Source organism: Streptomyces sp. NPDC093094 (assembly GCF_044754345.1).
GTDB lineage: Bacteria > Actinomycetota > Actinomycetes > Streptomycetales > Streptomycetaceae > Streptomyces.
On record NZ_JBIVOX010000015.1, the window covers coordinates 115,344 to 198,409 of the forward strand.

65 protein-coding genes and 1 pseudogene (1 of these 66 only partly in view) are annotated in these 83,066 nt (G+C 72.7%); 48 read left to right on the forward strand and 18 right to left on the reverse strand.

What is annotated here, in order from left to right; all coding sequences use genetic code 11:
• Positions 1-148 carry the 3' end of a hypothetical protein gene (locus tag ACIQGV_RS28935; RefSeq protein WP_402499300.1) on the forward strand. Its footprint begins 419 nt before the window's first position, so only the last 148 of its 567 coding nucleotides appear in the window; the start codon falls outside the window, past its left edge; it ends in the stop codon at positions 146-148.
• A 12-nt stretch (positions 149-160) separates the two neighbouring features.
• On the opposite strand, the gene ACIQGV_RS28940 is transcribed toward ACIQGV_RS28935, so the two are convergent.
• From ACIQGV_RS28940 to ACIQGV_RS28950, 3 genes are all read right to left on the reverse strand, one after another.
• Positions 161-1,303, reverse strand: coding sequence for a serine hydrolase domain-containing protein (locus ACIQGV_RS28940; RefSeq protein WP_402499303.1), 1,143 nt, complete (start codon positions 1,301-1,303; stop codon positions 161-163).
• Positions 1,304-1,478: 175 nt separating this feature from the next.
• Positions 1,479-2,165, reverse strand: a complete 687-nt coding sequence (locus ACIQGV_RS28945) for a glycerophosphodiester phosphodiesterase (RefSeq protein ID WP_402499305.1) — start codon at positions 2,163-2,165, stop codon at positions 1,479-1,481.
• A 20-nt stretch (positions 2,166-2,185) separates the two neighbouring features.
• Positions 2,186-3,253: an adenosine deaminase gene (locus tag ACIQGV_RS28950; RefSeq protein WP_402499308.1), complete on the reverse strand. Its 1,068-nt coding sequence runs from the start codon at positions 3,251-3,253 to the stop codon at positions 2,186-2,188.
• A gap of 154 nt (positions 3,254-3,407) precedes the next feature.
• Here ACIQGV_RS28950 and ACIQGV_RS28955 point away from each other — a divergent pair, with 154 nt between their 5' ends.
• The gene (locus ACIQGV_RS28955; RefSeq protein ID WP_402499311.1) at positions 3,408-4,244 is read left to right on the forward strand and encodes a DUF4190 domain-containing protein; all 837 of its coding nucleotides are present in this window, start codon (positions 3,408-3,410) and stop codon (positions 4,242-4,244) included.
• A 392-nt stretch (positions 4,245-4,636) separates the two neighbouring features.
• On the opposite strand, the gene ACIQGV_RS28960 is transcribed toward ACIQGV_RS28955, so the two are convergent.
• On the reverse strand, positions 4,637-5,203 hold the full coding sequence (locus ACIQGV_RS28960; protein WP_402499314.1) for an NADAR family protein: 567 nt from the start codon (positions 5,201-5,203) through the stop codon (positions 4,637-4,639).
• Between the two features lie 211 nt (positions 5,204-5,414).
• Between ACIQGV_RS28960 and ACIQGV_RS28965 the strand changes: the two genes are divergently transcribed.
• The 8 genes from ACIQGV_RS28965 (at position 5,415) to ACIQGV_RS29000 (ending at position 15,167) form a co-directional block, all read left to right on the forward strand.
• Positions 5,415-6,950: a gamma-aminobutyraldehyde dehydrogenase gene (locus ACIQGV_RS28965; protein ID WP_402499317.1), complete on the forward strand. Its 1,536-nt coding sequence runs from the start codon at positions 5,415-5,417 to the stop codon at positions 6,948-6,950.
• Between the two features lie 56 nt (positions 6,951-7,006).
• Entirely contained in the window at positions 7,007-8,254 is a 1,248-nt protein-coding gene (locus ACIQGV_RS28970; protein WP_402499320.1) for a spermidine/putrescine ABC transporter substrate-binding protein, read from the forward strand.
• Positions 8,251-9,411: an ABC transporter ATP-binding protein gene (locus ACIQGV_RS28975; RefSeq protein WP_402499323.1), complete on the forward strand. Its 1,161-nt coding sequence runs from the start codon at positions 8,251-8,253 to the stop codon at positions 9,409-9,411. The genes ACIQGV_RS28970 and ACIQGV_RS28975 overlap by 4 nt, the downstream gene beginning before the upstream one ends.
• Positions 9,411-10,337, forward strand: coding sequence for an ABC transporter permease (locus ACIQGV_RS28980; protein WP_402499326.1), 927 nt, complete (start codon positions 9,411-9,413; stop codon positions 10,335-10,337). The genes ACIQGV_RS28975 and ACIQGV_RS28980 overlap by 1 nt, the downstream gene beginning before the upstream one ends.
• Positions 10,338-11,138 carry an ABC transporter permease gene (locus ACIQGV_RS28985; RefSeq protein WP_402499328.1) on the forward strand — a complete coding sequence of 267 codons (801 nt, stop codon included), beginning with the start codon at positions 10,338-10,340 and terminating at the stop codon, positions 11,136-11,138.
• Between the two features lie 23 nt (positions 11,139-11,161).
• Positions 11,162-12,589 carry an NAD(P)/FAD-dependent oxidoreductase gene (locus ACIQGV_RS28990; RefSeq protein ID WP_402499331.1) on the forward strand — a complete coding sequence of 476 codons (1,428 nt, stop codon included), beginning with the start codon at positions 11,162-11,164 and terminating at the stop codon, positions 12,587-12,589.
• Between the two features lie 209 nt (positions 12,590-12,798).
• Positions 12,799-13,251 carry a hypothetical protein gene (locus tag ACIQGV_RS28995; RefSeq protein ID WP_402499333.1) on the forward strand — a complete coding sequence of 151 codons (453 nt, stop codon included), beginning with the start codon at positions 12,799-12,801 and terminating at the stop codon, positions 13,249-13,251.
• 119 nt (positions 13,252-13,370) lie between these two features.
• The gene (locus ACIQGV_RS29000) at positions 13,371-15,167 is read left to right on the forward strand and encodes a chitinase (protein WP_402499335.1); all 1,797 of its coding nucleotides are present in this window, start codon (positions 13,371-13,373) and stop codon (positions 15,165-15,167) included.
• Here ACIQGV_RS29000 and ACIQGV_RS29005 read toward each other — a convergent pair.
• Positions 15,106-15,984 carry a phosphatase PAP2 family protein gene (locus ACIQGV_RS29005; protein ID WP_402499337.1) on the reverse strand — a complete coding sequence of 293 codons (879 nt, stop codon included), beginning with the start codon at positions 15,982-15,984 and terminating at the stop codon, positions 15,106-15,108. The two genes, ACIQGV_RS29000 and ACIQGV_RS29005, sit on opposite strands and share 62 nt — an antisense overlap.
• Positions 15,985-16,106: 122 nt before the next feature.
• Complete coding sequence (gene gabT / locus ACIQGV_RS29010) at positions 16,107-17,441, reverse strand: 4-aminobutyrate--2-oxoglutarate transaminase (RefSeq protein WP_402499340.1); 1,335 nt, start codon at positions 17,439-17,441, stop codon at positions 16,107-16,109.
• A gap of 248 nt (positions 17,442-17,689) precedes the next feature.
• On the opposite strand from gabT, the gene ACIQGV_RS29015 reads away from it, so the two are divergent.
• From ACIQGV_RS29015 to ACIQGV_RS29025, 3 genes are all read left to right on the forward strand, one after another.
• A complete protein-coding gene (locus ACIQGV_RS29015; protein WP_402499342.1) occupies positions 17,690-19,783 on the forward strand; it encodes an ATP-binding protein in 2,094 nt (697 codons plus the stop codon).
• A 114-nt stretch (positions 19,784-19,897) separates the two neighbouring features.
• Positions 19,898-21,487, forward strand: coding sequence for a PucR family transcriptional regulator (locus tag ACIQGV_RS29020; protein WP_402499344.1), 1,590 nt, complete (start codon positions 19,898-19,900; stop codon positions 21,485-21,487).
• 127 nt (positions 21,488-21,614) lie between these two features.
• Complete coding sequence (locus tag ACIQGV_RS29025; RefSeq protein WP_402499347.1) at positions 21,615-23,060, forward strand: aldehyde dehydrogenase family protein; 1,446 nt, start codon at positions 21,615-21,617, stop codon at positions 23,058-23,060.
• A gap of 81 nt (positions 23,061-23,141) precedes the next feature.
• On the opposite strand, the gene ACIQGV_RS29030 is transcribed toward ACIQGV_RS29025, so the two are convergent.
• Positions 23,142-25,988, reverse strand: coding sequence for a glycoside hydrolase family 3 C-terminal domain-containing protein (locus ACIQGV_RS29030; protein WP_402499349.1), 2,847 nt, complete (start codon positions 25,986-25,988; stop codon positions 23,142-23,144).
• Between the two features lie 226 nt (positions 25,989-26,214).
• Between ACIQGV_RS29030 and ACIQGV_RS29035 the strand changes: the two genes are divergently transcribed.
• The 6 genes from ACIQGV_RS29035 to ACIQGV_RS29060 all read left to right on the forward strand — a co-directional run bounded on the left by ACIQGV_RS29035 (position 26,215) and on the right by ACIQGV_RS29060 (position 34,621).
• Positions 26,215-27,903, forward strand: a complete 1,689-nt coding sequence (locus ACIQGV_RS29035; RefSeq protein WP_402499351.1) for an extracellular solute-binding protein — start codon at positions 26,215-26,217, stop codon at positions 27,901-27,903.
• A 25-nt stretch (positions 27,904-27,928) separates the two neighbouring features.
• The gene (locus ACIQGV_RS29040) at positions 27,929-28,963 is read left to right on the forward strand and encodes an ABC transporter permease (protein ID WP_402499356.1); all 1,035 of its coding nucleotides are present in this window, start codon (positions 27,929-27,931) and stop codon (positions 28,961-28,963) included.
• A complete protein-coding gene (locus tag ACIQGV_RS29045) occupies positions 28,960-29,928 on the forward strand; it encodes a carbohydrate ABC transporter permease (RefSeq protein WP_402499359.1) in 969 nt (322 codons plus the stop codon). Before ACIQGV_RS29040 ends, ACIQGV_RS29045 begins: the two co-directional genes overlap by 4 nt.
• A gap of 195 nt (positions 29,929-30,123) precedes the next feature.
• Complete coding sequence (locus ACIQGV_RS29050; RefSeq protein ID WP_402499362.1) at positions 30,124-30,456, forward strand: hypothetical protein; 333 nt, start codon at positions 30,124-30,126, stop codon at positions 30,454-30,456.
• Positions 30,453-32,417: a beta-galactosidase gene (locus ACIQGV_RS29055; RefSeq protein ID WP_402499365.1), complete on the forward strand. Its 1,965-nt coding sequence runs from the start codon at positions 30,453-30,455 to the stop codon at positions 32,415-32,417. The genes ACIQGV_RS29050 and ACIQGV_RS29055 overlap by 4 nt, the downstream gene beginning before the upstream one ends.
• Positions 32,414-34,621, forward strand: a complete 2,208-nt coding sequence (locus tag ACIQGV_RS29060; protein WP_402499367.1) for a glycosyl hydrolase family 95 catalytic domain-containing protein — start codon at positions 32,414-32,416, stop codon at positions 34,619-34,621. Before ACIQGV_RS29055 ends, ACIQGV_RS29060 begins: the two co-directional genes overlap by 4 nt.
• Positions 34,622-34,776: 155 nt before the next feature.
• Here ACIQGV_RS29060 and ACIQGV_RS29065 read toward each other — a convergent pair whose 3' ends face one another.
• Entirely contained in the window at positions 34,777-36,819 is a 2,043-nt protein-coding gene (locus tag ACIQGV_RS29065; protein ID WP_402499369.1) for a TIM-barrel domain-containing protein, read from the reverse strand.
• Between the two features lie 264 nt (positions 36,820-37,083).
• Positions 37,084-38,097 (reverse strand): LacI family DNA-binding transcriptional regulator, encoded by a 1,014-nt coding sequence (locus tag ACIQGV_RS29070; RefSeq protein WP_402499371.1) that lies wholly within the window; start codon positions 38,095-38,097, stop codon positions 37,084-37,086.
• 320 nt (positions 38,098-38,417) lie between these two features.
• Here ACIQGV_RS29070 and ACIQGV_RS29075 point away from each other — a divergent pair, with 320 nt between their 5' ends.
• The 8 genes from ACIQGV_RS29075 (at position 38,418) to ACIQGV_RS29110 (ending at position 48,340) form a co-directional block, all read left to right on the forward strand.
• On the forward strand, positions 38,418-40,349 hold the full coding sequence (locus ACIQGV_RS29075; RefSeq protein WP_402499373.1) for an acyl-CoA dehydrogenase family protein: 1,932 nt from the start codon (positions 38,418-38,420) through the stop codon (positions 40,347-40,349).
• A 72-nt stretch (positions 40,350-40,421) separates the two neighbouring features.
• On the forward strand, positions 40,422-41,678 hold the full coding sequence (gene dxr / locus ACIQGV_RS29080) for a 1-deoxy-D-xylulose-5-phosphate reductoisomerase (protein ID WP_402499375.1): 1,257 nt from the start codon (positions 40,422-40,424) through the stop codon (positions 41,676-41,678).
• 8 nt (positions 41,679-41,686) lie between these two features.
• Positions 41,687-42,979, forward strand: a complete 1,293-nt coding sequence (locus ACIQGV_RS29085) for a M50 family metallopeptidase (RefSeq protein WP_402499471.1) — start codon at positions 41,687-41,689, stop codon at positions 42,977-42,979.
• A 214-nt stretch (positions 42,980-43,193) separates the two neighbouring features.
• Positions 43,194-44,351, forward strand: a complete 1,158-nt coding sequence (ispG, locus tag ACIQGV_RS29090) for a flavodoxin-dependent (E)-4-hydroxy-3-methylbut-2-enyl-diphosphate synthase (protein WP_402499378.1) — start codon at positions 43,194-43,196, stop codon at positions 44,349-44,351.
• 131 nt (positions 44,352-44,482) lie between these two features.
• The gene (locus ACIQGV_RS29095; protein ID WP_402499380.1) at positions 44,483-45,046 is read left to right on the forward strand and encodes a GNAT family N-acetyltransferase; all 564 of its coding nucleotides are present in this window, start codon (positions 44,483-44,485) and stop codon (positions 45,044-45,046) included.
• Between the two features lie 102 nt (positions 45,047-45,148).
• Positions 45,149-45,997, forward strand: a complete 849-nt coding sequence (locus ACIQGV_RS29100) for a GNAT family N-acetyltransferase (protein ID WP_402499383.1) — start codon at positions 45,149-45,151, stop codon at positions 45,995-45,997.
• Between the two features lie 38 nt (positions 45,998-46,035).
• On the forward strand, positions 46,036-46,566 hold the full coding sequence (locus tag ACIQGV_RS29105; protein ID WP_402499385.1) for a GNAT family N-acetyltransferase: 531 nt from the start codon (positions 46,036-46,038) through the stop codon (positions 46,564-46,566).
• A gap of 73 nt (positions 46,567-46,639) precedes the next feature.
• Positions 46,640-48,340, forward strand: a complete 1,701-nt coding sequence (locus ACIQGV_RS29110; protein WP_402499388.1) for a proline--tRNA ligase — start codon at positions 46,640-46,642, stop codon at positions 48,338-48,340.
• A gap of 76 nt (positions 48,341-48,416) precedes the next feature.
• On the opposite strand, the gene ACIQGV_RS29115 is transcribed toward ACIQGV_RS29110, so the two are convergent.
• On the reverse strand, positions 48,417-48,644 hold the full coding sequence (locus ACIQGV_RS29115) for a hypothetical protein (protein WP_402499391.1): 228 nt from the start codon (positions 48,642-48,644) through the stop codon (positions 48,417-48,419).
• A gap of 190 nt (positions 48,645-48,834) precedes the next feature.
• Positions 48,835-49,257 (reverse strand): helix-turn-helix domain-containing protein, encoded by a 423-nt coding sequence (locus tag ACIQGV_RS29120; protein ID WP_402499395.1) that lies wholly within the window; start codon positions 49,255-49,257, stop codon positions 48,835-48,837.
• Between the two features lie 293 nt (positions 49,258-49,550).
• Here ACIQGV_RS29120 and ACIQGV_RS29125 point away from each other — a divergent pair, with 293 nt between their 5' ends.
• The 3 genes from ACIQGV_RS29125 to ACIQGV_RS29135 are packed head-to-tail and all read left to right on the forward strand — an operon-like array spanning position 49,551 to position 52,092.
• On the forward strand, positions 49,551-50,165 hold the full coding sequence (locus ACIQGV_RS29125; RefSeq protein ID WP_402499398.1) for an RNA polymerase sigma factor: 615 nt from the start codon (positions 49,551-49,553) through the stop codon (positions 50,163-50,165).
• Positions 50,162-50,974, forward strand: coding sequence for a BN159_2729 family protein (locus tag ACIQGV_RS29130; RefSeq protein ID WP_402499401.1), 813 nt, complete (start codon positions 50,162-50,164; stop codon positions 50,972-50,974). The genes ACIQGV_RS29125 and ACIQGV_RS29130 overlap by 4 nt, the downstream gene beginning before the upstream one ends.
• Positions 50,971-52,092: a WhiB family transcriptional regulator gene (locus tag ACIQGV_RS29135; protein ID WP_402499403.1), complete on the forward strand. Its 1,122-nt coding sequence runs from the start codon at positions 50,971-50,973 to the stop codon at positions 52,090-52,092. The genes ACIQGV_RS29130 and ACIQGV_RS29135 overlap by 4 nt, the downstream gene beginning before the upstream one ends.
• A 194-nt stretch (positions 52,093-52,286) precedes the next feature.
• On the opposite strand, the gene ACIQGV_RS29140 is transcribed toward ACIQGV_RS29135, so the two are convergent.
• Genes ACIQGV_RS29140 through ACIQGV_RS29150 form a run of 3 tightly spaced genes read right to left on the reverse strand, consistent with a single transcriptional unit; the run spans position 52,287 to position 54,276 of the window.
• Positions 52,287-53,186, reverse strand: a complete 900-nt coding sequence (locus tag ACIQGV_RS29140) for an aminoglycoside phosphotransferase family protein (RefSeq protein ID WP_402499406.1) — start codon at positions 53,184-53,186, stop codon at positions 52,287-52,289.
• Between the two features lie 32 nt (positions 53,187-53,218).
• Positions 53,219-53,680, reverse strand: a complete 462-nt coding sequence (locus tag ACIQGV_RS29145; protein WP_402499408.1) for a ferritin-like domain-containing protein — start codon at positions 53,678-53,680, stop codon at positions 53,219-53,221.
• Positions 53,677-54,276: a hypothetical protein gene (locus ACIQGV_RS29150; protein ID WP_402499411.1), complete on the reverse strand. Its 600-nt coding sequence runs from the start codon at positions 54,274-54,276 to the stop codon at positions 53,677-53,679. Before ACIQGV_RS29150 ends, ACIQGV_RS29145 begins: the two co-directional genes overlap by 4 nt.
• A 294-nt stretch (positions 54,277-54,570) precedes the next feature.
• Here ACIQGV_RS29150 and rimP point away from each other — a divergent pair, with 294 nt between their 5' ends.
• From rimP to ACIQGV_RS29195, 9 genes are all read left to right on the forward strand, one after another.
• Positions 54,571-55,080 (forward strand): ribosome maturation factor RimP, encoded by a 510-nt coding sequence (gene rimP / locus ACIQGV_RS29155; protein ID WP_402499414.1) that lies wholly within the window; start codon positions 54,571-54,573, stop codon positions 55,078-55,080.
• Between the two features lie 2 nt (positions 55,081-55,082).
• On the forward strand, positions 55,083-56,069 hold the full coding sequence (gene nusA / locus ACIQGV_RS29160; protein ID WP_402499416.1) for a transcription termination factor NusA: 987 nt from the start codon (positions 55,083-55,085) through the stop codon (positions 56,067-56,069).
• A gap of 103 nt (positions 56,070-56,172) precedes the next feature.
• Positions 56,173-56,469, forward strand: coding sequence for a YlxR family protein (locus tag ACIQGV_RS29165; protein ID WP_402499418.1), 297 nt, complete (start codon positions 56,173-56,175; stop codon positions 56,467-56,469).
• A 145-nt stretch (positions 56,470-56,614) separates the two neighbouring features.
• The gene (gene infB / locus ACIQGV_RS29170; protein ID WP_402499420.1) at positions 56,615-59,686 is read left to right on the forward strand and encodes a translation initiation factor IF-2; all 3,072 of its coding nucleotides are present in this window, start codon (positions 56,615-56,617) and stop codon (positions 59,684-59,686) included.
• 128 nt (positions 59,687-59,814) lie between these two features.
• Positions 59,815-60,108 carry a DUF503 domain-containing protein gene (locus tag ACIQGV_RS29175; RefSeq protein ID WP_402499422.1) on the forward strand — a complete coding sequence of 98 codons (294 nt, stop codon included), beginning with the start codon at positions 59,815-59,817 and terminating at the stop codon, positions 60,106-60,108.
• A 33-nt stretch (positions 60,109-60,141) separates the two neighbouring features.
• On the forward strand, positions 60,142-60,597 hold the full coding sequence (gene rbfA / locus ACIQGV_RS29180; protein ID WP_402499424.1) for a 30S ribosome-binding factor RbfA: 456 nt from the start codon (positions 60,142-60,144) through the stop codon (positions 60,595-60,597).
• Complete coding sequence (gene truB, locus ACIQGV_RS29185; protein ID WP_402499426.1) at positions 60,594-61,499, forward strand: tRNA pseudouridine(55) synthase TruB; 906 nt, start codon at positions 60,594-60,596, stop codon at positions 61,497-61,499. Before rbfA ends, truB begins: the two co-directional genes overlap by 4 nt.
• A gap of 284 nt (positions 61,500-61,783) precedes the next feature.
• Positions 61,784-65,308, forward strand: coding sequence for a trypsin-like peptidase domain-containing protein (locus ACIQGV_RS29190; RefSeq protein WP_402499428.1), 3,525 nt, complete (start codon positions 61,784-61,786; stop codon positions 65,306-65,308).
• A 130-nt stretch (positions 65,309-65,438) separates the two neighbouring features.
• The gene (locus tag ACIQGV_RS29195) at positions 65,439-66,386 is read left to right on the forward strand and encodes a bifunctional riboflavin kinase/FAD synthetase (RefSeq protein WP_402499430.1); all 948 of its coding nucleotides are present in this window, start codon (positions 65,439-65,441) and stop codon (positions 66,384-66,386) included.
• A gap of 72 nt (positions 66,387-66,458) precedes the next feature.
• On the opposite strand, the gene ACIQGV_RS29200 is transcribed toward ACIQGV_RS29195, so the two are convergent.
• Both ACIQGV_RS29200 and ACIQGV_RS29205 read right to left on the reverse strand, forming a co-directional pair.
• Positions 66,459-69,305 (reverse strand): AAA family ATPase, encoded by a 2,847-nt coding sequence (locus ACIQGV_RS29200; RefSeq protein WP_402499473.1) that lies wholly within the window; start codon positions 69,303-69,305, stop codon positions 66,459-66,461.
• Positions 69,306-69,992: 687 nt separating this feature from the next.
• A pseudogene (locus ACIQGV_RS29205) lies at positions 69,993-70,232 on the reverse strand (SCO5717 family growth-regulating ATPase); the annotation flags it as partial.
• Between the two features lie 309 nt (positions 70,233-70,541).
• Between ACIQGV_RS29205 and ACIQGV_RS29210 the strand changes: the two are divergent.
• Positions 70,542-72,053, forward strand: coding sequence for a PQQ-binding-like beta-propeller repeat protein (locus ACIQGV_RS29210; RefSeq protein WP_402499433.1), 1,512 nt, complete (start codon positions 70,542-70,544; stop codon positions 72,051-72,053).
• Positions 72,054-72,105: 52 nt separating this feature from the next.
• On the opposite strand, the gene ACIQGV_RS29215 is transcribed toward ACIQGV_RS29210, so the two are convergent.
• Positions 72,106-72,390 (reverse strand): DUF397 domain-containing protein, encoded by a 285-nt coding sequence (locus ACIQGV_RS29215; RefSeq protein WP_402499436.1) that lies wholly within the window; start codon positions 72,388-72,390, stop codon positions 72,106-72,108.
• Between the two features lie 280 nt (positions 72,391-72,670).
• On the opposite strand from ACIQGV_RS29215, the gene rpsO reads away from it, so the two are divergent.
• The 5 genes from rpsO (at position 72,671) to ACIQGV_RS29240 (ending at position 78,122) form a co-directional block, all read left to right on the forward strand.
• Positions 72,671-72,958: a 30S ribosomal protein S15 gene (gene rpsO / locus ACIQGV_RS29220; RefSeq protein WP_384735022.1), complete on the forward strand. Its 288-nt coding sequence runs from the start codon at positions 72,671-72,673 to the stop codon at positions 72,956-72,958.
• 301 nt (positions 72,959-73,259) lie between these two features.
• Positions 73,260-75,482: a polyribonucleotide nucleotidyltransferase gene (locus ACIQGV_RS29225; protein ID WP_402499440.1), complete on the forward strand. Its 2,223-nt coding sequence runs from the start codon at positions 73,260-73,262 to the stop codon at positions 75,480-75,482.
• Complete coding sequence (locus ACIQGV_RS29230) at positions 75,479-76,858, forward strand: M16 family metallopeptidase (RefSeq protein ID WP_402499443.1); 1,380 nt, start codon at positions 75,479-75,481, stop codon at positions 76,856-76,858. The genes ACIQGV_RS29225 and ACIQGV_RS29230 overlap by 4 nt, the downstream gene beginning before the upstream one ends.
• A gap of 42 nt (positions 76,859-76,900) precedes the next feature.
• A complete protein-coding gene (dapB, locus tag ACIQGV_RS29235; protein WP_402499445.1) occupies positions 76,901-77,653 on the forward strand; it encodes a 4-hydroxy-tetrahydrodipicolinate reductase in 753 nt (250 codons plus the stop codon).
• Positions 77,654-77,669: 16 nt separating this feature from the next.
• Positions 77,670-78,122: a hypothetical protein gene (locus ACIQGV_RS29240; protein ID WP_402499448.1), complete on the forward strand. Its 453-nt coding sequence runs from the start codon at positions 77,670-77,672 to the stop codon at positions 78,120-78,122.
• Positions 78,123-78,248: 126 nt separating this feature from the next.
• Here ACIQGV_RS29240 and ACIQGV_RS29245 read toward each other — a convergent pair whose 3' ends face one another.
• Positions 78,249-78,803: a hypothetical protein gene (locus ACIQGV_RS29245; protein ID WP_402499451.1), complete on the reverse strand. Its 555-nt coding sequence runs from the start codon at positions 78,801-78,803 to the stop codon at positions 78,249-78,251.
• 263 nt (positions 78,804-79,066) lie between these two features.
• Between ACIQGV_RS29245 and thyX the strand changes: the two genes are divergently transcribed.
• The 3 genes from thyX to ACIQGV_RS29260 all read left to right on the forward strand — a co-directional run bounded on the left by thyX (position 79,067) and on the right by ACIQGV_RS29260 (position 82,763).
• Positions 79,067-79,807 carry an FAD-dependent thymidylate synthase gene (thyX, locus tag ACIQGV_RS29250; RefSeq protein WP_402499453.1) on the forward strand — a complete coding sequence of 247 codons (741 nt, stop codon included), beginning with the start codon at positions 79,067-79,069 and terminating at the stop codon, positions 79,805-79,807.
• Between the two features lie 210 nt (positions 79,808-80,017).
• Positions 80,018-80,917 carry a 4-hydroxy-tetrahydrodipicolinate synthase gene (gene dapA, locus ACIQGV_RS29255; RefSeq protein ID WP_402499456.1) on the forward strand — a complete coding sequence of 300 codons (900 nt, stop codon included), beginning with the start codon at positions 80,018-80,020 and terminating at the stop codon, positions 80,915-80,917.
• A 160-nt stretch (positions 80,918-81,077) separates the two neighbouring features.
• Positions 81,078-82,763, forward strand: coding sequence for a ribonuclease J (locus ACIQGV_RS29260; RefSeq protein ID WP_402499458.1), 1,686 nt, complete (start codon positions 81,078-81,080; stop codon positions 82,761-82,763).
• Positions 82,764-83,066 lie beyond the last annotated feature (303 nt).

The following is an 83,066-nucleotide window of genomic DNA, read 5'->3' on the forward strand; positions in this document are numbered from 1 at the left end:
GTCCTTCGGCGTCTTCGGGGTGATCCCGCTGTACGTCGTGCGCCGCAGGATCAAGCGGCTGGAGGCACTCACCGCCGTGCCGCCGGGGCGTGAGCCCGCCGCGGCGTGGACCCGCCGTGGCGTGGACCCCGCGCCGGACCGGGGGTGAACGCCGTACCGGTCACCGCGTGAACGCCGGGAAGGCGAAGCGCTGCGCGATCTGCAGGCCCTGCGAGCGCGCGTCGGTGGAGTTGACGGAGTAGACCACCGTCCGGCACAGGTCCGGGGTCGCGGCGACACCCGTGGCGTACCCCGGGCGCGAGCCCGACTTGCCCCAGATCTCCTGGCCGCCGAGGGTGAAGCGCTCCAGCGCCATGCCGTACCGCGCCCCGTCGAACGGCACGGTCAGCATCTCCTTCACCAGCGCGGGGGGCACGACCCGGCCGCCGAGGACGCCCTTCAGCAGCCGTTCCAGGTCGGCGGTCGTGGAGATCAGGTCGCCGGCCGCCCAGCGGTCCGACATGTTCCACTCGGTCACGTCGACCAGCTCGCCGTCGATCCACTCGTAACCGCGGTTGTGCGGGCCGTGCACCCGCGGATCGGTGCCCGCGGGGAAGGACGAGTGACGCATGCCCAGCGGCCGGAACACCCTCGTCCGCGCCTGGTGCGCGTACGAGTCGCCGGTGACCTTCTCGATCAGCATGGCGAGCACGGTGTAGTGGATGTTGCCGTACGTCTGCTGCGAACCGGGCCGGTACGCCGGGCCCTGGGCGACCGCGGACGCCACCACCTCCTGCGGGGTCAGCGTCTCGAAGCGGTGCGGGAACATCTCCTCGGTCGTGTCGCCCAGCCCCCGCCCCGGCCGCAGCCCGCTGGTGTACGTCAGCAGTTGCCGCACGGTGACCGGCTCGAAGGCGTCGGTGAGCAGGCCCGGCAGATACTCCTGCACGGTGCCGTCGAGAGCGATGCGTCCTTCGGCGACCAGCTGCAGCACGACCGACGCGGTCACCAGCTTGGTCGTCGAGCCCGCCCGGAAGCGGCCGTGCTCCAGCGCCGGCGCCCCGGTCCGCAGGTCGCGCACCCCGGCCGCGCCGTGCCAGCCGCCCGCGCCGCCGACGCGGACCAGCGCGGCCGTCACCTCGTCGTCCGGGATCCCGGTGAGCGCGGCGGCGAGCGCCTCCCGGTCCGGGCCGGGCGTCGACGCGCACCGCGCGGCGGAGGGACGAGCGTCGGACGCGGCGAACACGGGGGCGGCCAGCGGACCGGCCGCGAGAGCCAGCGCGAGGGAGGCGGCGACGACGGTCGTACGGCGGTGCGGGCGCATGGGCGGATCTCCTCGGGACGGTCGGGACGGTCGGGACGATCAGGACGATCGGATCGGTGCGATCAATCCTGCGGCCCCGCCTGCCCGGGCGGATCATCACCGAGGAGGGCCCCCGCCCTGGGGAAACCCCGATCAACTCGCCCGTGCGCAAGGGGAAGTTGTCAGGGACCGACCCCTACGGGGCCGGCCTGAGCCCGGTCAGGACGTCGACCCGGTTGGTGGTGATCGAGTCGACGCCCAGGCCGATGAGGCGGCGCATGCTGCGACGGGTGTCCGGCGTCCACACCGACAGCAGCCGCCCGTCCCGGTGCACCCGCTCGACCAGTTCACGGCCGACCAGCGTCCAGCGGTAGTTCAGCCACCGCGGCCCGACCGCGTCCAGCAGCGCGGGCCGCGGCGGCGCGAGCGTCGTCCAGGTCAGCGCGATCTCGGCCGCCGGGTCGGCCGCCCGCACGGCCAGCATCGCGTGGGCGCCGGCGCAGTAGTACACCCGGTCCTGCGCGCCGCACTCGCGCACCGTGTCCACCACCCTGCGCGCCGCGCGGACCTCGGACGTCCCCGGCAGGTCGAGCATGACCCGGTGTCCGTCGGTCGCCGCGAGCGCCTCCGCCAGCGTCGGCACCGCCCCGGCGGTGAGCCCGCGCACCTCGTCCGCGGACAGCCCGAGCAGAGGCCGGTCCACCTCCCACAGCCGCTTCAGCGTCGCGTCGTGCAGCAGCACCGGGACGCCGTCCCGGGTGAGCCGTACGTCGACCTCGACGGCGTCCGCGCCCAGGCCGAGCGCGGCACGCAGGGAGTCGAGGGTGTTCTCGCGGAAGCGGTAGGGGTCACCGCGATGGGCCACGGCGGTCACGTTCTGCATGGGCCCATTGTGATCTGCCGTCAGGACGCCAGCCACGCCGAGGTGTACGTGTCGATCTCCTCGGCGATCCGGGCCTTGCCCGCCTCGTCGAGGAAGGACGCCTCGACGGCGTTCTTCGCGAGGCCGGCCAGGCCCCGTTCGTCGAGGCCGAGCAGACGCGCGGCGACCGCGTACTCGCTGTTGAGGTCGGTGCCGAACATCGGCGGGTCGTCGGAGTTGACCGTCACCAGCACCCCGGCGCGCACGAACTCCTTGATCGGGTGCTCGTCCAGCGTGGTGACCGCGCGCGTGGCGATGTTGGAGGTCGGGCACACCTCCAGCGCGATCCGGTGGTCGGCGAGGTGCCGGAGCAGCTTCTCGTCCCGCGCGGAGCTGGTGCCGTGCCCGATCCGCTCGGCGCCGAGGTGGGTCAGCGCGTCCCACACCGTCTCCGGGCCGGTCGTCTCGCCGGCGTGCGGCACCGAGTGCAGCCCGGCGGCGATGGCACGGTCGAAGTACGGCTTGAACTGCGGCCGGGGCACACCGATCTCGGGCCCGCCGAGCCCGAAGGAGACCAGGCCCTCCGGGCGCAGCCGGTCGTCGGTGGCCAGCCGCACGGTCTCCTCGGCGGAGGCCAGACCGGCCTCGCCGGGGATGTCGAAGCACCAGCGCAGCACGGTCCCGAACTCGGCCTCCGCGGCCTTGCGCGCGTCCTCGATCGCGTCCATGAACGCCCGCTCGTCGATGCCGCGCCGGGTGGAGGAGTACGGCGTGATGGTCAGCTCGGCGTAACGCACCTGCTGCCGGGCCAGTTCACGGGCGACCTCGAACGTCAGCAGCCGGACGTCCTCCGGGGTGCGGATCAGGTCGACGACCGACAGATAGACCTGGATGAAGTGGGCGAAGTCCGTGAACGTGAAGTAGTCGGCGAGCGCCTCGGGGTCGGTGGGCACCTTGGAGTCGGGGTGGCGGGCGGCCAGTTCGGAGACGATCCGGGGGGAGGCGGAGCCGACGTGGTGGACGTGCAGTTCGGCCTTGGGCAGTCCGGCGATGAAAGCGTGCAGGTCGCGGGCGCCGGAGGCGGCGGACGGGGCGAAGCGGTCGGTCAAGGGGTTCCTCCCCGGGAACGGCGTCCCCGGCCGGGGGCCGTGGGGGACGCGGGTGATCGGCTGATCGGTGACTCGGGATCATCGTAGGCCGGGGCGGGACGGTCGTGCCGCTGCACGTAGCATGGCGGTACGGACGACAGAGGGGATCCCGAGCATGTCCGACGACGCGCAGCCGCCGGTCACGCCGGAGCACAACGCCGGCGCGGCACCGCCGTCCGACACCGATCCCTGGGCCGCGCCCCGCGACACCGCCCCGCGTGTTCCCCTGGGCAAGGGCGACACCCCGCAGACGGGGGCCACGCAGGACGGCCGTGACCTGTGGGCGCCGCCCGCCGACGACCCCGGGCCCGGGCACACCATCGCCTCCGGGGCCCTGCCCGTGGTGAACCCCTCCATGCACGACCAGCAGACCGTGACCTCCATGCCGAGCGTGGGCGGCACCCCGCCGTCCGGCACCTGGAGCGACCCGTCCGCGCAGGCCCCCGGCGGCTTCCCGCCGCCCGCGGCGACCGGCGCGGGGCCCTACGCGCCGCCCGGTGCCGCCGATCCCTTCGCCGCGCCCGGTGCGGGCGAAGCCGTGCCGCCGCCGCCCATCGCGCCCGACGGGCCGGGGGCGGCGTACGGCTATCCCGGCGCGGTCACCGGCTACGGCTACCCCGGGACGGGCACCGGCTACGGCTACCCGGCCCCCGTCGTGCAGCCCGCCCCCGGCCCCGGGTACTACGGCTGGCCCGGAGCGCCGGTCGTCCCCAGCAACGGCATGGGCACGGCCGGGCTGGTGCTCGGGATCATCGCGGACGTCATCTTCTGCCTGTGGCCGGTCGCGATCGTGGTCGGCATCCTGGCCGTGATCTTCGGCGCGGTCGGCCGGGGCAAGGCGAAGCGCGGCGAGGCCACCAACCCCGGCCAGGCGCTCGCCGGGATCATCTGCGGCGTCGTGGGCATCGCGCTGGGCATCGGCCTGGGCGCCCTGGTGATCGCCAACCCGTAGGCCCGGGAGCCCCGTGGGCCCGGGAGCCCGGGAGTCTTGTGGCCCGGGGAAACCCGTGGGCCGGCAAAACCCGTGGGCCCGGGGAGCCCCGTGGGTCCGGGAGCCCGGGAGTCTTGTGGCCCGGGGGACCCCGTGGCTCCGGGGGACCCCGTGGCTCCGGGGAAACCCGTGGCTCCGGGGAACCCTGTGGCTCTGGGGAACCCCGTGGGCCGGCAAAACCCGTGGGCCCGGGAGCCCCGTGGCTCCGGGGAACACCGTGGTTCCCGGGAAATCCGTGGGCCGGGGAACACCGGTGGCCCCGGGGCGAACCCGTGGCACGGGGGACGAGGGCTGCGCCGGTCCGGCCGGAGCCGGAGCCGGAGCCGGGGCCGGGGCCGGGGTGGCCCGCCGGGTCACTCCGCCGCGCCGCTCCGCAGCCGCTCCCGGGCCTCCATCAGGGCGAAGCCCAGCAGATTCGGTCCGCGCCAGCGCTGCGGATCCCAGGCCCCGGCGTCCTTCGCGGCGAGTCCGATGCCCCAGATCCGGTCCACCGGGCTCGCCTCCACCAGGACCCGCTCCCCGGTGCCCAGCAGGAACGCCCGCAGGTCGGCGTGCGCGGCGAACTTGTGCACGCTGCCCTCGACCACGATCCCGAACCGCTCGCGCGCCCATGTGCGCTCGTCGAACCCCCGCACCAGCCGCCCGGCGTTCTTCGCCTCCGACGGATGCTCCGCGGCCAGCACCTGCCGCTCGGCCTCGGCGTCACCGAACAGCCGTGCCTTGCCGGCCATCATCCAGTGCTCGGCCGTCGAGTACGCCACGCCGTCCACCGTGAACGGGGACGGCCACCACTGGCTCAGACAGCCCGGACCGACGCTTCCGTCGCTCCGCGGCCGGTGCCCCCAGAAGTGCAGATACCTGACGCCGGCTCCCGCGCCGACCTCCCTGAGCAGGGCCTCCCGAGAATCGATCTTTCGCATGCACGCGAGTCTGGCACGCACCACGGACAGTCCGTCCTCGGTTTTTCCCGTCGACTCGACACCTGGTCGACAGATTCCGTTGCGTAACCAAAAGGCAACAACGGAATCACTTGTTGGAGTCCATCTGCTCTGTCAGGATCGGCACTCAAATCGAGCTGGAGCTACGCCACCCGCCCCCGTGGACAGCGGGGGGAAGGCGGAGGAGAGCGACATGCACAACCCGGGCAGAGCCACCCCGGAACGATTCCCCGCACAGGACCGCTTCGCAGCCGGGGCGCAGTACATCGCCGGCCGCTTCACCCGGGGCACCTCGGGCCGCACGCACGAGGTCGTCGACCCGGCCACCGCGGAGACGGTCCTCACCTACGAGCTGGCCGGCCCCGACGACGTCGACGCGGCGGTCGCCGCCGCCCGCGCGGCCTTCCCCGGCTGGTCCGCGGCCACCCCCGGCGAGCGCTCCGACGCGCTGCACCGGCTCGCCGAGGTGCTCGCCGACCGCGCCGAGGAGTTCGCCCGCGCCGAGTCCCTCCAGTGCGGCAAGCCGCTGAAGCTGACCCGTGAGTTCGACGTGCCGGGCACGATCGACAACGCCGCGTTCTTCGCGGGCGCCGCCCGGCACCTGGCGGGCCAGTCCGCCGGCGAGTACTCCGGCGACCACACCTCGTACGTCCGCCGTGAGCCCATCGGCGTGGTCGGCTCCATAGCCCCCTGGAACTACCCCCTCCAGATGGCCGCCTGGAAGATCCTCCCGGCGATCGCGGCGGGCAACACCATCGTGCTCAAGCCCGCCGAGCTGACCCCGCTCACCTCCCTGCTGTTCGCCGAGGCATGCACCCAGGCGGGCATCCCCGACGGGGTCGTCAACATCGTCACCGGCACCGGCAAGGAGGCCGGCGAGCACCTGGTCGGCCACCCCGACGTGGCCATGACCTCCTTCACCGGCTCCACCGCGGTCGGCCGGCGCGTCGCCGAGGTGGCCACCGCCACCGTCAAGCGGATCCACCTGGAGCTGGGCGGCAAGGCCCCCTTCCTGGTCTTCGACGACGCCGACCTGGACGCCGCGGTGCACGGCGCGGTCGCGGGCGCCCTCATCAACACCGGGCAGGACTGCACCGCGGCCACGCGCGCCTACGTGCAGCGGCCGCTGTACGAGGCGTTCGTGGAGCGGACGGCCGCCCTGATGGACACCGTCCGGCTCGGCGACCCCTTCGCCCACGGCACCGACCTCGGCCCGCTCGTCTCCCACGCGCAGCGCGACCGGGTGGCCGCCTTCGTCGGCCGGGCGCGTGGCTACGCGCGCGTGGTCACCGGCGGCGAGGCACCCGAGGGCGACCTGGCCGAGGGCGCCTACTACCGGCCGACGCTGGTCGCCGACGCCGCCCAGGACAGCGAGATCGTCCAGGCCGAGATCTTCGGGCCCGTCCTGGTCGTGCTGCCCTTCGACACCGACGACGACGGCATCGCGCTCGCCAACGACACCCCCTACGGGCTCGCCGCCTCCGCGTGGAGCCGTGACGTCTACCGGGCCAACCGCGCCACCCGCGAGATCAAGGCGGGCTGCGTGTGGGTGAACGACCACATCCCGATCATCAGCGAGATGCCGCACGGCGGCTACAAGGCGTCGGGCTTCGGCAAGGACATGTCCGTGTACTCGTTCGAGGAGTACACCCAGATCAAGCACGTCATGTTCGACAATACGGCGGTCGTCAGGAAGGACTGGCACCGCACGATCTTCGGGGACCGATAGCAGAACCTGGCCGTCCGACCCGCGGCCGACCGACCTCCCGAAAGGGCACCAGACGCATGGAGCAGTACGAGCCCGACCGCCTCTCCACGGCCCAGGTGGCCGCCATGCGGCGCAGCTTCCGCAACGGCAGGGCCTCCCTCACCCGCCGGTCCCTGCTGCGCGCCTCCGCCGGCGGCGCGCTCGCGGTCGGCGGGGCGGCCGCCCTGAGCGGCTGCGGCATCCCCGCCGCGGGCAAGACGCAGGGCGGTCAGTCCGCCGACGACCGCTCGGCGAAGGAGAAGACCGTCAACTTCTCCAACTGGACCGAGTACATGGACGTGGACGAGAGCGAGAAGCACCACCCCACGCTCGACCGGTTCACCGAGCGCACCGGCATCAAGGTCAAGTACACCGAGGACATCAACGACAACGTCGAGTTCTTCGGCAAGATCAAGCCGCAGCTCGCGGCGGGCCAGGACACCGGGCGCGACATCATCGTGCTCACCGACTGGCTCGCGGCCCGGCTGATCCGCCTCGGCTGGGTCCAGAAACTGGACCCGTCCAACCTGCCGAACGCCTACGCCAACCTCTCCCCCCAGTTCCGCTCCCCGGACTGGGACCCGGGCCGCGCCTACTCGTACGTGTGGCAGGGCATCTCGACCGTCATCGCGTACAACAAGAAGGCGCTGGACGGCGTCGAGGTGAAGTCGGTCTCCGACCTGCTCGACAACCCGAAGCTCAAGGGCCGGGTCGGCTTCCTGTCGGAGATGCGCGACACCATCGGCATGACGCTGCTGGACATGGACAAGGACCCCGCGAAGTTCACGGCCGACGACTACGACGCGGCGGTCGCCCGGCTGCAGAAGGCCGTCGACAAGGGCCAGATCCGCCGTTTCACCGGCAACGACTACACCTCGGACCTGAGCAGCGGGGACTTCGCCGCCTGCGTCGCCTGGGCCGGGGACGTCGTCCAGCTGAAGGCCGACAGCGACGACATCGGCTTCATCATCCCGGACAGCGGCTACATCACCTCGACCGACAACATGCTGATCCCCAACAAGGCCCGCCACAAGGCGAACGCCGAGCGGCTCATCGACTACTACTACGAGCCGGAACCGGCCGCCGAGCTCGCCGCGTACATCAACTTCGTCTGTCCCGTCGACGGCGTGAAGGGCGAACTGTCGAAGATCGACGCGGACGTGGCGGACAACCCGCTGATCATTCCCGACAAGGCGATGATCGAGAAGTCCCGTGCCTTCCGCTCGCTGAGCTCGAAGGAAGAGACGGAATTCGAACTGAAGTTCGCGAAGCTGACGGGGGCGTGACCGACGTGACCACCAAGAACGACCACACCGGTGACGTCCGCCTCACCGGCATCAGCAAGACCTACGCAGGCGGCTTCACCGCCGTGCAGCCGCTCGACCTGACCGTCCCGCAGGGCTCCTTCTTCGCCCTGCTCGGCGCCTCCGGCTGCGGCAAGACCACCACCCTGCGCATGATCGCGGGCCTGGAGGAACCGACCACCGGCACGGTCTTCCTCGGCGACCAGGACGTCACCGGCCTCCCCCCGTACAAGCGGCCGGTGAACACGGTCTTCCAGTCCTACGCCCTCTTCCCGCACCTCGACATCTTCGAGAACGTCGCCTTCGGTCTGCGCCGGCGCGGCATCAAGAGCGTGAAGAAGCAGGTCGAGGAGATGCTGGAGCTGGTCCAGCTCGGCGAGCAGGCGCGCAAGAAGCCGCACCAGCTCTCCGGCGGCCAGCAGCAGCGCGTCGCGGTCGCCCGCGCGCTGATCAACCACCCCAAGGTGCTGCTCCTCGACGAGCCCCTCGGCGCCCTCGACCTCAAGCTGCGCCGCCAGATGCAGCTGGAGCTCAAGCGCATCCAGACCGAGGTCGGCATCACCTTCGTGCACGTCACGCACGACCAGGAGGAGGCCATGACGATGGCCGACTCGGTCGCCGTGATGAACGCCGGACGCGTCGAGCAGCTCGGCGCCCCCGCCGACCTCTACGAGAACCCGAGGACCACCTTCGTCGCCAACTTCCTCGGCACCTCCAACCTCATCGAGGCCGAGGTCGACTCCCGCAGCGGCGACGACATCGTCCTCAGGGCGGGCGGCGGCAAGCTCGTCCTGCCCGCCGGCCGCTCCACCGCGCCCGCCGCGCCCGGCGGCAGGATGCTGGTCGGGGTGCGCCCGGAGAAGATCTCCCTCGCCCACGCCGACGACGCCGGTGAGATACCCGACGGCCGCAACCGCATCACGGGCAAGATCGCCGACGCGAGTTTCATCGGCGTCTCCACGCAGTACGTCGTCGACAGCCCGGTCTGCCCCGAGCTCTCGGTCTACGTCCAGAACGTCGACCGCGACACCCGGCTGGTCCCCGGCGCGGACGTCGTCCTGCACTGGAACCCGGCCCACACCTTCGGACTGGACGCCGCCCAGGCCGTCGAGGCGGGCATCCAGGAAGAGGCGGTCTGATGGCGACGCTCACCGAGGCGCCGCCGCTCGCGCCCGCCCCCGAGAAGGCGAAGCCCCCGCGCAGGCGGGGCCGCTGGACGCCCTACCTCCTGCTGCTGCCCGGACTCGCCTGGCTGGTGGTGTTCTTCGCGCTGCCGATGGTCTACCAGGCGTCGACCTCCGTGCAGACCGGCTCCCTGGAGGAGGGCTACGAGGTCACCTGGCAGTTCTCGACGTACTGGGACGCCCTGACCGAGTACTACCCGCAGTTCCTGCGCTCGGTGCTGTACGCGGGCTCGGCGACGGTCCTGTGTCTGCTGCTGGGCTACCCGCTCGCGTACCTCATCGCCTTCCGCGCGGGCCGCTGGCGGAACCTGATCATGATCCTGGTGATCGCCCCGTTCTTCACCAGCTTCCTGATCCGCACCCTGGCCTGGAAGACGATCCTCGCGGACAGCGGCCCGGTCGTGGAGACGCTCAACACGCTGCACGTCCTGGACGTCACCGACTGGCTCGGCATGACCGCGGGCGACCGGGTGCTGGCCACCCCGCTGGCGGTGGTGTGCGGTCTGACGTACAACTTCCTGCCGTTCATGATCCTGCCGCTGTACACCTCGCTGGAGCGCATCGACCCGCGCCTGCACGAGGCGGCGAACGACCTGTACGCGCGGCCGTCCACCACCTTCCGCAGGGTCACCTTCCCGCTGTCGATGCCGGGTGTCGTCTCGGGCACCCTGCTGACCTTCATCCCGGCCGCCGGCGACTACGTCAACGCCGACCTGCTCGGCTCCACCGACACCCGCATGATCGGCAACGTCATCCAGACGCAGTTCCTGCGGATCCTGGACTATCCGACGGCGGCCGCGCTCTCCTTCATCCTGATGTTCGCGATCCTCGTCATGGTGACGCTCTACATCCGCAAGTCCGGCACGGAGGATCTGGTCTGAATGGCCTTCGTCAACTGGCTCAAGCGCCACTTCGTCGTCATCGCCGGCCTGATCACGCTCGGCTATCTGCTGCTGCCGAACGTCGTCGTGACGGTGTTCTCCTTCAACGATCCCAAGGGCCGCTTCAACTACCAGTGGCAGGAGTTCTCCACCGAGGCATGGACCGACCCGTGCGGTGTGGCGGGCATGTGCGACTCCCTCACCCTCAGCCTCCGGATCGCCTTCTGGTCGACGCTGGGCGCCACCGCCCTCGGCACGATGATCGCCTTCGCCCTGGTGCGCTACCGCTTCCGGGCGCGCGGCGCGGTCAACTCGCTGATCTTCATGCCGATGGCGATGCCCGAGGTCGTCATGGCCGCCTCGCTGCTCACCCTGTTCCTCAACATGGGCGTCCAGCTGGGCTTCTGGACGATCCTGATCGCCCACGTCATGTTCTGCCTCAGCTTCGTCGTGACCGCCGTCAAGGCCCGTGTCATGTCGATGGACCCGAGGCTGGAGCAGGCCGCGCAGGACCTCTACGCCGGCCCGTTCCAGACCTTCGTCCGGGTCACCCTGCCCATCGCGGCACCCGGAATCGCCGCGGGCGCGCTGCTCGCCTTCGCGCTCTCCTTCGACGATTTCATCATCACCAATTTCAACGCGGGCTCGACCGTCACCTTCCCCATGTTCGTCTGGGGATCGGCCCAGCGCGGAACGCCCGTCCAGATCAACGTCATCGGTACGGCCATGTTCGTCATCGCCGTACTGCTCGTCCTGACCTCCATGGTCGTCAGCAATCGCCGCAACAAGCAAAAGGCGTAGAGCCCTTGTAGGGAGTTGAAATCATGGCCCCTGGTGCCATGAGCCGTGGCAGTCGATCGATCAGAGCACTCTCCGACGTCCAGCCGGTCCCGTACTGGCTGGACGACCCCGGCAGGCCCCGCCCCGAGCCCGCCCTGACGGGCGCCGAGACCTGCGACCTGCTGGTCGTGGGCGGCGGCTACAGCGGGCTGTGGACCGCGCTGCTCGCCAAGGAGCGCGACCCGCAGCGGGACGTCGTACTGCTGGAGGGCCGCGAGGTGGGCTGGGCCGCCTCGGGCCGCAACGGCGGCTTCTGCGCCGCCTCCCTCACCCACGGCCTGCCCAACGGGCTCGCCCGCTGGCCGGACGAGATCCACCGGCTCCAGGAGCTGGGCGCCCGCAACCTCGACGAGATCGAGAAGGCGGTCGCCCGGCACGGGATCGACTGCGACTTCGAGCGCACCGGCGAGATCGACGTGGCCACCGAGACGTACCAGGCGTGGGAACTGCGCGACTGGTACGAGGAGATGGAACGCCACGGCCTCGCCGACGGCGTCGACTTCCTCGACGCCGACGCGGTGCGCGAGCAGGTCGACTCGCCCACCTTCCGGGCGGGCCTGTACGACCGGCGCGGTGTGGCCATGCTCAACCCGGCCAAGCTGGTCTGGGGCCTCAAGCGCGCCTGCGCGGAGCTGGGCGTCCGGGTGTACGAGCACACTCCCGCCCTCACCCTGAAGCCGTACGGCGCCGGGATGGAGGTCACCACCCCCTACGGCGGCGTCCGCGCCCGCAAGGTCGCGCTCGGCACGAACATCTTCCCGAACCTGGTCAGGAGGGTGCGGTCGTTCACGGTTCCCGTCTACGACTACGCCCTGATGACCGAGCCGCTCACCGAGGAGCAGCTCGCCTCGGTCGGCTGGCGCGGCCGGCAGGGGCTCGGGGACAGCGCCAACCAGTTCCACTACTTCCGGCTCAGCGCCGACAACCGCATCCTGTGGGGCGGCTACGACGCGGTCTACCCCTACGGCGGCCGGGTGCGCGCCGAGTACGACGACCGGCCGGAGACCTACGCCAAGCTCGCCGAGCACTTCTTCACCTGCTTCCCGCAGCTGGAGGGGCTGCGCTTCAGCCACGCCTGGGGCGGGGCGATCGACACCTGCTCGCGCTTCTCGGCGTTCTTCGGCACCGCCCACCAGGGCAAGGTGGCGTACGCGGCGGGCTTCACCGGCCTCGGGGTCGGCGCGACCCGGTTCGGGGCGGACGTGATGCTGGACCTGCTGGCGGGGGAGCGCACCGAGCGGACCGAGCTGGAGATGGTCCGCAGGAAGCCGCTGCCGTTCCCGCCGGAGCCGTTCGCCTGGACCGGCATCGCCCTGACGAAGTGGTCGCTGGCCCGCGCGGACGCGCACGGCGGCCGCCGCAATCTGTGGCTGCGGACGATGGACCGGCTCGGGCTGGGCTTCGACAGCTGAGCCCGCCGGGTCCGCCGGGTCCGCCGGGTCCGCGGCTCGCGGCTCGCGGGTCCGCGGTCCGCGGGTCCGCGGTCCGTGACTCCGTGACTCCGTGACTCCGTGACTCCGTGAGTCCGTGAAAAAGTCGTCCGAACCCGCGTAATGACCGGCCCGTACCTCCCTCTCCCCTGTGGCGCGACCGCGTCCACGAGGCAGAGGGAGGTCCTTTCATGGCTGGGGCGAAGAGCGCGGTGGAGTGGCTGGCATCCGTGGCACCGGATCCCGGCGCCTGCCGCTGGGAGTGGGAGCGCAACCCCCTCGGGGTCGCCCTGCTGCCCGCCGGCAGGGCCTGGGACGTGCTGATCCTGCCGGGCGGACTCGGCTACCCCACCCTCGACGTGCTGACCCGCATCCTCGATCAGCCAGGTCCGGTGCTGGTCGACCTCGGCGACGACCGGATGGGCTTCCTGGTCCCGCCCGGCACGGCCGCCCGCTGGATCGGCACGGGCATCCGCACGGCCGGCGCGGGCACCTGGATCGTGGTGCCCCACCCCGTCCGCTCCTCGCGCGGTGTGCGCTGGCTGGTGCCTCCGGACGGCTCGGGCACGCTCACCGATCCGGCGCTGCTGGAACTGGCGATGCACGAGGCCGCGGCGGGACTGGCCGGGGAGGGACGGGACTAGGGACCCAGGGCCGTCCCCGGGCGGGAGGCCGTCTCGGGCGAGAGGTCTTGACCACTCGATTGGTCTGGACCAAGCTGGCTGCGCTCCACCCTCCAATTCCCCCATGCCCGGAGGCACTTGTGGACCGCACCAGACCCCTGGTCGCTCTTCTGACGGCCACGGCACTCGCCGTGCCCGGTATCACCGCGCTCTCGTCGGCCGCCCGTGCGGCCGACGCCGATCTGGCGCGCAACGGCGGCTTCGAGGCGGGCCTCGACGGCTGGACGTGCACGGCGGGCACGACCGTCACCTCACCCGTGCGCACCGGCACCCGCGCGCTGCAGGCGACCCCGGCCGGCAGCGACAACGCCCGCTGCGCGCAGACGGTGACCGTGCAGCCGGACGCGCAGTACACGCTGTCCGGCCATGTCCGGGGCTCGTACGTGTACCTCGGCGCGAGCGGCACCGGCACGACCGACGTCTCGGCCTGGACCCAGTCGGCCCCCGACTGGCAGCGGCTGACCACCACCTTCCGCACCGGACCGTCCACCACCCGCGTCACGATCCACACCCACGGCTGGTACGGCACCGGCGCCTACCACGCCGACGACATCTCCCTCGTCGGTCCCGGCGCGAGCCCCACGCAGCCGCCCGCCGCCCCGACCGGTCTGCGCACCGGCACGATCACGTCCTCCGGTGTCGGCCTGTCCTGGACGGCCGTCGCCGGAGCGACGGGCTACGCCGTCTACCGCGACGGCGTGAAGGTCCAGACGGTGACCGGCACCTCGGCCACGGTCACCGGCCTGTCACCCGCCACCGCCTACGCCTTCCAGGTCGCGGCCGTCAACGACGCGGGCGAGTCCGCGCGCTCGGCGACGGTCACCGCGACCACCGCCCCGGGCGGCGGCGGAGGCGACTCCGGCCTCCCGGCCCACGCCCTCGTCGGCTACCTCCACGCCACCTTCGCCAACGGCTCCGGCTACACCCGTCTGGCCGACGTCCCCGACAGCTGGGACGTCATCGACCTGGCCTTCGGCGAGCCCACCTCGGTCACCTCCGGCGACATACGCTTCGACCGCTGCCCGGTCGCCGAGTGCCCGAACGTGGAGAGCGACGCCGAGTTCAAGGCCGCGATCCGGGCCAAGCAGGCGGCCGGCAAGAAGGTGCTGATCTCCATCGGCGGACAGAACGGCCAGGTGCAGCTCACCACGGCAGCCGCCCGGGACACCTTCGTGTCCTCCGTCTCGAAGATCATCGACGAGTACGGCCTGGACGGTCTGGACATCGACTTCGAGGGCCACTCGCTGTCCCTGAACGCCGACGACACCGACTTCAGGAACCCGAGGACACCGGTGATCGTCAACCTGGTCTCCGCCGTGAAGACCCTGAAGGCCCGGTACGGCTCCCGGTTCGTGCTGACCATGGCCCCGGAGACGTTCTTCGTCCAGCTCGGGTACCAGTACTACGGCACCGGCAAGTGGGGCGGCCAGGACCCGAGGGCGGGTGCCTATCTGCCCGTCATCCACGCACTGCGCGACGACCTGACGCTGCTGCACGTCCAGGACTACAACTCCGGCCCGATCATGGGCCTGGACAACCAGTACCACTCCATGGGCGGCGCCGACTTCCACATCGCCATGACCGACATGCTGCTCACCGGCTTCCCCGTGGCGGGCGACGCGAACAACGTCTTCCCGCCGCTGCGGCCCGACCAGATCGCGATCGGCATGCCCGCGTCGACGAACGCCGGCAACGGGTACGTGGCCCCCGCCGAGGTCGTGAAGACCCTGGACTGCCTGACGAAGAGGACCAACTGCGGCTCGTACGCCACCCACGGCACCTGGCCCGCGCTGCGCGGCCTGATGACGTGGTCGGTCAACTGGGACCGTTTCTCGAACTGGGAGTTCCGGCGGACCTTCGACGGCTACTTCGGCTGACGGCCGCGGCGCGGCCCGTGCACAGGACGTACAGCGTCAGCAGCACCGCGCCCAGGCACCAGCTCGCCAGCACGTCCAGCGGCCAGTGGTAGCCACGCCGGACGAGTCCGTAGGAGGTGCCGAGCACCAGGGCCGCCGCGACGGCGGTCGCCGTCCGGCGGTCGCGGCGGCGCGGCAGCCACGGCAGGAGCAGCAGGGCCGCCGTCCCGTAGGCGACGGCGGCCGTCGCCGTGTGCCCGGACGGGAAGTAGCCGGTGGCGGGCGGGACGAGCGGGGTGCCGGGACGGTCGGTCAGCTCCTTGACCGGGACCACGATCGCCGGGACGAGCGCCATGAGCAGCCCCGCGGCGACGGCCGGCCGCCACCAGCCCGCCGCACCCGTGCTCCGGGCCCGCCGGGCCGCGTACGCCGCGGCGAGCGCGAGGACGGGGACGGCCACCGCCACACCGCCCAGGTCGGAGAGGAGCTCGCCCGCACGGTCCGGCTCGGCCAGCGCGCGGCTGACCCGGGCGTCCAGCCGCAGCAGCGGCCCGTCGGCGACGACCTGCCAGGTCGTCAGCCCGAAGAGCACGGCCGGCAGCACGAGGAGAAGGAAAAAGGTCGGCCGTCCCGGAACAGGGGGGGTGGTTCCGGGGCGGCCGAACGGACCGGAACGCCGCGCGCCCCGGGGGGTTTGGGGCGAGCGACCGTCCGATCGGTGAGGAGATCCGGAGCCCGAGGCTCCGTGTGTGTGCGCGAGGGCACGACCAGGTCGAAGCTGGGGAGGCCCCGGCCTGGACTCACCCGCAGAACCCTGCGAGCGGGGTGTATCTCTCATCTGCTCAGAACCTACGGCAGGAGGTGGGGCAGGCACAGCCGGAACGGCGTCCTGCCATCCACCCCGCACACGTTCTTCACACGGTCTGCCGCAGCGGGCCTTCAGAGGTGCGGACCAGCCGCTCAGATGCGCGCGAAAGCCTGCTCGATGATGTCGAGACCCTCGTTCAGCAGGTCGTCGCCGATCACCAGCGGCGGCAGGAAGCGCAGCACGTTGCCGTAGGTGCCACAGGTCAGGACCAGCAGGCCCTCGGCGTGGCACGCCTTGGCGAGCGCGGCGGTCGCCTCCGGGTTCGGCTCCTTGGTGGCGCGGTCCTTGACCAGCTCGATGGCGATCATGGCGCCGCGGCCGCGGATGTCGCCGATGATGTCGAACTTCTCGGCCATGGCGGTGAGGCGTGCCTTCATGGTCGCCTCGATGTTCTTCGCCCTGGCGTTGAGGTCCAGCTCCTTCATCGTCTCGATGGAGCCGAGCGCACCGGCGCAGGCCACCGGGTTGCCGCCGTAGGTGCCGCCCAGGCCGCCGGCGTGCGCGGCGTCCATGATCTCGGCGCGGCCGGTCACCGCGGCCAGCGGCAGACCGCCGGCGATGCCCTTGGCGGTGGTGATCAGGTCCGGGACGATGCCCTCGTCCTCGCAGGCGAACCACTGGCCGGTGCGGCAGAAGCCGGACTGGATCTCGTCGGCGACGAACACGATGCCGTTGTCGTTCGCGAACTTCACGATCTCCGGCAGGAAGCCCTTGGCCGGCTCGATGAAGCCGCCCTCGCCGAGCACCGGCTCGATGATGATCGCGGCGACGTTCTCCGCGCCGACCTGCTTGCTGATCTGGTCGATGGCCTGGGCGGCGGCCTCGGGGCCGGCGTTCTCGGCGCCGGTCGGCCAGCGGTAGCCGTAGGCGACCGGGACACGGTAGACCTCGGGCGCGAACGGACCGAAGCCGTGCTTGTACGGCATGTTCTTCGCGGTCAGCGCCATCGTGAGGTTCGTACGGCCGTGGTAGCCGTGGTCGAAGACGACGACGGCCTGGCGCCTGGTGTACGCGCGGGCGATCTTGACGGCGTTCTCGACGGCCTCGGCGCCCGAGTTGAACAGCGCGGACTTCTTGGCGTGGTCACCCGGGGTGAGCTCGGCGAGGGCCTCGGCGACCTCCACGTAGCCCTCGTACGGGGTGACCATGAAACAGGTGTGGGTGAAGTCGGCGAGCTGGGCGCTCGCGCGGCGTACGACGGCCTCGGCGGAGGCGCCCACGGAGGTCACCGCGATGCCGGAGCCGAAGTCGATCAGGCGGTTGCCGTCGACGTCCTCGATGATGCCGCCGCCCGCGCGCGCGGTGAACACGGGCAGCACCGAGCCCACGCCCTGCGCGACCGCGGCGAGGCGGCGGGCCTGCAGCTCCTGCGACTTCGGGCCGGGGATGGCGGTGACGACGCGGCGCTCCTGCGGAAGTGCGGTCATGAGGGCTCCTGTGGGTCTTGCGGACGTCTTTACGGACGGTTTCCTTCTTTTGTCGCAGGCTAGGCCCGGTGAAGGGGGGTCGGCATGCTCCATGTGGGCGCTTTCTCGCACCGTGCTTGTCCGCCGTGGACATAGCACCGCGCGGGACGCCTGGCGCGTCCCCGGCCGCATAGCGGTGAACTCCCCTGGGGAGAGCGTTAGATTGGCCGCTGACGACGGATCCAGCGGCTGGTCAGGGGGCAAGGGCGATGGACGGCGACGGGACGCAGGACGCGCGGGGCACACAGGCGAACCCGGTGCCGCGTCCGGCGGGACCCCCGCGGATGCCGGCGGCTCCGCCGATGCCGGCCGCGCCGCCCCGGCCCGACGGGTCGGCGTTCCTGACGTGGCTGCGCGCACCGAGGCCGCAGGCCGCGCCCGGCGTGTGGCGCTTCGGGCACCGGCCGCGCGGGGCGGAGGAGCCCGATCCGGTGCCCGCCCGGCAGCTCCTCGGCGGCGCGCTGATCGCCTTCCTCGTGGGCTGGCTGATCTGGTCCCTGCTCCAGAACGGCTATCTGGGCGGCTGGTGGATACTGCCGCTGGAACTGCTCGTCCCCGACTCCTGGCTCGGCAGCGACAGCCGGCTCGGCAACGCGCTGCTCTACAACGGCTACACCTTCCTCGTCGCCCTCGCGATCATGGTCGGCGTGGGCCGGCTCGGCCGCTGGGGCGAGGTCTGGCGCCGGTTCGCCGCCCCGCGGCTGCGGCGCCGCGAGCCCGAGCAGACGCCGCCCGCCCCCGAGGAGGACCCCGCCCAGTGGCCGCAGCTGCGCGCGGCCGGGGCCGTCGACGCCGCCGACCGGCTCGCCGAGGAGGCGCGCGGCGGGCTCATGCGGGACGTCGACCACGCCCGGATCGCCCGCGCCTGGCAGGGCGTGCGCACCGGCCGGTTCGCCCTGGCCCAGTTCACCGGCGCGGTGCTCCAGGACGGCGCCGCCGCCTGTCTGCACCCCTCCGGCGAGCGCGACCTGCCCGCCCGGCACGCCCGCCACGACCTGCTCACCGGCCAGGTGCGGCTCGGCACCACCGCCGACGACCCCCGCAACCCCTACGCCTACCGGAGCGCCGGACTCGCCCTCGGCCCCGACCTGCTCGGCACGTCCCTGGTCGCGGTCGGGCCGGCCGGCTCCGGCAAGACCGGCAGTCTGGTGCGGCCGCTCACCGAGTCGCTGTGCCTGCACGCCCTCGCCGGGCGCGCGGCCGTCGTCGTGGTCGGCGCGGCGGGTGCCGGGCTCGGTCCCGCGGACGCCTTCGACGTCGTCGTCCGCATCGGCAACCCGGACTCCGTCCACGACCTCGACCTGTACGGCGGCACCACCGACCCGGACGAGGCGGCCGCCGTGCTCGCCGAAGCGCTGGCCGGGGACCTCGACGACGTCCGCCGCGCGACCACCGTGCTCGCCCAGCTCCTCGGCCCGTTCCGCGCCGTGCACGGCCGCTTCCCCGGCGTGCCCGAGCTGCGCGGACTCCTCGACGGCGACACCGCGCCCTTCGCCGAGCTGCGCCGGGCCCTGACGGAGACCGGGCAGGATTCGCTGCTCAGGGAACTGGACGCGCGCGAGCGGCAGCTGCGCCAGCCCGGCGACCCCGGCGGCACCCTCGCCGACCGGATCGCCCTGCTCGACCGCCCTGCGTTCGCCGGCTTCTTCGACACCTCGGGCCGGTCCCGGCCGTTCTCCCTCAAGGCCCTCGACCACCCGGTCCGGGTGCGCGTCGACCTGCCCGAGCGCGGCCACGCCGACGCCTCACGCATGCTGGCCCGGCTGGTGCTCGCCCAGTTCACCGCGAGCACGGCCGTACGGGAGGACCGGTCGCTGTTCGCCTGTCTGGTGCTGGACGACGCCACCGGGGTCGTCACCCCCGAGGCGGTGCGCGGCATCCAGCGGCTGCGGTCGTCCAACGCGGGGGTCGTGCTGACCCTGCGCACCCTCGACGACGTGCCCCGCCCGCTGCGCGGCCCGCTGCTCGGGGCCACCGGCTGCCGGATGGCCCTGTCCGGACTCACCCCCTGGGACGGGCAGGACTTCGCCGAGGTCTGGGGCAAGGAGTGGACCGAGGCCCGGGACGTCACCGACCGGCAGATCATCGCCGAGACCCCGGCCGGGAAGGCCGTGCACATGCTGCGCCGGGTGATCACCGGCAAGGCCCCCACCGCGCGGGCCGTCACCGTCCGGCAGGTCGAGCGGGAGCGGTGGTCCGCGTCCGAGCTGGCGCACGGCGTGCCGCCCGGGCACGCCGTGCTGTCGCTCACCACCGTCAAGGGCGAGCACGCGCCGCCGCTGCTGGTGGACCTGCGGAACTGAAGGCGCACGGGTAGGGAGGTGACCGTACGGTGAGGCAGAATCGAGGGAGGCCGTTCATACACCACGGCCAAAAGATCAGCCATGTGATCAGCCTCTTCCCGATCTGAAGGCCCCATGCCTCCCACGCTCGCCTCGCTCGTCCACCACTCCGCGCTCAAGCTGACCGTGCGGGCCGGCGAGGACCGCCTGGACGTCCCCGTGCGCTGGGCGCACGTCAGCGAGCTCGCCGACCCCGTGCCCTACATGGAGGGCGGCGAGCTGCTGCTGGTCACGGCGCTGAAGCTGGACGCCGAGGACCCGGACACCATGCGGCGGTACGTACGGCGGCTGGCCGGGGCGGGCGTCGTCGGGATCGGCTTCGCCGTCGGCGTCACCTACGACGAGATCCCCCAGGCGCTCGCCGACGCCTGCGAGCGGGAGGGACTGCCGCTGCTGGAGGTGCCCCGCCGCACCCCCTTCCTCGCCATCACCAAGGCCGTCTCCGCCGCCATCGCCGCCGACCAGTACCGGGCGGTCACCGCGGGCTTCGCCGCCCAGCGCGAACTGACCCGGCAGGCCCTGGGCGACGCCCCCGAGGGGCTGCTCGCCGCGCTCGCCGCCCAGCTCGACGGATGGGCCGCGCTGTACGACGCCTCCGGGGCCGTCGTCGCCGCCGCGCCGGAGTGGGCCGGCCGGCGTGCCGCCCGCCTCACCGCCGACGTCGAGCGGCTGCGCGAGCGGCCCGCGCCCGCCAGTTCCGTGGTGGGCGGGCCCGAGCACGAGGACCGCGTCGAGCTGCACTCCATCGGCACCGGCCGCCGCCCCCGCGCCGCCCTCGCCGTCGGCACCGCGTCCGCCCCCGGCACCGCCGAGCGCTACGCCGTCCACTCGGCCATCGCCCTGCTCACCCTCACCACCGAACGCTCCCGCTCGCTGCAGGCCGCCGAGCAGCGCATCGGCGCGGCCGTGCTGCGGATGCTGCTCGCCGGGGAACCCGACCACGCCCGCGCGGTCGCGGGCGACCTGTACGGGGGACTGCTGGACGCGCCCTTCCGGATCGCCGTCGCCGAGTGCACGGCGGCGCCGGGCCGCTCCGACGCGTTCGGCTCCCTCACCGAACTGCTGGAGTCGGCGGCCGCCCGCGCCGGGGAGGCCGTCCTCGTGGTGCCCGAGGGGGAGCGGCTGGTGATCCTGGCCGCCGACGCGGGAGCGGCGGTGGGGGCCTGTCTGGAGCACGCGGCGGACCGCGAGGCCGTCCGCACCGGCACGACCGTGCGGGAGCAGGCCGCGGGGGACGAGGGGGAACCGGTCGTCGGACTGTCCGCGCCCGCCGGGCCGACCGCCGCGGCCGCCGCCTACAGACAGGCCGAGCAGGCGCTGTCGGTGGCCCGCCGGCGCGGCCGCGTCCTCGTCGAGCACGAGCGGCTCGCCGCCGGGTCGGTGCTGCCGCTGCTCGCCGACGACGCCGTGAAGGCGTTCGCCGACGGGCTGCTGCGGGCGCTGCACGAGCACGACGCCACCGGCCGCGGCGACCTCGTGGCCTCCCTGCGGGCCTGGCTGTCCCGGCACGGCCAGTGGGACGCGGCCGCCGCCGACCTCGGTGTGCACCGGCACACCCTGCGCTACCGGATGCGGCGGGTGGAGGAGATCCTCGGACGTTCCCTGGACGACCCGGACGTCCGTATGGAGCTGTGGCTGGCGCTGAAGGCGACCACGCCCGAGTAGCAGGCCAAAGCGGCACACCCCCGCAGCCGACTGCTACGGATCGGACAACCCCGCCGTCCGCGCCCCGCGCCTACCGTGGATCCGACAGACACCAAGCACACCTCTACGCGGAAGGGCCGGGACTCGAATGACCGCCACCCACGCCTTCTGGCTCGCCGGCCGTCAGGCCACCGGCACGGACACCTTCGACGTGACCAACCCGTTCGACGGCCGTCTCGTCGGCAAGGTCAGCGTCCCGACCGAGGCCCAGGTCGAGGAGGCCGTCGCCGCCGCGCACGGCGTGCTCGACGAGTTCGCCGCCACCCCGGCCCATGTGCGTGCCGCCGCCCTCGACCACGTCTCCAGGCGGCTGGCCGAGCGCACCGAGGAGATCGCCCAGCTGATCTCCGCCGAGAACGGCAAGCCGGTCAAGTGGGCCCGCGGCGAGGTCGGCCGTGCCGTGTCCGTCTTCCGCTTCGCGGCCGAGGAGGCCCGCCGCTTCAACGGCGGCGAGGCCCAGCGCCTGGACACCGACGCCGGCGGCGTCGGCCGTCTCGGCCTGACCCGCCGCTTCCCCAAGGGCGTGGTCCTCGGCATCGCGCCGTTCAACTTCCCGCTGAACCTGTGCGCCCACAAGATCGCCCCGGCCATCGCCGTCGGCGCGCCGATCATCCTCAAGCCGGCCCCGGCCACCCCGCTGTCCGGCCTGATCCTCGGTGAGCTGCTCGCCGAGACGGACCTGCCGGCCGGTTCCTGGTCCGTGCTGCCGGTCCTCAACGAGGCCATGCCCGCCCTGGTCCAGGACGAGCGCCTGCCGGTGATCTCCTTCACCGGTTCGGACAAGGTCGGCTACGCGATCCAGCAGTCGGTGCCGCACAAGCACTGCACGCTGGAGCTGGGCGGCAACGCCGCCGCCGTCGTGCTCGGCGACTGGTCCTCCGAGGCGGACCTGGACTGGGCGGCGACCCGGATCGCCACCTTCTCCAACTACCAGGCCGGCCAGTCCTGCATCTCCGTGCAGCGCGTGATCGCCGACGCCTCCGTCTACGACCGCCTGGCCGAGAAGGTCGTCGCCGCCGTCGAGGCGCAGGTCACCGGTGACCCGGCCGCCGACTCCACCGACGTGGGCCCGCTGGTCAGCGAGGACGCGGCGAAGCGCGTCGAGTCCTGGGTGAACGAGGCCGTCCAGGCCGGCGCCAAGCTCCTCACCGGCGGCACCCGTGAGGGCGCCACCTACGCGCCGACCGTCCTCGCCGAGCTGCCCGCGGGCGTCACCCTCGCCACCGAGGAGGTCTTCGGCCCGGTCCTCAGCCTGCACAAGGTCGACGGCGAGGCCGAGGCGTTCGCCGCGGTCAACGACTCCAAGTTCGGCCTCCAGGCGGGCGTGTTCACCCACGACCTCCAGACGGCCTTCCGCGCCCACCGCGCCCTGGAGGTCGGCGGCGTGATCATCGGCGACGCCCCCTCCTACCGTGCCGACCAGATGCCGTACGGCGGTGCCAAGCAGTCCGGCGTGGGCCGCGAGGGCGTCCGGTACGCCATGGACGACTACACCTACGAGCGGGTCCTGGTCCTGACCGGCCTCGCCCTCTGACCCGGTCCCGCGAACACGACGGCCGGAGCCCACTGTGCGGGGGCTCCGGCCGTCGCCGTGCCGCCGGCCCGCTCCGGACCCTCAACCGGAGAAGCCGACGTGCGCGAGCCGCAGCGGGCCGCGCAGCCTGAGGTGGACGTCGTGGACGCCCGCGGCGGTCAGCCGGGCGGCCACGACGGTGTAGTCGTACGGCCCTGAGGCGGGTGCCTCCAGCACGGCGAGGACCGGGCCGCCGTCCAGGGACAGTTCCAGCACGCCCTCCCCGGCCAGCTCCGCGTGGACCCCGGTGACGCCGGCGCCGAAGCCGCAGTCCCGGAAGACGAGTTCGCCGGTGCCTCCCGCCACGGCCGTCACCGCGTCGCCCGACACCTTGGAACGGTCGACGATCTCGGTGCCGCTCTGCTCGTCGAAGTCGGCCGCCGCGAGGCCGCGCCCGAGCACGGGCCGGGGCCCGGTGGGCTCACCGCCGAGCGTCACCGTCGTCCGCAGCCGGACGTCCTCGCTGGAGGCGCCCGCCAGCAGTTCGTACGGGCCCGGCTCCACCCGGAGGCGGCCGAGCGCCACGTCCCAGAACGCGAACTCCCCGAGCCCCACCGTGAAGTGCAGTTCGGCGCGCTCGCCGGGCGCCAGACGCACCCTGCGGTGCGCGACCAGCTGACGGCGCGGCCGGACCACGGACGGGGCGGCCGCGCGCACGTACAGCTGGGCGACCTCGTCGGAGGCCGTGTCCCCGGTGTTGGTGACGCCGAAGGACACATGCACCGCGTCGTCGCCCACGCGCGCGACCGGATCACCGTACGCGAACGTCGTGTACGTCAGACCGTGGCCGAAGGGGAACTGCGGGACGCCCTCGAAGTACAGGTACGTCTGGCGGCCGCCGATGACGTCGTAGTCGAGCAGGCCCGGCAGGTCGGCGTCACGGCCGTACCAGGTCTGCGGCAGCCGGCCGGCGGGGGAGACGTCACCGGCCAGCACCCGGGCCAGCGCGGTCCCGGCCGCCTGGCCGCCGTGCGCGGTCCACAGCACTGCGGCGAGCGGACCCGGCTCGACGGCGTACGGATACGCGGAGACCAGCGCCAGCACGGTGCTCGGGTTCGCCGCGCGCGCGGCGCGCAGCAGCCGCCGCTGATGGCCGGGCAGCCGCAGCGTCGTACGGTCCTCGGTCTCCCGGCCGTTGATGTGCGGGTCGTTCCCCGCGACGACCACCACCACGTCCGCCCCGGCCGCCGCCCGGGCCACGCCGTCCTCGCCGTGCTCGACGACGACCACCTCGAACACCTCACCCGTCTCCGCGGAGTCACCGGCAACCTTCACGCCGCCGGCGGCGACGCACACGGGGCGGCCCGTCCCCAGGTGCCGGAGGAGGTGACCCGTTCCATGCGGTTCGAGGCGGAACGTCTCCTGCACGACCCAGCCGCCCGGCTGGCCGGCGGAGGCGCGCAGGAACCCGTCGCCGGCGACCGACAGGTACCGGCCGTCCGGCGCGCGCAGGGTGAGCACGCCCTCGCCCCAGTCCGCCAGGGCCAGCTCGGTGCCGTCCGCGTCCGCCGTCAGCGGCGGCAGGTCGGTGCGGCCGGCCAGCAGCGCCGGGTCCAGGGCGCCCTGTGCACCGCGCACCTCGTCGGCTGTGTCCCCGGCCTCGGGAACCCGCAGGAAGCGGCCGTCGGCCGTGCGCAGCCGCACCCGGTCCACGCCCTCCGCGAACTGCACCCGCTCCGCGCCGAACCGCTCGTACAGGCCCTCCAGCGGGGTGGAGCGGTGGATCAGCGTGCCGCTGTACCAGTCGAGCTTGCACTCGTCGGCGAGCAGTCCGACGACGGCGATCCGGGTGTCCGGGGCCAGCGGCAGCGTGCCGTCGTTCTTCAGCAGCACGATCGCCTGCTCGGCGGCCTCTTGGGCGAGGTCCCGGTGCGCGGGGGTGTCGAAGGCGTCCGGGTCGTCGTGGCCGCCGTACCCGTCGGTCCCGTCGAACTCGCCGAGCCGGAAGCGGACCGAGAGCTGGCGGCGTACGGCGGTGTCGACGTCCGCCTCGGTCAGCAGGCCCCGCTCCAGTGCGCCCCGCACCCGGCCGACGGTCCGCGAGGAGTCGGTGCCGTGGTCGGTGAAGCTGTCGACGCCGGCCAGGACCGCGGCGGCGGTCGCCTCCTCGTGGGTGGCGAAGTAGTGCTCGGAGTCGACCAGGTTGGACGGCGCGCCCGCGTCCGAGCAGACCAGCAGGTCCTCCTCGGTCCAGGTGCGCAGGTGCTCGCGCAGATACGGCGAGACGTGGTTGGGGCGGCCGTTGACCAGGTTGTAGGCCGGCATCACCCCGGCCACCGCGCCCGCCTCGACGGTCTCGCGGAAGGCGCGCAGGTCGTACTCGTGCAGCACCCGCGGGCGCACGGAGGCCGACGAGGTGTCCCTGGCCGTCTCGTTGTTGTGCGCCAGCCAGTGCTTGAGCACCGGGGCCGTGCGCCAGTGCACCGGATCGGGGCCGCGCAGGCCGTGGGTGTAGGCGGTGGCGAGGGCGGAGGTGAGCTTCGGGTCCTCCGAGTAGCCCTCCTCGTTGCGGCCCCACAGCGGGTGGCGCAGCAGGTTCACCGTCGGCGACCAGACGTTCAGGCCCACCCGGCCGTCACGGGCGCGCATCGCGCGCACCTCCCGCGACACGGCCTCGCCGACCCGGCGGACCAGGTCCTCGTTCCAGGTCGCGCCGAGCCCGACCGCCTGCGGGAACACCGTCGCCGGGCCCATCCAGGCGACGCCGTGCAGGGCCTCCTGCCCGGTGCGGAAGGCGGCGACGCCGAGGCGTTCCACGGCGGGCGCGAACTGGTGCAGGAACGGCACCTTCTCGTCGGGCGTCAGCCGCGACAGCAGATCGTCGACACGCTTCGCGAGCGGCAGGCGCGGATCGCGGAACGGCGGCACGGGCGGCGTGGAAGCGGTCACGTGGGGTTCCCCTTGGAATGGCTTTCGAAGCGCTTCGATGCTCATTCGACCCAGGGGCAGGTGTCAAGACGTATGACATCGCGAACCAGATGCACCCAAGTGCGGAAAGCCCTCTGAGTCGTTGGCGGGCCGTGGGGAATCTTGGGATCGACCCTTGTGCGCCCCTCGGCGTTCACTTAACCTCGCAGCAACATCGAAGCGCTTCGACTCCCGAAGGGTTGACGCAATGACGCCGAACGCCGCTTCCTCCGCCCCCAGCCGGAGAAGCTTCCTCGCCTCCACCGCGGTGGCCACCGCGGCGGTGGCCGGGGGCATGCCGCTGCTCGCCGCGTGCGGCGGCTCCGACGGAGGCTCGCGCGACGGCACCACGTCGGGCAAGGACGCCGAGAAGCTGCTGCCGGCGTACGTGGCCAGCGGGGTGGTGACCCCGGACATCCCGGCCAGGAACGGCTCCGCCGTCGGCTTCACCGGCAGGCTCGACCTCGCGGGACTGAAGACCTCGGTGCCGAAGAAGCTCGGCAAGGGCGGCCGGGTCACCGTCATGTCACCGTTCTGGGGCTCGCCCCCGAAGCCGGACAACGCCTACTACCGGGGCATGAACGACCTGATCGGCGTCGACGTCCGCTGGCAGAACCAGGACGGCAACACCTACGAGCAGAAGCTCGGCGCGGTCCTCGCCTCCAGCGACGTCCCGGACGTGGTGGTCGTCCCCGGCTGGAACATGAACGGCCGCATACCCAGCGCCGTCATCAGCAAGTTCGCCGACCTCGGCCCCTATCTGTCCGGCGACGCCGTCAAGGAGTACCCGAACCTCGCGGCGATCCCCACGGACGCCTGGCGGCGCTCCCTCTTCGGCGGCCGGCTCCTCGGTCTGCCCCAGCCCGCCCCCTCCGTCACCGGGATCGTCCCGCTCTACCGCAGGGACGTCTTCGAGAAGGAGGGCTACGAGGTCCCGCGCTCCGCGGACGAGTTCCTGGCCCTGGCCAAGGACATCACGAACGCCAGGGCCAGGCGCTGGGCGTGCCTGGACATGAAGTGGACCGCGTTCCAGATGTTCGGCGTGCTCTCCGGCAGCGAGAAGCCGCTCGGCTGGAACCTCGTCGACGGCAGACTGGTCAACCGCGTCGAGACCGACGAGTTCCTCGAAGCGCTGGAGTGGACCCGCAAGCTCTTCGCCGCGGACGTGGTGCACCCGGACGCCCTGCTGGGCAAGAGCCAGGCCACCGACCCCGGCCCCAAGTTCGCGGCCGGCGAGTTCCTGGTCTACGCCAACAACATCTCCCAGTGGTGGAGCCGCACCGCCGAACAGGCCGTGCAGAACCCCGGCTTCGAGGTCTGGGGCATGGACGTCTGCGGCCACGACGGAGGCGAGCCGGTCCTGTGGGCCGAACAGCCCGCGGGCATCTTCGCCTTCGTCAGCAAGAAGGCCCCGGAGCCGGTGATCCGTGACGTGCTGGCCGTCGCCAACGTCACCGCCGCGCCGTACGGCACCAAGGAGTACATGATGACCAACTACGGTGTGGAGGGCACCCATTACTCCGTGAAGGACGGCGTCCCCACCAAGACGGACCAGGGCAACATCGACGTGATGAACGCCTATGTGATGGTCGCGAGTCCCGCCGCCACCATCGCCCACCCCGACTTCCCCGAGGTCGCCAGGGGCCAGGTCGAGTGGCAGCAGCGGATGGGCGCCCTCACCCGGAAGTCCTCCTTCTACGGCATGCAGATCACCGAACCCGCCCGCTGGTCCAACCTCTACAGCGACTTCGAGCAGCTGGAGGACGACATCGTCCGCGGCCGCAGGAAGATCGGCGACATGCAGCAGGCCGTCGCCGAGTGGAGGAACAAGGGCGGCGACAAGCTGCGCGACTGGTACAAGCAGATCCTCGACGAGAACGGCTCGGCGGCCGGCTGACCCGACACCCAGGCAAGGAGAACCCGTGTCCCACAGCACGGTGCCTCGGAGCAGGGCCGAGGCCGGCACGACCGAGAAGGCCCCGGTGACGCGTGTCCGCGCCACCGGCCCCGGGCGGGGGCGACCCCCGGGAAGGCCGGGCCTGCGTCTCCGGCTCGGACGCGACCGGGTGCTCCTGCTGATGACCCTGCCGGCCGTCGCCCTGGTCCTGCTCTTCCACTACGTCCCGATCCTCGGCAACGTCGTCGCCTTCCAGGACTACGACCCCTACATCAGCGACAACGGCGTCGTCTCGATCCTGAACAGCCCCTGGGTGGGCCCGGAGAACTTCCGGCGGATCTTCGAGGACCCGGACTTCTGGAACGCGGTCACGAACACACTGGTGCTGTTCGTCCTCCAGCTCGTGCTCTACTTCCCGGTCCCGGTCCTGCTCGCGCTGCTCATCAACAGCGTGGTCAGGCCCCGGGTGCGGGCGGTCTCCCAGGCGATCCTGTATCTGCCGCACTTCTTCTCCTGGGTGCTGGTCGTCGCCGTATTCCAGCAGCTCCTCGGCGGCGCGGGCCTCCTCTCCCAGCTGCTGCGGCAGCACGGGTACGACGGGCTCGACATCATGACCGACCCGGAGACCTTCGCGTTCCTGATCACCGCGCAGTCCGTCTGGAAGGACGCCGGCTGGGGGATCATCGTCTTCCTCGCCGCGCTGGCGGCCGTGCCGGCCGATCTGTACGAGGCCGCCGCGATGGACGGAGCGAACCGCTGGCGCCGCATGTGGCACGTCACGCTGCCGGCCCTGCGGCCGGTGATCGCCCTGCTGCTGGTGCTGCGGGTGGGCGACGCGCTCACCGTCGGCTTCGAGCAGATCCTGCTCCAGCGCGACGCCGTCGGGCCAGGGGCGGCCGAGGTGCTCGACACCTTCGTGTGGTGGAACGGCGTCCGCAACCAGGACTTCGGCTACGCGGCCGCCGCAGGGCTCGTCAAGGGCGTCGTCAGTCTCGGCCTGGTCCTCGTCGCGAACAAGGCGGCCCATCTCATGGGCGAGCAGGGGGTGTACAAGAAGTGACCGCCACCGTCGGTGAACCCGCCGCCGTCGACCCGGCCACCGCCGTCGACGGACCCGCCGCGCCCCGCTGGTGGCAGGCGCCGCCCCGGCCGGTGTGGGAGGAGCGTCCCACCCGGGCCGGACTCGGGGCCAAGGGGCTGGTCCTGGCGCTGGCCTGCCTCGGGATCCTGTTCCCGCTGTGGATCGTCCTCGTCACCAGTCTGTCGTCCCGCAGGACGATCGACGAGGCCGGCGGGCTGGTGATGGTGCCCGGGGACATCACCTTCGTGGCCTACCGGGAACTGCTGGGCGGCGGACAGGTGACACGGGCCGCGGTCGTCAGCGTGGCCGTCACCCTCGTCGGCACGCTGTTCTCGATGACCGTGTCCGTCCTGTGCGCCTACGGGCTCTCGCGCACCGGCTCGCTCGGGCACCGCTGGATCCTCATGGTCCTGCTGGCGACGATGTTCTTCAGCGCCGGGCTGATCCCCACCTATCTGCTGGTGCAGTCGCTGGGACTGACCGACACCTATCTCGCGCTGATCCTGCCCGGCGCGATCAGCGTCTTCAACATCCTCGTCCTGCGCGGGTTCTTCATGGGCATCTCCCAGGAACTGATCGACAGCGCGCGCATCGACGGGGCCGGGGACCTCCGGATCCTCCGGCAGATCGTGATGCCGCTGTCCCGCCCCGTGATCGCGGTGATCACGCTGTTCTACGCCGTCGGGTACTGGAGCGCATGGTTCAACGCCTCGCTGTACCTCAACGACCAGGACATGATGCCGCTGCAGAACGTCATGATCCAGCTGGTGCAGAAGCAGGAGGCGCCGGTCGGGCTGGGCCAGGCCATCAAGACCGGTGAACTGTCCGGCCTGGCCGTGCAGATGGCCGTCATGGTGATGGCGCTGCTGCCGGTGGCCGTGCTGTCGCCCTTCGTCCAGCGGCACTTCAAGAAGGGCATGCTGACCGGCGCGGTGAAGGGCTGAGGCCCTGCGCGGTGGAGGACCGAGGCCCGGACGGGCCGGCGCCGTCCGCCGTCCTCCGCCGGGCCGCCCGTCGTGGCCGGCCGCACCGATGCGGCGGAAGCCGCATCCCGGTACGGCCCCGCACCCCTGAGACATCTCCCCTCCCCCCAGTCGTAGAGCTCAGTCGTAGAGCTCAGCCGTAGAGCGAGGTATGTCATGCGCGCACCCCGGCCCGACCGGCGAACCGTTCCCGCGGAGAGCGCGGCAGCCGCTGCTCCCGCGGCGCTGCCGCTGCCGGCCCCGGCCGCCCGGGCCGCGCCCGCCGTGAGCGGCTCCTGCCGTCGGCGCGACGCCGTCATCGGCGCCACCGGGGACCTCCCCGCCGCCGTGCACCGCTCCGACGACGGGGCGAGGGCCCGGGTGAGGACCGGCGACGACGCACACCGGCGGGGCCGGACCGGCGGGACCGCCACCGGCGGTCCCCGGCCGCACGGCTGCGTCCGCCTCCCCGTCCACGGCCGCGGCATCCCGTACGGGGAGCCCGTATGAAGCCGGCCCTCGCCACCGCGGGCCGCGGCCGCCTCCTCTTCGGCGGCGACTACAACCCCGAGCAGTGGCCCGAGGAGACCTGGCAGGAGGACGTCCGGCTGATGAAGGACGCCTCCGTCAACTCCGTCACCCTCGGCGTCTTCTCCTGGGCCCGGCTCGAACCCCGCCCCGGCGAGCGGGACTTCGGCTGGCTGGACCGGCTGATGGACCTGATGCACGGGCACGGCATCGGCGTCGTTCTCGCCACCCCGACCTCCGCCCCGCCGCCCTGGATGGGCCGGCTGCACCCCGAGACGCTGCCCCGCGACGCGGACGGCCGTATCGAGTGGTGGGGCGGACGCCAGCACTTCTCCCACTCCAGCGCCGTCTACCGCAGCCGTGCCGCCGCCGTCACCGAGGACCTCGCCGCCCGCTACGCCGGCCACCCCGCCCTCACGATGTGGCACATCAACAACGAGTACTGCACCTTCGACCACGGCGACGAGGCCGCCGCCGCCTTCCGCCGCTGGCTGCGCGCGCGGTACGGCACCCTCGACGCGCTGAACACCGCCTGGGGAACCGCCTTCTGGAGCCAGGGCTACGACACCTGGGACGGCGTCCTGCCCCCGCGCCGTGCCCACTACCTCAACAACCCCGCCCATGTGCTCGACTTCCGCCGCTTCACCTCGGACATGCTGCTGGAGTGCTTCACGGCCGAGCGCGACATCGTCCGCCGGCACACGCCGCACCTCCCCGTCACCACCAACTTCATGCCGCTGTGGACCGGCGTGGACGCCTGGCGCTGGGCCGAGGAGGAGGACGTCGTCTCCGTCGACCTCTACCCCGACCCGCGCGACCCCCTCGGCGCGCAGCGCGGCGCCCTCGTCCAGGACCTGACCCGCTCACAGGCCCGCGGCCCCTGGATGCTGATGGAACAGGCCGCCGGGGCCGTCAACTGGCGCGGGGTCAACCACCCGAAGCCGCGTGGCCTGAACCGGCTGTGGTCCCTCCAGGCGGTGGCCCGCGGGGCCGACGCCGTCTGCTACTTCCAGTGGCGCCAGTCCCGGCAGGGCGCGGAGAAGTTCCACTCCGGGATGCTCGGCCACGCCGGTGAGGAGGGCCGCACCTTCCAGGAGGTCAAGCGGATCGGCGCCGAACTGGCGCGGCTCGGCGAGGTCACCGGCACGGGCGTCACCGCGGACGTGGCGATCCTGCACGACTGGCACTCCTGGTGGGCCTGTGGCCAGGACGGCCGCCTCTCCGCCGAGGTCGACCACGCCGAGGTCCTGAACGCCTGGCACCGCGCCCTGTGGGAGGCCCGCCTCACCACCGACTTCGCCCACCCCGAGCACGACCTGAGCGGCTACCGGATGGTCGTCGTCCCCCAGGCGTACGTCCTGACCGACACGGCGATCGAGAACCTCCTGACGTACGTCCGCCGGGGCGGAACCCTCGTCAGCGGCTTCCTCACCGGCGTCGCCGACGAGGACGACCGGGTGCGGCCCGGCGGCATGGACGCCAGGCTGCGCGGCCTCTTCGGCATCCGCACCCTGCACGAGTGGTGGCCGCTGGAGGCGGGGGAGAGCGCCGGGTGCGACGGCTTCCGCGGCACCCTGTGGTCCGAGGAGATCGAGGCCGAGGACGGCGCCGGGGCGATCGCCTACCGGGGCGGCGAGCTCGACGGCCTGCCCGCCGTGCTCCGGCAGGGCCGCGCCTGGTACCTCTCCACCCTCCCCGAGCCGGAGGCACTGCGCGACCTGCTCGCGCGGATCGCCTCCGAGGCGGGTGCCCGGCCGGTGCTGGACGGCCTCCCCGCCGACGTCGAGGCCGTGCGCCGCGGTGAGCTGCTGTTCCTGCTCCACCACGGCCACGAGCCGGTCACCGTCACCGTGCCGGGCACCCACCGCGACCTCCTCACCGGCGAGACCCGCACGGACCGGGTCACCCTCGGCCGGTACGGCGTGGCGGTGCTGAAGCCATGACCCGGGACCTCGCCGGCGGCCCCGTCCACGGCACCTGGGAGCCCCGCCCCGCCATCCGCTGGGAGGACTCCTTCCTGACGGGCAACGGCCGTCACGGCGCCCTCGTGTCCGGCGACCCGGACGACGACCGGGTCGTCGTCACCCATCACGCCCTGGTCCGCCCCGACGGCACCCGGTCCGCCCGGCCGCCGCAGCTCGCCGAGGGACTGCGCGCCCTCCAGGACAGACTCCTCGCCGGCGACCTCACCGCCGCCGAGGAGTTCACCGACGGCCGCCCCCTGCAGTGGGTGCAGTCCTTCCATCCGGCCTTCGCCCTGCGCCTGAGAAGGCCGGGCGCACGCGGTGACGGCTACCGCCGCCGCGTCGACTTCGCCACGGGCGAGGTCACCGCCCGCACCCACGACTGGGCCAGCCGCGTCTTCGTCTCCCGTGCGGACGACGTGATCGTCCAGCACGTCACCGGCCCCGGCCTCACCCTCGGCCTGTCCCTCGACCACCGCCTGCCGGGCGTGCCCCGCGGCCTCGGTGTCGGCCACGGCGCCCACCTCACCCCCGAGGGCGCGGCGCTCACCCTGCGCGCCCGCTACCCGGACAGCGAACTCGCCTACACCGGAGTGACCCTCGCCGAGGTCACCGGCGGCACCACGGCCCTGGCCGCGCCCGGCATGCGGGTGGAGGGCGCTTCCTCGGTGCTGCTGCTCACCCGGGTGCACCGGCACACCGGCGAGCCGGACGTGCTCACGGAGACCCGCGCCCTGCGCGACCTGCTCGACGGAACGTCGTACGACGCTCTCCTGGACCGGCATCTGGCCCTGCACCGCACCGCCTACGGCCGCGTCACCCTCGACCTGGCCGCCGGCCCGGCCGAACGTGCCCTGCCCGGCTCGGAGCTGCTCGCGCGCACGCGCAGCCCGGCCCTGGTGGAGCGCCTCTTCGCGGCCGGCCGCTACCACCTGCTGTCCGCCTCCGGGCTGCTGCCGCCCCGGCTGACCGGGCTGTGGACCGGCGACTGGGACACGGCGTGGTCCGGCGCGTTCACCGCCGACGCCAACCTCAACCTCCAGACGGCCTGCGCGGCCGCGGCCGCCCTCCCCGAGGTCACCGAGGCCCTCGCCCGGCTCGTCCACGGCCACCTCGACGACTGGAGGGACAACGCGCGTGCCGTGTTCGGCGCCCGGGGCATCGTCGCCCCCGCCCACACCGACGGCGAGTCGGGGCACACGTATCACTTCTCCCGCGAGTACCCCCTCCACCTGTGGACCGCGGGCGCCGACTGGCTGCTCAAGCCGCTCGTCGACCATGACGAGACCCGCGGCGCCCGTGACCCGCGCACCGCCGAGGCGCTCGCCGAACTCGCGCTGTTCTACGAGGACTTCCTCACCCGTACCGACGCGGACGGCCGGCTCGTCGTCGTGCCGTCCTACTCGCCGGAGAACCGTCCGGCGAACGGCAGCTGGGGCGCGGTCAACGCGGCCATGGACCTGTCGGCGGCCCGTCACGCGCTGCTGACCGCGGCCGAGTACCACCCGCAGCACGCGGACCGCCGGCGCGCTCTCGCCGGCCGGCTGCCTCCCCACCGCGTCAACGCGGACGGCGCCCTCGCCGAATGGGCCTGGCCCGGCCTCGACGACAGCTACGACCACCGCCATCTCAGCCATCTCTACGGCGTGTGGCCGCTGGAGGAGGTCACCCCGTACGACACCCCCGAGCTGGCCGCCGCCGCGCACCGGGCGCTGCGGCTGCGGGGCGCCGAGAACGACTCCGCGCACGGCCATCTCCACCACGCGCTCGTGGCGGCCCGGCTGAGGGACGCCGACCGGGTCGGCAGCGCCCTCGGCCGGGTGCTCGACGGCGACTTCTTCCACGTCTCCCTGATGAGCGCCCACTACCCGCACCGGCACGTCTACAACGCGGACGCCGCCCACGCGCTGCCCGCCGTGCTCATCGAGGCGCTCGTCCAGTCGACCCCGCACCGGCTCGTCCTGCTGCCCGCCCGGCCGGGCGGCCTGCCCGAGGGCCGGCTGCGCGGCGTCCGGACCCGGTTCGGCGCCGAGGTCGACCTCGCCTGGAGCGGCGCCGCGGCGAGAGCGGTGATCCGGCCCGCGCGCACCTGCCGCGTGGACCTCAGAACCCCCTCCGGCGGCGGGCGGCCGCTCGCCCTCGTCGCCGGAGAGGAACGGGTCCTCACCCTGGGGACCCGGTAGTCCGTCACTTCCCCCACCCTTGGAAGGGACGCCATGGCACCGCGAATCCGCGGAAGGCTCCTCACCGCGGTCCTCGCCCCGGCGCCCGCGCTCGGCGCCCCGGCCGGTCGTCCGGCGTGCGGCCGGTCCCTCCCCCACGGGACCGGCCGCACGTGTCATCGGGCGATCGGCAGCTCGGCGCCGTCCCTCAGGAACAGCGGGACGCGGTCCAGCGGGGCGTCGACGGTCACGGCCGTACCGCCCTCGTACGCCGCACCGGTCCAGGCGTCCGTCCAGCGCGCCCCCGCCGGGAGATAGGCCGTACGGGCCGTCGCGCCCGCGGTCAGCACCGGGGCGACCAGCAGGTCCCGGCCGAACAGATAGGCGTCGTCCACCTGCCACGCCGTCTGGTCCCCGGGGAACTCCAGGAACAGCGGCCGCATCACCGGCAGTCCCTCCTCGTGGGCCTCCCGCATGACCCGCAGCACATACGGCCTGAGCCGCTCGCGCAGCCTCAGGTACTTCTCCAGGATCGCCCCGGCCTCCTCGCCGTAGGACCACACCTCGTTCGGGCCGCCGGTCATGTCCGGGCCCAGCTCCGTGCCCGGCTCGCGGAAGCCGTGCAGCCGCATCAGCGGGGACAGCGCGCCGAACTGGAACCAGCGGACCATCACCTCGCGGTAGTCCGGGTCGTCGGGGTCGCCGCCGTGGAAGCCGCCGATGTCGGTGTTCCACCAGGGGATGCCGGACAGCGCGGTGTTCAGGCCCGCCGCGATCTGGCGGCGCAGCGTCGCGAAGTCGGTGCCGATGTCGCCCGACCACAGGGCGGCGCCGTGGCGCTGGCTGCCCGCCCACGCCGAGCGGTTGAGGGTGATGACCTGCGGCTCGCCCTCCGCGAGCAGCCCTTCGTGGAAGGTGCGCGCGTTGTCCGCCGGGTAGAGGTTGCCGACCTCCAGACCCGGTCCGGCCCAGTAGCGCAGGTTCTCGGGGTAACCCGGCTTCAGCTCGGGCTCGCAGGCGTCCAGCCAGAACGCCGTGATGCCGTAGGGGCGCACGTAGTTGTCCCGCACCTTCGACCACACGAACTCCCGGGCGCCGGGGTTGGTGGCGTCGTAGAAGGCGACCTGGACGGTGGAGGCGACCTCCTTGTCCGGCCAGTCGGCGTGCGCGAGGGGCCCGTACTGGGTGCCGATGAAGTAGCCGCGCTGCTCCATCACCGGATGGTTCTCGGAGAGCGGTGACACCGACGGCCACACGCTCACCACCAGCTTCACGCCCAGTTCGTCCAGCTCACGGACCATCGCGGCCGGGTCCGGCCACTCCTTTGGGTCGAACTTCCACTCGCCGAGGTGCGTCCAGTGGAAGAAGTCGCACACGATCGCGTCGAGGGGCAGCCCGCGGCGCCGGTACTCGCGGGCCACCTCCAGCAGCTCGTCCTGCGTGCGGTAGCGCAGCTTGCACTGCCAGAAGCCGGCCGCCCACTCGGGCAGCATCGGGGTGCGGCCGGTCACCGCGCTGTAGCGGCGCTGGGCGTCGGCGGGGGTGCCCGCGGTGATCCAGTAGTCGATCTGGCGGGCGGAGTCGGCGACCCAGCGGGTGCCGTTGTGCGCGAGCTCCACCCGGCCGATCGCGGGGTTGTTCCACAGCAGGGTGTAGCCGCGGCTCGAGGTCAGCACCGGGATGCTCACCTCGGCGTTGCGCTGCACCAGATCCAGGACCAGGCCCTTCTGGTCGAACCGGCCGTGCTGGTGCTGGCCCAGGCCGTACAGCCGCTCGCCCTCGTAGGCGGCGAACCGCTGCTCCAGGCGGTGGTGGCCGCCCCCGACGGCGGTGTACAGGCGCGGTCCGGGCCACCAGAAGTGGGCGCGCTCCTCGGCGAGCAGCTCGCCGGAGTCGTCGGTGCGCAGGAAGCGGACCATGCCCTCGGCGTCGATGTCGACGGTGAGCGCGCCGACCGTCAGCCGCCCTCGGCCGTCCTCGGTCTTCACGGTGGAGGAGGTGGCTGGGGCCTCGTCGAGCAGGGCGCCCGGCAGCCCTTCGAGGACGGGCCCGCCGAGCCGGGCGCGCACCCGGACCGCGTCCGGACCCCACGGCTCGACGCGTACGGTCTCCTGGCGGCCGCTCCACTCCAGCGCGCCGCCCCGCTCGCGGAACGTGCCGACGGTGGGGGAGGACTGCGCGAGGCTGACCTTGGGCTGGATCTCGGCAGGCTGATTCACGGGGGTACTCCTGGGTGGCCGGAGGAGTGCAGACAAGGGGGTGCCCGGGCAGGGACATCGCGCAGACGGAGCGACGGCGGAGCGGGCTGGAGCGCGAGCGGGACGAGCGCGGGGCGAGGCGAGGGCGAGGCGAGGGCGCGAGGGCGAGGGCGAGGGCGGGAGCGCGAGGGCGAGGGCGAGGGCGGGAGCGCGAGGGCGAGGGCGAGGGCGGGAGCGCGAGGGCGAGGGCGAGGGCGCGAGCGCGGGAGTGCGGGCGAGCGCGGGTCAGGAGGCGGCCGGAGCCGGGCCCGAGCTCGCCCGGACCGTCAGCTCGGGCGCGATCAGCACGACCTCGTCGCCCTCGCGTCCGTCGAGTTTGGCCACCAGAAGCTCCACCGCGTGCCGGCCCATCTCCTGCGCGGGGACGGGGACGGACGTCAGGCGCACCGACGCCTGGGTGGCGACCTGGTCGGGGCAGACGGCGACGACGGACACGTCCTCGGGCACGGCCCGGCCCTGCTGGCGCAGCAGCGCGAGGAGCGGCTCGACGGCGGACTCGTTCTGCACGACGAACCCGGTGGTGCCCGGGCGTTCGTCGAAGACCCGGGCGAGCGTGGACGCCATCGCGTCGTAACCGCCCTCGCACGGCCGGTGCAGCAGCCGTACACCCAGCTCCCGGGAGCGGGAGCGCAGTCCGTCCAGGGTGCGTTCGGCGAAGCCGGTGTGCCGTTCGTACACCGCGGGCGCCTCGCCGATGACGGCCACGTCCCGGTGGCCGAGCGCGGCCAGCTGCTCCACGCACAGCGCGCCCGTCGCCGTCCAGTCGAGGTCCACGCAGGTCAGGCCGTCGGTGTCGGCGGGCAGCCCGATCAGCACGGACGGCTGCTCGGTGCCGCGCAGCAGCGGCAGCCGTTCGTCCTCCAGCTCGACGTCCATCAGGATCATCGCGTCGGCGAGCCCGCTGCCGGTGACCCGGCGTACGGCGTCGGGGCCCTCCTCGCCGGTCAGCAGCAGCACGTCGTAGCCGTGCGCGCGGGCGGTGGTGGCCACCGCGATGGCGATCTCCATCATCACCGGCACGTACAGGTCGGTGCGCAGCGGGATCATCAGCGCGATGATGTTGGACCGCTTGCCGGCCAGGGCACGGGCTCCGGCGTTCGGGTGGTAGCCCAGCTCCCTGATGCTCTGCTCGACCCGCCGGCGGGTGGTGGCGGAGATGGACCGCTTGCCGCTGAGGACATAGCTCACCGTGCTCGCCGACACTCCGGCGTGCTGGGCGACCTCGGCGAGGGTGACCATCCAGCTCTCCCAGCTTTGTGAAGCGCTTCGACAGTGCGCAGGTTTGACAGAGGCGAGTGAGGGTGGTTCGACAGTAGCTCCAGCGCGAGCGGGTGTCCATAGGCAGTCGAAGCGCTTCGACAGCTTTCTTCACGTCCGGCGGGTGCATGTGCACGGTCCCCCTCGGGAGGGGCCCGGCGCAACACGCACATCGCGTCGACATCGGCCGAACGGACGCGCGAGGACTGGTGAGGGCATCCGCTTTCAGGTACATACGATCCGGTAGCACCGATCAGTGACGGACGGTCCCCAAGATCCCTCTTCGCGGCGAGGTGAGCCTCATGTCCGCTGCAACACCCCCACGTACCGTGACCGAGCGCGAGGCCCGCCAGGTCGCGGAGGCGGCCAGGGAACAGGACTGGCGCAAGCCCAGCTTCGCCAAGGAACTCTTCCTCGGGCGCCTGCGCCTCGACCTCATCCACCCCCACCCGCTGCCCGCCGCCGAGGACGCCCGGCGCGGCGAGGAGTTCCTCGCCAAGCTCCGCGACTTCTGCGAGACGGAGATCGACGCGGCGGCCGTCGAACGCGACGCCCGCATCCCCGACGAGGTCGTCGACGGCCTCAAGGAACTCGGCGCGCTCGGCATGAAGATCGACCCCAGGTACGGCGGCCTCGGCCTCACCCAGGTCTACTACAACAAGGCCCTCGCCCTGGTCGGCTCCGTCAGCCCGGCGATCGGCGCGCTGCTCAGCGCCCACCAGTCCATCGGGGTGCCCCAGCCGCTGAAGATCTTCGGCACCCAGGAGCAGAAGGACGCCTTCCTGCCCCGCTGCGCCCGCACCGACATCTCCGCCTTCCTCCTCACCGAGCCCGACGTCGGATCCGACCCGGCCCGCCTCGCCACCACGGCCGTGCCCGACGGCGACACCTATGTGCTCGACGGGGTGAAACTCTGGACCACCAACGGAGTCGTCGCCGATCTCCTCGTCGTCATGGCCCGTGTGCCGAAGTCGCAGGGCCACAAGGGCGGCATCACCGCCTTCGTCGTCGAGGCCGCCTCCGAGGGCATCACCGTGGAGAACCGCAACGCCTTCATGGGACTGCGCGGCCTGGAGAACGGTGTCACCCGCTTCCACCGGGTCCGGGTCCCCGCGGCGAACCGCATCGGCGCCGAGGGCGCGGGCCTGAAGATCGCCCTGACCACCCTCAACACCGGCAGGCTCTCCCTGCCCGCGATGTGCGTGGGCGCGGGCAAGTGGTGCCTGAAGATCGCCCGCGAATGGTCCGCGGTCCGCGAGCAGTGGGGCAGGCCGGTCGCCCTGCACGAGGCCGTCGGCTCGAAGATCAGCTTCATCGCGGCGACCACCTTCGCCCTGGAGGCGGTCCTGGACCTGTCCTCCCAGATGGCCGACGAGGACCGCAACGACATCCGCATCGAGGCCGCCCTCGCCAAGCTCTACGGCTCCGAGATGGCCTGCCTGATGGCCGACGAGCTGGTCCAGATCCGCGGCGGCCGCGGCTTCGAGACCGCCGAGTCCCTGCGGGCCCGCGGCGAGCGGGCCGTCCCGGCCGAGCAGATGCTGCGCGACCTGCGCATCAACCGCATCTTCGAGGGCTCCACCGAGATCATGCACCTGCTCATCGCCCGTGAGGCCGTCGACGCCCACCTCAGCGTCGCCGGCGACCTCATCGACCCCGAGAAGTCCCTCCAGGACAAGGCCAGGGCGGGCATGGGCGCCGGTGTCTTCTACGCCAAGTGGCTGCCCCGGCTGGTCGCGGGCCCCGGCCAGCTCCCGGCGGCCTACGGCGAGTTCCGCCACGAGGTCGACCTGTCCGGCCACCTCCGCTACGTCGAACGCCACGCCCGCAGACTCGCCCGCTCCACCTTCTACGCCATGTCCCGCTGGCAGGGCCGCATGGAGACCAAGCAGGGCTTCCTCGGCCGGATCGTCGACATCGGGGCGGAACTCTTCGCCATGAGCGCCGCCTGCGTCCGCGCCGAACTGCTGCGCCGCGGCGACGACCACGGCCGCGAGGCGTACCAGCTCGCCGACGCCTTCTGCCACCAGGCCCGCATCCGCGTCGACGAACTCTTCGACCGTCTGTGGAAGAACACCGACGACCTCGACCGCAAGGTCGTCAAGGGCGTCCTGACCGGCACCTACACATGGCTGGAGGAGGGCATTCTGGACCCGTCCGACGACGGTCCGTGGATCGCCGACGCCACGCCCGGGCCCGCGACCCGGGAGAACGTCCGCCGCTCCATCAGGTGAGCGGCCCCGGGGTGCCCCCGTGCGGGGGGCACCCTGTCCGCGCGTCCGTCGCCAGCGGCCACAATGGGGGGCATGAGCGACAGCCCAGCCCCCCTCGCCGACCCGCATCTCGTCTACGACCCCGTCGTGGGAGGCGGGCCCAAGGACGTGGTCATCCTCGGCTCGACCGGTTCGATCGGCACCCAGGCCATCGACCTCGTCCTGCGCAATCCCGACCGTTTCCGGGTGAGCGCCCTGTCCGCCAACGGCGGCCGGGTCGCCCTGCTCGCCGAGCAGGCCCGCCGGCTGCGGGTGGGGACCGTGGCGGTGGCCCGCGAGGACGTCGTCCCGGCACTGCGGGACGCCCTCGTCGCCGAGTACGGGGCGGGCGAGCCGCTGCCCGAGATCCTCGCCGGACCGCAGGCGGCCACCGACGTCGCCGCCTCCGACTGCCACACCGTGCTCAACGGCATCACCGGCTCCATCGGTCTCGCCCCCACCCTCGCCGCGCTGGAGGCGGGCCGCACCCTCGCGCTCGCCAACAAGGAGTCGCTCATCGTCGGCGGCCCGCTGGTCAAGGAGCGCGCGAAGCCGGGCCAGATCATCCCGGTCGACTCCGAGCACGCCGCCCTCTTCCAGGCCCTCGCCGCCGGCACCCGCGCCGACGTCCGCAAGCTCGTCGTCACCGCCTCCGGCGGCCCCTTCCGCGGCCGCACGAAGGAACAGCTCGCGCACGTGACCGTCGAGGACGCCCTCGCGCACCCCACCTGGGCCATGGGCCCGGTCATCACGATCAACTCCGCGACCCTCGTCAACAAGGGCCTGGAGGTCATCGAGGCGCACCTCCTCTACGACATTCCCTTCGACCGCATTGAGGTCGTCGTCCATCCCCAGTCGTATGTTCACTCGATGGTGGAGTTCACGGACGGATCGACCCTGGCGCAGGCCACGCCCCCCGACATGCGTGGCCCGATCGCCGTCGGCCTCGGCTGGCCGGAGCGCGTGCCCGACGCCGCGCCCGCGTTCGACTGGAGCACGGCCTCGACGTGGGAGTTCTTCCCGCTCGACAACGAGGCGTTCCCGTCGGTGAACCTCGCCCGGCACGTGGGCGAGCTCGCGGGCACCGCCCCGGCGGTGTTCAATGCCGCCAACGAGGAGTGCGTGGGGGCCTTCCGGGCCGGCGCGCTGCCCTTCAACGGGATCATGGAGACCGTCACCCGGGTCGTCGAGGAGCACGGCACCCCGGGGACGGGAACCTCACTGACCGTGTCGGACGTCCTCGAAGCGGAGACCTGGGCCCGCGCACGCGCCCGGGAACTGACGGCACAGACGGCGGAGGCCCGTGCATGACGACCCTGATGTTCATCCTCGGCATAGTGGTCTTCGCGGTCGGCCTGCTCTTCTCGATCGCGTGGCACGAGCTGGGCCACCTGTCCACGGCCAAGCTGTTCGGCATCCGGGTGCCGCAGTACATGGTCGGCTTCGGCCCGACCGTCTGGTCGAGGAACAAGGGCGAGACCGAGTACGGCGTCAAGGCGATCCCGTTCGGCGGCTACATCCGTATGATCGGCATGTTCCCGCCCGGCCCCGACGGCAGGCTGGAGGCCCGCTCCACCTCCCCGTGGCGCGGCATGATCGAGGACGCCCGCTCGGCCGCCTTCGAGGAGCTCAAGCCGGGTGACGAGAACCGCCTCTTCTACACGCGCAAGCCGTGGAAGCGCGTCATCGTGATGTTCGCGGGTCCGTTCATGAACCTCGTCCTCGCGGTCGGCCTGTTCCTCACCGTGCTGATGGGCTTCGGCATCCAGCAGCAGACCACCACCGTCAGCTCGGTCTCCCCGTGCGTCATCGCGCAGACCGAGAAGCGCGACGAGTGCAAGAAGGCCGACCCGGCCTCCCCGGCGGCCGCCGCCGGAATGAAGGCCGGGGACAGGATCGTCGCCTTCGACGGCCGGCGCACCGACGACTGGAACACCCTCTCCGACCTCATCCGCGACAGCGCCGGCAAGGAGGTGGCGATCGTCGTCGAGCGCGGCGGCCAGGAGCGCACCCTGCACGCGAAGATCGCGACCAACCTCGTCACCAAGAAGGACTCCAGCGGCGCCTACGTCCAGGGCGAGTACATCAAGGCGGGCTTCCTCGGCTTCAGCGCCGCCGAGGGCGTCGTCACCCTGGGCCTCGGCGACTCCGTGACCTGGATGGGCGACCGGGTCGGCGACGCCGTCGACTCCCTCGTCGCGCTGCCCTCCAAGATCCCCGCCCTGTGGGACGCCGCCTTCGGCGACGGACCGCGCGAGCAGGACTCCCCGATGGGCATCGTCGGCGCGGCCCGGGTCGGCGGCGAGATCGCCACCCTCGACATCCCGGCCTCCCAGCAGCTCGCCATGTTCGTGTTCCTGCTGGCCGGCTTCAACCTCTCCCTGTTCCTGTTCAACATGCTCCCGCTGCTGCCGCTGGACGGCGGCCACATCGCGGGCGCCCTGTGGGAGTCGCTGCGCCGCAACACCGCCAAGGTGCTGCGCCGCCCCGACCCCGGCCCGTTCGACGTGGCCAAGCTGATGCCGGTCGCCTACGTGGTCGCCGGGATCTTCATCTGCTTCACGGTGCTGGTCCTGATCGCGGACGTGGTCAACCCGGTCAGAATCTCGTAGGACGGCGGCAGGACACCCGCGGTTCACGGCGGCCGGGCACCCTGGGTGCCCGGCCGCCTTCCATCGGGTGGTTTACCCGCGGCGGGGCCGCCCCGCCGAGCGCATTCGCGGTGGGGGAGTGATCGGCCCGTGCCGGGTGCCGTAACCTCGAAGACCGGAGCCCGCCGCGGATACGGGTCCGGACCTTGATCCACGACATGGGGTTGCACAGCAGATGACTGCGATTTCTCTCGGCATGCCGTCCGTTCCGACCAGGCTCGCCGAGCGCCGCAAGAGCCGGCAGATCCAGGTCGGTTCCGTGGCGGTCGGTGGCGACGCCCCGGTCTCGGTGCAGTCGATGACGACGACCCGTACGTCGGACATCGGTGCCACGCTCCAGCAGATCGCGGAGCTGACGGCGTCGGGCTGCCAGATCGTGCGGGTGGCCTGCCCGACGCAGGACGACGCCGACGCGCTGGCCACGATCGCCCGCAAGTCGCAGATCCCGGTGATCGCCGACATCCACTTCCAGCCGAAGTACGTGTTCGCGGCGATCGAGGCGGGCTGTGCGGCGGTGCGGGTGAACCCGGGCAACATCAAGCAGTTCGACGACAAGGTCAGGGAGATCGCGCGGGCGGCGAAGGACCACGGCACGCCGATCCGTATCGGTGTCAACGCGGGTTCGCTGGACCGGCGGCTGCTCCAGAAGTACGGCAGGGCGACCCCGGAGGCGCTGGTGGAGTCGGCACTGTGGGAGGCGTCGCTGTTCGAGGAGCACGGCTTCCGCGACATCAAGATCTCGGTCAAGCACAACGACCCGGTGATCATGATCGAGGCGTACAAGCAGCTCGCCGCCCAGTGTGATTATCCGCTGCACCTGGGTGTCACCGAGGCGGGTCCCGCCTTCCAGGGCACGATCAAGTCGGCGGTGGCGTTCGGGGCGCTGCTGAGCCAGGGCATCGGTGACACCATCCGGGTCTCGCTGTCGGCGCCGCCGGCGGAGGAGGTCAAGGTGGGGCTGCAGATCCTGGAGTCCCTCAACCTCAAGCAGCGGGGTCTGGAGATCGTCTCCTGTCCGTCCTGCGGCCGGGCCCAGGTGGATGTGTACAAGCTGGCCGAGGAGGTCACGGCGGGTCTGACGGGCATGGAGGTCCCCCTGCGGGTCGCGGTGATGGGCTGTGTCGTCAACGGTCCCGGTGAGGCCCGGGAGGCCGACCTCGGGGTCGCCTCCGGCAACGGCAAGGGCCAGATCTTCGTCAAGGGCGAGGTCATCAAGACCGTCCCCGAGTCCAAGATCGTGGAGACCCTCATCGAGGAGGCCATGAAGCTGGCCGAGCAGATGGAGGCCGACGGCATCGGCTCCGGCGAGCCCTCGGTGTCCGTGGCGGGCTGACACCCACGGCCGCGTCGGCGGGCCGACGACACGGTCCCCGCGGGAGACCGCCCGGCGGCCCGCCGGGCGCAGCGGGCTCCCCGCGGGGTAATCCGATCGCGTCGCGCGGGCCGGTGAGGTTGGCTCGTCCCATGCCCGAGCTGCGTACCGAACGACTGATCCTCCGCTCCTGGCGGGAGACCGACCTCGACCCGTGGGCGGCGCTCAACGCCGACCCGCAGGTGCGGGAGCACTTCCCCGGACTCCTCGACCGGGAGCGGAGCGACGCCTCCGTCGCCCGTTTCCAGGCCGACCTCGACGAACGCGGCTGGGGCTGGTGGGCCGTGGAGGTCGCCGCCACCGGGGAGTTCGCCGGCTTCGCCGGCCTGGACCCCGTCGACGACGGCATGCCGTTCACCGGCGTGGAGGCGGGCTGGCGGCTGGCCCGCGCCGCCTGGGGCCACGGCTATGCCACGGAGGCCGCCCGCGCCGCGCTCGCCTTCGGCTTCGGCCGCCTCGCCCTGCCCGAGATCCTCGCCGTGACCACCGAGGCCAACCACCGCTCCCGGGCCGTGATGGACCGCCTCGGCATGACCCACGACGAGGCCGGGGACTTCGACGACCCGGCCGTCCCGCAGGGCCCGCTGCGCCGGGGCGTGGTGTACCGGCTGGAGCGCGGCCGATGGCTCGCGGGCCCCGGCCCGTCCGGTGGCTGAGGACAGGTGCCGGAAGGGATGCCGGACCGCACGAGGCTCCGCCGTCCGGCTTCCGCGGGTACAGTGCGGAGACCAGCAGATCCGAGCGTGAGGCCCCCGCACGTGTTGACCCAGACCACCTCCCGGGTCCTCGAACCGAGTGACCTGGACGCCGCCCTCGCCGTCCTCGGCCGAGAGCCCGTGGCGAACGCCTTCGTCACCTCCCGGGTCCAGGTCGCGGGCCTGGACCCGTGGCGCCTGGGCGGCGAGATGTGGGGCTGGTACGAGGACGGCATGCTCACGTCCCTGTGCTACGCGGGCGCCAACCTGGTTCCCATCTGCGCCGGTCCCCGCGCGATCCGCGCCTTCGCCGACCGAGCCCGCCGGGCCGGCCGCCGCTGCTCCTCCATCGTCGGCCCCGCCGAGCCCACCGCCGAGCTGTGGCGTCTGCTCGAACCGCACTGGGGACCCGCCCGCGACATCCGCGCCCGCCAGCCCCTGATGGTCACCGACCGCATGCCGGCCGGCGTCGCCCCGGACCCCCGCGTCCGGCGCGTCCGCAAGGACGAGATGGAGGCGATCATGCCGGCCTGTGTCGCCATGTTCACCGAGGAGGTCGGTGTCTCCCCGCTGGCCGGCGACGGCGGCCTCCTCTACCAGGCCCGGGTCGCCGAACTCGTCGGCACCGGCCGTTCCTTCGCCCGTCTCGACGACGACGGCAAGGTCATGTTCAAGGCGGAGATCGGCGCCGCGACCGGCAGCGCCTGCCAGATCCAGGGCGTCTGGGTGGCCCCCGAGCACCGGGGCAGGGGCATCGCGGCCCCGGGCATGGCGGCGGTCCTGCGCTACGCCCTCACGGACGTGGCCCCGGTCGTCAGCCTCTACGTCAACGACTTCAACACGGCGGCGAGAAGGACGTACACCCGGGTGGGCTTCGAAGAGGTGGGCGCGTTCATGAGCGTGCTGTTCTAGCGCGCTGTCCGGGGGAGGGCGACCTGTAGTCTCCCGGCATGGACCTCGCCATCGCGCCCCTGGACCTCGCAGCCCACGTGGACGAGGCCCTGGCGGTACAGGCCGTCGCCTTCGGACTGGACGCGGACGAGGTGGCCGTACGCCGGCAGATCGTCCTGCGCCATATGACGTATCCCGGCGCCAGGGCCCTCGGTGCCACCTCCAGGGGCGCCCTGATCGGCTTCGTCTACGGCATGCCCAACGACCGCACCCACTGGTGGTCCACCGTCGTGGAGCCCTACCTCCGCGCCGAGGGGAACGAGCCGTGGCTCGACGGCTCCTTCGTCATCACGGAACTCCACGTCCACCCGGCCCACCAGAACCGCGGTGTCGGCCGGACCCTGATCACCAGGATGACCGACGCCGCCGCCGAGCCGCGCAGCATCCTCTCCGCGATCGACACCGACAGCCCCGCCCGCGGCCTGTACCACTCCCTCGGCTACGTCGACCTCGCCCGCCGCGTCCACTTCCCGAGCGCCCCCAAGCCGTACGCCGTGATGGGCGCCCCTCTCCCGCTGCGCCGCCGCTAACCGATTTCCGCAGCCCCCCACCGCCCGGCTAACCTCCTAGCCATAACCCACACCCGGCAGGAGTTCGAGAACCATGGCCAACGCACCGGTCCAGCGCATGTCCCAGTTGATGGCGAAGACGCTGCGCGACGACCCGGCGGACGCCGAGGTCCTCAGCCACAAGCTCCTCGTGCGCGCCGGCTACGTCCGCCGCACCGCCGCCGGCATCTGGAGCTGGCTGCCCCTCGGCAAGAAGGTCCTCGCCAACGTCGAGCGCATCGTCCGCGAGGAGATGGACGCCATCGGCGCCCAGGAGGTCTCCCTCCCCGCGCTGCTGCCGCGTGAGCCGTACGAGGCGACCGGCCGCTGGGACGAGTACGGCCAGGAGCTGTTCCGCCTGAAGGACCGCAAGGGCGGCGACTACCTCCTCGGCCCGACCCACGAGGAGATCTTCACCCTGCTGGTGAAGGACCAGTGCTCGTCCTACAAGGACCTGCCGGTCATCCTGTACCAGATCCAGACCAAGTTCCGGGACGAGGCCCGCCCCCGGGCCGGCATCCTGCGCGGCCGTGAGTTCCTCATGAAGGACTCGTACTCCTTCGACCTGGAGGACGAGGGCCTGGCGAAGTCCTACGCCCTGCACCGTGAGGCGTACCGGCGCGTCTTCGAGCGCCTCGGTCTGGACTACCGCATCTGCGCCGCCACCGCGGGCGCGATGGGCGGCTCGAAGTCGGAGGAGTTCCTGGCCCCGGCCGAGGCCGGCGAGGACACCTTCGCCGACTGCCCGAACTGCGACTTCGCCGCGAACACCGAGGCGATCGCCTACGCGCTGAAGCCGGTGGACGGCTCCGCCGTGCCCACCGCGGAGGACATCCCCACCCCGGACACCCCCACCATCGAGACCCTCGCCGCCTCCCTCGGCGTCCCGGCCTCCGCCACGCTGAAGAACCTCCTGGTGAAGGTGGACGGCGAGGTCGTCGCCGTGGGCGTGCCCGGCGACCGCGAGGTCGACCTGGGCAAGGTCGAGGCGCACTTCGCCCCGGCAGCCGTCGAGATGGTCACCGAGGCCGACTTCGCCGAGCGCCCCGACCTGGTCCGCGGCTACGTCGGCCCGCAGGGCCTGGACAAGGTCACCTTCATCGCCGACCCGCGCGTGGCCCCCGGCACCTCCTGGATCACCGGCGCCAACAAGGAGGGCATGCACGCGAAGAACGTGGTCGCGGGCCGTGACTTCGAGGTCGACGCGTACGTCGACGTCGTCGTGGTGCAGGAGGGCGACCCCTGCCCGCAGTGCGGCACCGGCCTGAAGCTGGACCGTGCCATCGAGATCGGCCACATCTTCCAGCTGGGACGCAAGTACGCGGACGCCCTCAAGCTCGACGTGCTCGGCCAGAACGGCAAGCCGGTCCGCGTCACCATGGGTTCCTACGGCATCGGTGTCTCCCGCGCGGTCGCGGCCCTCGCCGAGCAGACCGCCGACGACAAGGGTCTGTGCTGGTCCGCCGAGGTCGCCCCGGCCGACGTCCATGTGGTGGCCGCGGGCAAGGCCCTGCAGACCGAGCTGGCCCTGGACGTCTCCGGCAAGCTCGCCGCGGCGGGCCTGCGGGTCCTCGTCGACGACCGTGCGGGTGTCTCCCCGGGCGTGAAGTTCACCGACTCGGAGCTGATCGGTGTGCCGAAGATCCTCGTGGCCGGCCGTCGCGCGGGAGAGGGGGTCGTCGAGCTGAAGGACCGCCGGACCGGAGAGCGCGAGGAGCTGACCGTGGAAGAGGCGATCGCCCGGCTGACCGCCTGATCCGGCCGGTGTGAACGACGTGGCGCCGCGGGGATTCCCCCGCGGCGGCCGTTTCAGGTGCTTGCGGCCGTCGAGATCAGCAGGCCTCAGCCGCGACGCCGCAGGTGACGAGTTCGGCCGGCAGCTTCACCTGCATGCCGCAGTAGCACAGCAGCAGGTTGCCGGTTCCCTCCGGTGCGCCCAGGTCGATCGTCAGCAGGGCGCGGACTTCTCTGATCACTTCGAACAGGCGGGAACCTCTGGCGACGAGGATGCTGACCTCGTCGGGATCCCATACGACCATGGCCGGCAGATCGGCCGCCACGCAGACGTGGATGCACACAGCTGTCTCCCCAGGGATGCATAACGCGATGCATTGATCCGCTCCGGGAGGTCAGCGGCTGACTGATGGTACCGGGACGCGTGTGCACTGTGGGAGTTTTCGGCAGATTCCGTGAAGCCCGTCCACCGCACCGCATATGCCGGACGGTCGCGCCCGACGCCGATGCTCCAGGTCAGCCGATCCGGCTGACCTGGAGCATCGCCTCCGCGTCCTTGATCAGCGCCCGCTGCCGTTCCTCCGGCAATTGCCGGTAGAGCTTCAGCAGCCGCGCCTCGCGCTCGTCCCGGCTGGGTCCGGGCACGGGCCGGCCGACGGCCTCGAAGAACTCGCGGGGTGTGGTGCGCACGCCCCAGCGCCGGAACACCTCGACCATGGCCCGCAGGCGCTCGGGGTCGATCCGGGACGTACCGCGCGTCCGGTTCATCCAGGCGTTGAGAGTCGGATACGAAACGCCCGCCTCCGTCGCCAGGTCCTTCTGGGTCCGCCCCTGGCTCGCCGAGAGGAGCCGCGTGAGCAGGCTCGACAGATCCTCGCCCTGATGGGTGGGATCGTCGCCTGCTTCAGGCTCTGCGGGTGGTGTCGGCTGGGTCGTCACACGTCAGAGGATCCGGCATGCGTATCTACATGCGCAAGTAGATTGCAGATTGATGACGCAGTTGACACGATATGCATCTACCTGAAGACTGTAGATATCTCCGGGAGTCGGGGCCGGCGCACCTCCTGCCGCCGCACCGCCGACGGGTGTTCCGGCGGCGCACGGGGCGTGATCGCCGTCCCGGACCGCGGATCACCCTTTCTTTGTACCCCACAAATCTACATCTACACGAATATCGCAGATTCGGGGACCGACGATCCCCGAAGCATCACGAGGCCCGAGGAGTACCGATCTTGTCCGCACCGACCTTGTCCACCACTACGTCACCGGCCGGCGTCCGGACCGTGCCCGCCGGCCCGGAGCCCGCGTTAGTCGCACGGGCCCGCGAGGGCGACCGGGAGGCGTTCGCCCTCCTGTACCGCGAGCACTACCGCGGGGTGTACCGGTATCTGCTGTTCCGCACCCGTGACCGGCATCTGGCCGAGGACCTGGCCCAGGAGGTGTTCGTCCGCGCGCTGCGGGGCATCGGCGGATTCGCCTGGCAGGGCAGCGCGTTCGCCGCGTGGCTGACCACCATCGCCCGCAACCTGTACCTGGACGAACTGGGCCGCAGCCGCACCCGCAGGGAGACCCCGGTCGCCGAGCCCCACGACCCGGTGCGGCGGGCCTGCGGCGCCGACTCCCCGCCCGTGCGCGAACTGGAGGCCGTCGAGGCGTGCGAGGCGGTCCAGCGGGCGCTGATGACCCTCAGCCCGCCCCAGCGCCACTGCCTCGAACTGCGTTTCCTCGGCGAGCTGTCGCCCGAGGAGACGGCGCGGGAGATGGGCCGGACCGTCGGCGCCGTACGGGCCCTCACGCACCGCGCGATGCGGCAGCTGCGGTGGACGGTCGGGGCGGTGCCGGCATGAGCGAGGATCTCTCCACGGCCGACGGCGCGGCCCCCGGGCCCGGGGCGTCCGGCGTGCTGCTGCACCGCGGGGCCGACGGCGGCTGGTCCCGCACCCGGCCCGATCTGACCGACCTGGAACGTCAGGCGCTCGCCTGGGACGTCGCCTGCCGCCGCGCCCGGCGTGCCGCCGAGACCCTCGCGCGGGAACTCGACGGGCACCCCGCGGTGGTGGGCGTCAAGGCCGACCGCGACCGGGTGCGGGTCCTGCTCCACGTCCGGGACCTGGCCGAATGGGCGCAGTGGTGCGCGTACTTCGGACTCACCGCCGCCGGCGAACGGCTCCACCCGCGCGTCCTCGCCGGTGAGGGATGGCGCTTCGGCGTGCGCACCTCGGTCCTGGGCCGCACCGCCCGGCCGCCCGTGTCCGAGGGGGAGACGGGGGCGGCGGTCCCGGCTGCCGGGCGCAGGAGGGCGGCCACGGGAGTCGCGCTCGGCAGGACGACCGCGGGGGCCCCGGGGGCCGTGCTCGGGAAGGCCGGCCGGGAGGCGGGCGGGGTCGTGCTCGGGAAGGCCGGCCGGGAGGCGGGCGGGGCCGTACGGGAGAAACGATTGTTCCGTCTCGACGGGGCCGTCTACGACCTCACGCTCCCGTATCGCGACGCCCACGGGGACGTCTGGTACTTCCAGGGAGAGCAGAACGCCGACGGCATGCCCCTGATGTCGCTGGACGGCCGCCCGGAGCGCTGCTCGCTCGCCAACGTGGCCGCCTACGCGGGCCCGTTGACCCCGGTCCGCCGGACCGCGCCGGGCGGGAGAACCTTCCGGTGAGCGCGCCCGCCGTCGGCACCCGGGGACGTGAGTGGGAGCGCAGCGCGGCCTGTCTGCACCAGGACGCGGAACTCTGGTTCGCCGACCGCACGCGCGACCGGGCCATCGCCGCCTGCCAGGCGTGCCCCGTCCTGCAGCCGTGCCGGGAGGCCGTGCTGAAACGCGAGGAGGGGCTGGCCAAGTGCCAGCGCAGCGGGATCATAGCCGGGCTCACCGGAGCCCAGCGGTACGCCCTGGAGCGCGCCGGACGCCAGCAGCCCCGGCCGCCGGGCGCCGAGGCCGCTCCCGACATGGTTCCCCGGGCGGGCGGCCGCCCGAGGGGGGAGCCCGCGCCCTGCGGCACCCGGGCGGCCTACCAGCGGCACCTGCGCAGGGACGAGCCGGTCGACGACGCGTGCCGCGCGGCCAACGCCCGTGGCGCCGGGCGCTACCGCCGTACGGGTTCCACGCGGGGCAAGCCCAAGGGACCCGGGCCGCCGGACCGCCCGCCGACCCGGGCCCACGGCAGCACGCCCACCGACTCGAACACCGCATGGGAGCCATGCATGCCCGTACTTCCCGAGGACTCCCCACCCGGCGCGTCCGCGTCCGGCCGCCCGCGTCCGCGGGCGCGTCCGGGCCTCGGCGCCGGCGTCCTCGCCGTCCGCCGCCTCCTGATCCGCCCCGCCGCCCGGCTGCGCGAGGCGGCCTCCCGGCGGCGTCTGGAGTCCGAACTGGCCGTCAGCAGAGGGGAGGTGACGCGCTGGAAACTCCACGCCGACTCCTACGCGCAGGAGTTCGGCCGCATCAGCCGCGAGCGCGCGCACCTGCTGGCCTGGCTGGCGGCCCTGCATCCCGCGAGCGCCGTCCTCACCCCGGCCGGCGGAACCGAGCACCACGGCACCCACCGCCTGCGCCTGACGGCCGGCGGACTCCAGATGTCCTGGCTCGTCCCGTCCGCCGACCTCGCGCTGTTCGAGCACGTGCCGTACGCGGAGCCCGTACCGGGCCGGCGGATCCGGCACGCCGACGAGTCCACCGCGGACCAGGACGCGCACATCCGCCGGCACACGCACCTGCTGGCGCTCGAGGGCCATCTGCTCGGCGCGCACCCCGCGGACCGGCCGCCCGGGACCTGAGCGGGCCGGGCGGCCGGTCCGCCCGGCCCCGCACATGAGACTCCGGTCGGCAAGCTCGGGAGGCACGCCGGCCGGCCCACCGCGCCCTCCGTCACCGAGACGGGCGGAGGGCGCGGCACTCCGCCGCCGTCACGGCCTTCCGCCGCCGCGGCACCTGCCGTGCGCCCGGCCCCGTCGCCCGGCCGGGGGTGTTCCTACAGCCAGCCCGCGAACTCCAGCAGGAGCTCCGCATCCCTCGGCCGGCCCACGCGAAGGGCCCTCACGCCCGACTCGACGGCACGGAACAGCGTCCAGCCCCGCAGCCGCTCCTGGTCCACGTCCAGCGACTCCGCGAGCCGCTTCACCCGGCGCCGGGTCGTCGCCGCACCCGACGGGGAGGCGATCAGGTCCTCCACCCGGTCCCGGACCAGCCGGGCCAGATCGAAGGCGCACTCGCCGACCACCGGGTCCGGTCCGACCGCCAGCCACGGCGTCCGCTCGCCGGCCAGCACCTTGGACTGCCGGAACGTGCCGTGCAGCAGCCGGTGTTCGGGCGGCGCCGCCAGCAGTTCCGCACGCACCCCGAGCGCCGCGTCGACCAGCGGCACCAGCTCGGCGTCGGCGTCCGCGCCGGCCCGCAGGGCCAGGGCCTGCCGGCCCGTCCGCTCCGCGACCGTCTCGAAGACGGGCCCCTCGGGCGGCGGGGTCCACAGCCGGCGCAGCGTGCCCGCGGCCTCCAGCAGGGCCTTCGCCTCCGGCAGCGACCGCACGGAGACATCCGGGTGCAGCCGCTCCAGCAGCAGGACGCCCTCGGCCCCGTCGTCCTCCAGCAGCGCCACGGCGCCCCGGCCGGCCCAGTGCGCCAGCGCGGCCCGCTCGCTGTGCGGACGCGCCCGCGGCGGGGCCAGTTTGAGCACCGCGGGCGTCCCGTCGGCCCGCCGCACCAGCACGACGAGGCTGCTGCGCCCGCCGGGCACCTGCACCCGGTCCACGGTCAACTCGCGTGCGGCGACCGCCCGGTGAAGAGCCTCGGGCAGCTTCTCCAGCCAGTCGTCGCCGTCCGGCGCACTCTCACCGAGCGCCCTGACCAGACGCCGCGGCGGTTCGAAAGCCATGCGCGAGTTGTCCCTTCCCCTACGTCCACGTCCTACGCGGTGGGCGAGGCCGGTGCCGTGGCCGCCCGCTCGGCGAGCCCAGGGAAGGCTACGCTCCCGCCGCGCCAGCGCACCGCCCGCACCGCGGCTTCCCGCAGTGCCTCGGCGGCCGCGGCCCGGCGCTCGCCCGTCGAGGCCCGCACCAGGTCCGAGTAGACCCCGGCCACACGGTCCTCCAGTTCGGCGGCGAGCCCCACCGCCGACTCCGAGTCGGTCACCGCGAACGGCAGCGCGTACGCGGCCGCCGCCGCGACGGGCTCGCCGCCCAGGTCCCGCACCTCGCGGGCCAGCGTGTCGCGCCGGGCGCGATGGGCGTCGTAGGCCCCGCGGGCCTCGGTGCGGCGGCCCTCGCGGATCCGGCCGCCGACCACGCCGTAGCCGTAGACCGCCGCGTGCTCGGCGGCCAGCGCCGCCTGGAGCTCCGTCAGCGCGGCCTTCTTCTTCGCCTCGGTCATGCGTCGTCCTCCGTCGGCGCCAGGGTCAGCAGATACGCGTGGGCGGCCCCGGCCGCGGCCACGGACGCCAGCAGTCTGGCGAGTTCCCCCGGCGCCTCGACCAGGGCGGCGGCACGCCGGTCCGCGAGTGCCCGCTCGGCGGCGGCCAGCTCCGCGAGGGCGTCCTTCGGGGCGGCGGGCACGGGAGCCGGCGCGGACGGCGAGGGCGACCCGGGCGGTGCGGACGACGCGGGCGGTGCGGACGACGCGGAGGGCGAGGGCGGCACGGAAGCCGGGGCGGAGGGCTTCGGGGAGTGCCCCGCGCCCCCGAAGGCCGCCGTGTGCCGCACGGTCTCCTCCCGCAGCGGCCCCAGCCGCTCCGCCAGCGCCGGGTGCGCCGCGACGACGGCGTCGTAGCGCTCCACCAGCGCCGCGCTGTCCCGGGCGGCACGCGCGCGGGTCCGCTCACCGGGCGACGGGCTGCCGCCGCCCGTGACCTTCTCCCGGGGCTCGGTGCCGGAGGAGCAGCCCGCCGCGAGCAGACCACCGGCGGCGGAGACGAGCAGGGTCCTTCTGCGCGTCCCCGAGGGGATGCGCGGCGGCGGGGAAGACGGCACGGCGGTGTTCCTCGGGGGCTCGAACGAACAGACGTGATCACGGTACCCGCGGCGCCGCCCGACGCGGGCAACCGGCTCGTCGGACGGCGCATCCGAGGGGCGCGGCACCGGCTCCGGGTCCCCGCGGAGCCGGCCGCCCCCGTTCCGCGCGCGCCGCGGGACCCCGGCCGTCCGGGTGTGCGGGCGCCTCCGCCCGGCGGCCCGTGGACGGCAACACACCCCGCGACCCGATACCCTTTGATCCAGACACGCGACCCATCCCACAACAGCACACGCGGCCGAGGAGTCACCCGGATGAGCACGACCCAGAGCGAGAGGCTGCGAGAACTTCTGGAGCCGCTCGTCACCTCCCAGGGCCTCGATCTCGAAGAGATCGCCGTGGACTCCGTCGGACGCAAGCGGGTGCTGCGCGTCGTCGTCGACTCGGACGAGGGCGCGGATCTGGACGCCATCGCCGATGTGAGCCGAGCGCTCTCGGCGAAGCTCGACGAGAGCAACGCGATGGGCGACGCGGCCTACGACCTGGAGGTCGGCACCCCCGGCGCGGAGCGCGCGCTCACCGAGCACCGGCACTACGTGCGCGCAGCGGACCGGCTGGTGAAGTTCCAGCTGGCCGACGACGGCGAACTGGTCGCCCGGATCCTCTCGGTGGACGAGGACGGTCTGGACGTCGAGGTGCCCGGGGTGAAGGGACGCAAGGCCACCACCCGCCGGCTCGGCTTCCCGGAGATCGCCAGGGCGCGCGTGCAGGTCGAGTTCAACCGCAAGGACAAGAAGGACATGAAGGAAGAGGAGGAGGCGTAGCCGTGGACATCGACATGAGCGCCCTGCGGGGCTTGGTCAGGGAGAAGGAGATCTCCTTCCCCCTGCTGGTCGAGGCGATCGAGTCGGCCCTCCTCATCGCCTACCACCGCACCGAGGGAAGCCGCCGTCACGCGCGCGTGGAGCTCAACCGGGAGACCGGTCACGTGACCGTGTGGGCGAAGGAGGACCCGGAGGACATCGAGGAGGGCCAGGAGCCCCGCGAGTTCGACGACACCCCGTCCGGCTTCGGCCGTATCGCCGCCACCACCGCCAAGCAGGTGATCCTGCAGCGGCTGCGCGACGCCGAGGACGACGCCACGCTCGGCGAGTACGCCGGCCGGGAGGGCGACATCGTCACCGGTGTGGTCCAGCAGGGCCGCGACCCGAAGAACGTGCTCGTCGACATCGGCAAGCTGGAGGCCATCCTGCCGGTGCAGGAGCAGGTGCCGGGCGAGAGCTACCCGCACGGCATGCGGCTGCGCAGTTACGTCGTCCGGGTGGCGAAGGGCGTGCGCGGTCCGTCCGTCACCCTTTCGCGCACGCACCCCAGTCTGGTGAAGAAGCTCTTCGCCCTGGAGGTGCCGGAGATCGCGGACGGGTCGGTGGAGATCGCCGCCATCGCGCGCGAGGCCGGCCACCGCACCAAGATCGCCGTACGGTCCACCCGTTCGGGCCTGAACGCCAAGGGCGCCTGCATCGGCCCCATGGGCGGCCGGGTGCGCAACGTGATGGGCGAGCTGAACGGCGAGAAGATCGACATCGTCGACTGGTCGGACGACCCCGCGGAGATGGTGGCCAACGCCCTGTCCCCGGCCCGGGTCTCCAAGGTCGAGGTCGTGGACCTGGCGTCCCGGTCGGCGCGGGTCATCGTGCCGGACTACCAGCTGTCGCTGGCGATCGGCAAGGAAGGCCAGAACGCCCGGCTCGCGGCCCGGCTCACCGGCTGGCGGATCGACATCCGTCCGGACACCGAGCAGCCCGCCGAGTAGGACACGGGAATAGATCCAAGCCGTACGTCGCTTAGATCACGACAACAGCCGTTCGATTCTTGCCCCGAAAGGGTGAGGTCGGCACGGGGAGGTAGACTTAGCTGTGTCTGGCCGGACGCACGCCCGGGCATGCCCTGAACGCACCTGTGTGGGGTGCCGGGAGCGGGCGGCCAAGACCGGTCTGCTGCGCATCGTGGCGATCAAGGACGAATGCGTCCCCGATCCTCGCGGTACGCTGCCCGGCCGGGGTGCCTATGTGCACCCCGCCCTCGTCTGTCTCGACCAGGCGGTCCGCCGCCGGGCGTTCACGCGGGCACTGCGCGCCCCGGGAGCGCTCGACACAAAGGCGTTGCGCCACTACGTCGAGCAGACGACAGTTGCCGAGCAGGCAACACCGTAAGACGCGTCGCACGGAACCCCGTGCGGCCTGGTACCTCGCGAGTCGAAAGCAGGTCGAGATTGCGATGAGCACTCGATGAGTACGCGATGAGTACGCCCATGAACTAGCGACGGTCCGGCCGCAACCCGGACCTCAAAGGAGCGAAGTGGCTAAGGTCCGGGTCTACGAACTCGCCAAGGAGTTCGGTGTGGAGAGCAAGGTCGTCATGGCCAAGCTCCAGGAACTCGGTGAATTCGTCCGATCGGCGTCCTCGACGATCGAGGCGCCCGTTGTGCGCAAACTGACTGACGCCTTCCAGGGCGGCGGCAAGTCCGCCGCGCCCAGGAAGGCCGCCCCCAAGCCCGCCGCGCCCTCTCCGGCGCAGGCGGCCCGTCCGGCTGCTCCGAAGCCGGCGGCCCCCAAGCCCGCTGCTGCGGCCCCGCCCGCGGCTCCGGCGGCCCCCGCGGCTCCCGCCGCGCAGGCGCCCGCTCCCGGTCCGCGTCCGACGCCGGGCCCGAAGCCCGCGCCGCGTCCGGCCCCGGCGGCTCCGGAGTTCACCGCTCCGCCGGCCGCCCCGGCTGCTCCGGCCGCTCAGGCTCCGGCCACCCCCCAGGCCGCGCGTCCCGCGGCCCGTCCGGGTGCCCCGAAGCCCGGTGCCCGTCCGTCCGGCCCCGGTCAGGGCCAGGCGGGTCGTCCGGGCCAGGGTGGTCCCCGTGCCGGTGGCCAGGCCCCCCGTCCGGGCGGTGCCCGTCCGGCCGGTCCGCGTCCGGGCAACAACCCCTTCACCTCCGGCGGCAACGCCGGTATGGCGCGCCCCCAGGCGCCCCGTCCGCAGGGCGCTCCGCGTCCCGGCGGCCAGGGTGCTCCCGGTGGCGGCGGTCCCCGCCCGCAGGCGCCCGGCGCCCAGGGCGGCGGTCCTCGTCCCCAGGCTCCCGGCGGCCCGCGTCCCACTCCGGGCTCCATGCCGCGTCCGCAGGGCGGTCCCCGTCCCGGCGGCGGCCCCGGCGGCCCGCGTCCCAACCCCGGCATGATGCCGCAGCGTCCCGCTGCGGGCCCGCGTCCCGGTGGCGGTGGCCCCGGCGGCCGCGGTCCCGGTGGCGGCGGTCGTCCCGGTGGCGGCGGCGGTCGTCCCGGCGGTGGCGGCGGCTTCGCGGGTCGTCCCGGTGGCGGCGGCTTCGCCGGTCGTCCCGGTGGTCCCGGTGGCGGCGGTGGCGGTTTCGCCGGTCGTCCCGGTGGCCCGGGTGCCGGTGCCGGCGGCGGTGGCCGTCCCGGCTTCGGCGGCCGTCCCGGCGGCCCCGGTGGCCGTGGTGGCACGCAGGGCGCCTTCGGCCGTCCCGGCGGTCCCGCGCGTCGTGGCCGCAAGTCGAAGCGGCAGAGGCGCCAGGAGTACGAGGCCATGCAGGCCCCGTCGGTCGGCGGCGTGATGCTGCCTCGCGGCAACGGCGAGACCATTCGCCTGTCGCGCGGTGCGTCGCTCACCGACTTCGCGGAGAAGATCAACGCCAACCCGGCGTCGCTCGTCGCGGTCATGATGAACCTCGGCGAGATGGTCACCGCGACCCAGTCCGTCTCCGACGAGACCCTCCAGCTCCTCGCGGGCGAGATGAACTACACGGTTCAGATCGTCAGCCCGGAGGAGGAGGACCGCGAGCTGCTCGAGTCCTTCGACATCGAGTTCGGCGAGGACGAGGGCGGCGAGGACGACCTGGTCGTGCGTCCGCCGGTCGTGACCGTCATGGGTCACGTCGACCACGGCAAGACCCGCCTGCTCGACGCCATCCGCAAGACGAACGTCATCGCGGGCGAGGCCGGCGGCATCACCCAGCACATCGGTGCCTACCAGGTCTCCACCGAGGTCAACGAGGAAGAGCGTCGGATCACCTTCATCGACACCCCGGGTCACGAGGCGTTCACCGCCATGCGTGCCCGTGGTGCGAAGTCGACCGACATCGCGATCCTGGTCGTCGCGGCCAACGACGGCGTCATGCCGCAGACGGTCGAGGCGCTCAACCACGCCAAGGCGGCCGACGTCCCGATCGTCGTCGCGGTCAACAAGATCGACGTCGAGGGTGCCGACCCGACCAAGGTGCGCGGTCAGCTGACCGAGTACGGCCTGGTGGCCGAGGAGTACGGCGGCGACACGATGTTCGTCGACATCTCCGCCAAGCAGGGTCTGCACATCGACTCCCTGCTGGAGGCCGTGGTCCTCACCGCCGACGCCTCGCTCGACCTGCGGGCCAACCCGAACCAGGACGCGCAGGGCATCTCGATCGAGTCCCGTCTCGACCGCGGCCGCGGTGCCGTGGCGACGGTCCTCGTCCAGCGAGGCACGCTGCGGGTCGGCGACACGATGGTCGTGGGCGACGCCTACGGCCGTGTGCGCGCCATGCTCGACGACAACGGCAACAACGTCGCCGAGGCCGGCCCGTCGACGCCGGTCCAGGTCCTGGGCCTGACCAACGTCCCGGGTGCGGGCGACAACTTCCTGGTGGTCGACGAGGACCGTACGGCCCGTCAGATCGCCGAGAAGCGCGCCGCCCGTGAGCGCAACGCCGCGTTCGCCAAGCGCACGCGCCGCGTGTCCCTGGAGGACCTGGACAAGGTGCTCAAGGCCGGCGAGGTCCAGCAGCTGAACCTGATCATCAAGGGTGACGCTTCCGGATCCGTCGAGGCCCTGGAGTCCTCCCTGCTCCAGCTGGACGTCGGCGAAGAGGTCGACATCCGCGTCCTGCACCGCGGCGTCGGTGCGGTCACGGAGTCCGACATCGACCTGGCGATGGGCTCGGACGCCATCGTGATCGGCTTCAACGTCCGCGCGGCCGGCCGCGCGGCGCAGATGGCCGAGCGCGAGGGCGTGGACGTCCGGTACTACTCGGTCATCTACCAGGCGATCGAGGAGATCGAGGCGGCCCTCAAGGGCATGCTCAAGCCGGAGTACGAAGAGGTCGAGCTCGGCACGGCGGAGATCCGCGAGGTCTTCAAGTCGTCCAAGCTGGGCAACATCGCCGGTGTCCTCATCCGCTCGGGCGAGGTCAAGCGCAACACCAAGGCACGCCTCATCCGCGACGGCAAGGTGGTCGCGGAGAACCTCAACATCGAGGGCCTGCGTCGCTTCAAGGACGACGTCACCGAGATCCGCGAAGGCTACGAGGGCGGTATCAACCTCGGCAACTTCAACGACATCAAGGTCGACGACGTCATCGCGACGTACGAGATGCGCGAGAAGCCGCGCGCGTGACCTGACACGCGACCGGGGCCGGTCGGCGGGAGTTATTTCCGTCGATCGGCCCCGGCCGTTGCGTGTACGGTTCCCGTATCGGCGCAACCGCGCCCGTACCCCGAACCGGCGGGACATCCGGAACACACATGTATGTGGGGACTCTGTCCTTCGACCTGCTCCTCGGCGACGTCCACTCGCTGAAGGAGAAACGCTCTCTCGTCCGTCCGATCGTGGCCGAACTCCAGCGCAAGTACGCGGTGAGCGTGGCGGAGACGGGCAACCAGGACCTCCACCGCAGGGCCGAGATCGGGCTCGCGTTCGTCTCCGGGGACACCGGACACCTCACCGAGGTGCTCGACCGCTGCGAGCGCCTGGTCGCCGCACGGCCCGAGGTGGAGCTGCTCTCGGTTCGACGCAGGCTCCACAGCGACGAAGACTGAAGCAAGAAGCAAGAAACCTAAGGAGACGGACCAGTGGCCGACAACGCGCGGGCTAAGAGGCTGGCGGACCTCATCCGAGAGGTGGTGGCCCAGAAGCTGCAGCGCGGGATCAAGGACCCGCGGCTCGGCTCGCACGTCACCATCACGGACACCCGGGTCACCGGAGATCTGCGGGAGGCGACCGTCTTCTACACCGTGTACGGGGACGACGAGGAGCGGGCCGCGGCCGCCGCCGGACTGGAGAGCGCCAAGGGCATCCTGCGCTCCGAGGTCGGCCGGGCCGCGGGCGTGAAGTTCACGCCGACGCTGACCTTCGTCGCCGACGCCCTGCCGGACACCGCACGCACCATCGAGGACCTCCTCGACAAGGCGCGTCAGTCCGACGCCAAGGTGCGCGAGGCATCGGCGGGAGCCGCGTACGCCGGTGAGGCCGACCCGTACCGCAAGCCGGACGCCGACGAGGACGAGACGGACGACGCCGCCGAATGACCCAGAAGCACACCACGCCCGACGGCCTTGTCATCGTCGACAAGCCGTCGGGCTTCACCTCGCACGACGTCGTCGCCAAGATGCGCGGCATCGCCCGCACCCGCCGCGTCGGCCACGCCGGAACGCTCGACCCCATGGCGACGGGCGTCCTCGTCCTCGGCGTGGAACGCGCCACCAAGCTCCTCGGGCACCTCGCGCTGACCGAGAAGGAGTACCTGGGCACGATCCGCCTGGGCCAGACGACCGTCACCGACGACGCCGAGGGCGAGATCACGGGGTCGTCCGACGCCTCGAAGGTCACCCGGGAGGCCGTCGACGCCGGGATCGCCAAGCTCACCGGCGCCATCATGCAGGTGCCCTCCAAGGTCAGCGCCATCAAGATCAACGGCGTGCGCTCCTACAAACGGGCGCGCGACGGCGAGGACTTCGAGATCCCGGCCCGCCCGGTCACCGTCTCGTCGTTCGCCGTGTACGACGTCCGGGAGGCCGTCGCCGAGGACGGCACGCCCGTCCTGGACCTGGTCGTCTCGGTGGTCTGCTCCTCCGGCACCTACATCCGCGCCCTCGCCCGTGACCTGGGCGCCGACCTCGGCGTGGGCGGCCACCTCACCGCACTGCGCCGCACCCGTGTCGGCCCCTACAAGCTGGACACGGCGAAGACGCTGGAGCAGCTCCAGGCCGGACTGACGGTGATGCCGGTCGCGGAGGCCGCCGCGGCCGCGTTCCCGCGCTGGGACATCGAGGCCAGGCGGGCCCGGCTGCTCGTCAACGGCGTACGGCTGGAGATGCCCGACGAGTACACCGACTCCGGCCCCGTCGCCGTGTTCGGACCCGAGGGCGACCTCCTCGCGCTCGTCGAGGCGCACAAGGGGAAGGCCAAGAGCCTCGCGGTCTTCGGCTGACGCCGGCCGCGCTCCGCCCGTGGAGCGGCGAACACGGGGCATCCACTGCCGCCGCTCCACGGTCCCCCCTCGGTTCCCCCACCCCTAGGGTTATCCAGCCGGCCCCGTCCCTTCACCCGTCCGGGCAGGCGCTCGGAGTGAACCGAGGGAGTGCAGGGGGGCGCGTTCGGCGCGCGAGCCGTCCCCCGACCACCGCGCCCCTACCGTCGAGGACAGGGCACACGCGCGTGGGGGGGAGCGCGACGGCCCCGCAGGGCACGCGCGCGAGGCGGGAGATCGGAACCATGGCGGCACAGGGCCCGCGACCCGGCGACGATCACCGCGACAGCGGGACGCACCCGCCCTCGCCCCCCGGCGGCGCACGCGACGCGTTCCTCGTCCGGATCCAGGACCCGGCCGGCCGCCCGCGCGGGGTCGGCTTCCTCGCCGATCACCACGGCACGCTGGTCACCAGCCACGAGACCGTCCACGGCCAGCCGCAGCTGATGCTGCGCTCCGCGCACCACCGCTCCTGCACGGTCACGGCCGACGCGGTGACGCCGCTGCCGGACCTGGACCTGGCCCTCGTCCGCACGGACGGACTCGGGGTGGAACCCCTGCCGGTGACCGTGCGGGACGGCACCGAGCCCGGGACCTATGTGCGGCTGGCCGCCGGATGCTGGCGCGAGGCCCGGGTCCTCGGCCCGGCCCCGGCGACGTACACGGCCGGCAACAGCCGCCACACCCTGGACGACGCACTGGAACTGGCGATCGGCACGGCGGGCCGGGACGCGCTGCGGCCGGGCGGGGGAGCGGCGGGCGGCCCCGTGCTGGACGCGGTGACCGGCACGGTGATCGGCGTCCTGGGCACGGCCCTGCGCAGCGGTGACCGCGACGCGGGCTTCGCCGTCCCCCTGCGGCCCGCCCCGGACGGCCCCCTCGCCGGCCTCCTCGCCCGCAACGCCGCGACCGTGCCCGCCTACGGCGCCGACCTCAACCTCGCGGGCATCCTCGAACTCACCGCCACATCGGTCGGCTCCGACGGCCCGCCCGGCACGCTCGCGGGACTCGCCGGAGGCATGGACGCGGGCGGCCCCGGCGCCGTGGAACCGGTCCGCAGGGCCGACGCGGCGGCGGAGCTCACCGCGTTCACCCACGGCCCCGCCGCCGTCCTCGGGCTCGTCGGCGCCCCCGGCAGCGGCCGTACGACGGAACTCGCGGCCCTCGCCGCCCGCCGGCACCACGACCCCGAACCCGCCCCCACCCTCTGGCTGCGCGGCGCCGACCTGGAGGACACCGACACCTCGGTCGCCGACGCCGTGCACCGCACCCTCGACCGGGCCGCCCGCATCGTGCGCGCCTCCGCCCCCTCGCTCCCCGCGGACCTCGGCGACCTCACCCCCGAACGCCTGGCCCGCCTCGCCCGCGCCTTCGGCCGCCCGCTGCTCCTGCTGCTCGACGGGCCGGAGGAGATGCCGCCGGTCCTGGCCCACCGTCTGCCCGAATGGACCGAGCGGACCGCCGGCTGGCTCAGGGACACCGGCACCCGCCTGGTGGTGGCCTGCCGCGCGGAGTACTGGGAGAGCACGGGCGCACAGTTCCCCGCCGGACTCCTGCACCGGACAGGGCCCGAGGGAGCGCCCTGTCTGCGGCTCGGCGACCTCACCCCCGGCGAGGCCCGGCAGGCCCACGAGCGCTACGGCCTCCCCGAGGGCGTCCTCGCCGAGCGCGACGCCCGACACCCCCTCACCCTGCGGCTGCTGTCCGAGGTGCGGGCCGCCCTCGGCGCGGCCCCCCTGCCCCCCGTCGACGGGGACGACGTCCTCGCGGCCTGGCTCGACCTGATGTGCCTGCGCGTCGCCGTACGGCTCGCCGCGGAGAACGGCCTGCGCGGCACCGCCGTACGCCGTCTCGCCGCCCGCGTCTGCGGCCAGATGCACGAGGCGGCCCGGCGCAGCCTCGGCCCGGGCCAGGGCGAGCTGGACCGGGAGTCGTTCGAGGCCGTCTTCCCCTGGGGCCCGGCCCCCGCCCGGCTCGGCGGCGGCACCGGCTGGGCCTCGGCCGTCCTCACCGAGGGCCTCCTCGTCCCGGCCGGCGGCGGCTACCGCTTCGCCCACGAGGAACTCGCCGACTGGATCCAGGGCATGCACCTCGACCTCGACGAGGCCCTGCGCGCCCTGGTCCACCGCCCCCTCCTCCCGCACGGCACCCGCCCCGTCCCGGTCCCGCACCACCGCATCGGCCCGGTCGTCCAGGCCCTCCTGCTCCGGGCCCGCCAGCAGGGACCCGCACACCTGGCCCGCACCCTCGCCGACCTGGCCCACGCGCTGGACGCCGACCCGCACTCCTGGTGGGCCGCCCGGCTGTTCACCGAGGTCCTCGGCCGGGTCCGGGACGCCACGCCGTACCTCCCGGTGCTGCGGCTGCTCGCCGAGACCGTCACGGACTGGCGGCATCAACGACGCCCGGTGCCCGGGGAGTTCGGCCCCCGCTTCTGGACCACGCTGCCGCTCGCCCCCGCCGACCGCTTCGACCTCCTGCGCCGCCTCGTCCTCGCGGACACCGCCCCGTACGGGACCGACACCGCGACGGGGCGGTACCTGGACGCCGCCGCGGGTCTGCTCGCCGCCGACGCCACCGCCGCGCAGCCCCAGCTGACCCGCTGGTTCGACGACGAGCGGCCCCTGCCCGCGACCCCGCACGCCACCGTGGCGACCGCCGCGCAGGCACTGCTGCACACCCACCGCCACCGCGCCCTGGACGACCTCACCGAGACGCTCCTCGACAGCGCGCACCCGCGCGGCGACGAACTGCTCGCCGTACTGGCCGAGGAGGAACCCTCCGCGATGTGCCGGGCCGTCGACCGCTGGGCGCACGACGAACGCCCCGCCCGCCGTGCCGCGGCCCTCACCCACGGGCTGCGCACCGCACCGCACCTGCGCACCGACACCGACCGGGACCTGCTGCACCACGCCGCCCTCGCCCTGCTCGCCCGCCCCGCCGACCGCACCCTGCACGGCGGCGCCCTCGGCCTCCTCGTCCGCGACCCCCGCAGCCGCGCCCGCCATCTCCCCAGGGCCCTGCGCCACTTCGCCGACGGCGACCCGAACCTGCCGCCGGCCGCCCTGCTCACCGCCCTGGACACCGATCCCGGCCCGGTTCTGGACGCCTTCCGCGCCAGGCTCGGAGCGGGCACCCGCGCACAGGACCGGCAGACCGTCCCGCCCTGCCCGCCCGCCGCCGTCGGCGCGACCCTGGGCGCCCTGCTCGACGCCACCGGGCCCGCACTCGCCCGCCGTGCCGCCGCGCTGGTGGGCGACGTCCTGGAGCGGCGCCCCGACGCCGCCGGGGACCTCGCCGCCCACACCGAGCGGCGCCTCGACCAGGACCCGGGGGCGCGGCCCGTGCTGCTGCCCCTGCTCACCGCCCTCCTGGACGACGGCCCGGAGCCGCTGCGTGCCGCCCTCGCGGGTGTGATCGCCGCCCCCGACACGCCCGCCTCCCACCCGCTGCGCGCCGAACTGCGGGCCTTCCTGCTGGCCCGCGAGCGCGATCCGGCCGTTCTCGACGCCCTGCTGCGCGCCGCCGCCCCGTACGGCGGCGACGGCCTGCGCGACCTCGTCCACCACGTCGGACTGCTGCTCGTCCGCACGCCCGAGGGCGCCGCCCGCTACGACCGTGCCCTGGTCGACCTCGGCCGTCACCTGCCCGGATTCGCCGCCCGGGTCGCCGGCTGGCTCACCGACGACCCCGGGCGGTGGTGTGCGACGGTCGGCCCCGGCACCCGCCGCACGATCGGGAGCATCGCCGGTGCCGCCGTACCCGTCTGACCGTGCACGGCCACGTGCGAACCGTCACAGCGCCGACACCGATGCGGGCGGCGGCCACCCGGCATGGCACCCTTAGACCTGCAAAAGAGGCATCCGTAAGAGTCAGACACGGGTTCGAGGAGCGGTCACAGTGCAGCGCTGGCGTGGCTTGGAGGACATCCCCCAGGACTGGGGGCGCAGCGTCGTCACCATCGGCTCCTACGACGGAGTCCACCGCGGGCACCAACTGATCATCAGGCACGCCGTCGACCGCGCCCGCGAGCTCGGTGTGCCCTCGGTGCTCGTCACCTTCGACCCGCACCCCAGCGAGGTCGTCCGCCCCGGCAGCCATCCGCCGCTGCTCGCCGCGCACCACCGCCGCGCCGAGCTCTGCGCCGAGCTGGGCGTGGACGCGGTGCTGATCCTGCCCTTCACCACCGAGTTCTCCAAGCTGTCGCCCGCCGACTTCGTCGCCAAGGTCCTGGTCGACAAGCTGCACGCCAGGGCCGTCGTCGAGGGCCCCAACTTCCGCTTCGGCCACAAGGCCGCCGGTGACGTCGCGTTCCTCGCCGAGCAGGGTGAGACGTACGACTTCGAGGTCGAGGTCGTCGACCTGTACGTCAGCGGCTCCGCGGGCGGCGGCGAGCCCTTCTCCTCGACCCTGACCCGGCGTCTGGTCACCGAGGGCGACGTCGAGGGCGCCGCCGAGATCCTCGGACGGCCGCACCGCGTGGAGGGCGTCGTCGTGCGCGGCGCCCAGCGCGGCCGCGAGCTGGGTTTCCCCACGGCGAACGTCGAGACGCTCCCGCACACCGCCATCCCCGCCGACGGCGTCTACGCCGGCTGGCTGCACGTGGCGGGCGAGGCGATGCCCGCCGCGATCTCCGTCGGCACGAACCCCCAGTTCGACGGCACCGAGCGCACGGTCGAGGCATACGCGATCGACCGCGTCGGCCTCGACCTGTACGGCCTGCACGTCGCCGTCGACTTCCTGGCCTTCGTCCGCGGCCAGGCCAAGTTCGACTCGCTGGAGGGTCTGCTGGAGCAGATGGCGGCGGACGTGAAGAAGTGCCGTGAGCTGATCGCCGCCGCGGAGTAGTTCTCCCGCGACGCCGAAGGGCGGCCGCTGCCCCGCGGGGCAGCGGCCGCCCTTTCTGTCTGTGCGGGGGTGCTACTGCTGCGGCGGCTGGGGCGCCTGCGGGTAGGGCTGTCCCGGGTGTCCCGGGTGTCCCTGCTGGTACGGCTGTCCCGGCTGACCGGGCTGCTGCGGATACGGCTGTCCCGGCAGGCCGCCCTGCTGCGGCGGGTACGGCTGCGCGTACGGCTGACCGGGCTGGGGCGCCTGCGGCTGCTGGGGGTGGGGCTGCTGCGGCTGCTGGGCCGGGTACGGCCGGCCCTGCTGCTGGGGGTGGGGCGGGTTCGGCATCTGATGGCCGGGCAGCGGCGGGGCGGCGACCGGCGGCGGGTTGCCGTCGCTGGTCCACAGGCCGTGCGACTGCTGGTGCCGGGTGAAGTCCTCGGCGACCATCGCGGCCAGGTGGAAGTACGCCTCGCGCACCTTCGGCCGCATCATGTCGAGATCGACCTCGGCGCCGGCGGCGAGATGCTCGTCGAACGGCACGACGACCACGCCACGGCACCGCGTCTCGAAGTGCGACACGATGTCGTCGACCTTGATCATCTTGCCGGTCTCGCGGACCCCGGAGATCACGGTGATCGACCGGGACACCAGGTCGGCGTACCCGTGCGCGGACAGCCAGTCCAGCGTGGTGCTGGCGCTGGAGGCGCCGTCGACGGACGGCGTCGAGATGATGATCAGCTGATCGGCGAGGTCCAGCACACCGCGCATGGCGCTGTAGAGCAGACCGGTGCCCGAGTCGGTGAGGATGATCGGGTACTGCCTGCCGAGCACGTCGATCGCGCGCCGGTAGTCCTCGTCGTTGAACGTCGTGGACACGGCCGGGTCGACGTCGTTGGCGATGATCTCCAGCCCCGACGACGCCTGGGAGGTGAACCGCCGGATGTCCATGTACGAGTTGAGGTACGGGATCGCCTGCACGAGGTCGCGGATCGTCGCCCCGGTCTCGCGCCGCACACGCCGTCCGAGGGTGCCGGCGTCCGGGTTGGCGTCGATCGCCAGGATCTTGTCCTGCCGCTCGCTGGCGAGGGTGGAGCCGAGCGCGGTGGTGGTCGTCGTCTTGCCGACACCGCCCTTGAGGCTGATGACCGCGATCCGGTAGCAGGACAGCACCGGCGTACGGATCAGCTGGAGCTTGCGCTGCCGCTCGGCCTCCTCCTTCTTGCCGCCGATCTTGAACCGGGAGGGCGCGGCGGTGGGACGGCCGCTCTTGGCCTTCTGCCGCTTGTTGTTGAGCAGCCGGTCCGACGACAGCTCGACCGCGGCCGTGTAACCCAGCGGCGCGGCACCCGGGTTGGTCGGCTGCCGCTGGTCGTGCTGTATGGGCTGCGGCCAGGCGGCCCCGGCCCGGGGGTCGACGGGCTGCTGCGGCTGAGGTGCCTGCGGCTGCTGCGGCTGGTGGGGGAGGGGCTGGGCCTGAGGTGCCTGCTGCTGGGGCTCGGGCTGCTGCGGCGCGGGGACCTGCGGCTGCTGCGGCTGGGCCTGCGGGAAGCCGTAACCGCCGGGCTGGGCCGGGGGGTCGGGCAGCGGGAAGCCGTAGCCGCCTTGCGGGCCGGCGGGGGAGGGGGGAGCCGGCTGCGGCGCCGTCTGCCGGACAGGCTGCTGCTGCGGCGGCTGGGCGGAGGGCGCGGGCCCGGGGGTGCCGGGCTGCGGGAAGCCGTGACCGGCCTGCGGACCGGGCGCGGGCTGCTGCGGGAAGCCGTGACCCGGCTGCGGCTGAGGTGCCGTGGGCGGCTGGTTCCACGCGGCGGGCGCGGGCTGCGGCGCCTGCGGCTCGAACGGCGGCTGCTGCGCGGGCACGCCCGGCTGGTCCTGAGCGGGCACCGGCGGCTCGGTCGTCTGCGGCGCCGGCTGCGGCTGGACCGGCCACTGTGCCGCGGGAGCGGGCGCGGCGGGCTGGTACGGCGGGGCCGGCACGGGAGCCGGCGCGTTCTGCGGGGGCGCGGGAGCCCACTCGGGCGGCGTGATGCCGGGGACACCGGCGGGCACACCCGGCACCGAGCCCTGCGGGACGGCGTCCTGAGGCGGAGCGTCCTGGACCGGAGCGGCCTGGGGCACGGCGTCCTGCGGGGCCGCGTCGGCCGGTACGGCATCGACCGGCTCGGGTCCGACCGGAGCGTCGTCCGCGGGGACGGCGTCGGAAGGCTCGACGGCGTCCGCCGGCTCGGCGTCGGCGGGGGCGTTGCCGGAAGGCTCAGCGGTGTCCGCGGGGACGGCGTCTGCGGGTACGGCGTCGGAAGGCCCGGCGTTCTCGGCGAGGCGGAGGACAGGCGCGGCGTCCTCGGGCTCCGCGTCCCCGGGTTCCTCGGCGGCGGCCTCGTCGGGCTCCTCGGCGGCGGCCTCGGCCGGAACGTCGCCCCCGATCTCGGCATCCGCCGTGGCGAGCGACTCGCCCTCCGGCTGAGCGACGTCCTCCGGCTCCTCCACCGCGTCGGTGTCGACCCCCACGGGTCCCTCCGCCGGCTCGGCGTCCTCGGTGCCGGACCCGGCCGTGACGGCGGGCTCGGCCTCGGCGGGCGCGATCTCCGTCTCGGCGTTCTCGTCGTCCGGGGCGTCGTACGAGACGCTGTCGTCCGGCCCGGCCTCGTCCGCCGCCGCGCGTTCCGCGATCTCGCGCTTCAGCGCGGCCGAGGAGAAGCGCATGGTCGCGCCGCTCTCCAGGCCGCCGTCGTTTTCGTCGCCGGGCTCGGCGTCCTCCGGCTTCCCGGCCGCGCCGGTCTCCTCGTCGCGCGGCTGTGACCCGCCCGCCGCGAAGCCCGGCAGCGCGCCCGGGGACGCCGCGGCATCGGCCTGCGGTCCCTCCGAGGCGTTCGGCTGGAGCTGCTGCGGCTGCTGCGGCTGCTGGGGCTCGAACCCGCTCCCCACCGGAAGCCTGGGCACGGCGACGGGGCCCGCCGCCGGCACGGGCGGCGGCACGGGAGCCGCGGGCGGGGCGGACGGCGCCCCGGGCACGGGCGAGGCCGGAGGCGTGAACGGTGTTCCCGGAGCCGGGGCAGGCGGAACGACGGCCGCGCCGGGCACCGGCGCCGACGGGGTGAACGGTGCTCCGGGCATCGCGGCGGGCGGGGTGAACGGCAGTCCGGGCGCGGGAGTTGCCGGAGGAGGTGTGAACGGCGCTCCGGGCGCGGGAGTTGCCGGAGGCGGAGTGAACGGCGCTCCGGGCGCGGGCGTCGCGGCGGGCGGCGTGAACGGCAGTCCGGGTGCGGCGGTCGGCGGGGTGAACGGCGCTCCGGGCGCGGGAGTTGCCGGAGGCGGGGCGAACGGCAGTCCGGGCGCGGGCGTCACGGCGGGCGGGGTGAACGGCGCCCCCGGCGCCCCCTGCGCCGGAGGGACGGGCGGCACCGAAGCCGGACCGCCACCCGACGCGGCACCCGGGCCGGACCGGGCGGCTCCGCCCGCCCCGTCGGCCCCCGCCCCCGAAGGCCCGCCGACACCGGAAGGCGCCCCGGATCCAGGGCCCCCGGAACCACCGGGAGCCACCGGACCGGCCCCCGGGCCCGACGCGGCGCTCTCCGGCGAGGAGCCCTCCGGCCTCGCCGAACCCCCGGAATCCGCCGCCGCGTTCTGCGTGTACCAGGCCGGCGGCGCGTAGTCGATGGTGAACTCGCCCGTCGTCTCGACGGCGGACTCCGCGTCGGGCTGGTCGTCGCCGGGCGTCGCCCAGCCCCCGCGGATCCCGTCCCGATCGCTGCTCACAGTTCCTCCTGGTGTGGTCGGGCACCCGTATGCCGTGCCGGGGCGACCATGTCTCGTCTTCCGATGTCGTTCGAGGCCGTTCGAGGTCGTTTCCGAGATGGTCCGATCCACCGGTTCTCCCCCTGGGACGCCGGCGCCCGGTCACACGGGTCCGGCGCCACGCCCGCACCCAGCCTAGTCACCGCCCGCCCCGGCCCGGCAGGCCCGTCCTCCACGGAGCATCCGTCCCCCGCGCCACGGCCCGCCTCCCGACGCCGTACTCGTCCCACTCGTTCCCGGAGGCGCGCGGACAAGTCCCCGTACCCGGATCGGGCGTTCCGTGCGGCGGCGGGCATAGTAGGCAGTCGATCATCCCCGCCCGCTCCCTCAACCGCCCAGAGAACAGGACCCCTTCGCGTGAGCTTCGGCCCGCCCCCCTCCATGTACACACAGTCCGCGCTGTCGGCGGAACAAGAGCAGAGAAGGCGCCGCAGGAAGCGTGTGCTCGGCGGCGGTCTCGCCGTCGTGCTGGCCGCGGCGCTGGGCGTGGGCGGCTGGCTCGTGCTGGGCGGCCGCGGGGGCGACGGTCCCGACGACCCCAGGACGGCGGCCGAGGCGGGCGCGGGCCGGCTCGACGTGCGCGAGTCCGTCGAGAAGCAGCCCGCGAACCAGCGCGGGGTCATGGGCTTCCGTTTCTCGGCCGACGACATGGCCGCCGGCGAACGGCACGAGATGCCGGGCATGTGGGCCACCGACAAGATCCTCACCAAGGGCATCAACCGCAGCCTCATCGGCTTCCCCGTCGGCAAGGACGTCGCCGTCGGCGACGAGGTGTGGAAGCTGCGCCTGGACGGATTCATCTGCGGCGTCACCCGCCATGTCACCGGCGACAACCGCACGGCCGTGCTGTTCAGAGGGAGCGAGGACGCGGGCGCGCTGTGCGACCAGGTCGCGTTCGTCGACCTGGACGACGGCGAGAAGGTGTGGCAGAGGAAGATCCCGCTGTCCAAGCTCGGCACCGGCAAGGGCACCCCGGAGAGCCCGGGCGCGCAGGACACCCCGGGCGTCACCCTCGTCCGCGGCAGCGTGGTCGTCACCTGGGGCGGCGGCACCGACGCCTACGCCATGGACACCGGCAAACTGCGCTGGAGCGTCAAGTCCGACCCCGCCGACCGCTGCGAGCACCACGGCGCCGCCGGCGGCGAAGCACTGGTGCTGCGCCTGCAGTGCTGGCAGCAGGACGGGTCGGTCGACGGCCTCACCTACAAGGTGCGCGCGCTCGACCCGGAGACGGGCGGCACCGAGTGGACGTACCAGCTCGACGCCGGCATCCAGGACGTGCGCGTGGTCTCGCCCGACCCCGCCGTCGTCGCGGTCTCGGCCGCCGACATCGGCATCACGGACATCTTCTCCCTGGACGGGCACGGCAAGGTCCGCAGCACCGTCTCGCTGTCCAAGGACGCCTACCTCGCCGAGTGCGCCGACGAGACCGACCTGCTCGCCGCCGACGACTGCCCGACCGTCGTGGTGGGCGACGGCCAGGTCTTCCTGACCACCTCCGAGCAGGGCGACCTGATCCACAACTACAACTGGATCGTCGGGTTCGACCTCAGGACCGGGCAGACGACCGAGAAGTTCGAGTCCGGCCGCAACGCGCTGCTGCACCCCCTGCGGATGAGCGGCGACAAGCTCCTCGCCCTGCGCGACAGCAGCGACCACATCACGCCCATGGGCCTCGTCGCCCTCGACCCGCGCACCGGCGGGGAGACCCCGTACCTCTACTTCGACCTGCCCACCGAGGCATGGACGCTCGTCTCGACGGAGCTGGCCGACATCGTCGTCCAGAACGGCCGCATCTTCTTCGGAGCCAAGGCCGCGAGCGCCCCCGGCGAGGACAACGCCTGGGTCTGGCTCACCGTCGGCATCGAGCCCGACGCACCCCGCAAGAGGTGACGAGCGGCCCGGCGGGGCAGGTCCGGCACCGCCCCGCCGGGCCCCGACGCGCCTACGCGTTCTCGCCCGGTGCCGGCTCCAGGTCGAACTCGCCGTCCCGGGCGCCCAGCACGAAGGCCCGCCACTCCGCCTCCGTGTAGCGCAGCACGGTGTCCGGGTCGAGGGACGAGCGCATGGCCACGGCCCCGCCCGGCAGATACGCGATCTCCACGCGCTCCTCCTGCTCCTCGGTGCCCGGGGCGCTCTGCCACTCGACACCCGAGATGTCGAGCGCGTACAGCTCGTCGCGCTCCCGCTCCTTGCGTGCCTTGACGGCCTCGTCCACGTCCTCCGCCATGCCGAAGCGACCCCTTTCGCGCGTGCCTGTGATCCCGCAGGTCACCCTAGTGGCCGTACGCCCGGGTACGGGGCGGTTCGGGGGACCGGGGCACAGGAGCGTGCCACCTGCTGGTACTCTGGGTGACGGCCGTTTGTGTACGCACCCCCGGAGCCTGCCGGCACGCCCGACGCTCTGGTGGCCGCGCCCAGCGGATCCCCGCCTTCCGAGTCATGGAAGCTCCCCTGAGAAGTGGACCAGGGGCACTCGGTGGCTACCCGAAGACTTACGAGGAGTAAGCGTGTCGCTCGACGCCGCTACGAAGAAGCAGATCATCAGCGAGTTCGGTACCAAGGAGGGCGACACCGGCTCCCCCGAGGTCCAGGTCGCCATGCTGTCGCGCCGGATCTCGGACCTGACCGAGCACCTCAAGGCCCACAAGCACGACCACCACTCCCGCCGTGGTCTGCTGATCCTGGTCGGCCAGCGCCGCCGCCTGCTGCAGTACCTGGCCAAGAAGGACATCCAGCGCTTCCGTACGCTGGTGGACCGTCTGGGCATCCGCCGCGGTGCGGCGGGCGCCAAGTAAGACGCTCTGGAGGGAGCGGTTCCCGGAACCATCGGGGCCGCTCCCTTTGCCGTACGTGCGGAAACGTGCGGACTGTCACCGCCCCTTTGTAGGGTGGTAGCACAACGCAATACGCACGACACAGCACGACAAGAAGAGGAGAGGCGCACCAAGCCGCCGCCGGTCCTCGGTAGTGGCCCCCGGGGGGAAGCGAGCCCCGGGTGCTTCGATCGAAGACCGGCCCGCACCGCACGGGACGCTTCTCCACCATCGTCCCCCTGCCACACGGGCAGCCGGGGACGAAGACGAGGAGAAAACGCTAGTGGAGAACGAGACCCACTACGCCGAGGCCGTCATCGACAACGGCTCCTTCGGCACCCGCACCATCCGCTTCGAGACGGGCCGCCTGGCCAAGCAGGCCGCCGGTTCCGCCGTCGCGTACCTGGACGACGACACCATGGTGCTGTCGGCCACCACCGCCTCGAAGAACCCCAAGGACCAGCTCGACTTCTTCCCCCTCACGGTGGACGTCGAGGAGCGGATGTACGCCGCCGGCAAGATCCCCGGCAGCTTCTTCCGCCGTGAGGGCCGTCCCTCCGAGGACGCCATCCTCACCTGCCGTCTGATCGACCGCCCGCTGCGCCCGTCCTTCAGGAAGGGCCTGCGCAACGAGATCCAGGTCGTCGCCACGATCATGGCGCTCAACCCCGACCACCTGTACGACGTCGTGGCGATCAACGCCGCGTCCGCGTCCACGCAGCTGGCCGGCCTGCCCTTCTCCGGCCCGATCGGCGGCGTCCGCGTCGCGCTGATCCGCGGCCAGTGGGTGGCCTTCCCGACGCACACCGAGCTCGAGGACGCCGTCTTCGACATGGTCGTCGCGGGCCGCGTCCTGGAGGACGGCGACGTTGCGATCATGATGGTCGAGGCCGAGGCCACCGACAAGACCATCCAGCTCGTCGAGGGCGGCGCCGAGGCGCCGACCGAGGAGGTCGTCGCCGCCGGTCTGGACGCCGCGAAGCCCTTCATCAAGGTGCTCTGCAAGGCCCAGGCCGACCTCGCCGCCAAGGCCGCCAAGCCGACCGGCGAGTTCCCCGTCTTCCTCGACTACCAGGACGACGTCCTGGAGGCGCTGTCCGCCGCCGTCCGCCCGGAGCTGACCTCCGCGCTGACCATCGCGGGCAAGCAGGACCGCGAGGCCGAGCTGGACCGCGTCAAGGCGCTCGCCGCCGAGAAGCTCCTGCCGGAGTTCGAGGGCCGCGAGAAGGAGATCTCCGCCGCGTACCGCTCCCTGACCAAGCAGCTCGTCCGCGAGCGCGTGATCAAGGAGAAGAAGCGCATCGACGGCCGTGGCGTCACGGACATCCGTACGCTCGCCGCCGAGGTCGAGGCCATCCCGCGCGTGCACGGCTCGGCGCTGTTCGAGCGTGGCGAGACCCAGATCCTGGGCGTCACCACCCTCAACATGCTCCGCATGGAGCAGCAGCTGGACACCCTCTCCCCGGTGACCCGCAAGCGCTACATGCACAACTACAACTTCCCGCCGTACTCCGTCGGCGAGACCGGCCGCGTCGGCTCCCCCAAGCGCCGCGAGATCGGCCACGGCGCCCTCGCCGAGCGCGCCATCGTGCCGGTCCTGCCGACCCGCGAGGAGTTCCCCTACGCGATCCGCCAGGTGTCCGAGGCCCTCGGCTCCAACGGCTCGACGTCCATGGGCTCGGTCTGCGCCTCCACCATGTCGCTGCTGAACGCCGGTGTGCCCCTCAAGGCCCCCGTCGCCGGTATCGCCATGGGCCTGATCTCCCAGGAGATCAACGGCGAGACGCACTACGTCGCCCTCACCGACATCCTCGGTGCGGAGGACGCCTTCGGCGACATGGACTTCAAGGTCGCCGGCACCAAGGAGTTCGTGACCGCCCTCCAGCTCGACACCAAGCTGGACGGCATCCCGGCCTCGGTCCTCGCCGCCGCCCTGAAGCAGGCCCGCGACGCCCGTCTCCACATCCTCGACGTGATGATGGAGGCCATCGACCGGCCCGACGAGATGTCCCCGAACGCGCCGCGGATCATCACCGTGAAGATCCCGGTCGACAAGATCGGTGAGGTCATCGGCCCCAAGGGCAAGATGATCAACCAGATCCAGGAGGACACCGGCGCCGAGATCACGATCGAGGACGACGGCACCATCTACATCGGTGCCGCCGACGGCCCGGCCGCCGAGGCCGCCCGCGCCACGATCAACGGCATCGCCAACCCGACCATGCCGGAGGTCGGCGAGCGCTACCTGGGCACCGTCGTGAAGACGACGACCTTCGGTGCGTTCGTGTCGCTGCTCCCGGGCAAGGACGGTCTGCTGCACATCTCGCAGATCCGCAAGCTCGCCGGCGGCAAGCGCGTGGAGAACGTCGAGGACGTCCTCGGTGTGGGCCAGAAGGTCCAGGTCGAGATCGCCGAGATCGACTCCCGCGGCAAGCTCTCCCTCATCCCCGTGATCGAGGGCGAAGAGGACTCCGACGCCGACCAGAAGGACGACGCCGCCAAGTGACGTCGCGTAGCACCCGTGTGACGGCCCGCACCTCTTCGGAGGCGCGGGCCGTCGCCCGTACCCAAACCCTGATCCAGGGCGCCAACGGCATCGGCACCGTCCGCAAGACGACCCTGCCCGGCGGCCTGCGGATCGTCACCGAGACCCTGCCCTCGGTGCGCTCCGCCACCTTCGGCATCTGGGCCCACGTCGGCTCCCGCGACGAGACCCCGGCACTGAACGGCGCGACGCACTACCTGGAGCACCTGCTCTTCAAGGGCACCGCACGGCGCAGCGCGCTGGACATCTCCTCCGCGATCGACGCGGTCGGCGGCGAGATGAACGCGTTCACGGCCAAGGAGTACACGTGCTACTACGCGCGCGTGCTCGACACCGACCTGCCGCTCGCCATAGACGTGGTCTGCGACATGCTGACGGGCTCCCTGATCCTGGAGGAGGACGTCAACGTCGAGCGGGGCGCGATCCTCGAAGAGATCGCCATGACCGAGGACGACCCGGGCGACTGTGTGCACGACCTGTTCGCGCACACCATGTTCGGCGACACCCCCCTCGGCCGCCCGGTCCTCGGCACGGTCGACACCGTCAACGCCCTCACCGCCGACCGCATCCGCCGCTTCTACCGCAAGCACTACGACCCCACGCACCTGGTCGTCGCCGCCGCGGGCAACGTCGACCACAACAAGGTCGTACGCCAGGTCCGCGCCGCCTTCGAGAAGGCCGGCACCCTCACGGACACGGCCGCCCTGCCCGTCGCCCCGCGCGACGGCCGGCGCACACTGCGCACCGCGGGCCGCGTCGAACTGCTCGGCCGCAAGACCGAGCAGGCCCATGTCGTCCTCGGCATGCCGGGTCTTGCCCGCACCGACGAGCGCCGCTGGGCCCTCGGCGTGCTCAACACCGCCCTCGGCGGCGGCATGTCCTCCCGTCTGTTCCAGGAGGTCCGCGAGAAGCGCGGCCTGGCCTACAGCGTGTACTCCTACACGTCCGGCTTCGCCGACTGCGGCCTGTTCGGCGTCTACGCCGGCTGCCGCCCCTCCCAGGTGCACGACGTGCTGAAGATCTGCCGCGACGAGCTCGACCACGTCGCCCGCAACGGCCTGACCGACGAGGAGATCGACCGTGCCATCGGCCAGCTGCGCGGCTCCACCGTCCTCGGCCTGGAGGACACCGGCGCGCTGATGAACCGCATCGGCAAGAGCGAGCTGTGCTGGGGCGAGCAGATGTCGGTCGACGACATGCTCGCCCGGATCGCCGCGGTGACCCCGGACGACGTCCGCGACATCGCCCGCGACATCCTGGGGAAGCGGCCCTCGCTGTCGGTCATCGGCCCGCTCAAGGACAAGCAGGCGGCCCGGCTGCACGACACCGTGGCCTGACCTGTCCGCCCTCGGAACATCCCACGTAAGGAACCAACTGAGATGAGCAAGCTGCGCGTGGCGGTCCTCGGCGCCAAGGGCCGTATCGGCTCCGAGGCGGTGCGGGCGGTCGAGGCCGCCGAGGACATGGAGCTGGTCGCCGCCCTCGGCCGCGGCGACGCGCTGGAGACGCTGGCGGAGACCGGCGCCCAGGTCGTCGTCGAACTGACCACGCCGGACTCGGTGATGGCCAACCTGGAGTACTGCCTCGGGCACGGCATCCACGCCGTGGTCGGTACGACGGGCTGGACCGACGAGCGCCTCGCGCAGCTGAACGGCTGGCTCGCGGCGTCCCCGGAGACGGGCGTGCTCATCGCGCCCAACTTCTCCATCGGGGCCGTCCTGAACATGAAGTTCGCGCAGATCGCCGCGCCGTACTTCGAGTCGGTGGAGGTCGTCGAGCTGCACCACCCGAAGAAGGTCGACGCCCCCTCCGGCACCGCCACGCGCACCGCCCAGCTGATCGCCGAGGCACGGCGCGCGGCGGGCACCGCCCCGGCCCCGGACGCCACCGAGACGGCACTGGACGGTGCCCGGGGCGCGGACGTCGACGGCGTGCCCGTCCACTCGGTCCGCCTGCGCGGTCTGCTGGCCCACCAGGAGGTCCTGCTGGGCGGCGAGGGCGAGACCCTCACCATCCGCCACGACTCCCTGCACCACAGCAGCTTCATGCCCGGCATCCTGCTGGGCGCCCGCCGGGTGGTGACGACGCCGGGCCTGACCTTCGGCCTGGAGCACTTCCTGGACCTGGGCTGACCGAGGACGGCACGACATGCGCGCGAAGATCACCTACGCCGTCACGGCCGCCGTTCTGGTCGTCTACTTCGTCCTGGTCGGCAGCCGTGGCGTGCTGCTCATCCGGTCCGGCACGCTGCTGACCGTCACCTTCGGGGTGGCGGTGCTGATCCTGCCGGTCATCGGCGTGTGGTTCCTGTGGAAGAACACCCAGTTCGTCCGCAGGGCCAACGCCCTCGCCGCCGAGCTCGACGCCGAGGGCGGCCTGCCCGTCGACGAGCTGAAGCGGACCCCCGGCGGCCGGATCGACCGCGACTCGGCCGACGAGGTCTTCGCCCGCCGCAAGGCCGAGACGGAGGCCGCCCCCGACGACTGGCGCAGCTGGTTCCGCCTCGCCGTCGCCTACCACGACGCCCGGGACACCCCGCGCGCCCGCAAGGCCATGCAACGCGCCATCGCCCTGCACGACGGCCGCCCGGTCCAGGCGTAGTCCCGTACACCACCGGCCGGGACGCCGATCCCGTGCACCGGCCGGGACCCCGCACGCAGAAGGGGCCGGCCCGCGTCCACCGCGGGCCGGCCCCTTCTGCGTGCGTGCGCGGGCAGCTGCGCCGGCTCAGCTGCGCCGGTACTCGGCGGCCCACGCCTCCAGCGTGTCCGCCGCCCGGTCGAACGCCTCGAAGCGGCCGAGGAAGTCGGAGTTGTGCGTGGTCATCAGCACCGGGACCTCGGAGGCCCCCCGCTCCCGGCGCTCCAGCACCAGGGCCTGCCCCTGCACCGTGCGCGGCATGCCCAGCCAGCGCACCGGCTGCTGCACCGTGCGCACCGCGACGATCCGGTCCCAGCCGTACGTGCGCGTGGTCAGGAAGCCGACCTGGCGCAGCCCGCGGGCGCTCACCCAGACGCCCATCCGCAGCAGCCGCAGGGCCGCCGCGATGATCAGCAGCGCGAAGCCGAACACGGCCCCCGCGCCGCCGAGCGTGCCGGTCAGCGCGATGACGACGGCCGCGAACAGCACGTACGAGGCGAGCAGCAGCTCTATCGCGGCCGCGCCGACCCGCCAGGGGCCCGGCCGGTAGGGACGCCGCCAGCGGTCACGGTCGTCGAACGGCAGGGCGACATCATCCGCTGCCTCGAAAGCACGGTCGGCCGTCAGAAAGGGCAGGGGCACGGCTGGTCCTCACTCGATCCACGCATGGGCTGTGCCCGGTGAGGCTATCGACCCGCCCTACCGCCCACCACCCTCGGGGGTCCGGATGGAGTCAGTGCTTCCGGTGGCCCGTGGTACCGGTGGGGCGACGAGAGCCGCAAAAGGTTCCCGGACGTCCCCAATGCGCAGAAGTCGCGGCGGAACAGGAGCGAATGCCCTGTTGTCGGTGGGGGCCCGTAGAGTGGGCGCCGCCCGCCGGACGTGATGGAAGGACCTGCCGAACCGTGACCGACACCCCCGCCGACGATCTCAAGCCCAGCTTCCGCAGCGATGTCACCGTCGAGCTGGTGAAGCACAGCGCGGCCGACTCCGACGTCCTGTGGGCCGCCCGGGTCTCCACCGCCGGCGAGCAGTCCCTGGACGAGCTGACGAAGGACCCGGAGCGCTCCAAGGGCCTGATCAACTACCTGATGCGGGACCGGCACGGCAGCCCCTTCGAGCACAACTCGATGACCTTCTTCATCAGCGCCCCGATCTTCGTCTTCCGCGAGTTCATGCGCCACCGCGTGGGCTGGTCCTACAACGAGGAGAGCGGCCGCTATCGCGAGCTCCAGCCCGTCTTCTACGTCCCCGACGCCTCGCGCAAGCTGGTCCAGGAGGGCCGTCCGGGCAAGTACGTGTTCGTCGAGGGCACCCAGGCGCAGCAGGAGCTGACGGGCCGCGCCATGGAGGACTCGTACCGCCAGGCGTACGCGGCCTACCAGGAGATGCTCGCGGCGGGTGTCGCCCGTGAGGTCGCCCGGGCCGTGCTGCCCGTCGGACTGTTCTCCTCGATGTACGCCACCTGCAACGCCCGCTCGCTGATGCACTTCCTCGGTCTGCGCACCCAGCACGAGCTGGCCAAGGTGCCGTCCTTCCCGCAGCGCGAGATCGAGATGGTGGGCGAGAAGATGGAGGCCGAGTGGGCGAAGCTGATGCCGCTCACCTACGCGGCCTTCAACGCCAACGGCCGCGTCGCCCCGTAGCGCACACTGTTTCCCCGTCCGGCACAGATGTACGGATCAGTCGCGCGAAGTGTCCGTATTGCGGCATTTGGAGAAGTTCATCTAGCCTGATCAAACGGACCCGGCACTGCTTGAACCCCCGAGCAGGCAGTGCCGGGCTCCTTCTTTGTCATGACTTTTCCCGCTCCCCGAGGGCAGACCACGCCTTGAGCAACGAGTAGCGTGTAACCCATGGCACCGACCTCCACTCCGCAGACCCCCTTCGGGCGGGTCCTCACCGCCATGGTCACGCCTTTCACGGCGGACGGCGCACTCGACCTCGACGGCGCTCAGCGGCTCGCCACCCACCTGGTGGACGCAGGCAACGACGGCCTGATCGTCAACGGCACCACCGGCGAGTCCCCGACCACCAGCGACGCGGAGAAATCGGACCTCGTACGAGCAGTGGTGGAGGCGGTCGGCGACCGCGCCCACATCGTGGCGGGCGTCGGCACCAACGACACCCACCACAGCGTCGAGCTGGCCAAGGCCGCCGAGAAGACCGGCGCCCACGGCCTCCTGGTCGTCACGCCGTACTACAACAAGCCCCCGCAGGAGGGCCTGTACCGCCACTTCACGGCCGTCGCGGACACCACCGAGCTGCCGGTCATGCTCTACGACATCCCCGGCCGCAGCGGCGTCCCGATCGACACCGAGACGCTCGTCCGGCTCGCCCAGCACCCCCGGATCGTCGCCAACAAGGACGCCAAGGGCGACCTCGGCCGCGCGAGCTGGGCCATCGCCCGCTCCGGCCTCGCCTGGTACTCCGGCGACGACATGCTGAACCTGCCCCTGCTCTCCGTGGGCGCGGTCGGCTTCGTCTCCGTCGTCGGCCACCTCGTCACCCCCGACCTGCGCGCCCTCGTCGACGCGTACGTCTCCGGCGACGTGCACAAGGCCACGGAGATCCACCAGAAGCTGCTCCCGGTCTACACCGGCATGTTCCGCACCCAGGGCGTCATGACCACCAAGGCCGCCCTCGCCCTCCAGGGACTGCCCGCAGGCCCCCTGCGCGCGCCCATGGTCGAGTGCTCGCCGGAAGAGGTCGCCCAGCTCAAGATCGATCTTGCCGCCGGCGGGGTACAGCTCTGACAACGGACTTCGCGGAACCACACCGCACCCAAACGCTTCACAACTGAATAGCGGGACACCGGTGCCCGCACTCACAACGCAACGACAACTGCTTCTGCACGAACGTCACGCTGCGCCACGTGCCTCACCGGTACGTGGCGCGCGTGGTGAGGAGAGTCTTTTGAGTCATCCGCACCCTGAACTCGGCCCGCCCCCTCCGCTCCCCGAGGGCGGCCTGCGGGTCACCCCGCTCGGCGGTCTCGGCGAGATCGGCCGCAACATGACGGTCTTCGAGTACGGCGGCCGCCTGCTGATCGTCGACTGCGGAGTGCTCTTCCCCGAGGAGGAGCAGCCCGGAATCGACCTGATCCTGCCGGACTTCTCGTCCATCCGGGACCGCCTCGACGACATCGAGGGCATCGTCCTCACCCATGGCCACGAGGACCACATCGGCGGCGTCCCCTTCCTGCTGCGCGAGAAGCCGGACATCCCGCTGATCGGCTCCAAGCTGACCCTCGCCCTCATCGAGGCCAAGCTCCAGGAGCACCGCATCCGCCCCTACACCCTGGAGGTGGCCGAGGGGCACCGCGAGCGCATCGGGCCCTTCGACTGCGAGTTCGTCGCGGTCAACCACTCCATCCCGGACGCCCTGGCCGTCGCCATCCGCACCCCGGCCGGCATGGTGGTCCACACCGGCGACTTCAAGATGGACCAGCTTCCGCTGGACAACCGCCTGACCGACCTCCACGCCTTCGCCCGGCTCAGCGAGGAGGGCATCGACCTCCTGCTGACGGACTCCACGAACGCCGAGGTCCCCGGGTTCACGCCGCACGAGCGGGACATCTCCAACGTCCTGCGGCAGGTCTTCGCCGGCGCGAGCAAGCGGATCATCGTGGCGAGCTTCGCCAGCCACGTCCACCGCATCCAGCAGATCCTGGACGCCGCGCACGAGTACGGGCGCCGCGTGGCCTTCGTCGGCCGCTCGATGGTCCGCAACATGGGCATCGCACGCGACCTGGGCTACCTGAAGGTCCCGGCGGGCCTGGTGGTGGACGTCAAGACGCTGGACGACCTTCCGGACAGCCAGGTGGTCCTGGTCTGCACGGGCTCCCAGGGCGAACCGATGGCCGCCCTGTCCCGCATGGCCAACCGCGACCACCAGATCCGCATCGTCGACGGCGACACGGTGATCCTGGCGTCGTCCCTCATCCCCGGCAACGAGAACGCGGTCTATCGCGTGATCAACGGCCTGACGCGCTGGGGCGCGAACGTCGTGCACAAGGGCAACGCCAAGGTCCATGTGTCCGGCCACGCCTCCGCGGGCGAGCTGCTGTACTTCTACAACATCTGCCGCCCGAAGAACCTGATGCCGGTCCACGGCGAATGGCGTCATCTGCGCGCCAACGCCGAGCTGGGCGCCCTCACCGGTGTCCCGCACGACCGCATCGTCATCGCCGAGGACGGCATCGCCGTCGACCTCGTCGAGGGCAAGGCCAGGATCTCCGGCAAGGTCCAGGCCGGTTACGTCTATGTCGACGGCCTCTCCGTCGGCGACGTGGGCGAGCCGGCCCTGAAGGACCGCAAGATCCTCGGCGACGAGGGCATCATCTCGGTCTTCGTGGTCATCGACTCCTCCACCGGAAAGATCACCGGCGGCCCGCACATCCAGGCCCGCGGTTCCGGTATCGAGGACTCCGCCTTCGGGGACGTGATCCCGAGGATCACGGAGACCCTGGAGCGCTCGGCGCAGGACGGCGTGGTGGAGCCCCACCAGCTCCAGCAGCTCGTCCGCCGCACCCTCGGCAAGTGGGTGTCCGACACCTATCGGCGCAGGCCGATGATCCTCCCGGTCGTCGTCGAGGTCTGACCCCGACGTCCCACCGGACGCGCCAACCCGGAGCGGGGCGCCTCGATTTGCATCGGGGCGCCCCGCTCCAGTACGTTTATGACTCCACCACAAAGGGCACCCGACCGCTTCATGCGGCGGACACCGTGTTCCGGAGGGGGTGGAAATTCCGACTGAGAATCTCTGATAAAGTCGGAAGCGCCGGAAAGGGAAACGCGGGAGCGGGACTCTGGAAAGCACCGAGGAAATCGGGCCGGGAAACGGTCTGATAGAGTCGGAGACGCAAGACCGAAGGGAAAAGCCCGGAGGAAAGCCCGCGAGGGT

Excerpts from the sequence above, each read along its gene's own strand:
- ispG (WP_402499378.1), top strand. The coding sequence starts at position 43,194 with ATGACTGCGATTTCTCTCGGCATGCCGTCCGTTCCGACCAGGCTCGCC.
- ACIQGV_RS29215 (WP_402499436.1), bottom strand. The coding sequence starts at position 72,390 with ATGGCGGAGGACGTGGACGAGGCCGTCAAGGCACGCAAGGAGCGGGAG.
- ACIQGV_RS29075 (WP_402499373.1), top strand. The coding sequence starts at position 38,418 with ATGTCCGCTGCAACACCCCCACGTACCGTGACCGAGCGCGAGGCCCGC.
- ACIQGV_RS29015 (WP_402499342.1), top strand. The coding sequence starts at position 17,690 with ATGGACGGCGACGGGACGCAGGACGCGCGGGGCACACAGGCGAACCCG.
- ACIQGV_RS29175 (WP_402499422.1), top strand. The coding sequence starts at position 59,815 with ATGTATGTGGGGACTCTGTCCTTCGACCTGCTCCTCGGCGACGTCCAC.
- ACIQGV_RS28980 (WP_402499326.1), top strand. The coding sequence starts at position 9,411 with ATGGCGACGCTCACCGAGGCGCCGCCGCTCGCGCCCGCCCCCGAGAAG.
- ACIQGV_RS28940 (WP_402499303.1), bottom strand. The coding sequence starts at position 1,303 with ATGCGCCCGCACCGCCGTACGACCGTCGTCGCCGCCTCCCTCGCGCTG.
- ACIQGV_RS29035 (WP_402499351.1), top strand. The coding sequence starts at position 26,215 with ATGACGCCGAACGCCGCTTCCTCCGCCCCCAGCCGGAGAAGCTTCCTC.
- ACIQGV_RS29005 (WP_402499337.1), bottom strand. The coding sequence starts at position 15,984 with ATGAGAGATACACCCCGCTCGCAGGGTTCTGCGGGTGAGTCCAGGCCG.
- ACIQGV_RS29190 (WP_402499428.1), top strand. The coding sequence starts at position 61,784 with ATGGCGGCACAGGGCCCGCGACCCGGCGACGATCACCGCGACAGCGGG.
- ACIQGV_RS29055 (WP_402499365.1), top strand. The coding sequence starts at position 30,453 with ATGAAGCCGGCCCTCGCCACCGCGGGCCGCGGCCGCCTCCTCTTCGGC.
- ACIQGV_RS29110 (WP_402499388.1), top strand. The coding sequence starts at position 46,640 with ATGGCCAACGCACCGGTCCAGCGCATGTCCCAGTTGATGGCGAAGACG.
- ACIQGV_RS29050 (WP_402499362.1), top strand. The coding sequence starts at position 30,124 with ATGCGCGCACCCCGGCCCGACCGGCGAACCGTTCCCGCGGAGAGCGCG.
- dxr (WP_402499375.1), top strand. The coding sequence starts at position 40,422 with ATGAGCGACAGCCCAGCCCCCCTCGCCGACCCGCATCTCGTCTACGAC.
- ACIQGV_RS29145 (WP_402499408.1), bottom strand. The coding sequence starts at position 53,680 with ATGACCGAGGCGAAGAAGAAGGCCGCGCTGACGGAGCTCCAGGCGGCG.
- ACIQGV_RS29095 (WP_402499380.1), top strand. The coding sequence starts at position 44,483 with ATGCCCGAGCTGCGTACCGAACGACTGATCCTCCGCTCCTGGCGGGAG.
- ACIQGV_RS29060 (WP_402499367.1), top strand. The coding sequence starts at position 32,414 with ATGACCCGGGACCTCGCCGGCGGCCCCGTCCACGGCACCTGGGAGCCC.
- ACIQGV_RS29085 (WP_402499471.1), top strand. The coding sequence starts at position 41,687 with ATGTTCATCCTCGGCATAGTGGTCTTCGCGGTCGGCCTGCTCTTCTCG.
- ACIQGV_RS28945 (WP_402499305.1), bottom strand. The coding sequence starts at position 2,165 with ATGCAGAACGTGACCGCCGTGGCCCATCGCGGTGACCCCTACCGCTTC.
- ACIQGV_RS28955 (WP_402499311.1), top strand. The coding sequence starts at position 3,408 with ATGTCCGACGACGCGCAGCCGCCGGTCACGCCGGAGCACAACGCCGGC.
- ACIQGV_RS29130 (WP_402499401.1), top strand. The coding sequence starts at position 50,162 with ATGAGCGAGGATCTCTCCACGGCCGACGGCGCGGCCCCCGGGCCCGGG.
- ACIQGV_RS29025 (WP_402499347.1), top strand. The coding sequence starts at position 21,615 with ATGACCGCCACCCACGCCTTCTGGCTCGCCGGCCGTCAGGCCACCGGC.
- ACIQGV_RS28995 (WP_402499333.1), top strand. The coding sequence starts at position 12,799 with ATGGCTGGGGCGAAGAGCGCGGTGGAGTGGCTGGCATCCGTGGCACCG.
- ACIQGV_RS28965 (WP_402499317.1), top strand. The coding sequence starts at position 5,415 with ATGCACAACCCGGGCAGAGCCACCCCGGAACGATTCCCCGCACAGGAC.
- ACIQGV_RS29140 (WP_402499406.1), bottom strand. The coding sequence starts at position 53,186 with ATGGCTTTCGAACCGCCGCGGCGTCTGGTCAGGGCGCTCGGTGAGAGT.
- ACIQGV_RS29070 (WP_402499371.1), bottom strand. The coding sequence starts at position 38,097 with ATGGTCACCCTCGCCGAGGTCGCCCAGCACGCCGGAGTGTCGGCGAGC.
- ACIQGV_RS29210 (WP_402499433.1), top strand. The coding sequence starts at position 70,542 with ATGTACACACAGTCCGCGCTGTCGGCGGAACAAGAGCAGAGAAGGCGC.
- ACIQGV_RS29240 (WP_402499448.1), top strand. The coding sequence starts at position 77,670 with ATGCGCGCGAAGATCACCTACGCCGTCACGGCCGCCGTTCTGGTCGTC.
- dapB (WP_402499445.1), top strand. The coding sequence starts at position 76,901 with ATGAGCAAGCTGCGCGTGGCGGTCCTCGGCGCCAAGGGCCGTATCGGC.
- dapA (WP_402499456.1), top strand. The coding sequence starts at position 80,018 with ATGGCACCGACCTCCACTCCGCAGACCCCCTTCGGGCGGGTCCTCACC.
- ACIQGV_RS28970 (WP_402499320.1), top strand. The coding sequence starts at position 7,007 with ATGGAGCAGTACGAGCCCGACCGCCTCTCCACGGCCCAGGTGGCCGCC.
- ACIQGV_RS29105 (WP_402499385.1), top strand. The coding sequence starts at position 46,036 with ATGGACCTCGCCATCGCGCCCCTGGACCTCGCAGCCCACGTGGACGAG.
- rimP (WP_402499414.1), top strand. The coding sequence starts at position 54,571 with ATGAGCACGACCCAGAGCGAGAGGCTGCGAGAACTTCTGGAGCCGCTC.
- truB (WP_402499426.1), top strand. The coding sequence starts at position 60,594 with ATGACCCAGAAGCACACCACGCCCGACGGCCTTGTCATCGTCGACAAG.
- ACIQGV_RS28985 (WP_402499328.1), top strand. The coding sequence starts at position 10,338 with ATGGCCTTCGTCAACTGGCTCAAGCGCCACTTCGTCGTCATCGCCGGC.
- ACIQGV_RS28960 (WP_402499314.1), bottom strand. The coding sequence starts at position 5,203 with ATGCGAAAGATCGATTCTCGGGAGGCCCTGCTCAGGGAGGTCGGCGCG.
- gabT (WP_402499340.1), bottom strand. The coding sequence starts at position 17,441 with ATGACCGCACTTCCGCAGGAGCGCCGCGTCGTCACCGCCATCCCCGGC.
- ACIQGV_RS29020 (WP_402499344.1), top strand. The coding sequence starts at position 19,898 with ATGCCTCCCACGCTCGCCTCGCTCGTCCACCACTCCGCGCTCAAGCTG.
- ACIQGV_RS28990 (WP_402499331.1), top strand. The coding sequence starts at position 11,162 with ATGGCCCCTGGTGCCATGAGCCGTGGCAGTCGATCGATCAGAGCACTC.